This is a genomic window from Arthrobacter sp. StoSoilB19 (assembly GCF_019977275.1).
GTDB lineage: Bacteria > Actinomycetota > Actinomycetes > Actinomycetales > Micrococcaceae > Arthrobacter.
The window spans coordinates 3653481-3765523 of the sequence record NZ_AP024650.1; the positions used below are offsets into that span (position 1 = coordinate 3653481).

Sequence of the window (112043 nt, forward strand, 5' to 3'; positions counted from 1 at the left end):
ACCCGGAAGCCGTGCACATTGAATGCGACGGAGCGCGGAGTCCCGCCCCAGCGCCCCTCGGCGGCGAGTTCGACGCCGGCACTCTCCGCGGCCTGGGCCAGTTCAGACAGTGCCACGGGAGTCCCGTCGACCACCAGGACGTCGCCCTCAAGGACGCAGGCGGAGGCCTGGGTCTGCCGGATGCCGGCGGCGAATGCACGGATCCGGACGGCCAGTTCCTCTGCTGCGGCGAGGGTGGCTTTGCCGGCCACTACGGTGCCGGCCGAGCCGAAGGCACCGGTATCGTGCTCTACCAGGTCCGTGTCCGATTGCCGCACCGCCACCCTGGACGCTTCCGTGGAGAGGGCGGTAGCGGCAAGCTGGGCGTGCACCGTGGTGGTGCCGTTCCCGAACTCGGCGGTCCCGACGTCGGCCTGGTACGTTCCGTCCGGCAGGAGCCGGAGCCTTGAATGGGCAAAGTGGCCGCGCGGCGGCACGGTGTCGATCATGGACAGGGCCGTGCCTTCGCCCACCATCCAGTCAGGCCCCAGGTCCTCAAGGCCGGCCTGCCGGTAGCGTTCGCGGCCGCGGTCCAGCGCGTCCCTGACCAGGTCCAGGCATTGGTCCAGCCCGTAGCTGCCGTAATGGACGTCCTCTTCCGGGTCCGGCTGGGTGGACAGCATGTGGTCCCCTTCCCGGACCATGTTCCGGCGGCGGAACTCGAACGGGTCCATGCCGATCCCGGCGGCGAGCTCATCCATGGCGGACTCGACGGCGAAGATCATCTGGCTCAGCCCGTACCCGCGGAAAGCTCCGGACGGCACGGTGTTGGTGTACACAGAATGCGCGTCCACCTTCTTGTTCGCGCAGTTGTAGACCGCCAGCGATTCGCCGCAGCCGTGGAACATGACGCCGGGGCCGTGGTTTCCGTAGGCGCCGGTGTTGGTCACCACGTCCAGCTCCAGGGCCGTCAGCTTCCCGTCCTTGCTCGCTCCGGCCTTCAGCTTGATGGTGAAGGGGTGCCGGGTGGTGGTGGCGGTGAACTGTTCGGTGCGGGTCAGTTCCAGCTGGACGGGCCGCCCGAGCTTGAGGGCCGCGAGCGCCACGAGGTCCTCGGTGAGCACTTCCTGCTTGCCGCCGAACCCGCCGCCCACGCGGCCGGCCACCACATGCACTCTGTCCTCTTCCAGGCCGAAGATCCGGCACAGGGTGCGGCGGACCAGGAAGGGGACCTGGCTGGAGGTGCGCACCTGCAGCCGTCCTTCCGCGTCCACCGAGGCGATGGCTGCATGGGTTTCCAGTGCCACGTGCTGGACCCGCTGGGTTTGGTAGGTCTTTTCGTGGATGAAGTCGGCGGCAGCGAAACCGTCGGCCACGCTGCCCAGCTCCGAGTGGAGCTCCGCCACCACGTTCCGCTCAGGCCGGGCGATCCGGGAGCCTGCAGCATCCTTGCCACCGTGGACCAGCGGGGCGCCGGGCAGCAGTGCATCCTGCGGTGAGAGGACCGCCGGGAGTTCCTCATAGTCCACCCGGAGGGCACGGACGCCGGCTTCCGCGGCGCCCACCGATTCAGCCACGACGGCGGCCACCCGCTGCCCAATGAACCGGACCACGTCATCGAGCACCCGGGTGTCATCGGGGTCGTCCGTGAACAGCTCGTGTTGTGCGGTGGAGAACAGCTGTTCCGGGGCGTCTTCGGAGGTGAAGACGGCTACCACGCCGGGAACCCTCAGCGCCGCAGCCTTGTCGATGGACACCACCCGCGCGTGGGCATGGGGCGAACGGAGGATCTTCAGGTGCAGCAGCCCCTGCAGCTGCTCCGGCGGCACGTCCAGGGTGTACCGGGCAGCGCCCGTGACCACCGCGCGGCTGGCCGGCGCCGGGACGTCATCGCCCAGCCGGCCCGGCTCCGGATCCGGCTGCCCGTCCCCTGCGATGCCGGAGCCCGGCCCCTGGGGATCCGGGCGCCCGGCGTCCCCGCAGACGGCATCCGCGATGGCACGGTAGCCGGTGCACCGGCAGAGGTTGCCTTTGAGGTTCCGGGGCAGGTTCTCCTTCTGTTCATCTGTGAAGGTGGCGGCCGTCATCACCATGCCGGCCGTGCAGAAGCCGCACTGGAAGCCCTGGCGCTCCAGGAACTGCTGCTGCACCGGGTGGAGCTGCCCGTCGGGGCCGCCGGCACCCGCGAGCCCCTCGATAGTGGTGACGGCATGGCCCTCCGCCCGGACAGCCGGGTAGATGCAGCTGTGGACCGGGGTGCCGTCCACGTGCACCGTGCAGGCACCGCAGTCGCCGCCGTCACAGCCTTTCTTTACCCCAAGGTTTCCCTGCTCCCGCAGGAACGTGCGCAGGCACTGCCCGGGACGGGGTGCCGCGTCCGCGGAAATTCCGTTAATCTCGATGGCCATGCTCAGGCCCCTTTCGAAAGAGTTGTGGGCCCGGGCCCCGGCATCCCGCCGGTCCGGGGCGGCCAGAAGTCCCCGGACACAGCCAGTCCCGGCGTTCCCTGCGGCGCTGCCAGCTCGCCGCGGATTTCCTCGGCCAGCCGGTACGTCATGTCGCGGCGCCAGGCGGGCAGCCCGTGGATGTCGTCGTGGTAGAGCTCCGCCGGAATATGGTCATCGAGTCCGGCCGCCAGCCGGTCCGCGTCCGGCAGCGCGTCGAAGCGCAGCTGCACGGGCCGCTTGGTGGCGGCGGTGACGGTCAGCACCAGGGAGGTGCCGCCGTCGAGCCTTCCAATGAGCAGCACGCCGGACCGGCCCAGGTTGCTCAGGGACAGGCGGCGGAACGCCACGCGGGCGGAAAGGGCCGACGCCGGGAGGTGGACGCTGCGGAGCAGCTCACCGGGTGCCAGGGCGTTTTTCGCGTCGCCGGTGATGAAGTCCGCCACCGGAAGGGTGCGGCTGCCGCCATCCGGTGCGATGAGGGTGGCTGTGCCGTCCAGTCCGGCGCAAAGCGAAATGACGGGCCCGGCGGGCAGCGAGGTGCAGAGGTTGCCGCCCACGGTGGACATGTTCCACACCTTGAAGGAAGCCACGAAGGAGTCACAGCATGCCCGGACCAGGTCCAGCGCCCGCCAGCCGCGGTCCGACACATCCGGAAGCCCGGGAAGGCTGTACAGCCCGGCGATGGTGCAGGTGGCGGCAAGCTCGATCCCGTCGTCGGTGACGGTGATGGGCGTCCAGCCTGCGGCGCCGAGGTCCAGGAGCCGTTTGAGCGGCTGGGGCCCGAAGGCGTAGCTGCCGTAGGAGAAAAGGACCGTCCCGCCGGCAAGCCAGGCGTCGCCGTCGCGCCATTCCGCGGGGTCGGTGGTGCGGACCACCGCTTCAATGGTGTTCATGTCCATGCAATCTCCTGCTTGTCAGAGTCTGTAGGCGCCGGCGTGGGCGCGGGGTGGGGGTGGATGGTGCCGGAGGTTTCGCGCAGCGGCAGGCAGCTGGCGGCGCGGTTGCGGGCAGCGATGATTTCCGCGGTGATGGACACCGCCACTTCGGCGGGGGTGGCGGCACCAAGGTCCAGCCCGATGGGTGAGTGCAGCTGGGCGATCCGCTCCGGCGGGACACCCGCGCTGAGGAGTTCGCCCACCCGCTGGAGGTGGCTCCGGCGGGAGCCCATGGCGCCAACGTAGGCGAGGTCCAGGGCCAGCGCGGCTTCCAGCAACGGGATGTCGAACTTCGGATCATGGGTCAGGACGGCGGCCACGGTGCGGTGGTCCGTCCTGCCCGCAGCCGCTTCCGCCGCCAGGTACCGGTGCGGCCACTCGGCCACCACCTGGTCGGCGGCGGCAAAACGGGGCTGCCTGGCGAAGGCGGGCCGGGCATCAACCAGGGTCACGTGGTAGCCCAGCAGCTTCGCAGCCGGTACCAGCGCCGCGCCGAAGTCGTTGGCGCCGAACACCAGCATCCGCGGCGGGGCCAGCCGCGACTCCACGAGGACGGCGGACCCGTCCATAGGCTGCGCTGTCCGGTCTGGCAGACAGTCCCCTGCCCCGGGAATACTGACCAGTCCGGTGCCACCGAGGCGCAGGATGGCCTCCACCTGCAGTGCCGCCTCCCCCTGGAGGAAGGACAGCTCCGGGGATGCGGCCACGCCGGCCGTGGCGGGATGGTGCAGTACGACGGCGGCGCCTCCCGGGCTGCCCAGCAGCCGTACCAGGGCCATGGGTTGGTCCGGGCCGGGTTCGGCGAGTTGCAGCAGGGCGGTGCGCAGCGGATGGGCGGGTTCGGCCGGAACCGCGGCAGGCACCGGCTGGATGTGGATGTCCAGCCGTCCCCCGCAGGTGAGCCCGGCGGCGAAGGCGTCGGCGGCACTGAACCCGTAGGACTCAAGGCGCGGGCCGCCGTCGTCCATTGCCTCCTGGGCGAGCACCACCACGGCGCCTTCCACGCAGCCGCCGGAGAGGCTGCCCAGCACCTCGCCGGATTCGGTGACCAGCATGGATGTTCCCACCGGCCGGGGCACGGAACCGGACGCCGCCACGATGGTGGCAACGGCGAACTGCCCGTCTGCAAGCCGGTGCAGCCACGGGCCCAGCGAAGGGATCAGGTCAAGCATGGCGGCACTCCTTCTTCCGCGCGGCGGTGGTGTCCATTGTCGGTCCTGGCAGGGGCCGGGCCAAGGGTTGGCCCGGCCCCCGGTGTGGCTGGCGCAAGCTCAGCCTCCGAGCAGGTGGTTGATCGGACCGCGGGCGAAGTACACCAGGAACCCGATGCTCACCACCCACATCAGCGGATGGATTTTCTTCGCCTTGCCTGACGCAGCCCCGATGACGGCCCAGCTCACGAAGCCAACACCGATGCCGTTGGCGATCGAGTAGGTCAGCGGCATGGTGACGATGGTCAGGAATGCCGGCAGGGCCACGGTGAACTTGGTGAACTTGATCTCCCGGATCTGCGCCATCATCATCGCCCCCACCACCACCAGGGCGGCGGCCGCGACCTCGAGCGGCACCACGCTGGTGAGCGGGGTGAGGAACATCGAGCCGAGGAACAGCACGCCGGTGACCACCGAGGCCAGGCCGGTCCGTGCCCCTTCGCCGATGCCGGCGGCGGAGTCGATGTACACGGTGTTGGAGGAACCGGAGGTTGCCCCGCCCGCCACGGCGCCGAAGCCTTCCACGATGAAGGCCGCTTTCAGCCGCGGGAACGTGCCGTCCTTGTGGGCGACGCCGGCGCTCCTGGCCAGGCCGGTCATGGTTCCCATGGCGTCGAAGAAGTTGGTGAACACCAGCGTGAACACCAGCATGGTGGCGGCCAGGCCGCCGATCCGGGCGAACGAGCCGAACAGGTCGAACTGCCCCACCAAACCGAGGTCCGGTGCCGAGACCAGCCGGCCGGACAGGACGGGGGTGTTCAGGTGCCAGCCGCCGGGGTTGGTGGCGCTGGCCGGGCCAAGCTTCAGGACGGCTTCCACGACGGCGGCCAGCACGGTGGTGCCGACGATGCCGATGAGCAGGCCGCCCTGGACCTTGCGCGCCACCAGGATCCCCATGGCAAGGAGGCCGATGACGAAGACGAGCGTGGGTACCGAGGTGATGGAGCCGCCGTCGCCCAGTTGGACCGGCGGACCGCCTGCCGTGGGCCGGACGAAGCCGGAGTCCACGAAGCCGATGAAGGCGATGAACAGGCCGATGCCCACGGTGATGGCGGCCTTCAGTTCCTTGGGCACTGCCCGGAAGATGGCGGTCCGGGCGCCGGTGACGCCGAAGAGGACGATCAGGATGCCGTTGATCACCACCAGGCCCATGGCCTCGGGCCAGGTGACTTCCTGGATCACCGAGACCGCCAGGAAGGAGTTGATGCCCAGGCCGGCGGCAAGTCCGAAGGGCAGGTTGGCGATGAGGCCAAAGAGGATGGTCATGACGCCGGCGGTGAGGCCGGTGACGGCACCCACCTGGGCTGCGGATAGCCAGCCCCCGGCGACGTCGGTGGGGGCGTTGTCCGCGCTGAACCCGCCGAGGATGAGGGGGTTCAGGATGACGATGTACGCCATGGTGAAGAAGGTGACCAGGCCCCCGCGGAATTCGCGGGCAAGGGTTGAGCCGCGCCGGGTGACCTGGAAGAAGCGGTCCAGGAAGGATTCCGGGGCCGGCGGCAGCGGGACGTGCGGTCCCTGTGCCGAAGTGCGCGGCGCCCGCCGGGGGGTGCTGGTGGTTGGAGCCGGATGCTCCTCGTGGGAATGGTCCAGGATGGTCATCCCAGCCGCCTAGTAGTCGATCCTGGATTCGAGCGTGTTCCAGGTGTTGAACGGCTCCAGTGGTGCCGGGGCCTGGGGATCGCCCAGCTCCAGTTTGGATACCGGCATCAGGGAGTCCCTGTCCTGGTTTTCGAAGTATTCGTAGAAGACGGCGTCGTCAAAGCCGACGGAGGCGGCGTCGTGGCGGTCCGCGGCGTAGACCACGCGGCCCACCCGGGCCCAAAGTGCGGACGCCAGGCACATGGGGCATGGCTCGCAGCTGGTGTACAGGACTGCGCCGCTGAGGTCGAAGGTGCCCAGTTCGCGGCAGGCGGTGCGGATGGCGGTGACTTCGGCGTGGGCGGTGGGATCGTTGTCCGCTGTGACACGGTTGACGCCGTCGAACGTTTGGCCGTCCGCCGTGACGATCATGGCGCCGAACGGGCCTCCGCTGTTAAGGACGTTGGCCGTTGCCAGCCGGATGGAGCGGGCCAGAAATTGTTCGGCCGTGACGGTGGTACTCATGATGCGACTTCCTTTTGCCGGGAAGCCTGATGCCGTGCAGTATCAGTAGAACCAGGTGCGAACGGTTACCAGGCTTCAGCATGTGCTGTGAAGGTTAAGTTGCGCCTGGTAGATAGCTTCCCCGAGGAGGGGCGCCCGCCTTTGGCAGAATCGAGATTAGCACCGCTTTGTGGGCTGCGCCATAGTTTTCTGGAAATTTAATTTCGCAATGTGAAATCCATGTTTCGACGCCTTCACGGCGGATGCCGCCACGCAGTCACAATCACTTCCATTGACGCAGGTGGAGGCCCTTTCCTAGTCTGATCCCACCCGTCCTGCCTGCAGGTGGCGGGCACCTGGATCAGCAGACAGGGCCTCACTGAGCTGGAACAACTGCCACTGCGCCCAGAACAGGACATCCCATGCCCCAGCCCCATCCAGCGCCCGCCTCCCGCCTGTGGATCCGGAGCCCCCTGGCCGCCTTCACCGCCAACACTCTTGACGCCTCGGGTGGCGTGGTGGTCAACGGCGGAGTGATTGAAGAAGTCCTGGCAGCGGGGCAGAAGCCGGCCGCGCCCTGCACCGAAACGTTCGACGCCGGCAGCCACGTCCTGCTGCCGGGCCTGGTCAACACGCACCACCACTTCTACCAAACCCTCACCCGGGCCTGGGGTCCGGTGGCCAACGCCCCGCTGTTCCCGTGGCTGCAGAACCTTTATCCGGTGTGGGCCCGGCTGACGCCGAAAGACCTGGAACTGGCCACCACGGTGGCCCTTGCCGAACTGCTGCTCTCGGGCTGCACCACCGCTGCCGACCACCACTACCTTTTTCCCGCGGGCCTTGAGGACGCCATTGACATTGAAGTGGAGGCGGTGCGCCGGCTGGGCATGCGGGCCACCCTCACCCGCGGGTCCATGACCCTGGGAACGGACGACGGCGGCCTGCCGCCGCAGTCCACCGTGCAGGCCCCGGAAGTGGTGCTGGCGGACAGCGAGCGCCTGGTGGGCCGGTACCACGAGCGCGGCGATGACGCGGTGATCCAGATTGCGCTGGCGCCGTGCTCCCCGTTCTCGGTAACCAAGGAGATCATGGCCGAAAGCGCGGCCCTCGCCGGGCGGCTGGACGTCCGGCTGCACACCCACCTGGCAGAAACCCTCGACGAGGAGGACTTCTGCCGGGAGATGTTCGGGCTGCGGACGGTGGACTACCTGGACAGCGTCGGCTGGTTGACGGACCGCACCTGGCTGGGCCACGGCATCCATTTCAGCGACGCGGAGATCGCCCGGCTGGGTGCCGCGGGGACCGCGGTGGCGCATTGCCCCACCTCCAATATGCGTCTGGCGTCAGGCACCGCCCGGGTCCTGGAACTGGAAGACGCCGGAGTTCCGGTGGGGCTGGGCGTTGACGGTTCGGCATCCAATGACGCCTCCAACATGATCCTGGAAGCGCGGCAGGCCCTCTACCTCCAGCGGCTGCGGTACGGGGCCGACGTACCGGTGGAACGGGCCCTGGGCTGGGCCACCCGCGGATCCGCCGCGGTCCTGGGCAGAACCGGACTGGGCCAGCTGGCACCCGGGATGCAGGCGGACCTGGCACTCTTCCGGCTCGACGACCTGCGTTTCTCCGGCAGCCACGATCCCGTGGCCGCCCTCCTCCTGTGCGCCGCGGACCGGGCGGACCGGGTGATGGTCGGCGGGCAGTGGCGTGTGGTGGACGGCCAGGTTCCGGGATTGGACGTGGCGGGGCTCATCGCGGAGCACTCCGCCGCGGCACGACGCCTGATAAACGGCTGACAGGGATACTGGCCGCTGCTACCGTGGCGGCATGACTCCGTCAAAGACGCCGGCCGAAGTCCTGGATATCGAGGGTGTTGAGGTCCGGATCTCCAGCCCGGACAAGGTGGTATTCCCCCAGCCGGGGCTGACCAAGCTTGACCTCGTGCGCTATTACCTGGCTGTGGCGGACGGAGCGCTGCGGGGTGCGGGAGGGCGGCCGATGGTGCTCAAGCGGTTTCCCAAGGGGATCGACGCGGAGCCGTTCTTCCAGAAGCGCGTCCCGGAAAACCACCCGCCCTTTATTGACACCACCACGCTGCATTACGCGTCCGGGACCTCGGCGGAGGAGGCAGTGATCCGCGATGCGGCCGGCCTGGCCTGGGTGATCAACCTCGGCTGCCTTGACCTGAACCCGCACCCGGTCCGGGCAGAGGACCTGGAACACCCGGACGAACTCCGCGTGGACCTGGACCCCATGCCGGGAGTGGACTGGCCGCAGATCGTGGACGTGGCCTACGTGGCGCAGGAGGTCCTGGCGGACGTGGGCCTGGAGGGGTGGCCGAAGACCAGCGGTTCGCGGGGGCTGCACATCCTGGTGCGCATTGCCCCGGAGTGGTCCTACCGCGATGTCCGGCTCGCTGCGGAAACCCTGGCCCGGGAGGTGGAAAACCGCGCTCCCGGACTCGCCACGGCACGGTGGTGGAAGGAGGAGCGCGGCGAGAGCGTGTTCGTGGACTTCAACCAGAACGCCAAGGACCGCACCGTGGCCTCCGCCTATTCAGTCAGGCCGCTGCCCGATGCCCGGGTCTCGGCGCCGCTTACCTGGGAAGAGGTGCGCACCGCCAGGCCGGAACAGTTCACGGTGCCCACCGTCCTGGAGCGGTTCGCCGAGATCGGCGATCCGCATGCGGGTATTGACGGCGCGGTGGGCAGGCTCGATGGACTCCTGGCCCTTGCCGAAAAACTGGGTCCCGCAGAGAAGGCACCGCGCGGCGGCAACGGATCCGGACGCCGGCAGTCGGTGATGCCGCTCATCGAAGTGGCCCGGACCAGGACCAAGCCCGAGGCGCTCGCCGCGCTCGATGAATGGAGGTCCCGGCACGCCGGAGTCGTGGCGGCCCTTCAGCCCGCCGATGTCCTTGTGGACGGGATGCGTGGATCCAGCTCGCTCTGGTACCGGGTGCGGGTAAACCTGCAGCATGTACCCGAGGCGGACCGGCCGCCCCAGGAGGAGCTCGTCGCGGACTACGACCCCTGGGCGGGCAAGCAGTGGCCCGGAGGCCCCGGCTCCTGACGCCCGGCCAGGGGTCAGCGGCGGCCAGGGGTCAGCGGCGGCCGGGGTCAGCGGCGCCCGAACACCGGAAGGGCGCGGAGCCAGCGTGAAAAGCCTCCGGACCGCCGCTCGTGGTCGGCCGGAATGTAGAAGTCGGGATCACTGGCTCCGAAGGGCAGGTACAACTCCTGGCCCGGCGCCGGGAATTCCACAACCTGGTTCTGTTCCTGGGGGTTCATCTGCTCCTCCTGTTCCTATAGCGTTTCCGTATCTCGGAATTTATTTATTGCTATATGAAAAGTGTAGGTAGTGGAGCAGCTTGACGTCAACGGTTCCGTCAATGGTGCTCCGGGGCCGGCTGGGCATACGGCAGTCATAAAATGATTTTTGGCCTTGTGATGTACACCACCGGTTTGCGGAGGTACGCTGTTAGGCAACTCGTGGCGCACGTCACGTAACCTGGGAGCAGCAGGCAGGGTCGTAATGAGCTGGCATCAACGGATGCCGGCTCTTTTTTGTTGGGTCGGCTCCATCGGAAACGCGCATGAAATGCGCGCTTAATTTCAGTGATGGAACCTAGGTTCCACTTACCGGAAGTTGGGAAAAGACCATGAGCAGCAAGATCATCCTCGGCGAAAACCAGTACGGCAAGGCAGAAGTGCGCGTCGTCAAGATCACCCGCGACACCAACCGCCACGAGATCGAGGACCTGAACGTCACCTCGCAGCTGCGGGGCGACTTTGCCGCGGCCCACCTTGAGGGCGACAACGCCCACGTGGTGGCCACTGACACCCAGAAAAACACCATCTACGCCTTCGCCCGTGAGGGCATCGGCTCGCCGGAGGCGTTCCTGCTGCGCCTCGGCGAGCACTTCACGTCCAGCTTCGACTGGGTCACCGGCGGCCGCTGGGAAGCCGAGTCCTACGCATGGAACCGGATCCAGGCCCACGGCAGCGAACACGACCACTCGTTCGTCCGCAACGGCCAGGAAGTCCGGACCGCCGTCCTGGTCCGTGACGGGGCCACCAGCCACCTGATTTCCGGGCTGAAGGACCTCACCGTCCTCAAGTCCACCCAGTCCGGCTTTGTCGGCTACCCCCGGGACCGCTACACCACGCTTCCCGAGACCACCGACCGCATCCTTGCAACGGACGTTTCGGCCCGCTGGCGCTTCAAGACCGGCACCGATTTCAGCGCGCTGGACTTCAACAAGAGCTACGACGACGTCAAGGGCCTCCTGCTCGAAGGCTTCACGGAAAAGTACTCCCATGCACTGCAGCAGACCCTGTTCGACATGGGCGCCAAGGTCCTGGAGGCGCACAGCGAAATCGACGAGATCAAGTTCTCCATGCCCAACAAGCACCACTTCCTGGTGGACCTTTCCCCATTCGGCCTGGACAACCCCAATGAGGTCTTTTACGCGGCCGACCGCCCGTACGGCCTGATCGAGGCCACCGTCCAGCGCGAGGACGCTGCGGCGGCCCCGGCCGCCTGGTCGGGTATCGCCGGCTTCTGCTAAAGCACGACAACAGGTTTCGACGGGCCCAACCACCATTGGCGGCTGGGCCCGTCGAGGCCACCCCACAGCTTCACCTGTTAGCCAGACAACGTTAGCCAGACGATGACGTCTGCCATGAACCAAGAAAGTCTGCCATGAACACCAAGAAGAAACTGGCCACTGCAGCCGCCGAAAAAGGCGCACGGCCCGCCCGCCCCGAGGACCAGCGCCTCCCGATCGGAAGCATGTTTGCCTACGGCTTCCAGCACGTCCTCACAATGTACGGCGGCATCATTGCCCCGCCCCTGATCATCGGCGCGGCCGCAGGCATGAACTCCCAGGACATTGGCCTGCTCATTGCGGCCTGCCTTTTCGTTGGCGGCCTGGCCACCATCCTGCAGACGGTCGGCGTCCCCTTCTTCGGTTCGCAGCTGCCGCTGGTCCAGGGCGTCTCCTTCGCAGGGGTCTCCACGATGGTGGCTATCGTCCACGGCGGCGGGGGCATCCAGGCCGTCTTCGGTTCGGTCATCGCGGCCTCCCTGATCGGCCTGCTGATCACCCCCCTGTTCTCGAAGATCATCCGGTTCTTCCCGCCGGTGGTCACCGGCACGGTGATCACCACCATCGGCCTGACGCTGATGCCGGTTGCCGCAAACTGGGCCATGGGCGGCAACAACAAGGCGCCCAACTACGGCAGCGTTGCGAACATCGGCCTGGCGGCAGCCACCATGGGCATCGTCCTGCTGCTGAGCAAGGTCGGCAGCGCCGCCATCTCCCGGCTGTCCATCCTGCTGGCGATGGTCCTGGGCACGCTGATTGCCGTCGCGTTCGGCATGGCCGACTTCTCCAAGGTGGGCCAGGGCGGGATCGTCGCCTTCCCCACCCCCTTCGCGTTCGGACCGCCCACGTTTGAACTCGCCGCCATCATCTCCATGCTGATCGTCATCCTGGTCACCCTCACCGAGACCTCCGCAGACATCATTGCCGTGGGCGAGATCGTTGGAACCAAGGTGGACTCCAAGCGGATCGGCAACGGCCTGCGGGCGGACATGCTGTCCAGCGCCGTCTCCCCGCTGTTCAACTCCTTCACCCAGAGCGCCTTCGCGCAGAACGTAGGCTTGGTGGCCATCACCGGCGTCAAGAGCCGGTTCGTGGTCAGCGCCGGCGGCGTGATCCTGGTGGTCCTTGGCCTGCTGCCGGTCCTTGGCCGGGTGGTGGCCGCGGTGCCCACCCCCGTCCTGGGCGGTGCCGGCGTCGTGCTCTTCGGCACAGTTGCGGCCAGCGGCATCCGGACATTGTCCAAGGTGGACTACAAGAACAACATGAACCTGATCGTGGTGGCCGCCTCCATCGGCTTCGGCATGATCCCCATCGCCGCCCCGGCCTTCTACGACCAGTTCCCGTCCTGGTTCGGCACCATCTTCCACTCCGGCATCAGCTCGGCCGCCGTGATGGCCATCCTGCTGAACCTGCTGTTCAACCATCTCCGGGCCGGAAATTCGGACAACCAGTCCGTTTTCGTGGCCGGCACGGAGCGGCTGGTGCGCTCGGAGGACCTCCGGTGCCTGGCCGAAGGCGACCGCTTCGAGAACGGCAAGCTCATCGACTGCGACGGTAAGGAAGTCCCCATCCAGTCAGCCGGCAAGGCAACAGAGCACTGACCTTCCACGCAAACGACGACGGCGGCCCGCTCCGGAAAGGAGGGGCCGCCGTCGCGCGTGGTTGGCACCGCCCGCGCAGGGCAGGTGCGTCAGGTGCGGTTGAGCTCGCGGGAGATGGCCTCGGCCGCTTCGCGGAGGACCGGCACGGCCTTGTCGGCGAAGTCCTCGTCCACCCGGGATACGGGACCGGATACGGAAATCGCCGTGGGGGTGGGCGCGTTGGGCACTGCCATGGCGAAGCAGCGGACACCCAGTTCCTGCTCTTCCTCGTCAATGGAGTATCCCCGCTCGCGGATGAGCTTAAGGTCCGCCAGGAGTTCGTCCACGTCTCCGATGCTCTTGGCGGTAGGGGTGGGCATCCCGGCCCTGGCCACGATGCCGCGGACCGTGTCGTCGTCGAGTTGGGCCAGGATGGCCTTGCCCACGCCGGTAGCATGGGTATGGGCGCGCCGGCCCACTTCGGTGAACATGCGCATGGAATGCAGCGACGGCACCTGGGCCACGTAGATCACCATGTCCGAGTCCAGCACAGCCATGTTGGAGGTCTCCCCCAGCCGGTCCACCAGGATCTTCAGCTGCGGCTGGGCCAGGGCACCCAGCTGTTTGTTGGCACCCTCCCCCAGCCTGATGAGCCGGGGACCAAGGGCGTAGCGCCGGTTGGGCAGCTGGCGGATGTAGCCCAGCGACACCAGCGTCCTCAGCAGGCGGTGGATGGTGGGCAGCGGCAGGTCCGTGGAGGACGACAGCTCGCTGAGCGTGACGTCGCCGCCGGCATCGGTGATGAGTTCCAGCAGTTCGAAAACGCGCTCCACCGACTGCACCCCACCAGAGGCTTTTTCTGCCATTCCGTTGTCTCCTACGGCTCGGAATCCGACAACTCTTATCCGCATCGTGAAAAGAGTTGCTTAGAACACCCAAGATACAGCACGCGGGTTTCCACGGCGACGTTGGCCTCCGGTCGCAATCGGAGGGGTTGTATTTCCATAAAGTAGATAATAATATCCATAATACGAAAACATTCGGATCCGAGCAGCAGCCGGCCCAAGGCCCAACAGGAGGACATTCAATGGCGAACCCCAGCCCCGGAAATTCGATCACCCTGCGCGTGGAAGCACCGTCAAGCTTCAGCGCCACCAGCGAACTCGCCGCAGCCGTGGGAGCCGCAGGCGCAGCAATCACCGCCCTGGACGTCAGCGAATCCCACCACGAGACCCTGGTGGTGGACGTCACCTGCAACACCACCGACGACGCCCACGCCGCCCGCGTCAAGGACGCCCTGGACGCGCTCGACGGCGTCACGGTCCAGCATGTCTCGGACCGCACGTTCCTGATGCACCTGGGCGGCAAGCTCGAGGTCGTCCCGAAGGTAGCCCTGCGCAACCGGGACGACCTCTCCCGCGCCTACACGCCCGGCGTCGCCCGCGTTTGCCTGGCCATTGCCGAGGATCCCGCGGCAGCCCGCAACCTGACGGTCAAGCGCAACACCATCGCCGTCCTCACCGACGGTTCGGCCGTCCTGGGCCTGGGCAACATCGGCCCCGCCGCAGCCCTCCCCGTAATGGAGGGAAAGGCTGCCCTGTTCAAGCAGTTCGCCAACGTGGACGCGTGGCCGGTCTGCCTGGACACCCAGGACACCGAAGAAATCATCATGATCGCCAAGGCCATGGCCCCCGTCTACGGCGGCATCAACCTTGAGGACATCGCCGCCCCTCGCTGCTTCGAGATCGAGAACCGGCTCCGCGAGGAGCTGGACATCCCCGTGTTCCACGATGACCAGCACGGCACCGCCATCGTCACGCTCGCAGCCCTGGTCAACGCCCTGCGCGTAGTGGACAAGAAGCTGGAGGACATCAAGATCGTGGTCTCCGGCGTCGGCGCCGCCGGCTCCGCCATCATCCAGCTCCTCAAAGCCCAGGGTGCGCGGCACATCATCGCCGCCGGCCGCTCCGGTGCCATCCACTCCGGCGAGACCTACGGGGATGAGCACCGCAGCTGGATCGCCGCGAACACCAACGGGGAAGGCTTTGCCGGTAGCCTGCACCAGGCCCTCGTGGGCGCGGACGTCTTCATCGGTGTCAGTGCACCGCACGTGATCGGCGAGGAGCAGGTGGCAGCCATGGCGGAGAACGCCATCGTGTTCGCCATGGCCAACCCCACGCCCGAGATCGATCCCGTCATCGCGTCCCGGCACGCCGCCGTGGTGGCCACCGGCCGCAGCGACTTCCCCAACCAGATCAACAACGTGCTGGCATTCCCCGGCTTCTTCCGCGGCCTGCTGGACGCCGGAGCCTCGGACATCACACCGGACATGCTGGTGGCCGCCGCGGAGGCCATTGCCAACCGCGTGGCTGACGATGAGCTGAATGCCAGCTACATTATCCCCAGCGTCTTCGATCCCCATGTGGCTGCCGACGTTGCCGCAGCGGTGGCCGCGGCCGCCCGGTCCGCACATGTTGCAACGGCTGAACCGGCCGATTCCGCCTTGGAACCAGCAGCAGCACTGGCTTCCGCCTGACCGCCCGACGTCCAGCCAAAGGAAAGGACCAGAAATGGCCATCACCGTCACAGACCCCCGGCCCATCGCACGCGCAGAGGAGATCCTCACGCCCAAGGCACTGGCCTTCGTGGAGGAACTTCACAACCGGTTCGCCGGCACGCGCAACGAGCTGCTGGCGGCCCGCGCCGTCAAGCGGCAGCGGGTGGCAGAAACCGGCAAGCTGGATTTCCTGCCGGAAACCAAGGACGTGCGCGACGGCGACTGGAAGGTTGCGCCCGCACCGGCAGCCCTGCAGGACCGCCGGGTTGAGATGACCGGGCCCGCCTCGCCGGCGAAGATGGCCATCAACGCCCTGAACTCCGGCGCCAAGGTGTGGCTGGCGGACCTCGAGGACGCCAGCACACCCACCTGGGCCAACGTCATCGACGCCATCCTGAACCTCCGGGACGCCGCCCAGGGCACCCTCAGCTACACCTCGGAGGAAGGCAAGGAGTACCGCCTCCGCACCGACGCGCCGCTCGCCGTGGTGGTGGCCCGCCCCCGCGGCTGGCACATGCAGGAGAAGCACCTGCTGGTCAACGGCGAGCCGGCCGTAGGTGCGCTGGTGGACTTCGGCCTGCACTTCTTCCACATCGCCAAGCAGCTGGTGCTCAACGGCCAGGGGCCGTACTACTACCTGCCCAAGATGGAGAGCCACCTTGAAGCCCGGCTGTGGAACGACGTGTTCGTCTTCGCGCAGGACTTCCTGGGACTGCACCAGGGCACCATCCGCGCCACCGTGCTGATCGAGACCATCCCGGCCGCCTTCGAGATGGACGAGATCCTGTACGAACTGCGGGACCACGCCTCCGGCCTGAACGCCGGCCGCTGGGACTACCTGTTCAGCATCATCAAGTACTTCCGGGACGCCGGCGAGGAATTCGTCCTCCCGGACCGCGCGTCCGTGGTAATGACCGCGCCCTTCATGCGTGCCTACACCGAACTCCTGGTCAAGACCTGCCACAAGCGCGGCGCCTTCGCCATGGGCGGCATGGCCGCGGTGATCCCCAACCGGCGCCACCCGGAAGTCACCGAGGCTGCCTTCGAAAAGGTGCGGGCGGACAAGACCCGCGAGGCAAACGACGGCTTCGACGGCTCCTGGGTTGCCCACCCGGACCTGGTCCCCACCTGCCGCGAAGTCTTCGACTCGGTGCTGGGTGACAAGCCCAACCAGGTGGACAAGCAGCGCCCGGACGTCTCGGTCACGGCGGAACAGCTGCTGGACGTTTCCTCCGCCGACGGCCAGGTCACCGAGGCCGGCCTGCGCCTGAACCTCTACGTGGCTGTCGCCTACACGGCCGTCTGGCTGTCCGGAAACGGTGCCGTGGCCATCCACAACCTGATGGAGGACGCCGCCACCGCGGAAATCTCCCGCTCACAGGTATGGCAGCAGATCCGCAACAAGTCCGTCCTGGCCGACACCGGCAACACCGTGACCAGGGAACTGGTGGAGCGGATCCTCGCCGAGGAGACGGAACGGCTCCGCACGGAGTTCGGCGATGAAGCGTTCCGCCGCTACTACCAGCCGGCCAGCGAACTGATCGCGGACATCTGCCTCTCCGACGAGTACACGGACTTCCTCACCACGCCGGCCTACGAACTGGTGGGCTGAGGCATGGCCGCAGCATCCAGGCCCTCGCTGTCCGCAGGGGACCTCGCGCACATCGACGGGCAGCTGGCCGCCACCGACCGGCTGCTGGAGCGCAACTACCCGGGCGACGACGGCTCCCGCCAGCCCGTGCATACGGCCTACGTGCCCGCGGACCGGTTCACGCCGTCGTTCGCTGCCGACTGGGGCGCCCAGGCGCTGGCTGTGGCCAACGCCCACGGCGGCCTGGAAGCACTGGGCCGGCTCCTGGGCCAGGAAGGCAGCCTCGCCGAAGCAGTCGCCGGGCGCGTGGAAGCGAAGCTCACCAGCGAACCTATCGAGGACCTGCGCCTCGATTTTGAGGACGGCTTCGGGGACCGGGGCGACGACGCCGAGGACGCCGCCGCGGTTGCCGCGGCGTCCGCGGTGGCCGCCGCCGTCTCGGCCGGGTCCGCTCCCCCGTTCATCGGCATCCGCTTCAAGTGCTTCGAGGCGGCCACCCGTGCGCGGGGGCTGCGCACCCTGGACTTGTTTGTCTCCGGCCTCGCCGCCGCCGGCGAACTGCCGGAGGGCCTGGTCCTGACCCTGCCCAAGGTCACCACCGTGGCCCAGGTCCAGGCAATGGACTACGCGGTGTCGCGGCTGGAGGAAGTCCACTCGCTGCCCGCCGGACGGCTCCGCTTCGAGGTCCAGGTGGAGACGCCACAGCTGATCCTCGGCCCCGACGGCACCTCCCCGGTGGCGCAGCTGCCGCATGCCGTGCCGGGCCGGATCAGCGGGCTGCACTACGGCACCTACGACTACTCGGCGTCGCTGCAGATCTCTGCCGAGTACCAGTCCATGGAGCACCCGGTGGCCGACTTCGCCAAGGAGGTCATGCAGCTGGCCGTCGCCGGCACCGGCATCAGGCTCTCCGACGGGTCCACCAACATCATCCCGGTGGGCGACAACGTGGAGAACGCCTGGCAGCTGCACGGGCGCCTGGTCCGCCGGTCGCTGGAACGCGGCTACTACCAGGGCTGGGACCTGCATCCGGCCCAGCTTCCCAGCCGGTTTGCCGCCACCTATGCGTTCTACCGCGAGGGCCTGCCGGCCGCCGCCGCCCGCCTGCGGAACTATGTGGAGCGGACCGAAGGCGGCGTCATGGACGAGCCCGCCACCGCACGGGCCCTGGCCGCCTTCGTGCTCCGCGGCGTCCAGTGCGGCGCAGTCGGTGCGGATGAAGTCCAGGCGCTTGCCGGCGTCGGGATTCCGCAGCTCACCGCGCTGGCGCACCCGCGGCTCGCCACCACGTCAAACTCCTAAGAAAAGGACCTTCGTTCATGGGCAAGTACTACTACCCGCAAGGCGGCCTGCCGCCGCAGACCCACCTCACCACCGAGCGCGCCATCGTCACCGAGGCTTACACGGTCATCCCCAAGGGCGTGCTGACGGACATCGTCACGTCCAACCTGCCCGGCTTCTCGAAGACCCGCTCCTGGATCATTGCCCGCCCCATCTCCGGTTTCGCCACCACGTTCTCGCAGCTGATCGTGGAAATCGCTCCCGGCGGCGGGGCGCCGAAGGCGGAGTTCGAGGAAGGCGTTGAGGGCGTCGTCTTCGTCACCAAGGGCACGGTCAACCTGACCCTCGACGGCGAGCTGCACCAGCTGGAGGAGGGCGGCTACGCCTACCTGGCCGCCGGCGCGCAGTGGGGGCTGGAGAACATCTCCGACGACATCGTGTCCTTCCACTGGATCCGCAAGGCCTACGAGCGCCTGGAAGGCTATGAGGCCAAGTCCTTCGTCACCAACGAAAAGGACGTGGCGCCCACGTCCATGCCGGACACCAACGACGTCTGGAAGACCACCCGCTTCACGGACTCCAGCGACCTCGCCCATGACATGCAGGTCAACATCGTGACCTTCCAGCCGGGCGGCGTGATCCCGTTCCCGGAAACCCATGTCATGGAGCACGGCCTGTACGTCCTGGAGGGCAAGGCCATGTACCTGCTGAACAACGACTGGGTGGAGGTGGAGGCCGGCGACTTCATGTGGCTGCGTGCCTTCTGCCCGCAGGCCTGCTACGCCGGCGGCCCGGGTGAGTTCCGCTACCTGCTCTACAAGGACATGAACCGCCAGGTGAAGCTCACCTAGGAGTTTTCCGGCCCGTCCGGACAGGAGCAGGGGCGGTTACGGATTTCCGTAACCGCCACTGCTTGTGTGTACAGACACCCGGGCATCAGGCGCCGGGGTTGAGGACCACCTTGATGCAGCCGTCTTCCTTCTTCTGGAACTTTTCGTACAGGGCGGGCGCACCCTCCAGGCCGGAGCGGTGGGTGACCAGGTCCATGACGCCAAGCGGATCGGCGTCGTCCTCCACCAGCGGGATGAGCTGGTCCGTCCAGTTACGGACATTGCACTGGCCCATGCGCAGCTGGAGCTGCTTGTCGAACATGGTCATCAGTGGCATGGGGCTGGCTTCGCCGCCGTAGACGCCGCTCAGCGACAGGGTGCCGCCGCGGCGGACCGCGTCGATTGCGGTATGCAGCACGGCCAGCTTGTCCACGCCGGCAGTCTCCATCGCTTTCTGTGCGAGCTTGTCCGGCAGGAGGCCAAGGGCCTGGTGGGCGAAGCCGGCCACCGGGGAACCGTGCGCCTCCATACCGACGGCGTCCACGATGCCGTTCGGGCCCCTGCCGTCTGTTATCTCCCGCAGTTCGTCGGCGACGCCTTTGCTGTAGTCAAGGGTTTCCACGCCGTGGCGGGCGGCCATTTCACGCCGCTCCGGGACCGGGTCCACACCAATGACCTGGTAACCGCGGTGGATCCCGATCCGGGTGGCGAACTGGCCTACGGGCCCCAGCCCGAAAACCGTCAAGGTGCCACCGGGCTGGACATTGGCGTACTCCACGCCCTGCCACGCCGTGGGCAGGACATCGGAAAGGAACAGGTAGCGTTCATCCGGTAGCTCGCTGCCCACCTTGATGGGGCCATAGTCCGCGTGCGGGACGCGAAGGAATTCCGCCTGCCCGCCGGGTACGGATCCATACAGCTCGGAGAAACCGAACAGTGCCGCGCCGGAACCCTTCTCCTTCACCTGTGTGGTTTCGCACTGCGACTGCAGGCCCTGGCTGCACATGAAGCAGGAACCGCAGGAGATGTTGAAGGGAATCACCACGCGGTCGCCCTTGCGGAGGTTGGTGGCGCCGCTGCCCACTTCTTCCACGATGCCCATCGGCTCGTGGCCGATGACGTCGCCCTTGTGCATGTATGGCCCCAGGACTTCGTAGAGGTGCAGGTCCGAGCCGCAGATGGCTGTGGAGGTGATCCGTACGATCGCATCCGTCGGTTCCTGGATGACGGGATCGGGTACTTCTTCAACGCTTACCGACCGTTTTCCTTGCCACGTCAGTGCTTTCACAGTCTCCCTTTCACTCTGTCCTGCCGCCGGGCTCTCTCCGGGGGCGTGCGGAGGGCGCCTGCAGGCACCCTTTCTTCGACGCTATCTGTTTTAGGGAAAAAAAGTAAGCATGCTGATGAAAACCTTGTGACCGCCGTCGACTGCTCCTAGCGTAGGAAGGGCAGGCAAAAGACAACGGGAAAGAGGAATGCCATGTCGCTGTACCAGCCGGAACCAGTCGAGATCTCCACCCGCATGCGTCCGGGTGAATGGACGGAAGAAAGCCTGGCTGAGCTGGTCAGCACCTACCGCGCGCGGATCGCGGAAATGGGCGCGTCCGCAGCAGAGGTGGCCACTGACATCGAGCGGAATGACGACGGCTCGGTGAAGGTGGTGGTGTCGTGGACGAAGCCCGCCGTCGCCGGCAACGAGGATTCGGTGCCCGGCGGCCAGCCGTTATGACCGCCGCCAGGCGTGGGTGCCGTCAAGCAGGCGTGGGTGCCGTCAAGCGGGGTGCTGTCAGGCGTTCGGCTGGAGCGCGAGCAGCCGGCCAATGGCACTTGAGCCCAGGTTTTCCAGCAGGTCGCGCGGTCCCTGGTAGACCTCCACCGCGCCGGCGTCACGCAGCTGGCCGGCCTGGATTCCACCGCAGGTCACGCCGATGGAAGGGATCCCCAGCGCCGCCGCCGCCTTCATGTCCCATACCGCGTCCCCGACGTAGACAACGTTTGCGGCATCGAGGCCGGTGGCCGCCAGGGCCGCCTCCAGGATGTCCGGCGCAGGCTTGCTTTCCTCCGCATCATTCGCGCTGGTGGCGGCATCGATGAAGGGGTCGGCGTCGAGGACGGACCGCATCACCTCGAGGTCGCGGTCCCTCGCCGCGGATGCCAGGGCCACAGCCAGCCCGCCTGCATGGCACCGGCCTAACAGTTCCTTGGCCCCGTCGAGGGCGCGGAGGGAGGGCCAGTGCGAGGCATACAGCGCGCCGTGGCTGGCCATGATGTCCTCATCCTCGCCGCGGTCGCGGCCGGACGGCAGGAGATTGTCCACCAGCCGGGCGCCGCCCATGCCAACGAGTTGGTGAATGGAGGCCATGGGCACGTCGTGGCCGTACTGGCGGAACGCCCCCCACCAGGCGACGGTGTGGATGTAGGACGAGTCGATCAGCGTCCCGTCAACGTCAAAGAGGACCCCCCGGCGCGGGCCGCCGGGGGGTGGAGTGGAACCCGGCATCAGCTCACCGCTGCCCGTCGTGCCTCCGGCGCTTTCTTCCGCCGGGCCGCCTCCTCCTTGGGGGAGTTGACGGGCCGCACGCGGTCGCGGATGACCGATCCGGCCCCGTCCAGGCTCTTGTCCCGGATCAGGCCGGTGCCGGCAATTTCCCGGGCCATCGCGACGCCCGCCACAGCAGCCCTCTTGGTGGGAAAGGTTACCGAGATGGCCATCAGGTTCCCGCTTCCGTCCATCATCCTGATCCGGTACCCGCCGTCGGGGGCATCAACGAGCTCAAAATATCCGGCCATAACTATCACTCCTCCATCAATCACGGCGCTGTGCTTGGGAGCACTCCATGAGGTATTAGTAAGTATACTTATCTATCCTGCGAAGGAGAAGTTCCAGCCCCGGTCCGCGCCGCCTCAGCGCGAATCCACCCCTTCAGGCGGAATGGGGCTGTCACTGCGCCGAACCGTATCCTGATGCAGCTCCAGGGCGCTAGTCACAAGGGCAAAATGGCTGAACGCCTGCGGCGTGTTGCCCAGCTGACGCTTGGCTTTCACCGCCCATTCCTCGCTTAGCAGCCCGACGTCGTTGCGCAGTTCCAGCAGCCGCTCAAAGAGTTCGCGGGATTCCTCATGGCGGCCCGCCCCCAGAAGCGCCTCCACCAGCCAGAACGAGCACGCCAGGAAGACGCCCTCGTCGCCCGGCAGGCCGTCGTCGCTCTGCTCCGGCCGGTACCGCAGCACAAACCCGTCCTGGGTCAGCTCCCGCTGGATTGCTTCGATGGTTCCCACCACCTTGGGATCATCGGGCGGCAGGAACCCCACCCTGGGAATCAACAGCAGGCTGGCGTCCAGCTCCGGACGGCCGTAGGACTGGACAAACGTATTGCGCTCCGCGTCGAAGCCGTTGGCCATGATGTCCTTGCGGATCTGGTCCCGCAGCAGCTCCCAGCGCTCCACGGGGCCCGGCAGGCCGGACTCGCGCACACCCTTCACCATCCGGTCCGCAGCCACCCACGCCATGACCTTGGAGTGGGTGAAGTGCCGGCGCGGCCCTCGCATCTCCCAGAGCCCGTTGTCCGGCTGGTCCCAGATGGTTTCAAGGTGCTCCATCAGCGCAATCTGCACGTCCCAGGCCTCGTCCGTATGCGTCAGCAGCGAGTTCCGGGTCAGCGCCAGGCAGTCAAGGACCTCACCCCATACATCCAGCTGGAACTGCTCAGCCGCCGCATTCCCGATCCGCACCGGTACCGAGTTCTCGTAACCCTTCAGCCACGGCAACTCCATTTCCGGCAGCCGCCGCTCGCCATGGATCCCGTACATGATCTGCAGGTCGGCGGGGTCGCCGGCCACGGCCCGGAGCAGCCAGTCCCGCCAGGCAGCGGCCTCCGCGGTGTAGCCGGCCGCCAGCAGCGCCTGCAGCGTCATGGCGGCATCCCGCAGCCAGCAGTAGCGGTAGTCCCAGTTACGCTGGCCGCCCGGCTGCTCCGGCAGCGACGTTGTGACGGCCGCGACGATCCCGCCGGTTGGGCCATACGTCAGCGCCTTGAGCGTTATCAGGGAACGGACCACGGCCTCCCGGTACTTGCCCTTGACGGTGCATTGCGAGGACCAGCCCCGCCAGAATGCAAAGGTGCTGTCAAGGACTACTTCCGCGTCCACGGATACCGGGCGTCCCACATGGCTGGGCGCCCAGGTCAGCACGAAAGGTACCTTTTCGCCTGCATTCACGGTGAAGTCGCTGACAGTGTGCATGTTCTCGCCATGCAGGGGTGCCGGAGTGACCAAGTAGACGGCATCCGGACCGGCGATCGCGTGCAGCCCGCGCTTGTCCTTGCGCACCCACGGAATGATGTGCCCGTAGTCGAACCTCAGGACCAGTTCGCCGTGCATCCTGACGCTGCCACTGATGCCTTCCACAATCCGGACTATGTCAGCGACGGAATCACGCGGCGGCATGAAATCGGTGATGCGCACGGTTCCGTCCGGCGTCTCCCACTCCGTATCCAGGATGAGGGTGCCCTCGCGGTAGCTCCGGCGGGTGCATTCACCCCCTCTTTCCGGAGCCAGCAGCCAGCGCCCCGAGTCCGGCGTGTCCAACAGCGAATTGAAGCAGGCAGGGGAATCGAACCTCGGGAGGCAGAGCCAGTCGATCGAGCCTTCCCTGCTGACCAGGGCTCCGGTTTGAAGGTCGCCAACAACCGCATAATCTTCGATTCGCGCCATGACATTACCCTGCCACACCCGGGCCCGAACGGAAGTGGAAGCCCGGTGTAGCCTGAGGCAAATGGGAATCCACATCGGCACCTCCGGCTGGAGCTACGACCACTGGGAGAACGTCCTGTACCCGCCCGGGCTGCCCGTGCGGGACCGGTTCCAGTGCTACGTCGCCGAATTCAGCACGGTGGAACTGAACGCCAGCTTCTACCGCTGGCCCAGGGATACCACCTTCGCCGGATGGAACAGACGCCTGCCGCCCGGGTTCGCCATGTCCGTCAAAGCTCCCAGGGGACTCACGCACGCGCGGAAACTGTATTCACCGGAAGTCTGGGTGGAGCGGATTGCCCGCTGCTGGCACGAACTGGGGGACAAACGTGCCGTGCTCCTGGTCCAGCTGCCGCCCCAATTGGAGCGCGACGACGCCAGGATGGACTACTTCCTCGCTGCGGTTCCGCCGTGGATCAGGGTTGCCGTGGAGTTCAGGCACCCGAGCTGGGACTGCCCTGACGTGTTTGCCCTGCTGGAGCGGCACCAGGCCGCCTACTGCATCATGAGCGGCGCCAACCTGCCCTGCATCCTGCGGACCACCGCGCCCTTCGCATATGTCCGGCTGCACGGACCCGACCACCAGCACCTCTACGGCGGCTCCTACTCGGACGCCGACCTCCACTGGTGGGCCGACCGGATCCGTGAGTGGGACGGCGCGGGCATCGATGTCTACGCGTACTTCAACAACGACGGCGGCGGGAACGCCGTGTGGAATGCCCGGACCCTGCGCGCGATCCTCGGCAACGGCTGATGCCCGCTGCCGCCCTGTGGCAGAGTGGTGGCATGGACTCGGCCCCGCAGAACCCCGACCAGGACACGGCACGCCCACCCCGGCGGAACACGAAGGGCCGCACCGCCCTGTCCGGAAGCCAGTTCTTCCGGCTGGCACACCGGTTGTCGGACGCGGTCAACGACGTCCGGATCCAGCTCGCCAAGCGGTGGAAGTTCGTGCCGCAGACCATCGCGTACCAGGGTTATGGCTCCACCGCCCGGGTGCGCGTCCTGGGCAGGGTACTGCTGACACAGAAGCCGCCGCCCGGAAGCAAGGCCGAGCACGCGGCCAGGAACGGCAACCAGAACATCCGCGGCTGGCGGGCGTTCACGGGGGTGCCGTTGCAGTTTTCCGACGTCGAAATCACCATCGGTGATGTGGTCACCCACGTCACGGCGGACCGGGGCGGGCTGATCGACACAGAGGTGGACGTGCAGCTGTCCCCCGGCTGGCACACTGCCGTGCTGCGGGCCGAGGGAACCGAGCCGGCGGAGGCACTGATCCAGGTGATCGCTCCGGGCGTGCAGTTCGGCATCGTCTCGGACATCGACGACACCGTCATGGTGACCGCCCTGCCCCGGCCCTTCCTGGCCCTGTGGAACACCTTCGTGCTCAGCGAACGGGCGCGCATGGCCACTCCGGGGATGGCCGTGCTGCTGGACCGGCTGACCATCGAGCACCCTGAAGCCCCGGTCATTTACCTGTCCACCGGCCCCTGGAACGCGGCCCCCACCCTGGCACGGTTCCTGACCCGCAACATGTACCCCAAGGGCGCGCTGCTGCTCACGGACTGGGGACTCACCCAGGACCGCTGGTTCCGCAGCGGCCAGGACCACAAGCACCGCAACCTGGAGCGGCTGGCCCAGGAATTCCCGGACATGCGGTGGCTCCTGATCGGCGACAACGGACAGCATGACGAGGCCATCTACTCCGCCTTTGCCGCCGAAAACCCGGACAAGGTTGCAGCAATCGCCATCCGGCAACTGTCCGTCAGCGAATCCGTGTTCGCCGGCGGCCACTCCGAGGACGGCGACCACACCACCTCCCGCGTGCCGTGGATCTACTCGCCCGACGGCGCCGGCATCGCCAAGCAGCTGGCCATGCTGGACCTGCTCCGGGGCTGAACGGCTCCCGGCTGCGCAGCCTTACTGCGCGTTGGCACCCAGGGGTGCGCCGTCGTCGGGCAATTCACTGCCCAACAGCTCCGGAACCGCTGCCTGCGCGATGGCCGCCCCGGCCGCGGCAGCCAGGTCGCGTTCCTCGATGAGCTCCTGGAACCAGAAGTAGGACGCCTTGGGTGTGCGGTCGAGCGTTTCGAAGTCCACGTGCAGGAGGCCGAACGGCTGGTTGTAGCCGGCGGACCACTCGAAGTTGTCCAGGAAGGACCACACGTAGTAGCCGCGCAGGTCCACGGATTCGGCCACCCCACCGGGCGCCGTGGCCCGGAGCGCGGTTTCAAGGTGGTCTGAAATGTACTTCAGCCGCCGCTCGTCCGGGATGAACCTGGTGTTGGTGGACTTGTCCCGGACAATGATGTCCTCGAAGCTGGCTCCGCCCTCGGTGATGATCACGGGCGGCAGGTTGGGGTACCGCTCCGCCATCTCCTTCAGGGCCACGGCCATGTACTCCGGCTTGACCGGCCAGCCGTATGCGGTGACGTCCGCTTCCGGCCACGTCTCCACGTGGAAGGGCGTAGCGCCGTTTCCGGCCGCGCTGAGGTCGCTGCCCATGGCCTCGGCCATGCTGGCCGGCACGGCGCCGTTGCCCGGCCCAACGGCCACCTTGGTGGGCATGTAGTAGTTGAGCCCGTAGAAATCGAGGGGCTGGGAAATGATCTCCATGTCCTCTTCGGGATGTTCGAAGGAGCTGAAGAACTTGGCCGCGCGGATGAGGTCCGGGTACTTGCCCGTCAGGACAGGGTCCGCGTAGAGCCGGTTCTGCCCCAGGTCCATAAGTCCCGCGCTGATCTTGTCCAGCGGGTTGATGGAGTTGGGCACCATGGGTGAGTAGACGTTGGTCATGCCGATTTCGCCGGGCACCCGCGCCGCGCGAAGGGCCTGGACGGCGAGCCCGTGGCCCAGCAGCTGGTGGTGGACCGTGGGGAAGGCACCCAGGGCCAACTCCTTGCCTGGGGAGTGCAGCCCCAGCGAGTAGCCGTTGGCGCTCACCGTTGCCGGCTCGTTGATGGTGACCCACCGGGCCACCCTGTCACCGAAGGCATCCGCCACCAGCGCTGCGTACTCCCCCAGCCGGTAGGCGGTGTCCCGGTTCATCCAGCCGCCGGCCTCATCCAGTTCCAGGGGCGTATCCCAGTGGTAGATGGTGGCCATGGGCGAGATTCCGTTGGCCAGGAGCTCGTCCAGGAGCCGGTCATAGAACGCCATGCCTGCGCGGTTGGCCGGGCCGGTGCCGCCTGGCTGGATGCGCGGCCAGGAGAAGGAGAACCGGTAGGAGTCAACGCCGAGCTGCTTCAGGAGGGCCACGTCCTGCGGCATCCGGTGGTAGTGGTCCGTGGCCACCACCGGGCTGTGGTCCTCAACGATGGCACCGGGCCGGGCAGCGAACCTGTCCCAGCCCGCCGGTCCCCGTCCATCCTCGTCCAGCGCCCCTTCGATCTGGAATGCTGCGGTTGCGACGCCAAGCGTGAACCCCGGGGGGATGAGCGCTGCGAGGTCCTTGGCGGTGATGTGCATTGGGGTCCAGCCTTTGGTCACGGTAGTTAGGGTACGTCCCAGAATGTCACAGCGGAGGTCGGCTGACGAGCAGCAACTCCGCTCCCGGCGCCGGCAACTACTGGGTGCCGAACAGGAACTCCTTGGCGTGCGCCACTGCCTTGCGGAAGGCATCATTCCGGAGCGTCACCAGGTGTTCCGTGTCGTCGTCGGACGGCTCCAGGTAGCCGGTGTACCCGGGCCGCAGGACCCAGATGTCCCCGCCCGGCGGGAGGTAGAACACGCCGAAGGAACGCTGCTGCCTCTCATCGGCGGTCCATACCGGAACCACCGCCAGCGCAGCACCCGTGGTGGGGTTGATCCACTGTGCCCGCGGCAGAGGCTGTTCGTGCGCCTCCGGGTCCAGGAAGGGCGCGGTTCCCTCGCCCCACCGCTGCTCAAAGCGTTCGAAGAATGCAGGAATGAGGTGTGAATCGTAGCGCCGCCAGTCGCCCATGCAGTTTTCCGCCTCCTTGGATCAGTGGCCCAGGGCCTGGATCAGGACCAGGGCCCGCTTTCCCACCGCACCGGGGTGACGCGGATGGGAGGTCCGGACTGCCCGCCACGGCTGCGGACTTTCCGGACCGGAATGATGGTGGGCGCAGCTGCCGCCAGCTTCCTGTCGTAGTCGGCGCGGCGCCCGGGGTCACGCAGCACGTTAAACGCCTGCATGATCCGGAGAAGTTCCTCCCCCTGTGCAGTGTTGCCCTTCTCCGCCGTCGTATCCCCCATGGTCTCCATGCCTTCGTAAGCCCGCCCGCCGTCCATATCCGGATGGTGGGTGCGCATGAGGGCGCGGTAGGCATGCGAGATTTCCTGGCGGCCGGCGTCCCGGCCTACGCCCAGGATGGCGTAGTAGTCGGGGAGATCAGTCATCCTGCCTCCTGTTTCGCCGGCGCCCCGCCCGGAGGGTCAGGGGCGCCGGCACGAAAGCATGGTCCTAGCTGCCGATCTGGTGCTTCTCGCCCTGCTGGGTCTGGATCTCGATCTTGCGCGGCTTGGCCTGCTCGGCAACCGGAATCCGCAGGGTCAGGACACCCTGGTCATAGCTGGCCTTGATGTGCTCGGTGTCCAGGGTGTCACCCAGGATCAACTGGCGGCTGAACACGCCCCGGGGACGCTCAGAGGCCACGAGCTCCACGTTGGGCTGCGTGGGGTCCTTGCGCTCCGCCCGGACGGTCAGGACGTTCCGCTCAACGTTCAGGTCCAGGGAATCCACGTTCACACCGGGAAGGTCGAACGCCACCACGAATTCCCCGTCTTCCTGCCACGCGTCCATGGGCATGGCTGCCGGGCGGGCGGAGGTTCCAAAGACCTGCTGCGTGAGCCGGTCCAGCTCACGGAACGGGTCCGTACGCATCAACATCATTTCCCACTCCTTTAGCTTCCAGGTGCTGGATCTGCAGCTACCCACCACCTCCTTTAATCTATGGTGGTGGATATAGATTTTTTATAGCACTCGTGCAAAACTGAAGCAAGGTACCAGCGGAAGCGATTTTTGGGAGAAAGAATGGCGGATCCTGAAGCAGGTCGGGCTGGCCGCTCCCCCGGTTCACGGGCCCTGTACGCCATCTCGGTGGCGGCGGAGCTCACGGGAACCGGACAGCAGAACATCAGGCTGTACGAAACCAAGGGACTGTTGACGCCCTCGCGGACGGCGGGCGGCACGCGCCAGTACAGCGACGACGATATTGCCGTACTGCTGCGGATCGGCGAACTCCTGCAGGAGGGGTTGAACCTGGCGGGCGTTGCGAAGGTACTGGAGCTGGAGGCAGCCATCGTGAAGCTGCACCGGGCACTCAAGCGGGCAAAATCGCGGCCGCAATAAGTGGGCCAGGAAGCGGCCCAGTAAGCGGGATCCGGTTCCTGGACTGCTCCCGGTAAGTTCCTACTCTCCGGTGGATTCGGCCCTTGACAGCTCTCCGGTGATCGGTTCCCCCGGAATCCTGGCCGTCCGCCACGTGTCAAGCGCGATGACCCCGGAGAGGATGAGCAGCGAGAGCGCGAACGACGCCAACGCATCCGTGGGCCAGTGGTAGCCAAGGTACAACCGGCTGGCGATAGCGAGGATGATGCCGATCCCGGCCCCGATGAAGCCGAACACCGCGGCACGCGGGTTCCGGCGCCGGGAGAAAATCAGGTAGGCGCCCACCAGCAGGAAGTCGCAGGCCCCCAGGACGTGCCCGGACGGGAACGAGAAGGTCTGGTCCGCGCCGAACAGCATCTGGTCCACGGGGGGCCGGGAGCGCTGGACGATGTGCAGGATGATCTGCGAGATGATCACTCCGGTCAGCATCGCGGAGGCGAGCAGGATGGGGCGCCAGGCGTGCTTGGCTGCGAATCCCCAGACAAGGATCACCACCAGCACGATGATGGGCAGCGCGATGGGGCCGAAGATCACCGCCAGGAAGATCATGATGGCAGTGACGGCCGCTGAACGGGTGGTCAGCAGCCAGTCATGCACGGGAGTGTCGGCAACGGAAAGGCCGTCGGCCTGCACCACGCTGACCAGGGTGGCAATGAAGAGTGCCAGCCCCACGACGGCCAGGATGATCGACGCGCGGTACAGGCCCCGCCGGTCGGCAGGGTCCACGTAGCGTTCCTCCACCACGAACTTCTCGTGGAAGGCGTGCCACCTTCCCGCTTTCCGTTCAGAGACTGCGGAACCTGCTGATTTCTGTGCCAATGTGCTGCCCGTCCCTACGCCGCGGAAGATGCGTGCCGTGATGAATGCCTAGGGTGAAGATTATCCCGGCCACGGCCCATTCACTCCATCAGGCGGCTAGAAGGAGCCGGTGGTGAACTGCCAGCTCCGGCTGGCGAGGGGGTTGCCGGCCACGTCCCGGATGCCGCTGGTCCCGCCCGTGAGGGTCACGGTGTACCGCGTCTTGGCGGCGAGGGTCTCCCGGGGGTCAAGGATCCACTGGTTGGTGGTGCCGTTGCGGTAGGCCGTTGCTGCCACCACGGCGCCGGTGGCCGGGTTCTTCAGGGTGAACGTGGTGGTGTTAACGCCCTGGACCGCCTCGCTGAAGGTGGCGCTGATGCTGCTGCTCCTGCGGACCAGGAGGGCGTTGCTGCCCGGCGAGTAGCTGGTGACGGTGGGCGCGGGGCCAGTGGTGAACGTCCAGCTGGTGGACGCCAGCGGGGTACCTGCGGCATCGCGGATGGCCGAGGCTCCTCCTGTCAGGATTGCGGTGTAGCTGGCATCGGGGGCAAGGCTTGCTGCCGGGTCAAGGGTGGCGGCCAGGGTGGTGGCGTTGTACGTGACGGTGGCCGCGATGCTGTTGCCGGCTGCATTCCTGAGCACGAACGTCCCGGCGCTCACGCCCTGAACAGCGGTGCTGAAGGTGGCCGTGACGTTCGTTCCAGCTGCCACGGCGGTGGCCTTGGCGGCCGGTGAAACAGACGTGACAGCGGGTGCAGGGGCAGGCGCAGGTGCAGGTGCCGTTGCGCCGGTGTACAGCAGGCGGTTCGGGGTTCCCGCGGAGGCGCCGGCGATGACGCCGGACGTGGCATTGGCTACCAGTGCCGCTGCTACGTCGGCCGGTGCCAGGGCAGGGTTCTGCGACAGCAGGACGGCGGCTGCTCCGGCGGTGTGCGGCGCGGCCATGGAGGTTCCGGACATGGATGCGGTGGCGGTGGTGGAGGTGTAGTAGTCGGAGGTGATGCCGACGCCGGGCGCATACAGGTCCACGCAGGACCCGAAGTTGGAGAACGAGGCCTGCTTGTCGGCGGAGTCGCTGGCTGCCACCGTGACAGCCCCGGGGACGCGGGCGGGCGAAGCGGTGCAGGCATCCACGGCGGAGTTTCCTGCGGCAACCACTGTGGTGACGCCGTCGTCAAGAACTGCCTGGATGGCGGCGTCCACGGTGCTGCTGGCCGCTCCGCCCAGGCTGAGGTTTGCCACGGCGGGGGTTCCGGCCGCATGGTTGGCGGCGATCCAGTCCAGGCCGGCCACCACGTCCGAGTTGTAGCCGGACCCGCTGCAGTCGAGCACCCTCACGGGCACCAGCGTGGCGCTCTTGGCGACGCCATACGTGGCTCCGGCCACGGTTCCGGCCACGTGGGTGCCGTGGCCGTTGCAGTCGGTGGTGCCGTTGCCGTCCGCCACCGCTGTCCAGCCTGCCGCAACCCGGCCACCGAAGTCGGTGTGCGATGCCAGGATGCCGGTGTCCACCACGTAGGCGGTCACCCCGGCGCCCGCCGCGGTCCACGAGTACGAACCGGAGAGCGGAAGGGTCCGCTGGTCTGCGCGGTCCAGGCCCCAGGGGGCGGGCTGCTCGGTCCCGGAAACATTGACGGGGGCGTCGGGCTCCACGGACAGCACCTTCCCGGACCTGGCAAGGGCTGCCGCCTGCGCGGGGTTGGCCGTGACGACGGCGCCGCGGACTGCATGCTCGAAGGTACGGCCGACGGCGAGGCCCTGGCCGCGCAGCCCGGACACCTCGGCTGCGAGGTCGGCAGTGGCGGCGTACTGCACTATGTAACGGCCGGTTGCGGCGGCGGGGGCAGGAGCAGCAGCCGCCGGCAGGGACACGGTGGAAAGGCCGACGGCGGAGAGCAGCGCCGTGAGGGCCGGCAGCACGAAGAATCGGGTACGAATTTTGGGGTCCTTGTGGTGGCGGGGCAAGGGGGGATACCAAAAGGATAGGAGCCGGAAGCACACGGCTTCCGGCTCCTTGGATGATCCTTCGCGAACCCTCGGCGATTCCTGCGGACCGGTGGTTATCGCTGGCTTTCCACCGTGTTGGAGCCGGCCGCCACGTGGTTACGCCAACTGTGCTCGGGTTCGAAACCGAGCAGGCGCCGCGCCTTGTCGATGGACAGCATCGTTTCGTGCTCTCCCAGGTCCTTGGTGACCTTGACGCCGGGAAAGACCTCTTCCGCCAGGCTGGCGCTTGACCGGCTCATCACCGTGTCAGCGTTGGCGATGATGAAGGCTTCGAACCCTGGTTTGGCGTTCTCCAGCGCACGTACTACGGCCTGCGCGCCGTCCCTGCCGTCGATATAGCCCCACAGGTTCCACTTCCGCAGCGTCGCGTCGGCGTCGAAGGAGGGGAATTTGGCGTAGTCGGCCTCGTCCATGACGTTGGAGAACCGCAGGCCGGTGATGCTCAGTTCGGGGTCCCACCGCGTCATCTCCACAGCCATCTGCTCCTCCAGCGTCTTCACCAGCGAGTAGGTGCTTTCCGGCCGCGGCGGGTACTCCTCATCCACCGGGATGTAGGGCGGGTCGATGTCGAACGGCAGCCCCAGGACCGTCTCGCTGGAGGCGTACACCACCTTCTTGATGCCGGCGCGCCGCGCCGCCTGGAAGACGTTGTAGGTGGACAGCATGTTGTTTTCGAAGGTGGCTGCGTCCGGAAGGATGCCCGGGGCGGGAATGGCACCCAGGTGCACCACGGCGTCGAACCCGTCATGCCGGTCATCAACGCCCAGCAGCGCGTCCACCACCTGGCCGTAGTTGCGCAGGTCAACCACCAGCAGTTCCGGGCTGCGGGCACCCGCACGGTCCAGGGTGAGGACCTGGTGGCCGTCGCCTGTCAGCCGGCGCACCACGTGCCGCCCCAGTTTTCCGCTTCCGCCTGTAACGGCAATTCTCATCACTGTTTCCTTTTGCTCGAGTGCGTTCACCGTGCGGTGTTTTCGGTCAGGACGGGGGTTGCGGGGCTGCAAGGAACTTTTCGACGGCGGCGATTGCCAGTGCAGTGATCCCGCCCGGGTCCCCGCTGCCGTTGACGGACACAAGAATGCCCCGGCCCGCGTACACCGAGACTACTTCATGCGTCTGGCGGTGGTAGAGGTCCAGCCGGCGCCTGAAGACGTCGATGGTGTCATCCGTGCGCCCCTGCTCCAGGGCGCGGCGGTGCATCCGCTGCTCCAGTTCCTCGTCGGGCGCCTGCAGTTCGATCACGGCGTCCAGCGCATGCCCCTGTTCCTCAAGCATGCGGTCGAGCTCCAGTACCTGTTGAGCTGTCCGCGGATAGCCGTCCAGCAGGAACCCGTGCATCGCGTCGCTTTCGAGGAGACGGTTCTTGACCAGCGCGTTGGTGAGGTGGTCCGGTACGAAATGGCCGTCATCCAGGTACCGGGCGGCCTGGTTCCCCAGGTCGGTCTGTTGGCTGACGTTGCTCCGGAAAATATCCCCGGTGGAAACGGCAGGGACCCGGAAGTGCCGCGCGAGGTGTTCGGCCTGGGTTCCCTTGCCGGACCCTGGTGGTCCAATGATGAGCAGCCTGGTCATGTTCCTGTCCCTCCGCCGCTGAGCAGCCCTTGGTCCCGCGGCCAGCCCGCAGCAGCACCGGCGCCTGCTTCATTGTGCCGGTATGCCCGGCCCCGCGCCAGCCTTTTGCCCGCTCCAGGGCAGCCATATATGACGCTTTGGGCGGCACGGGGATGTATATACTTTTGGTTATCGGTTTAGCAGCAGGCCGTTGGAAAGTTCGTCGATCCAGCGACCATCACCGGCTCCCCGCCCAGTTGCGGGGCGTTGGCGTGTTGCCGGCTCGTTTTGACCTGAGCGAATGGCACCAGAAAATCGTGGCCAGCGAGTCAACAGCAAAAACCGATACATCCATCACTGAGCACCTGCATGAACTTGTCCTCAACAGCTCCGACGTTGAGGACTTCCTTAATGAACTGGCACAGGTCTCCGCACGCAATCTCTCCGAGCCCGGCGACGAAATGCTGTGCGCCATCACCCTCCTCCGGCAACGCAAGGCCGCCACGGTCGCCAGCAGCAGCCCGGATGCAAAGTCCATCGGACGGCTTGAACACAGGTACAGCGACACCCCGGGCCTCACGGCTTCCACGGCCCAGGAGATCGTGCACGCTCCGGACCTCACCGCGGATGGCCGCTGGCCTGAGTACGCCGCCGCCGCGACCGCCGAGGGGATCCGCTCCGTGGCGGCAGTTCCGTTCCGGCTTGAGGGGGAAACCAAGGCATCGCTGCTGCTGTACTCCCGCCGCCCGCACCGGTTCGAGGGCCGCGTGCTGAAGTTTGCCGAGGATTTCGTCAGCCAGACCTCGCTGGCGCTCCGCCTTGCGGTGCGGTTCGCGCACTACAGCGAAACGGCCGCGAACCTTCGAGCCACCCTTGAGTCCCGCACGGTCATTGACATGGCTGTCGGCATCATCATGGCCCAGAACCGGTGCAGCCAGCAGGAAGCCTTCGACATCCTGAAGACCGCTTCCAGCACCCGGAACACCAAGCTGCATGATGTGGCCGCGGCGGTCGTCAACGCCCTGGGCCAGGGCCCGGCGCGCACGCATTACGACGGATAGCGGCCATCTTTTTGCGTCGGTCATGCCGGCAGCGTTCCCGCAGGTAGACTGGTGCCAACTTTTCGCCGGGGGGCTTGATGGAACAGCAGCGTGTTTGCCTTGTCGTGGAGGATGACGACGATATCCGCGGACTGATCGAAGTGGTCCTGTCGCGCGCGGGCTTTGAGGTCAGGATGGTGGGCACGGGGGCCGAGGCCATTGCCGCCGCGGCTGATCCCGCCCTCGCCCTGGTGACCCTGGACGTTGGGCTGCCGGATATGGACGGGTACGTGGTGGCCCGCGCCATCCGCGCCCTTACCAGCGCGCCCCTGCTGTTCCTCACGGCCCGTTCCGAGCAGGACGATGTGCTGGCCGGCATGGCATCGGGGGCCGCGGGGTACCTCACCAAGCCTTTCCGTCCGCAGGAGCTCCGGGAGCTCGCCGTACAACTGGTGACACCGCCGCCGGTTTCCCAGGAGCCGCACATAACGGGCAAACCCGCCTGCTAAGTTCGCCTCCTGGACATGAGGCATGACGCCTCAGCGGACCGCGGTGGTGAGCAAACGGCGACGGCGGCATACCGTCGTCGCCGTTTGTCCGTTTGACCCCCTACTTCGAAAGGAAGGCCAGCAGCGCTTCGTTGACCTCCGCGGCGTGCGTCCAGAGCAGGCCGTGCGGTGCACCCTCGATCTCCACGTACTCGGCACTCGGCAGGGCCTTGGCGAACAGCCGGCCGGTGGAATCGATGGGCAGGATGTTGTCAGCGGTGCCGTGCAGGATCAGCGCCGGAACTTCGATCTTGGGGATGTCCTGGCGGAAATCCGTAAGCCAGGTGGGTTGCGCTGCAACAGAAGCATGCGCTCCGGCGCCGGCAGCCAGGTTCCAGCTGGCGTTGACGGCTTCCTGGCTGAGCCGCGGGGTGCCCAGGAAGGTGTCGGAGTTGTAGAAGTTCTTGAAGAATTCGGTGAAGAAGGCGTAGCGGTCGGCGGTGACCGCTTCCTTGAGGCCGTCGAACACGTCCTGCGGTACGCCGTCGGGGTTGTCATCGGTCTTGAGCAGGAAGGGCTCCAGGGACCCGAGGAACGCCGCGCGGGCCACGCGGGCCGAGCCGTACGTACCGAGGTAGCGGCCCACCTCTCCCGTGCCCATGGAGAAGCCCACCAGCACCACGTTGTTCAGGTCCAGGGTGTTGAGCAGGGTGTTGAGGTCCGCTGCGAAGGTGTCGTAGTCGTAGCCCTCGGTGGGCTTGCTGGATTTTCCGAAGCCTCGGCGGTCATAGGTGATGACACGGTACCCGGCATCCAGGAGGGCGGCGGTCTGCTTTTCCCAGGATGATCCGTCCAGCGGGTAGCCATGGATCAGCACGACGGGCTGGCCGGAGCCGTGGTCCTCGTAGTAGAGCTCGATGTCAGTGCTGTTCTCGGTACCTACGGTAATGAAAGCCATGGAGGCAAGTTCCTTTCGAGACTGATCTGATCGGAGCGGTCCGGCGGAACGCCGGGCCCTGCACCTCCTACTCTAGGGGGCGGCCCCCGCTCCAGCAGCCTCGATTCGTCGCGCCGTTCGGTGCCCGCGGCGGCCTGGATGCGCTGCTGTGAAGTAGTGTGACACTATATGCGCATGAATGCAGATAGTAATGCTTGCCCACTGAAGGCGGACAGCCAGTACGTGGAATTGGCCGTGGAGGTCTTTGCCATGCTGGCGGACGCCACCAGGGTGCGGATCATTTTGGCCCTCCGTGACGGCGAGATGGCGGTGGGTGCCCTGGCGGACGTGGTGGGCAAGTCCCCCGCCGCCGTGTCCCAGCACCTGGCCAAGATGCGGCTGGCAAGAATGGTTTCCACGCGGCAGGACGGGACCCGGGTGCTCTACCGGCTGGAAAATGAACACGCGCGGCAGTTGGTGGCGGACGCCATCTTCCAGGCCGAGCATGCACTCGGCGGCGAACCTGCCCACCACCGCGCTCCCCACAAGCAGGTCCCCCACGACCAGGGCTTCGTCCACACCGGACAGGGGAACGCGTCGTGACCGGCCCGCACCGCGGGTCAACGCACGCCCACGGCCACCCGCACGGGACGGACCACGGCGGCCACCAGCACGACCACGACCACGACCACGACCACGACCACGGGCATCATCACCACACCGGCTTCAAGGGCTGGCTGATGGAGCTCTTCGTTCCGCACACGCATGACGCCGCAGATTCCATTGACGATGCCATGGAGGCCAGCACCGAGGGCATCAGGGCGCTGAAGATCAGCATGTTCGTCCTGCTGGCCACGACGGCGCTGCAGTTCCTGGTGGTCCTGTTCAGCAGTTCGGTGGCCCTGCTCGCGGACACCATCCACAACTTCTCGGACGCCCTGACCGCGGTGCCCCTGTGGGTGGCCTTCATCCTGGGACGCAGGGCCGCCACCCGCCGCTATACGTATGGCTACGGCAGGGCTGAGGATTTGGCCGGACTGTTCATCGTGGCCGTGGTGGCCCTCTCTGCAGTGGTGGCCGGCTGGCAGTCCGTGGACCGGCTGATCCATCCCCAGCCGCTGCAAAACCTCGGCTGGGTCATCGCCGCCGGCCTGATCGGCTTCGCCGGGAATGAGGCAGTGGCAATCTACCGCATCCGGGTTGGCCGCAGGATCGGTTCCGCGGCGCTCGTGGCGGACGGTGTGCATGCCAGGACGGATGGCTTCACTTCGCTCGCCGTGGTCATCGGAGCGGTGGGGGTCATGCTGGGTTTCCCGCTGGCTGATCCGATCGTCGGGTTGATCATCTCCGCTGCCATCATGGTCCTGCTGTGGGGAACGGTCCGCAGCATTGGGCGCCGGCTCATGGATGGCATCGAGCCGGACCTGGTGTCGCGTGCCGAAGCCGCGCTGGAGGCTACGCCGGGCGTCCTGGCAGTCCGGCACCTGCAGCTGCGGTGGTCCGGGCACCGGTTGCAGGGCTCGGCACGGATTGACCTGGCGGACACGGAATTGTCCCGGGCGGAAGCGGTCCTTGAAAGCGCCGAACACCGACTGCGTCATGCACTGCCCAAGCTGGACCACGTGCTCCTGGTTCCAGGCACCCGGCGCTAAAGGCCGCCAACGCAGAAGTGACCCGGCCGGGCAGCGCCGGCCGGGTCACTTCCCGGGTTTTGCTTTGAGGCTTCTAGGCCCGCGCAGCCTTGCCGGGCAGGGCCAGCTTGAAGACCTTGGCCCAGGACGAACCCACCTGCTTCAGCAGCGGGCCGGTGGTGTACTTCAGGCCATAGCGCTGGCAGATCTCGCGGACCTTGGGCGCCACCTCGGCGTACCGGTTGGAGGGCAGGTCGGGGAAAAGGTGGTGCTCGATCTGGTGCGAGAGGTTGCCGGTCATGAGGTGCATGAACTTGGAGCCCGAGATGTTCGCCGAGCCGATCATCTGCCGCACGTACCAGTCACCGCGGGTTTCGCCGTCAACCATCTCTTCGGTGAAGGTGTCGGTTCCTTCCGGGAAGTGGCCGCAGAAGATAACCGCGTGGGCCCACACATTGCGGACAGCGTTGGCAGTGATCGTGCCGAACAGCGCCTGCTTGCCGGATCCGGTCAGCATGGCGACGGCAGGAGTGGCCGCGTAGTCCTTGGTGAACTGGGTAACGACTTTCTTGCCCAGCGCCTTGAGGTCCTTGAGCAGGGCTTCCTTGGACTTGGTGCCTTCCTTGTACTCGGTCAGCTCGAGGTCGTAGATGGCGATGCCCCACTCGAAAACCGGCGCCAGGATGGCATTGAACAGCGGGTTGGCCAGGTTGATGGGCTTCCACGGCTGGTTCTCGTCCATGCGCAGAAGGTTGTATCCGACGTCGTTGTCCTTGCCCACCACGTTGGTCCAGCGGTGGTGCAGGTCATTGTGGGTGTGCTGCCAGGACCGCGAGGGCGTGACGAAGTCCCATTCCCAGGTAGTGGAGTGGATGTCCGGGTCCCGCATCCAGTCCCACTGGCCGTGCAGGATGTTGTGGCCCAGCTCCATGTTTTCCAGGATCTTGGCCAGGCTCAGCAGGGTGGTGCCGGTAACCCAGGCGGCTTTGTTCTTACTGACCAGGAGGGCGGCGCGGCCGGAAATCTCCAGGCCGCGCTGGATCTTGATCATCCGGCGGATGTAGGCAGCATCCTCGGCCCCGCGCTTGGCCAGGACCTCGTCCCGGATGGCGTCCAGTTCGCGGCCGAGTTCAGCTACGTGCTCGTCGCTGAGGTGCGCGGCGGCCGGCGGGCGGACGGTGGGGCTGCCGGATTCGGCGAGTTTGCCCGGGCGCGTCCGTGAGGTGCCGGCGCTGGCTCCTCCGGCGGCCGTGGTCTTTGTAGGTGAGATGACAGTCATACGGTACTGCTCCTCAGAGTTCGAGGTTGACGGGTCCGGCGGCTGCCGAGACACACGTTTGGATAAGTTGGCCTGGTTCGCCATGGATTTCCCCGGTCCGCAGGTCGCGGACCTGGCCGGCCAGGAGCGGTGTGAGGCAGCTGTGGCAGATGCCCATCCGGCAGCCGCTGGGCATCAGCACCCCGGCGTCCTCGCCGATGTCCAGGATGGGGGTGTCGCCGTCGGCCTCCACCTCCCGGTCCGAGGCTTCGAAGGTGACCAAGCCGCCGTCGTGCCCTACACCGGCGTTGAAGGTGGTGTTGAAGCGCTCGATCATGAGGTTGCCGGCGTCTCCGGCAACGGCGACGTCGGTCCCCGGCGACCGGGTGGTCAGCGCAGCGCGCTTCCAGAGGGCCTCGGCGTCGTCCAGGAAGCTGTCCGGACCGCAGGCGTAGGCAGCCCGGTCCTTCCAGTCGGGGCAGATTTCGTCCAGCTCCTTGGTGCTGGAGAAGTCCATCCGCCCCTGTTCACCGGTGTACCAGTGGGCCAGGCGGAAGTTGGGGAACTGGTCCGCGAGTTCGGCCAGCTCTTCACGGAACAGGCTGTCGCCCGGGGTGCGTGCGGAGTGGACCAGCACGACGTCGGCGTCCGGACGCCGCGGCACAAGCGTACGGATCATGGACATCACCGGGGTGATGCCACTGCCCGCCGTAACCATCAGCAGGGGCCGGGGGTGCTCGGGAAGCACGAAGTCGCCCTGCGGCGGAGCCAGGAACAGGACATCGCCGGGCTTGGTGGTGCGCACCAGCGTGCCGGACACGGCGCCGACGTCCGTGACGGTGATGGCAGGATCCTTGCCTGCCGGAGCGCTGAGCGAATAGGAGCGCCAGTGCCGGACGCCGTCCAGTTCGACGCCGATGCGGGCCCACTGACCGGCAAGGTGCGCCTTCCAGCCGCGGCCGGGGCGGAAGAAGATGGTGGCCGACTGGGCCGTCTCCTGGACCACGCGGGTGACCACGCCGCGCAGTTGCCTGGCTGAGTAGACAGGGTTGAAAAGTGCCAGAATGTCTTCCGGCGCCAAAGGGGTGGTAAGCACTGAGGCCGCCTGGGCCAGCTGACGTAGCCGGATCATACGGTTAAGCCTAGAGCGGTGCGAGCCATATATCTCTCTCTCCGTCATATGACCGTTCCGCAGTCACACACTAGTTAAGGGCGCGAAGCCCCCACGCCGCACTATAAGAGTAACGGTTCGGTCTCACAAATTGTTCCCGCACCTGGTTTCCGCACCTTATTGGCGGCTCCAGCCCAGGGCCGGGGCGACGTGCCCGGCGATGTTTCCCAGCAACTTGGCGTTGAAGTCCACGCCCAATTGGTTGGGAACGGTCAGCAGCAGGGTGTCCGCTGCCCGCACTGCCGCATCGGCTGCGAGTTCTTCCGCCAGGAGGTCCGGCGCGCCCACGTAGCTCTTGCCGAACCTGGCAGTCAGTCCGTCGATAACGCCCACCTGGTCGCGGCCGTCACGAAGGGCGCTGCCGGCGAAGTAGTAGTTGTCTTCCTCATCCACGATGGGAAGGACGCTGCGGCTGACCGAAACACGCGGGGCATGGGTATGTCCTGCTGCCGCCCACGCGTCCCTGAACAGCTGGATCTGTTCGGCCTGGAGTTCATGGAAGGGGACACCGGTGTCCTCGGTGAGCAGTGTGGAGCTCATCAGGTTCATGCCCAGTTCCGCGGCCCAGACGGCGGTCTTCCTGCTGCCGGCGCCCCACCAGATCCGTTCCGCGAGGCCCGGGGACTGGGGCTGGACGGGGAGGAGGCCGGTGGCGCCGCCGGCGTACCTGGGGTCCGCCTCAGCCATGCCGGCACCCGTGATGGCCTTGCGGAAGACGGCGGTGTGGCGCCGGGCCATGTCGGCGTCGGTCTCCCCCGGCTGCGGCCGGTAGCCGAATGCCGAGGCGCCTTCCCGGGCCGGCTCGGGTGACCCGCGGCTGATGCCCAACTGCAGCCTGCCACCGCTGATCAGGTCTGCCGCTGCAGCCTCCTCCGCCATGTACAGGGGATTTTCGTAGCGCATGTCGATGACGCCGGTGCCAATTTCGATCCGGCGGGTGCGGGCGGCGATGGCTGACAGGAGCGGGAAAGGTGATGCCTGCTGCCTGGCGAAGTGGTGGACCCGGAAGTATGCCCCGTCCACGCCGAGTTCTTCAGCGGCAACCGCCAGTTCGATCCCCTGGAGCAGGGCGTCCGCCGCCGTCCTGGTGCGCGAGCCCTGGCCGGGGCCCCAGTGGCCGAATGAAAGGAATCCTATGCGCTGCATACCTTGCCCAACTGTCCGGATACCGGTGGCATTCCCGGCTGGAATGATGGCTCCGTGGGCATTCCGGAGGAAACCGTCAGTATTTTCAAGGCCATTGTGTTGTTCGTGCTGGCCGCGGCAGCGGAGATCGGCGGCGCCTGGCTGGTGTGGCAGTCCGTCCGCGAAGGCAGGGACTGGTGGTGGGCCGGACTTGGCGTGGCCGCGCTCGGCGCCTACGGCTTCGTGGCCACCCTGCAGCCGGACGCGCACTTCGGCCGGATCCTGGCGGCCTACGGCGGGGTGTTTGTGGCAGGTTCCCTGGCATGGGGCATGGTCTTTGACGGCTTCCGCCCCGACAGGTGGGATATCGCAGGCTCCCTGGTTTGCCTGCTGGGTGTTGCCGTGATCATGTTTGCCCCGCGGAGCGGCGGCTAGACTGGCCCGGTGACCAACAGTGAGCAGCCGCCCGGCCCGCCCCCGCGCGGAAAAATGGCCGAACGGCTGCTCCCCGGCGGCGAGGAACCGGACCCCCGCTTCACGCTTGCCAACGAGCGCACCTTCCTCGCCTGGATCCGCACGTCGCTGGCGCTGCTGGCAGGCGGCATTGCCATTGAGGCGTTCACGTCCGGACTTTTTGTTGAGCCTGTCCGTAAAGGCCTTGCCGTCCTGCTGCTGCTGCTGGGCATGATGCTCAGCGGTGGTGCCGCGGTGCGGTGGCTTCGGGTGGAGCGGAGCATGCGCACCAGGGCCCCGCTGCCCCTGCCGTTTTTTGTGCCCCTGTTGGCCGGGGCAGGGGCGTTGGCTGCCGCCGTCGTCCTGGTCTTTATCCTCTGGCGCTGAGCCTGTGGCAGCCCATGTTCCCAGCCCCCACGGCGATCCCGGCCTCCAGCCCGAGCGGACCGCCCTGGCATGGGGCCGCACCATGCTGGCGTTGGTGACGGCGAGCGCCTTCTTCCTGCGCTGGCTACCCGTCTACGGGTTACCCATCCTGATGCTGCCGGCGATTTCCGGCGGCGCCGCCCTTGCCATCTACCTCACGCAGCGCCGCCGGTACCGGGCCAGGTCCCATGGCCTGGCAGGCGAAAGCATCGAAGCGGACCTGCCTGCCGTGCTCTGGACCGCTCTCGCCGGAGTGGTCCTTGGCGGACTTGGCATTGTTGTGGTCCTGATCAGTCCGTAGAACACAGCCAGCCCCTGGAACACAGCCGGTTCCTAGAACATCGGCAGGACGAAGCCGGCCAGGAGCGCTACCGAGCCGATCGCCGTCAGGCAGCGGCCCAGGACCGAGGCTGTCCTGCCGGCTTCCTCCGGCGCGGTGGTCTGCCACTGCGTTGGGCGCTTGGGGTGGTAGTAGATGGGGAGGGTGTCTCCCGCCGCCATGTCCCTGATGTCGTAGGGAGACATGGGGGCGTTGTGGACCTGGTGCTTCCGGTCGAACCAGCGGAACCCCACGCCGGTGGAATCGGAGTACACCACGGCCTCGGCCACGTCCCAGGGGTGCACGAAGCGGCGGAGGAAGCCGGTGTAGAAAAGCAGTCCCAGCCCGGCGGGCAGGCACAACCAGGTGAGCACTTCCAGGATGGGACCTGCCATATCGAGCGCAGTGGGCATGAAGTTGATGGTACCGCGCGGGGACTGGTGGCTTCAGCACCTGATCCGTACGCTGAAGGTGACCGGTCCGGAGTTAGGGGAAGCCATGAATGATCAGGACATTTTGACGCACATCCAGGCCCTGGTGGAGGAGGAGCACTCGCTGCGCGAGGGATCGGGCAGCGGGCAGGCCCCGGACCCGGCGCGGTTGAAGTACGTGGAAGAAAGCCTGGACCAGTGCTGGGACCTGCTGCGCCAGCGCCGGGCCAAGAAGGATTCCGGGGAGAACCCGAACGACGCCGAGGCCCGCCCCATCAGCGAGGTTGAGGGCTACCGGCAGTAATGCGTATTGCCGTAGCGCAGATCATCAGCGGTGCAGACACCGCCGCCAACCTTGAACTGATGTGGGACTACGCCGCGCAGGCCAGTAATGCGGACGCGCAGTTGGTTGTCTTTCCCGAAGCGACGATGCGCGCGTTCGGGCACTCCCTCAGGGACATTGCCGAGCCCCTCGACGGCCCGTGGGCCAGCGAGGTCCGCAGGATGGCCCGGGAGCTGGAGATCACGATTGTGGCCGGCATGTTCACGCCGGGGAAGGACGGCCGCGTCCGCAACACGCTGCTGGTCACCGGACCCGGTGTGGATGCTTCCTACGACAAGATCCACCTCTTCGATGCCTTTGGGTTCACGGAGTCCAGGACAGTGGACCCAGGGGAAGGGCCGGTTACGTTCGAACTGGACGGGACCGTCTTCGGCCTTGCCACCTGCTACGACGTGCGCTTTCCCGGCCTGTTCACGGCAAACGCGAACGCGGGGGCGCAGGTGAACATCGTGTGCGCTTCCTGGGGCGCCGGGGAGGGCAAGGCCGAGCAGTGGGACCTGCTGGTTCGCGCACGGGCTCTGGACAGCACCGCGTTCGTGATTGCCTGCGGCCAAGGGGATCCCGAAACCGTCGGCGCTGGTCCCGCCGGAACAGCACCCACGGGAATCGGCCACAGCGCGGTTGTGACCCCACTCGGCAAACCGCTGGTGACCCTTGGCGGAAAACCCGAACTCGCCGTCGTCGATATTGACCCCGCCACGGTGGCCGACGTACGGGCCAACCTGCCGGTCCTGGCCAACGCGCGCAGGTTCTGACCCTGTGAGCTGCCGTTCATAGCTCTGAAACAGAAGGCCAAGCAGGGTACGACGGCGTTTCTCACCTTAGGTGCGCTGCGTCGCCTGTGCCGGCGGGGAAGTTTTGGGAAGGTGCCAGCGTGGGTGGCTCCGGCCAGAGAAGCCGTTTACATTCCCGAAACATACCGGATACGTGAACTTCACGCGGGAGCGATTTGTGTAACGTGCCTGCAACTTTAAGCGGCATTGACTGAAACACGCGACGCCAAAAATGGATCCCGGGGGAAATGCTTGGGGCCAAAACGGGCCCCGGACCAAGATCACGTTGCGAAGGGACCCACCGGTGGAAATCACTGCCCAACACGTCTGGCTGATGATTTCGGCCGCCATGGTACTGCTGATGACCCCTGGGCTCGGCCTCTTCTACGGCGGCATGACCCGCGCCAAGGCCGCGCTGAACATGATCATGATGAGCTTCATCTCCGCCGGGATCGTGGGCGTGGTGTGGGTTCTCTGGGGTTACTCCATGACTACCGGAGACGGCATCCTGGGGCTCTTCGGCAATCCCTTCACGAGTTTCGGCCTGCAGAACCTGATGGGCTCGCCGGACCTCCTCAAGGCCGGTTACAGCGCCACCTTCGCCATCATCACCGTGGCCCTGATCAGCGGCGCCATCGCCGACCGCGCGAAGTTCAGCGCATGGGCACTGTTCGTTCCCGTGTGGATCACCCTGATCTACTGCCCTCTCGCCTACATGATCTGGGGTGGCGGGCTGATGAGTGCAGGCGGGGCCGTCACCGCAATCTTCGGCCAGGTCATCGATTTCGCCGGTGGCGCCGTGGTGGAAATCAGTTCAGGAACTGCCGCGCTGGTGCTGGCCATCATCGTGGGCCAGCGCCACGGCTTCGCTAAGGACCCCAATCACCGCCCCCACAACCTGCCCTTCATCATGCTGGGCGCGGCCATCCTGTGGTTCGGCTGGTTTGGCTTCAATGGCGGCGCCGCAACCAGCGCTGAACAGGCCGGCCTCATCTGGATCAACACGCTGGTGGCCCCCGCCGCGGCCATGCTCACCTGGCTCATCACCGAAAAGATCCGCCACGGGCACCCCACCTCCCTGGGCGCCGCCTCCGGCGTTGTGGCCGGCCTTGTGGCCATCACCCCTTCCTGCGCCAACGTCAGCCCGGTGGCAGCAATCGGCCTGGGCCTGGTGGCGGGAGCGGCATGCTGCGTATTCGTGGACCTCAAGTACCGGTTCGGCCTTGATGACTCCCTGGACGTGGTGGGCGTCCACCTGGGGGCCGGCCTCATTGGCACCCTGTCCCTGGGATTCATCGCCCTCCCCGTGAACGGCCAGGGCGGCGGCCTCTTCTACGGCGGCGGTGTCCAGCAGCTCATCGCCCAGACAGCCGCCGTCGTCATCACCCTGCTGCTGTCCGGACTTGGAACGGCGGTCATTGCGCGGGTCATCAACAAGGCGGTGGGCTTCCGCGTCAGCCACGAGGCCGAGACCGCCGGCGTGGACCTGTCCGAGCACGCCGAGACCGCCTACGCGTTCGGCGAGATCGGAGCAGGCTTCAACCCCCTGCGCCAGGCAGCTGCGCACATCCCAACCGCTGCTGCTCCCGCGGAGCGGCACGCCCGGGAAGACTCCTTCGCGTAGCTTCCACAGCCGCGGCCTAAGGATCTAGTCCGCAAGGATTTTGTAAAGCGCCCGGCGGGTTTCGTCCATCTTCTCGATCGCAGCAGCACGCTGTTCCTGGGTCACGCCGGTGCGGAACTGATGGATGGCGCCCAGGAGCTTGCCGATGCTTTGGTGGAAGTCCCTGTCGGCGCTGTCCGGTTCGGCGTTCCAGGCGTTCTCCATCTCCTCGGCATGCTCTGCCACATAGGCCCTGCCTGCGTCCGTGAGTGCGAACTCGGTCCCGCGGCCTTCACTGAGCGCCTCGATCAGGCCCTCATCCACCAACTGCTGGAGCGTGGGGTAAATGGATCCCGGGCTTGGCCGCCACATTCCGCCGGTCTTTGCGGCGATGGTCTTGATCAGTCCGTAACCATTGGATGGTGCCTCCGCAAGGAGCGAGAGGATGGCTGCACGGACATCGCCCCGGCTTGCCCGCCGGCCGCCCCGCCCGAAACCCGGGCCAAAGCCCGGCCCGAATCCAGGTCCGAAACCAGGTCCAAAACCAGGTCCGAAACCGGGACCAAAGCCCGGACCCCGGTGCCCGTGCGGTCCCCTGTGGCCCCTCCCCCGTTCGAAGCGGCCCTTGCCGAATTCCGGGCCGGGATTCCTGTCATCAAATATGCCTTTCATGGTGGCATGGTCCTTTCGTTTTCAGAAGCTCGCTGTTTTATTCAGCGATAGTTAACGATATGTCGGTAACTATCGCTTGGTCAATGGTTCGGTGTGACCAAATCCTGACCTTCCGCCCCTGTTTCGGCCCTTGGCAGGGGCGTATCCTGTTCCCACCTCACAGGACGAGGGCTGAGGAATGGTGAAGAAGCGGAAGCGCAGGGGCGGTTTTGGCGCGGCCCTGGGACGGGTCCTGGGGTTCCTTGCAGCGAGCGTCATGTGCGGCGTGCTGGCAGCCAGCCTGGTGGTTCCGGCTGTGGCAGCCGCCGGGATGGGCGTCAGTTCCTCCATTGGCTTCTTCGAAAGCCTGCCGGCGGAATTGACGGTGCAGCCGCCCTCGCAGGCTACGAAGGTCCTGACCGCCGATGGGCAACCGATCGCCACGTTTTACACGGAGAACCGTGTGCGGGTACCGCTGGACCAGATGTCGCCCTTCATCAAGACCGGCATTGTCGCCATCGAGGACAGCAGGTTTTACGACCATGCGGGTGTTGATCCGCAGGGGATCCTGCGGGCGATGGTGTCCAACCTGACCAAGGGCGGCGAGCAGGGCGCCTCGACCATCACCCAGCAGTACGTCACCAACGTCCTGAACGAGGCACAGCTCTCACAGGACAGGCCGGACGCGGTGGTGCTGAACGGGCAGAAGACCCTTGGCGACAAACTGCGGGAAATGAAGCTCGCCATCACGCTGGAGAAGAAGTACACCAAGGACCAGATCCTTGAGGGTTACCTCAACATCGTGTTCTTCAGCAGCAACGCCTACGGAATTGAAGCCGCGGCACGCTACTTCTTCAGCACCAGCGCGAAAGACCTCACCCTTCCCCAGGCAGCCTTGCTGGCCGGGCTGGTCAACAGCCCAACCCTGTACAACCCGGCCACCAACCCGGACAAGTCCATTGTGCGCCGCAACCAGGTCCTGTCCGAGATGCTGCGCCTGCGCAAGATCACCCAGGCCCAGCATGACGAGGCCGTGGCCGCTCCGATTGAATTGAAGATCACGCCCCAGCAGCAGGGTTGCGCCAATGCGGCCATCGCGCCGTACTTCTGCGATTACATCTCGCACCTGATCCTCAACAATCCCGCCTACGGCCCGACGGAACCTGAACGGGAACGAAGGCTGTACCGGGGTGGGCTCACTATCGTCACCACCCTGGACAGCAGGCTTCAGGCCGCCGCACAGGCCCAGGTTGACGGCACCGCAGGCGCAAATCCTGACCGGTGGGCAGCTTCGCTGGTAACCATCCAGCCCGGCAGCGGCAAGATCCTGGCGATGGCCCAAAACACGGTGTTCCTTCCGCAACCCGGCAAGTTCGACACCAACCTCAACTTCAACGTGGATGCCAAGGACGCCCAGGGCAACGACCTGAACGGCGCCGGAGGTTTCCAGCCCGGGTCCACCATGAAGCCCTTCACCTTTGCGGAGTGGCTGAACGAGGGAAAGTCGATCACCGCCGAAGTGGACGCCTCACGCCGCGTCTATCCCCTGGGGTTCCCGTGGAAGGACAGCTGCGGAAAGGTGCTGGGAGCCTACAGCACCGCGCAGGCAAACCCCGCCCTTGGTGCTGCCGACGACCTGCAGAATGCCGAGGACGGCTTCTACCGGCCGATGCCCGTCAACTACGGCCTGTACAACTCGATCAATACCGCCACCTTCGCCGCGGCGGCGCAGCTGGACTTCTGCGGCATCCAGAAGATGGTGGATGCCGTCGGGCTGCACAGTGGCCTCGACAGCACCCCGGTCAACATGCACCAGCTGGGCAACCTGCTGGGCGGAACCGGCGTTGCCCCCCTTACCCTTGCCAATGCCTTTGCCACTTTCGCCACGGACGGCCGCTTCTGCGCACCCATTGGACTGGTTGATGTCACGGATGCAGCCGGGGCGAAGCTGCCCGCCCAGGCCCCGGACTGCCACGATGCCGTCAAACCGGACGTAGCCCGCGGCGTCAACTCGGTACTGCAGGATGTCCTGAAGAAGGGCTCCGGTGTCTGGATCAACCCGAAGGTCCATGACAAGGTCCCCACCGCAGCCAAGACCGGGACCTCGAACAACAACGGTTCCACCTGGGTGGTGGGATACACCACCGGCATGGTCACCGCTTCCTTCTTCGGGGATGCCCTGGAAGGCCAAAAGCGGCCAGGACAAAACGTGACCATCAACGGCACCTTCTACCCCCGGCTGGACGGATACATGATCGCCGGTCCACAGTGGGCCAACTACATGCTCAAGGTGGCGCCGCTTTATCCCGCAACCCCGTTCGCGCCGCCTCCCGCTTCGATGATTGGTCCCAGCCCCACCCCGAAGCCGTAGGCCCTGGCTTCAGCGGAGCGGCAGACCTCAGGGTCCGACAGCGACAGCCAGCCAAAAGCCCTATGTGGAAAACCAGCTGACCGCCGTTAACTGTCCCCACATCTGCCAGCCAGGTCCATGAGCAGTGGAACCCTTATTCCTGGCCCGTCCCCTTCCACAACCGCTTCCACCAGGAACGCTGGGGCTCCGGTTCGGCAGGAACTTCCACACTCCGCGCCGCACGCCGGCTGCGCCAGCGCTCCACTTCCTCCTCCACGTCACGGGTCTTGGTGACCACCGGCGGCCCGCCCTGCAGCTGGCGGCGGGCATCGATCACGCGCCGGTTGAAATCCTGAAGGAGGTCCCGGACCTGCTGCTCGGTGTACTGGGTATCCAGCTTGGCTTCGAGCTCAGCGTCCTCGGCGCGGAGCAGGATGGCAGCCGGGCCCAGGCCGCTGATATGTTCCCGCTGGATCAGCCCCTTGACCCACCAGTCGGGATCGTACGAGTCCCCCAGGCCGGGGATCGGTTTGCCCGCGTACTTGAGGTTGTCGAACTTGCCCTGTGCCATGGCGTCCCGGACCAGGTACTCGGCGCGGGCGGCATCACTGACTTTCCTCCGCTTCTCACGCTCCCTCTCGTCGAGGGCGTCCAGCGCGGCTTCCTCCTCGGCACTGATGCCGGCGCCGCGGTATGAACGGAGCTCCACTGCCCTCTCCAGGCGCTTCCGGAAATCCCCTGTCCCGCCGCTCATTGCTGCCACCGCCTTCCCTCGGCCTGAACCACCTTCCAGTATTTCAACGGGCGGCTTCCTTGTTCAACGGCAAAGGTGGGCGGACGACGGCGGGACGTCCCGCCGTCGTCCGCCCACCAGATGCTGTGGCGGGAGTTCGTCGTGGCAACCGTGCAGTCAGGCGTTGGCGTGCTCGGCGAGGATGCCGTCGATCTGGCCCACGGCTCCCTTCAGGCCCTCCTCCATGCCCATGGCCACCATCTGCTCCAACTGCTCCTCGGATTCAAAGGACGATTGGATGGTCATGCGGGTACGCTCCCCCAGCGGCTCCAACGTGACCGTGGCGTGGGTGACGCCCAGGTCGCCGGTGGGATTGCCGTCGTCGTCCGCGAACCCGTCGTCGAACTGCAGCGTCCGCGGGGCATCAATCGCTGTGAATTCCCACCAGCCGTGGGCCTTCTCCCCCTCCGGGCCGGTCATGTAGTAGTTGGCACGGCCGCCGGGGACGAATTCCAGTTTGTGGAATGTGGCCGGCCAAGTGGGTGGGCCCCACCAGCGCTCCAGCTGGCGGGGGTCCTCCCACAGCTGCCACACACGATCGACGCCGGCGTCGAACTCTGCGACCAGGGTGAGGGTCAGCGCCTCCGGGTTCTTGTCCATAGTGATGACGGCCATGGCAATGCCTTCCTAACCTTCAGCGAGAATGTCTGCCATCCTGGCGGCGCGCTGCCGCCAGATTTGTTCATATTCGTCGAGCAGCTGCCGGGCTTTCCGCAGTCCTTCATGATTGCCCCGCACGATCTGCTCCCTTCCGCGTTTTTCCTTGGTGACCAGGGATGCCCGCGCCAACACCGCCACATGCTTCTGGACGGCCGCAAAACTCATGGCATAAAGCGCTGCCAGGCCGGAAACGGAGTACTCGCCGACAGTCACCCGGCGGACGATGTCCCGCCTGGTGGAATCGGCGAACGCCTGGAAGAGGCGGTCCAGCTCAGTCTCAGTCAGCGTATCTACAACCATTTGGTTGTAGATTAGCCCTCAGTTGGACGTGCGTCAATGGTCCTGCCGTGGGCACCCCGGCCGTGCCGGTATCTTGAAGGCCATGAGCATCTTCCTCGCCGGGGCGGGCCCGGATCCGCTGGCATTCCAGGAGGTCTTCGACCGGTTCGCACTCGACGTCCGGGAACATGCCGGCCGCCGGACTCCCCGCATCGCCGTAGCCGTGCACCAACGCGGCGGCAACCTGCAGGAACTCGTGGCCGCCTGCGCCGAACCCCTCCAGGCCAGGATCGAGTGCGAAATTGCTGCCGTACCGCTTCCAGACGGCAAGCCTGCCGACCCCGGCGCTTTCGCGAAAGTCGATGCGGTGGTGGTGGGCGGCGGTCTCACACCGGCCTATTGGGAGGCCCTGCACCCCGCGGCCGCAACGATACGGCGCCTGGTTGCCGACGGCGCACCCTATCTGGGGTTTTCCGCCGGCGCCATGGTGGCACCCCGGCGGGCGTTGGTTGGCGGATACAAGGTCAACGGAGTGGAAGTTTGCGGCGAAGAGTGCTCGGAGGGCCTGGACTCAGTGGATTTCCGCGAGGGTCTGGGGCTGGCCGGGTTTTCCGTGGATGTCCATGCCGCCCAGGCCGGGACGCTGAGCCGTGCCGTGGGCGCCGTGGCAGCTGGCCTGGTGGAAAGGGCGGTGGCCATTGACGAGCAAACAGCCGTGGTTTTAGCGGCCTTGGGCGACGGGGACTACGACGTCATCGGCAGCGGCCACTGCTGGGACGTTCACCGAAGCGGAGGGACCGCCGTCGTATCCGTAAGATCTGCATACTGACCGGGCCGGGATCAGGTTGGCAACCTGCCGGCTACGAGTCGAAGTGCGTGCGGACGCTGGTGCCGGACAACTGCTCAATCAGTTCCTTGGCAACATCCCGGAGCTTACGGTTGCGGTTGCTTGAGACCTTGGTGAGGATCTCCATCGCCTCTTCCTGCGAGCATCGGTTCTGCGCCATGATCACGCCGCAGGCCAGATTGATGGCGGTCCTGCTCTCAAGGGCGGCTTCCAGGTCGTCGGCCCGGTTTTCGCTCGTGTTGATGCGCACGGAGAGCTGCATGGTGTTGTGGGCGGCACCAGCGAAACCAACTGCCTTATCGTATACATCAGCGGTGAACGCGTGGGGTTTGGCGGCGAAAAAGTTCAACGCCGCCCTTGCATCACCGGTTATCACCAACGGCACGCCAAGGCTGCTGCGCACGCTGTGTTCGGCCAGCTTCTTGTTGAAGTCCGGCCATCTCGGGTCTTCTGCGACGTCGTCAATCATGATCGGAGTCATCTCCCGGAGGGCACGGACGCAAGGCCCGTCGCCCAACAGCTGCTCTATGTGGTCGAGCTCCAGCGCACGGTCGCTGCTGCCGGCTGCAGTGGCAGGACGCCGCCGGACTTTGAGGGTGACAGCACACTCGATCGTGTCGTTCGCAGCTTCGGAGACCGCTGCGGCAGCCATGCCCGAGAGCCCGGACAGGAAATCCACAATGCCCTCCGCGCCCACCAGGATTTCCTGCAGCTGACGGACCGACTCGTTATCTGCTGATGTCGACATGCTGCAATCCTACTGTTGCAGCCAAGCGGCGCGTGGAGACGCCAAGTGGTTAACATATGCTGGAGAGATGCCCCAGCACCTGCCCATTGACGAGCTCAGCATTGTGATTGCTCGGATTCAGGGATTGTTGCTGACAGAGGAAAAGGTGGGCACCGCGGTCAGCCTCCTGGCGCGGGCCGCAAAGGAGTCAGTCCCGGGCACCATCGGTGCTGGCGTGTCCCTGCTTGACTCCCGGGGCCGGCGGACCAGCAGCGGCTACACCGACGGGGTGGTGGAACAGGCTGACGCCGAACAGTACCGCCATGGCGAAGGTCCCTGCCTGACAGCCTGGGCGGCAGAGATTCCCGTCCTGGTCCAGGACCTCCACGACGACATGCGGTGGCCGCTATGGCGGGACTCGGTGCGGGGACTACCCATCCGGTCAGTGGTGAGTGCACCGTTGATGGCCGGCAAGGAAGCGATCGGCGCCCTCAAACTGTATGCCGCCACACCGTCCGGCTACGACGAAACCAGCGTGCGGCTGATTCAACTGTTCGCCGGGCCGGCCGCGACCCTTCTGTCGCACGTCCAAGGAAGCGAAGCTCCGCGCAAAATGACGGAAGGGCTGCAGACTTCGCTCCACAGCAGGGATGTCATCAACCGCGCCTGCGGTGTGGTGATGGAACGCCTGGGCACGACGCACAAGGCAGCGCTGCAACAGCTGATGAACCAGGCGCGGAACGAGCGCACCACCCTGCTGAACATCAGCGAATCCATTCTGGCCGGGACGCCGGCGTCCGGGATTTAGGCAGCGCGGATGGGTTTCGATCCACACGAACCGGAACAAAGGCGCCGGCTCCGTGCAGCCCTCAGGGCAGCGGATATCTCCGTGTCGGAGCTGTGGTTGAAGTACTTTGGCATGTCCGGAGACGCAGGCGAATATGAGGTTGAGGCCTACCTGCAGGGCCTTCTCTCGCTGCCGCCGATCCAGCGCGACCTGCTGGCGCTTGCGGCGAACGAGTTGATTGACGAGCGGCCGCGGCCGCGTGCGCCCTACTCCAATGACTTCACATCCAGGCCGGAGGCCGCGGAAGAGGATGCGGATGGGGATGCGGAAGGGGATGACGACGGCGGCAGCGAACCAGGCGCCGCCGCGCCAGGCCCCTGAAGCAGCATCAGTGAGACGGGCATCAAACCCTGTTCGGAATCCCCTTTACAGGCGTAGTGTCGAATAAAGGATCACTGGCGCAACTAGGGATTGAGGCCTTATGGCCAACAACGATGCAGTCACCACCGCAGACCAGTATCAGGATTTATTGCTCAACACCCCGGAATTTTCGCAGTTCCTCCTGGGCCTTGCGACCATATCCGCGTCGCAGCTGGGGGGCGACGGGGCGCCGGTGGCATGTACGGTCACCGTGGAGCGCGACGGCGCCCTGTCCACGTTTGCCTACAGCAGCGAAGAGGGCCGCCGGCTGGACGAGACCCAGTACGCCTTTGGCATAGGCCCATGCCTCGCCGCGCTCAGGGAGCAGCGCAGCGTATTGATCGACGACCTGCAGCTTGACCAGAGGTGGGCACCGTACACCTATGCCGTTGCAAAGCTGGGTGTGCGCTCGGTTTTGGCGGTACCCATCCGCACGGAGCCCCTTTCCCAAGCGGCCCTCAATTGCTACGCGCATGCTGTCCATGCCTTCGACCCCGAGACCGTCAAGCTGGTGGAGGACCAGGCGGCGTCGATGTCCCGCATCCTTCGGCTCGCACTGCGGCTCCACGCCCCTGAGGTCTTTTCCGAGGACCTGCGGGCCGCACTGAAGTCGCGCGCGGTGGTTGACGCGGCCATTGCGCTGGTTATGCTCCAGGCCCGCGGCGGCCGGGACGGCGCACTGGACCTCCTCCAGGCCGCTGCCGCATCCGGCAACCGCCGGATCCAGGAGATTGCGCAGGAGATCGTGGCGAGGGGCAGCCTTAATGCCGATCCGGGTGGGGGTAAAAGATGAATGCCGAATGGACCGGGGGCCGGACCAGCTGATCGAAGCCGACGAGCAAAGGCGTGGAGCAGCACTGCGCTTCCGTAAACGCCGGAGTGGACGGTGCGCCCGCTCACAAGTGATGAGAATCACTCGCAATAATAGGGCATTTTGGTTGAGCAGGCACTTTCGTCATGGGCACTATGGAAGGGCACGGCCGGACACATCGGCCCTTGACATCCTGGTGACGCAATGAGGCCCACCGGTGAGCACCGGCCACCGATCCTCTGAGCGCGGACAGGCCAATTGACCGGACGCAGCGCCGGCTTGATACAGGAAAGTCTGAACAATGACGTTTAATACTGCCGAATCCGTGACCCTGAAGATCTGGGACCGTACCTCACTCCACGAGACCCTTGATTCCGCGGTCAGCGACCTGTCGTCGCGCCACAACACCACCACCTGCCGCATCGCTGTCACGTGCAGCGGGCCCAACACCTTCACCCTGAGTGTGCGCGGCGACGAGGCGGCACTGGCCCTTTAGGCACTCCCACCACCAGGGGGCGCGGACGACGCCGGGGAACCACCCGCCGTCGTCCGCGCCTTTTTTGCTGCCCCGCGGGGACGGGGGCCCTGACCGCACAACCTGGCGCAGCCCGCCGCCGCGGAACGGCGTAGCATTCGTGAGGTACGCGCAGCAGGACGGGGAGGAAACATGGATACCCAGCAAAAGCCCGGCCGGTTCAACCTCGGGTCCCTGGCAGTGCCGATCATCCAGGCACCGATGGCAGGCGGGCCCTCCACACCTCAGCTCGCGGCGGCTGCCACTGCCGCCGGCGGCCTCGGCTTCCTCGCGGCCGGATACAAGACCGCCGCGGCGATGCGCTCCGAGATTGAGACGGTGCGCTCACTCACCAGCCGGGCGTTCGGGGTCAACCTGTTCGTTCCCCAGCCGTCGGTCATCAGCCCGGCGTCCCTTCAGCAGTACGCGGCGTCCCTGGCCCCTGACGCCGAGCGCTTCGGTGTCAGCCTGGGCGAGCCACGGCATGACCATGACGACTGGGACAAAAAGCTCGAGGTCCTGCTGGAGCTCGCGCCGGCCGTTGTGTCCTTCACCTTCGACGTTCCCGCTACCGGGGTGGTCCAGGCCCTCCAAAAGCAGGGTGTGTATGTGGTCGCCACGGTGACGGACCGCGGCGAAGCGCTTCAGGCGCTTGAAGCAGGCGCCGACGCCCTGTGCGTCCAGGGCCCGGAAGCCGGCGGCCACCGCGGGACGTTCAAGGCGGATGTTCCGCCTCCCGAGGTGCCCCTGCATGGCATCCTCGAAGAGCTCTCCGACCTTGAGGTGCCGCTCATCGCGGCCGGCGGGATTGCCACGCCCGATGACACGCGGGCTGCCCTCGCCGTGGGTGCCGCGGCGGTCCAGGCCGGAACCGCCTTCCTCCGCGCGGATGAAGCGGGAACCAAGGCGGCGCACCGGGCCGCGTTGTCGTCATCGGAGCGGTTCACCACCACCGCCGTCACCCGCGCCTTCTCGGGCCGCAACGCCCGCGGCCTCTACAACGAATTCATGCGCCGCCACGACCCCGATGCCCCCTACGGCTACCCGGAGATCCACCACCTGACCACTCCCCTGCGGGCAGCGGCTGCAGCCGCCGGCGAGCCGGACTGGCTGAACCTGTGGGCCGGCATCAACTACCGGCATGCCGTGGACGGCCCCGCGGCGGCAATCCTCAAGAGTCTCGCCCCGTAGCGGGTTGATGCTTCTGCCACGGCTGCTGCTTCTGCCACGGACGACGGCGGGCCGGCCCCTTTCGGAGCCGGCCCGCCGCGCGGCGGTGGTGCTTTAGAGGGTGGCGGTGTCGATCACGAAGCGGTAGCGGACGTCCGAGGCAAGGACGCGCTCGTAGGCTTCGTTGATCTTCTCAGCCGGGATGACCTCGACCTCGGCGCCCAGGCCGTGCTCGGCGCAGAAGTTGAGCATCTCCTGGGTCTCGCGGATGCCGCCGATCATGGAACCGGCGAAGGAGCGGCGGCCGCCGATCAGTGCGAACGCATTGACGGGAAGCGGCTCGGCAGGAGCACCAACGTTGACCAGTGCGCCGTCAAGCTTCAGCAGGCCGAGGTAGGAGCTGATGTCGATTGAAGCGCTGACCGTGTTGATGATGAGGTCGAAGGAGCCGGCGAGCACCTCAAACGTGGCGGGATCGCTGGTGGCGTAGTAGCTGTCAGCGCCCAGGCGCAGGCCGTCTTCCTGCTTCTTCAGCGACTGGGACAGAACAGTCACGTCGGCGCCCATGGCGTGGGCGAGCTTGACGGCCATGTGGCCCAGGCCGCCGAGGCCGACGACGGCGACCTTCTTGCCGGGACCGGCGCCCCAGTGCCGCAGCGGGGAGTAGGTGGTGATGCCGGCGCACAGCAACGGTGCGGCCACATCGAGTTCGATGCCCTCGGGGATGGTCACCACGAAGTCCTCGGTCACCACAACGTGGGTGGAGTAGCCGCCCTGGGTGATGGTGCCGTCGCGGTCAACGGCGCCGTACGTGCCAACGTTGCCCTTGAGGCAGTACTGTTCCTCGCCCTTCTGGCAGTTGGCGCACTCCTTGCAGGAGTTGACCATGCAGCCAACACCAACACGGTCGCCAACGGCATGCTTGGTCACCGCGGAGCCCACCTCTGTAACGATGCCCGCGATTTCGTGGCCGGGAACCAGCGGGTACTGCTGCGGGCCCCAGTCGCCGCGGACAGTGTGGATGTCCGAGTGGCAGATGCCGGCGAACTTGATGTCGATCATGACGTCGTGGGGACCCACCTCGCGGCGCTCAATGGTGGTTGCCACCAGGTCCTCCGTGGCGGACGGGGATGCATAAGCCTTGACGGTAGTCATGGTTCTCCTGTGATCTGTTGGGGGATAACTGAAATGCTACCGGGGTTGTTCGGATCAAACCCCGGAAAAGGTGGGGCCAGCGTGGCCCTGTTGTACCTGGTCTTGGCAGTCCTACCCTCTGCAGCCTGGCCAAGCCGGGTGAAACGTCAGGGCCGGAGGAGCACCTTGATGGCGCGGCGTTCGTCCATGGCCTTGTACGCCTCTGCTGCCTGGTCCAAGGGGAGTTCGAGGTCGAACACCTTTCCGGGGTTGATGTCGCCACGGAGGATCAGGTCGATCAGCTCGGGAAGGTACTGCCGGACCGGAGCGGGACCGCCGTGCAGGTGGACGTGCGAGTAGAACAGGTCCCGGCCTGGCAGCGCCACGTCATGGGAGACACCGACGAAGCCCACATGGCCGCCGGCACGGGTGGCGTGGATTGCCTGCAGCATGGATTCCTGCGTGCCAACGGCCTCGATGACCGAGTGTGCGCCGAGCCCGCCCGTGAGTTCCTTGATCTTCTTCACGCCTGCGTCCCCGCGCTCCTCGACGATGTCGGTGGCGCCGAATTCGCGGGCCAGGGCCTGCCGGTCGGCGTGGCGGGACATGGCAATGATGCGTTCGGCGCCCATCTGCTGTGCGGCCAGGATCCCCAAAAGCCCCACGGCGCCGTCGCCCACCACCGCCACGGTTTTGCCTGGTCCCGCTTCGGCCGCCTTGGCGGCAAACCATCCCGTGCCCAGGACATCGGAGGCGGCAAGCAGCGACGGAACCATGCCGGCGTCGGGCATCTCCGGCGTGGCCACCAGGGTGCCGTCCGCCAGCGGGACGCGCAGGTACTCAGCCTGCGCACCGCCCACGCCCTGCCGGTGGACGCAGCCGCTTTGGTAGCCGGAGCGGCAGATCTCACAGGTGTTGTCCGAGGCGAAGAAGGAGCCAACCACGAATTGGCCGGGGCGGACATTCTTCACGTCGGCGCCCACTTCTTCGACGATTCCCACGTATTCGTGGCCCATCGGCATGGGTTTGGCCAGTTTGTCTGCGCCCCGGTAGGGCCAGAGGTCGGACCCGCAGACACAGGCGGCAACGAGTTTGATGACCGCGTCGCTGGGCTGCCTGATGGCGGGTTTGTCACGGTCCTCGACGCGCACGTCTCCGGGGGCGTGCATGATGGCTGCGCGCATGCTGGGTCCTCCAAGGGGTGGAAAGCTAAAAACGGACAATCCCATCAAACCCGGCCCGGTGAACGCTAGCGAGGGCCCTGCTGTAACTGGTTCTGGCAGAACCTCCTTAGGGCGATGCCGATGGTCGTAACGTGGTCCCCATGGATAACCGAGCCGAGGTCCGACAGTTCCTGTCCTCCCGCCGTGGGCGCATCACCCCTGAGCAGGCCGGCATTGAACCGTACGGCGGCCGGCGGCGCGTACCGGGGCTGCGCCGCGAGGAGGTGGCCCGGCTGGCGGGCGTCAGCGTGGACTATTACACCCGGCTGGAACGCGGGAACCTCAGCGGCGTTTCGGACAGTGTCCTGGATGCCATTGCCGGTGCCCTGGAACTGGACCGCGCGGAACACGACCACCTCTACGACCTGGCCCGGGCGGCCAACACGTCGGGCCGGAAGAGGGCTGCGGGCGCAGGCGGGTCCGCGCCCTCGAAAGTGCGGCCCGAGCTGCAGTACCTCCTGGACACCATCACCGGGGCACCTGCGTTCATCGGCAACAACCGGATGGACATCGTGGCCGCCAACACCCTGGGCTACGCCCTCTACTCGGACATGTACCGTGCCCCGTCACGGCCGGCCAACCACTCCCGGTTCATCTTCCTTGACCCCCGGGCCCACAACTTCTACACCGACTGGGACCGGGCCGCCAACACCAATGTGGCCATCCTCCGCCGCGAGGCGGGCCGCAACCCGCATGACAAGGGCATCGCCGAACTCATCGGTGAGCTGTCCATGCGGAGTGACGAGTTCCGCACGCTCTGGGCAGCGCACAACGTCCGCCGCCACTACGCGGGGACCAAGTTCTTCCAGCACCCCGTGGTGGGCCTCCTGGAACTGAACTACCAGGTCCTGGGCCTGGAAGAGGACCCCGGGCACACGCTCACCGTGTATCCCGCCACTCCCGGCAGCCCTTCCGAGGAGGCCCTCAAGCTCCTGGCCTCCTGGGCGGCCACCGAAAAGATCGCGGACATGGCCCAGGGCCAAGTCCGCGCCTAGGCCACAGGGCTTCACCGGCCGCCGGCCTTCGCCCGCGCCTTGCCGTCCAGTCACATTAACCTCCGTTGCGGTTCGTGGCTCCGCGTTGCCTGGCTTGTCCCCATTGGTCCGCGTTTGTCGGCCGGATGGCGCCATAAGTAGCGCCGTTTCGCAGCGTTTAGCCTCCATTGCGTGCTGCTGGCCAACGCCCTGCGGACCGTGCTTGAGTGTTTTCACGGCACCGGCCAGGCCGTAAGCACCAGCCCAAAGCGCGGGCACGCCGCCGCGCCGACGGCCCCACCCACCTCACACGTCCACCCGGGCACACACCCCGGGGGCCGTCGTCGTACCCGGAATCTTTCCCCGAAAGGAACACCATGTCCTTCCCAGCACCCCCGCCCCACTCCAGCCCCGGCTCCCCGGCATTCACCCGCCGCCGTGCGCTGGGCGCACTTCTGGCGATTCCCGCCGTCGGCCTGCTGTCCGCCTGCGGCGGGACCGCCACCGCAGGCGGCGCCCGCATCAGCCAGGGCGCCCTGGAACCGCTGGCTGCCTCGGTGCCTGCCGGGACCACCATCAAGGTGGGCGATCCCAGCATCAAAGTGGCGCTGGAACTGTCCGGCCTGATCAAGGACCTGGACGGCTTCACGGTGGAGTTCGCCAACATCTCCGGCGGCCCGCAGACCACCGAGGCGTTCCGGGCGAACGCCCTGGATGCGGGGTCCGTGGCGGACGTCCCGCCCATCCACGCCACCTGGACCGGCCTGGACGTCCGCATCATCGCCGCGGGCTACCGCCAGGATGCCGTGAACCATCCCATTTATGAGCTGGGCGTCGCCCCGGGAGCGGGCATCAGCCGCCTGGAAGACCTGCGCGGCAAGAAAGTGGCCTACAGCCCGGGCCAGGCGCAGGGTGCGCTGGTGCTGCGGATCCTGGACAAGGCCGGGCTCAGGCAGGAGGACGTCAAGCTGGTGGAGCTGCCCAGCACCGGGGACGCCTACGCCACGGCGCTGGCCAGCAAACAAGTGGACGCCGCTCCCCTGGGCGGGGTCCAGATCAAGCGCTACCTGGCCAAGTACAAGGCCGACGGCGCCACCACCATCCGCCACGGGCTTCGCGATGATCCCAGCCTCCTCTACTCCCCCGCCAAGGTCCTGGCCGATCCGGCCAAGGCCGCCGCCCTGGCCGCCTACGTGAAGGTCTGGGGCAAGGCGCAGCGCTGGATCGAAGACCACCCGGCGCAGTGGCTTGACGGCTACTACGTCAAGGACCAGGGCCTGTCCCGCGAGGACGGCCAATACCTGATCGATGCCACCGGCAAGCGCGACCTGCCCACCGCCTGGACCGAAGCGATCGCCAGGCACCAGGAAACCATCGACCTCCTGGCCCGCGAGCAGAAGAAGCCGCAGTTGACGGCGGCCGACCTGTACGACACCAGGTTTGAAGCCATCGCCGGCACGGCATTTGCGCCCGCCGGAAAGGCAGGTGCCGCATGAGCGCCGTACTGGACCGGCCCGTGGTGGCAGCCCACCAGGATCCGGCACCGGCAGGGCGGCCGGATGTGCGGCCCGCAGGGAAGGGGCTGGGGCCCGGACGACGCCGGCAGCTCGCCTGGGTGGGCCCGTCCGCCTTGCTGCTGCTGTGGACAGTCTCTTCCGCAACAGGGCTCCTGGACCCCAGGATCCTGTCCGAACCCTGGACCGTGGTGGCCACCGCCGGTGAGCTCATCGCGGACGGCCGGCTCCAGGAGAACCTGGCCATTTCCGCCCAGCGCGCCGGCCTGGGGCTCTTCTTCGGCATCCTGGTGGGCGCCGTCCTGGCGCTCCTGTCCGGGCTGAGCCGGGTGGGTGAGGCCCTCATCGACGGGCCCGTGCAGATCAAGCGCGCCATCCCCGGCCTGGCCCTGATCCCGCTGCTGATCCTGTGGTTCGGCATCGACGAGACCATGAAGGTCCTCACCATCACCCTGGGCGTCTTTGTCCCGGTGTACCTGCAGACGCATGCGGGCCTGCGCGGCATCGACCTGCGCTTCGTGGAGCTCGCACAGACCGTGGGGCTCAGCCGGGCCGGCTTCATCCGCAAGGTGGTCCTCCCCGGTGCCCTGCCCGGGTTCTTCCTGGGCCTGCGCTTCGCCGTGACCGGCGCCTGGGTGTCCCTGGTGGTGGTGGAGCAGATCAACGCCACCAGCGGCATCGGCTACATGATGGAGCTCGCCCGCACCTACGGCCAGACCAACATCATCGTCCTGGGCTTGGCCGTCTACGGCATCCTTGGCCTCCTCTCCGACGGCATTGTCCGCTTCATCGAACGAAAGGCCCTCTCATGGCAGCGCACCCTGGCGGGCTGACCGCCATCGGCCCCGCACGTCCCGTACGTTCCGCCGTTTCCGTCCGGGACCTGGTCCGGGGATTCGGCCCGAAGGGAGTCCTGAACGGCGTTGACCTGGACATCGCCCCCGGCGAGTTCGTGGCCCTGCTGGGACCCAGCGGCTGCGGCAAAAGCACCCTGCTGCGCGCCCTGGCCGGCCTGGACCACGACGTCCGGGGCAGCGGCGTGATCAGCGTCCCGGACCGCGTCTCCGTGGTTTTCCAGGACTCGCGGCTCCTGCCCTGGGACAGCGTGCTGGGCAATGTCACCCTGGGCGTCCGGGAGCACGACGCCGAAGCCCGCGCCCGCAAGGCCCTCGCCGAAGTGGGGCTCGCCGGACGTGAAAAAGCATGGCCGCACCAGCTGTCCGGCGGCGAACAGCAGCGCGTGGCGCTGGCCCGTTCACTGGTCCGCGAACCCCAGCTGCTGCTGGCCGACGAGCCGTTCGGCGCCCTGGATGCGCTGACCCGGATCAGGATGCACGGGCTGCTCCAGGACCTGGTGGCCGCGCACCGCCCAGCCGTCCTGCTGGTCACGCACGACGTGGACGAGGCCATCGCGCTTGCAGACCGGATCGTGGTCCTGGACCACGGCCGCATCGCCACCGTCCGCCCGGTAACGCCGGAGATCCGCTCCTCCGCCGATGCGGCCGGGCATGAAGCCCTCCGCCGCGGCCTCCTCACCGATCTTGGCGTCGTCGGCGCCACCCACTGAACCACCAGACCCGAAGGACTACCCATGACTTCCAATAACCCTCCCCGGCGCCGGCTCCACCTGAACGCGTTCCTGATGAGCACCGGCCACCACGAGGCCTCATGGCGGCTGCCGGAAAGCGATCCGCAGGCCAGCACGGATATTGGGCACTACAAGTTGCTCGCCCAGACTGCCGAGCGCGGCAAGCTGGACTCCATCTTCTTTGCCGACTCCCCCGTCCTGTTCGGCGAGGTGGGCCGCCGTCCTGCCGGCAAGCTCGAGCCCACGGTGCTGCTGACGGCGATCGCCGGCGCCACCGAACGGATCGGGCTGATCGCCACCGCGTCCACCACCTACAACGAGCCCTTCAACCTGGCCCGCCGCTTCGCGTCCGTGGACTGGGCCAGCGGCGGACGGGCAGGGTGGAACGTGGTGACCACGGCCGGCCCGGACGCCGCCCGCAACTTCGGCGTGGACGACCAGCCCGCCCACGCTGTCCGGTACGAGCGCGCCGCAGAGTTCATCGAGGTGGCGCAGAAGCTGTGGGACAGCTGGCAGGACGACGCCGTGCTGGCCGACAAGGCCGAAGGCGTGTGGGGTGACGCGGACAAGATCCGGGCCATCGACCACGAGGGCAGGCACTTCAAGGTCCGCGGTCCCCTGAACGTTCCCCGCTCACCGCAGGGGCACCCGCTGATCGTCCAGGCGGGCTCGTCCGAGGACGGCAAGGACCTCGCTGCCCGGTACGCGGATGCCGTCTTTACCGCCCACCAGACCCTTGCCGATGCGCAGGAGTTCTACCGCGACCTGAAGGCCCGCACCGCGGCCGCCGGCCGTGATCCGGAGGCCATCAAGATCCTGCCGGGCATCGTGCCGGTCATTGGTGCCACAGCGGAGGAAGCCCAGGAGCTGGAGCGCGAGCTGGACCGGCTGATCAAACCCGAATACGCCCGGATCCAGCTGGCCAAGACCCTGCGCGTGGACCCGGAGGACCTCCCGCTGGACCGGCAGCTGCCGGACAACCTGCCCAGCGAGGATGAGATCGAGGGCGCCAAGAGCCGCTACACCCTGATCGTCCAGCTGGCGCGCCGGGAGCAGCTCACCGTGCGGCAGCTGATCGGCCGCCTGGGCGGCGGCCGCGGGCACCGCACCTTCACCGGCACCCCGGTGCAGGTGGCGGACGCCATCCAGGAATGGTTCGACGGCGGAGCGGCGGACGGCTTCAACATCATGCCGCCGGTGCTCCCGTCCGGGCTGGAAACCTTCGTGGACCAGGTGGTGCCCATCCTGCAGGAGCGCGGCCTGTTCCGCACCGAATACACAGGCCGGACCCTGCGGGAGCACTACGGCCTGCCACGGCCGGCCAACCGGTACGCGGGGGCGTCCGCCGCCGGCCTTGCCTCGATTGGATCCGCGTTCTGACTGCCGGGATCCATGAGACGGTGCCCCAGGCCGTGTGATACGAGGGCCCGGGAGGGGTAGTCCCTAGACTGGCAGTGAACATTAAGGCCAGGACTGGACGAAGGAGCAGGACATGAGCGGTGTAATCGTTGTAGGTGTGGACGCCAGCCCGTCCGCACGGAAGGCTGCGGAAGTGGCGCTGGGGCTGGCGGAGTCGCTGGGAGCGACACTCCATGTGGTGACCGCCTTTGAAATGGAGAACGCCGAAACCTTCGGGGTGGGCTCGGACAAGGTGCGCATCTCCAACGCGGACAGCTCGGAGATGGTGGCAAAGTCGCTCGGCGCCTCGCGGCCGGGAGTGGAGATTACCCACTTCGCTGCCCGCGGCAAGCCGGCCGATTCCCTCATCAAAGAAGCCATCCGCCTGGATGCCCGGCTGATCGTGGTGGGCAACCGCAGGATGCGCGGCATCGGCCGGCTCCTGGGCAGCGTCGCCAACAGTGTGGCGCACAATGCCCCCTGCGATGTCTACATCGCGAACACGTACGAGGACTGACCTGCCCCACACACAAGGAGGGCGGACGACGGCGGGAACTCCCGGCGTCGTCCGCCCTCCTTCTGCGCAACGGTGAGTTACGCCCCGTACTCCTCATCGGTCACGTGGCGGAGCCAGGTGACAACCTGTCCGTTCCCGTCGGCTTCCTGCATGGCGAGGTGTGCCATGAACCGCTCAGGGGTGGCCCCGTGCCAGTGCTCCTCGCCGGGTTCGATGTAGACCACATCGCCGGGGCGGATTTCCTGGACCTCGCCGCCGCGGCGGGCCACCAGGCCGATGCCGTCCGTCACGTAAAGGGTCTGGCCCATGGGGTGGTGGTGCCAGGCGGTCCGGGCGCCGGGCGCGAACCGGACGTGCGCGCAGCCAATGGCTGACTGTTCATCCGGATTCCGGATCCCGTCGATCTGGACCGTACCCGTGAACCATTCCTTGGGCCCGGCCGCCGTCTGGCCGCCGCTCTGGGTGTACTTCATGTTCTCCTCCTGGTGGTTCGGGTAGATGGGAAGGTGTGCGTTGGTCATGCTGTCTGCCCGGGGCCGGCAGGCGTGGCCCGGGACGTCACGAAGGCCAGGACGGACGCCGCCGCAAGGACCGCTGCGGCCACCAGGAAGGTGACGCGGTAGCCGGCCCAGTCGAACAGCACTCCGCCCAGCGTGGATCCGATGGCGATTGATGTTTGGATGACGGCCACCATCAGGCCGCCGCCCGCCTCCGCGTTGTGGGGCATCGCCTTCGCAATCCAGCTCCACCAGCCCACCGGCGCGGACGTGGACATCAGGCCCCACAGGCCCAGGAGAACCACGACGGCGGCGATCCACCCGCCGGAGGGAACGAGCGCTGCGGCAAGGACCGCCATGAGCGCCGGAATAAAGACCAGCGTCCGGTACAGTCCGGTGCCGAGAAACCGGCCGATCAGCAGGGTGCCTGCAAATCCCGCCGCACCGATGACCAGCAACACCAGGGACACCATGCCCGCATCGACGCGGGTCACCGTTTCCAGGAACGGGCGGACGTAGGTGAACAGGACGAACTGCCCCATGAAGAAGGCGCCGCAGGCGGCCATGCCCCAGGCAATCGGCCGGCTCTTGAACGCGGCGAAGATCCCGAAGATGTTTCCCGCTGCACGCGCGTGCCTTTGGACGTTCATGGACGGCAGGCTGATCCACTGCCAGAGAAGCGCGAGCACGGCCACCGGCACCAGGCAGAAGAACGCCCCGCGCCAGCCGATGACGGAGCCAAGGTAGCTTCCCAGCGGTGCAGCCAGCACGGTTGCGAGGGCGTTGCCGCCGTTGAAGATGGCCAGGGCCCGCGCCACCTGGTGGGCCGGCACCAGCCGCATGGCGGTGGCTGCCGACATGGACCAGAACCCCCCGATCACCACGCCGATGAGGGCGCGGCCGATCATGAAGAGCAGGTACCCCGGGGCCGTGGCCACCAGCGCCGCGGAGGCGGCCATCAGCGCCGTCAGGCCCAGCAGCAGGGTCTTGCGGTTCATGCCGCCGGCCAGAGTGGACACGGACAGGCTGGTCAGGACGGCCAGCACGCCGGAGACCGCGATGCCCTGTCCCACCATGCCCTCGGAAACCTGCAGTTCCGAGGCCATCGGCGTGAGCAGGCTGACCGGCATGAACTCGGAGGCGATCAGCGCGAAGACGCACAGCGACATCGCGAAGACGCCTCCCCAGTGGGCCTGCTGGTGCCCGGGGATGCCTGGTCGCTGCTGCCCGCTGGTGTTGATGACGGTTGTTTCGGAGGCCATAGCCTCCATCAAAGCGCGCTTCCGAAGCCCTAGCGAGGGCCCTGCTGAAACGGGTCTTGGCAGACCCCCCTTACCGCAGCACAGCTGACGACGGGGCCTCCCGCCGCCCTCCCGTGGCCGCCACCGGGGGCTGCGGCTTGTACACCCAGGCCACCAGCACCACAGAGATGATCATTAGCAGGAACCAAGCCACGAGTTTTTCAAGGCCCACCGGGTGCCAGCCGTCCACCTGGCTGGGGTAGAGCCAGGCGCCGGACCAGGTGGCGATGTTCTCGGCGAGCCAGATGAACAGCGCCACCAGCAGGAAAGAGACCGGCAGCGGCATGTGGAACTCCCGGCGGAACACGCGGAAGTGCATGACGCACCGGCCGTAGATGAGCACGACGGCGGCGAGCAGCACCCAGCGCAGGTCCCAGATGTAGTGGTGGGTGAAGAAGTTGGCGTAGATCGCGGCGGCGAGGACGGCGGTGATCCAGCGCCGGGGGTAGGCGGCGAACTTCAGGTCGAACAGCCGGTAGACGCGCACCATGTACGAGCCCACGGCGGCATACATGAACCCGCTGAAGAGCGGCACGGCCCCGATGCGCAGGAAGCCTTGGGCATCGTAGGACCACGAACCCACGTCCGTCTTGAACAGTTCCATGACGGTCCCCACCAGATGGAACAGGACGATGACCCGCAGTTCCCGCAGGGTTTCCAGCTTGAACGCCACCATCAGGATTTGGATGACGACGGCGGCGATCGTCAGGAAGTCGTTGCGCGCCAGGCCGGCAGTGTCCGGATACCAGATCCTGGCGGCCATGAGCACTGCCAGGAGCGCCGCGCCGAAGATGCAGGCCCAGCCCTGCTTGAGGCCAAAGACCACGAACTCAGTGAGTCTTGTTTTGCCGCCGCCGGCCGGAGCAGTTGCCAGGAACCTCCTGGCCCGTTCGTCGATCCGCTGCTCCACCGGTGGTGAACCGCGTCTGGGGCTAGGCACTGATCCCCTGGCGCTGGCTTGGCCGGGTGTTCCTCTTCAGGTCCCTGTCGAGTTCGCGCAGGCAGTAGTTCTTGAACCAGTACCTGATGCCCCGCGGCAGCCGCGGGTAGGCAACGGCCAGGATGCGAAAGGTGCGGTTGAAGCGCCGTTCGTGCCGGTCGCTCCAGCCGAGGCCGAAGTCTTTCCGCAACTGGTGGGGAAGGAGTCCGGCGGTGAGGAACCTGGCAGGGGGGATGATGGCCCGGTACCACAGGGCTGTGTGCTTGGGAAACAGCAGGCCGCGTCCAACGCGGACCCCGGGGGCCTCCGCGTGCAGGGTGGAGACGTGTTCGGCCCAGTAGCGGCCGAACTCCGTCCTGTCCTTGGGCCACATGCCCGGCGGAAGCTGCAGCGCGGTGCCGATCCGCGCGTAGTCCAGGTACATGGCGTCGGCAGCTGCATCGTCCAGCGGGCCGTAGATCTTCTCGATGATGGTCAGAGCGGTGTCGTAGAGTGTGGCTACCACCCAGAGCTGCAGTTCCGGATCATAGGCGTTGTACCCGGCGGACGTTTTGTCCGCAGTGCCGTGCACCGGAACATGAGCCCGGTTAACCCTGCGGCGGACCTCGTTAACCTGGGCGTCGTTTCCATAGACGACCGCGTAGACATACGTCAGTGTGCCTTTGAGCCTGTTGACGGGGCGCTCAGTGAACGTGCTGTGTTCCGCCACGCCCCGGCCAATGGCCGGATTGGCAAGCTGCAGCAGTATGGCCCGCCCTGCCCCAGCAAGCAGGATGCCTTCCGCCCGGTAGTCGGAAAATTCCTGCACCATGTCAACAGGGTACCGTCACGGCAGGACGGCAGGACCGGTCCTTTGGCCCGTTGACAAGGGGCCAGGCCCACGTATCGTCCGGTCAGCGGTTTACCGGCCGCAGCGAGGTGATCATTCTCTTGATGTCCGCGTACTCGGCCGTGTCCCGGTATTTCCGCGCCAGCTCAAGGTACGGCAGTGACTGGTCGCCGGGTGTCGCGTTGATTTCCGGGTCGTAGGAGGCGCCGAACATGGCAGCGTTGGGCGGCCACCGGAAAAACTGGAAGATGGGGCAGGCGTCGGGACCACTCGGCGGAGGGCCGGACGTAATGCCGTAGCCGGCCGCCGGGGTGCGGTACATGCCCGGCGCCGCGGCGTTTGCGCGGGTCTCGAACACGAACTGCGGCACCACTCCGCCCTGGACCAGTACCGGGATGTCCGCGCTGTCCAGGACTTCATACGGGTACCTCTCGGTACACGTGGAGCCGGTGGCCATGTTGGTCCGCAGCGTGGCCATCACCTTTCCGGCCTGGTTCCGCACCTCCGCAAAGGCCCCTCCGCCCTCCGCCAACTCCCCTGCCGGATCCTTGACGCTCCAGGCGGCAGGTAAGTCGAACGCCATGGCGCCATCCGCCGTCGTGAACGTGGTCCAGGCAGCCGCGGCAGAACCGGCCGCAGAAGTGCCGGGCGCGGCTGTTGGTGTGGAAGGGACGCTCGACGGCGTCGGCCCGGCGGCCGTACCGGTGGCCGTTGCTGACGTGGCGGCAGAGCCCGCCGTGGATGGCGAGGGCTGTGGACTTCCCGGCTGCGGTGAGCAGCCGGCCAGGAACAGCATTGCCAGGGCCGCTGCCGAAAACGCCGTGATGAGCCTGCGCACCACACCCTCCTTTGGGCCTGCCGATGACCCTTCAAGTGTGGCGCGCCGGCCCCGGGCGGGGGAGGGCCGGAGGACCTGCTTCTCCCCTCTCCCGCCGCGGACGCCTTACCGCTCTACCAGCGACACATCCCGTACTGCGCCCTTGTCCGCGGACAGGGCCATGGCGGCGTAGGCGCGCAGTGCAGCGGAGACCTGGCGGTCCCGGTCCTTGGGCTTGTAGCCGCCGTTGACCTCCAGCTTCTCGCGGCGTTCGGCCAGGATCTCGTCCGAGACCTCAAGCTGCATGGAACGCTGCGAGATGTTGATGCTGATGATGTCACCGTCCTCCACCAGGGCGATGGCGCCGCCGGAGGCAGCCTCCGGCGAGATGTGCCCGATCGACAGGCCGGACGTGCCGCCGGAGAAACGGCCATCAGTGATGAGGGCGCACTTCTTGCCCAGGCCGCGGCCCTTGAGGAACGACGTCGGGTAGAGCATTTCCTGCATGCCGGGACCGCCGCGGGGGCCTTCGTAACGGATGACCACCACGTCGCCTTCCTTGACGGTCTTGTTCAGGATCTTCTCCACGGCTTCATCCTGGGACTCGCACACCACGGCCGGGCCCGAGAAGGTCCAGATGGACTCGTCCACGCCGGCGGTCTTCACCACGGCGCCGTCCACTGCGACGTTGCCACGGAGCACGGCCAGGCCGCCGTCCTTGGAGTAGGCGTGCTCCACCGAGCGGATGCAGCCTTCTGCGGCGTCGGTGTCCAGGGAGGTCCACTCGTTCGACTGGGAGAACGCGGTGGAGGAACGGACGCCGCCGGGAGCGGCGTGCCACAGGGCCTTTGCTTCCTCGGTGGCTTTGCCGCCCCGGATGTCCCAGTCATCCAGCCAGCCGTCCAGGTTATCGGAGTGCACGGAGTGGACGTCCTTGTGCAGGAGGCCGCCTCGGTTCAGCTCGCCCAGCAGGGCGGGGATGCCGCCGGCGCGGTGCACGTCCTCCATGTAGTAGGTCTTGTCCTTGGCCACGTTCGGAGCCACCTTGGCCAGGCAGGGCACCTGGCGGGACTTGGCATCCATCTCGGCCAGGCCGTAGTCCACGCCGGCCTCCTGGGCGGCGGCCAGCAGGTGCAGGATGGTGTTGGTGGAGCCGCCCATGGAGATGTCCAGGGCCATGGCGTTATCGAAGGCCTTCGCGGTGGCGATGGAGCGCGGCAGCACGGAGTCGTCGTCGCCGTCGTAGTAGCGCTTCACCAGCTCGACGACGGTGGCACCGGCCTTCTCGTACAGGGCCTTGCGTGCGGTATGGGTGGCGAGCACGGACCCGTTGCCCGGCAGGGACAGGCCGATGGCCTCGGTGAGGCAGTTCATTGAGTTGGCGGTGAACATGCCGGAGCAGGAGCCGCAGGTGGGGCAGGCGTTCTCTTCGATGAGGTTGATGTCGGCATCGGAGATGGACTCGTCCACGGCATCGGCAATCGCGTTCACCAGGTCCAGGGAGCGGACGGAGCCGTCGGACAGGGTCACGCGCCCTGCTTCCATGGGGCCGCCGGAGACGAAGACCACGGGGATGTTCAGGCGCAGCGCGGCCATGAGCATGCCGGGGGTGATCTTGTCGCAGTTGGAGATGCATACCAGGGCGTCGGCGCAGTGTGCGTTGACCATGTACTCCACGGAGTCGGCGATCAGGTCGCGGGACGGCAGCGAGTAGAGCATGCCGCTGTGGCCCATGGCGATGCCGTCGTCCACGGCGATGGTGTTGAACTCGCGCGGCACGGCGCCGGCGGCGAGGATCGCGTCGGAGACGATCCGGCCCACGGGGGCGAGGTGGGTGTGGCCGGGGACGAACTCGGTGAAGGAGTTGGCCACGGCGATGATCGGCTTTCCGATGTCCGAGTTGGCGACGCCGGAAGCGCGCAGCAGTGCGCGGGCGCCGGCCATGTTGCGGCCATGGGTGACTGTTTTAGAGCGAAGTGCAGGCATGCCTACCATCCTGCGGGCTCATGGGCCGGGGTGGAAGACGCTCTTGATACTAGTAGTAGGAGTACCAGAGTAATAGTATTTCCGGGTGAGTGATCCCGGACGGCGCAAGGAACTTGGCCTCTTCCTGCGCGCCCGCCGCGACCAGGCGCTGCGGGCCGACTATGGCCTGCCGCCGATCGGCCGCTCGCGCGACCGGGGATTGCGCCGCGAGGAGGTGGCTTTCCTCTCCGGTGTCAGCGTCACCTGGTACACCTGGCTGGAGCAGGGCAGGGACATCAGCCCCTCCCGCCAGGTCCTGGAGGCCGTCAGCCGTGCGCTGCATCTTTCCACCACCGGCCTTGGCTATGTCCTGTCCCTGGGCGGGTATGCGTCCGCGGCGCCCTCGGGCCCCGCCGCCGATACTGCTCCGCCCCACATCCAGCGGCTGCTGGATGCACTTGATCCCAATCCGTCCTTTGCCCTGTTCCCGGACTGGGGCGTAGCCGGCTGGAACAAGGCCTATGCCGCGCTGTACCCCAACATCGCCACCGTGCCCCCGGCGGACCGGAACCTGCTGTGGCTGGTGTTCACCGACCCCTACGTCCGGGACCTGCTCCCGGACTGGGACACCACCAGCAAGCGTTTCCTTGCCGAATTCCGCGCCGAAACCGGACAGCGGCTGGGTGATCCGGACATCCAGTACCAGGTGGAACGGCTCAAGGAGGCAAGCCCCGAGTTCCGCCAGGGCTGGGACCTGTACGACATCCTGGGCTTCGAATCCCGCGAGCGGCTCTTCCACCACCCCGCCGTCGGAGTCCTCCAGCTGGAACACCACCAGGTGTCGCCTTCGGACCGGCCGGACCTGCACATCGTTGTCTACACGCCCGCCCCGGGCAGCGGCGCCGCAGCCCAGATGCAGTCCCTGATGACCACGGCTGACCAGTCGTAAACAACCGAAAGCGGCCGGCGGCGGGAACTCCCGCCGTCGGCCGCTTTCCTCGCCCGGGACGCTTGCCCCGGGCGCTACCCCAGGACGCTAGGCCAGCACCCCCTGCCGCACCAAGGCGGGCTGGAACTGTGCACCCGCGCCCGGGAATACCGGCACGTCGATCCGAGCGTGGGTGTGGACCTCCGTCACGGTTTCCTTGGTGTGCCGGGCAATCTGTTCCAGGGTGGTTACCCACATGCCGTCCATCGCCTTAACCCGCTCGATCAGCTGCTCCAGCGCCACCGCCTTGGACGGCCGGCCGGAGATGAACGGGTGGTTGGTCAGCACGAAACAGCTGCCCTGGGAGTGGTGGGCCTCGGCTTCAAGGGTCCACATCTCCAGGACCTTGGCCGGGCTCTCGATCACCCCGCTGCCCGTCACGCCGGGATAGAAAGCGTACTGCTCCCAGTCGTCAAGGGTCCAGTCCACCGGAATCTCCACAATGTCCCGGGGATCATCGGCGGCGACGGCGAAGCGGTAGGGGGCGTCGCCGTCGAGCAGGCTGGAATCGTAGAGGAAGCCGCGGTCGGCCAGCAGGCCCGGCGAGTGCCAGTTCAGCTCCCACCACGGTGCCCGGTAGCCCACCGGCCGGACTCCGGCCACCGTGGCCAGGGCCTCAAGGCCCCGGTCGATGTAGCTTGCCTCGGTGGCGGCGTCGATGCCCTGCATGGGTTCGTGCAGGTAGCCGTGGTGCGCCACTTCATGACCACTGTCCACGATCTGCCGCACCACGTCCGGGTAGGACTCGGCGGTGAAGCCCGGGATGAAGAAGGTGGCCTGGATGTCCTGGCGCGCCAGGATGGCCAGGAGCCGCGGCACCGCGATTTTGGGGCCGTAGGACTGGTGGCTCATCAGGGACATGCGCCGGGTGCTGGTGGGGTTGTGGGCGATGGTGCAGGACTCTGCGTCCACGTCGAAGGTGAAGGATGCGGCGGCCTTGGCACCGTCGGGCCAGATGATGGGGTGCAGCGGGTCTGCGATGGCGGGCTGGTTCATGGGAAATCCTTTCGGCGGACGCAGTGCGCCCGCCAGGTGCTGGGGAAGAAGGGCAGGGCCGTTTAGAGGGCGGGAAGGGCGGGCGCGCTGTCCGCTGCCTTGCCGTCCGCTCCAGGGGCGCTGTCCGCCGCCTCCTTGATGCGGGGCTGCAGGGCCAGGTAGCGGATGTGCTGCCGCGGCCCGAGGATGGCGTACACCCCGGCGCTGGTCAGTCCACCGGCCAGCCAGGACAGGTCCCAGCCGCCCAGCGCCACCGCGATGGGGCCCTGCATGATGGGGATCAGGCCGTACATGAAGAGCCACGTTGCGAAAATCCCGGCCACCAGGGAGATGACACCGGCCCAGTTGACGCCGGGCAGCCGCTTGGTGCCCACGGCGTCGAACAGGCGCTCCGGCTCGCCCGGCCAGCGCTTGTCCAGCCAGAAGTAGTGCACCAGCATGATGCCGCCCCAGGCGGCCACCCAGGCCACCAGGCCAATCAGCCAGGCGTCGAGTACCGCGGCGAAGTCCTCCTGGAAGATGAAGAAGACGACGGCGGCCAGCGAGAAGACGCCGACGAACAGGTTGAGCTTGCGGCGGCTGATGGAGATATCCAGTGCCTGGGTTGCGACGGAGAACGTATAGATGTTGAGGATGTTGGTGGCGATGGGGCCGTGGAGCACCATGAGCAGCACCGGCAGCGCCATGGCGCCGAAGTTGAGGACGATCAGCTTGCCGGGGTCGATCTCCCCGGAGTTGGTGGCCAGGCTGGCGCCCAGGACACCCAGCCAGACCACCGGGATGAACTGGCCAAGGACCGAGGCGAGGTAGACCTTCTTCTTGGGGACGCTGGTGCTGACGAACCGGGAGTAGTCCGCGGCGTAGGTGAACCAGGTGATGCCCCAGCCGATGCCGATGGCGGTCATGACGGCGCTCATGGCGGCGATCCGCTCCGAGCCTTCCAGGATGGCGCCGGCCGGTCCGGCGTAGCCCCAGTCGATGTCCATGCCGAACCAGGCGACGGCCGACATGACGGCCAGGATGAGGATGGTGGGCGGTACGGTCCATTTTTCGAAGGCCGCGATGGCCTTGTAGCCGAACCAGGCGATGGCTACCTGCAGGGCCATGATGAAGGTGGCGACGCCGATCTTCCAGGCGTAGTTGCGGGCTTCCGGGTCAACCCACCCAAGGGTTCCGAAGAGCGCCATGACCAGGTCCAGGATGATCCAGGTGTTCACCGCGCACCAGCCGATGACCAGGAGGGCCTGGATGGCGGCCGGGAGGTAATTGCCGCGCCGTCCGAATGCGGCGCGGGCCAGGACCATGCCAGTGGCGCCGGTCTTCTGGCCCAGGAGGACGAAGCAGCCAAAGAGCAGCATGCCGATCAGGTTGCCCAGGACCAGGACGGTGACGGTGTCCGCCAACCCGAGTCCCAGCTGGATCCCGAGTGCCCCCAGCACCCAGTTGATGGGTGCCAGGTTGGCGCCCGCCCAGATCCAGAACTGGCCGGAAACCTTGCGTGTGCGTGCTGATTCGGGGATGGGTTGGAGCCAGGCTTCGTGGTCCACGGCGTTGTGGTCCTGCGTGGCCTGGCCGGGCTGGCCGTGCGTGGCTGGTGAAAGCTTTTCTTGCATGGGGGCCTCCGTGAGGTGGATAAGTACCAAAAGGCTATGTGGCCCCCATCACAAGGAACAAGATACGATGTGTCGAACAGATTCCCCTACTACGTTACGGACTGTCGTGTCAGTGTTTCTTGGCGAAATACTCGCCCACCCCGCCCTCGCCGCCGCCGATCCCGTGGTCCACCCCCTGGGTGTGGCGGCCGACGCGCAACCGGTCCGCTGGGTCCACTCCAGCGAAGTGCTTGACATTGCACCCCTGCTCCGGGGCGGCGAACTGCTGCTGTGCGGCGGGATCACCCTGGCCACGGCCACGCCTGCCAAGCGCGAGGACTACGTGCGCGAACTGGCCCAGCGCGGGATTGCAGCGCTCGCCATCGAGACCGGTGGCGCCCTGCCGGAGATCCCGGCCAACATGCTCGAAAAGGCCGAGGAATATGGCCTTCCGGTGGTGGAGCTGCGCAAGGTGGTGCCGTTCGTGGGCGTCATGCAGGCCATCAATTCCCTGCTTGTGAGCGAGTCCGTGGGACACCTCCAGCAGGCTGACGCTGCCACCCGGGCCATGGCGGCGGAGCTGGCCCACGGCGCTTCACTCGACAAGATCCTGGGCGTACTGGCCGGCATGACCAGCTCCGCGGTGAAGCTCACCTCCCCCTGGGGAGTCACCATGGGCAGCGCCATGCCCGAGGGCTGGAACGGTGACATTGGCGCGGAAGCCGGGGCGGCGGCAGCTGGCGATACAGCGGACGACGGCGGCTCCGGGCCGGGCGGGCACGGCGGCTTTCACGGCAGGGCCGGCGGAACGGTGATCACCGTGGACATTCCCGTGCGGGGTGTCCTCATGGGCCGCCTGGAGGTGCGGGTTCCGGATGCCGCGGACGTGGCCCTGGCGCAGGTGGCGGGGGAACGCGCCGTGGACATCCTGGGCCTGGCGCTGCTGCAGCACACGCCTCCCGGACTGCATGCTCTGGCTGGCGCCGAACTGATGCGGGCAGTCCTGAACGCAGCTCCGGAGTGGCGCCTTGAGCAGCTGGCCCCGGGTGCCGGCTTCCCCACGGACTCCCCCTCCGTGGTGGCGGCAATCCACGCCGCGTCACCGCAGGAGCTGCGTGGCGCCGTCGAAAGCTTCCTCAGCTCACGGCGCATTCCGTGCGCCGCCTATCTGGATGATGCCGAACTGGTGGTGATGATCGGCCTGCCCTGCGCTGACACTGTCGGTGAACGGCGGCAGCTAGTGGAATCGCTGAAGGGGCTGGAAGGGGACCATGATGCGGTGATCGCCGTCGGTCCCCTGGCCGGCGGCGTGGCGGAAGCCGCCTGGTCCCTGGCCGAAGCCCGCCGCACCCTGGAGGTGCGCCAGATCCGGCGCAGGAACGCGTCGGCGCGCAGGCGCTATCCGGCCCGCGGCCTGGTGGTGGTGGATGCGGAGGACGCTGCCGTGGAGAGCCTGTCCCTGACCTGCCTTGATGCCTCATCACGGGAGGCGTTCGTCAACCGGCAGCTGCGGGCGGTCCTTGAGCATGATGCGCAGCGGCAGTCCCAGCTGCTGGAGACCCTGCAGGTGTGGCTGGACTCAGGCTGCAACACAGCGCAGTCTGCACGGGAACTGCACCTGGAGCGCCAGTCGATGCACCACAGGTTGCAGCGCATTTTCGAGCTGTGCGGCGGTGATCCGCGCGGCACGGGCCGGCTGGCGGCACTGCACCTGGCGGCCCGGATGGCCGGACTGCCCTGACCTGGCAGTACATAGGGGAAGCCCCACCAGCAATGCTGAAGGGGCTTCGACTGTTTTGATTCCGTTATGACGAACATCATCTCCCGAACTTGCGGGAATCCTGGTGCTTCCTGCCTCGTCACCGGCAGACCACCTGGATCAGATCCACGGTGTGTTCCAGGGTTCCCTGTTGTCCGTTCCCGCCCTTCTTTCGAAGAACGTATTAACAGTGTTACGCCTGGTTTTGCGGGGACGCAAGAGCCAAATTTCCAGCGGAGAAAAGTGTTTAAACGCAGAACCTGCAGGTACCTTCGCGATCTCGCTAAGAGACGGCTCGGACATTCTCATGTCCTGAACAACCCGGCGTCATCTGATGGTTACCTGCAGGCACTTCCACTCTACGACCGGCCCCGGCACTCCACCAGAGGTAGAGCGCATTCCGCTTGAACTTTTGGTGTGCGTCCCCTCCACGCGCCCAGCTGCAGCGGCTGACGGGGCCCAGCTGAGCAGGCTCCAGGGGCATTACGCCTTGGATTGGACCACCAGGACAGCACAGGGGGCGTGGTTGACCACCTGGGTGGATACGGAGCCCAAGTGCAGCCCTGGAAATCCCCCATGGCCCCGGGAGCCGACGACAATGAGATCCGCGTCCTTGGCGGCGTCAAGAATCGCCGAAGCAGGTGAATGGGTGTCTACGAGTTGCCCCGAAGCGGTCACGCCGCCATCTGCGGCGGCCTTCAGCGCCTCACCCTGGAGCGTCCGGGCGATGCGCTCCGGAGACTCTTCGGCGGCAATTTCACCTGCGGCCGTTTCCAGGACAGCCGGATACCACGCCATTGGCGGCTTGTTCCAGGCGGTGACGAAGCGGAGTTGGCCATTGCGTTGGCGGGCCTCATCCATCGCCCAGTCCAGTGCTGCCTGGGAGGGTTCGGAACCGTCAAAGCCGACAACAATCAGGAATGGACCAGTGCTGGTCATTCGTCTTTCCTTTCACTGCCCCGAGCCGTACTGGGTCAGAGGGATCAGGGTGCTTTCGCCGGGCCGGTTCCGCGGCCAAGCACAATCCCCACTGCGAGCATGACGACTCCCAGCACCACGTGGAGCCAGTTATCTGAGGTGTTCACCGGGATGAAGTTGGCCGAGGATGCCTGGTCAATCAGGAGTCCGTAGAGCCAAATAACCAGGTAGAGGGCGCCGCCGCCGATGAGGTAGTACTTCGACTGGGAGGCGGTCCTGCCCATGAGCAGGCCGGCTGCTCCAAAGAGGAGGTGAACAATGTTGTGCAGGATGGATACCTGGAAGACACCCAGGAGCATCGCGCCGGAGTCGGGGCCGGCGAAACTCAGTTCCGAATAGTTCGTGGTGACTCCAGGGATGAAACCGAGAACGCCCACCAGGGCGAAAACTGCTCCCGCCGCCAGGGCAGTCATTTCGATGGCCGTGCGGTGGTGACGTGCGCCTACGCCCGGATGTGCTGATGATGCAGACATGGCTTGCTTCCTTGTACGCGGGGAGGGAAATTGTTGTGTTTAAGTTCGGCTGCCGGGGTGGGGCAAGCCTCCCTATGGTTCCAGCTTCGAGCCGGGCGCGTCTTGCCTTCAGAGGCTTTAGTCCTCAGGTATCCATGAATTTCAGGGCTGTGCGTGAGGGCTCCGGGCGGGCGGGTCTTTTGCCCCTGCCAGCCCCGGCTGCACGGGTATTTACTGGATTAATCCGGCCCCTTCCGGGCGTCCTCCGCACCGAATCTGGAGAGTTTTTGTCATGTCTGATCTGCTCAAATGGTCCCCCTTCGCAGCCTCCCGGTGGCCCTCCCCCTTCACGTCTGCCCTGCGCTCCCCGGCGGAGTTGCTGGACTCCATAGAGCGCATGTTTGAGTCACCGGCCAGCCCTGCCCCGATCAGGGTCGAAGAGTTCGTCGACGACAAGACCCTTGTGGTGCGTGCCGAGATGCCCGGCGTCGATCCTGACAAAGACATTGAAGTGACAATGGATGACGGGTTCCTGCGGATCCGCGCTGAACGCCAGGAAAAGGAAGAACACAAGGACAAAGGCAGCTATCGGTCAGAGTTCCGCTACGGGTCCTTCAGCCGGAACATCCCGCTCCCTGACGGGGTCAAGGAAGAAGACATCAAAGCCACCTACACCAACGGGGTCCTGGAAGTCCGCACCCCGTTGCCCGAGCAGGCCCAACCCACCGAACCGAAAAAACTTCCCATCACCCGCGGGTAACGGGCAGTGCCCCAGCCAAGGGACCAGCATCCCCCGACGTTGCAGTTCCTCGGTGCAACCGACACTGTGACGGGTTCCAGATACCTGATCCGTTCACGCGGCCACCGGGTCCTGATCGAGTGCGGTCTGTTCCAAGGCTATAAACACCTCCGCGACCGTAACCGGGTAGCGTTCCAGGTCAGCCCCGCGAACATCGACGCCGTTGTCCTCACACATGCCCACCTGGACCACACCGGGTATGTTCCTGCCCTGGTCCGCGACGGTTTCAACGGCCCTGTCTATGCGACCCCTGGTACGGCAGAACTGTGTTCACTGCTGCTTCCCGACAGCGGTTACCTCCAGGAAGAGGAAGCCCGGTATGCGGACCGCACAGCATCATCAACACATCATCCGCCAGTGCCCCTCTACACTGCAGAAGACGCCGTCCGATCGCTCAACAGTTTCAGGACCCAGGGCTTCGACTCCCCGTTTTCCCTGCCCGGGGGCATCGAAGCGACATTCCTTCCCGCCGGCCACATCCTGGGCGCCGCACAGGTGCACCTCAAACTCGGCGGCAGGACGATCCATTTCACCGGGGATCTGGGCCGCACCCACGACCCGCTGATGTACCCGCCCCGTGACCTTGAGCCCGTGGACGTACTGGTCACCGAATCCACCTACGGCAACAGGGCACATCCCGCGGGGAACCCTGAAACCGAACTGGGCGAGATCATCAGCCGGGTGGCCAAACGACGCGGCGTCATCATGATCGCTGCGTTCGCCGTCGGCCGGGCCGAAACAGTCCTGCTGCACCTCTCACGCCTTCTGGCCAGGAATGCCATCCCCTCCATCCCGATCTACCTCAACAGCCCGATGGCCATTGACGCCTCCGGTATGTACCAGCGCCACCGCGAGGAACACAGGCTCAAACAGCACGAATTCGAAAGCATGTACAAAGTGGCTACGCCCGTCCGAAGCGCTGACGAATCCAAGCTGCTCAACCTTCGCGGCGGACCCATGATCATCATCTCCGCCAGCGGCATGCTCACTGGCGGCAGGATCCTGCACCACCTCGCGGCCTACGGGCCGGACCGGCGCAACGCCATCATCCTCAGCGGATACCAGGCCGGAGGCACGCGCGGAGCATCGCTCGCCGCGGGTGAAAAACACCTCCGCATCTACGGACAGGACGTTGAAATCGGAGCAGAAGTCATCCAAATGGAAGGACTGTCAGCCCATGCGGATTCCGACGAGCTGATCCAATGGATGAAGACCGCTTCCCAGGCGCCGGCCATGACCTACGTCACGCATGGTGAACCGGACGCCGCAGACACCCTCCGGGCCCGCATCAAGCGCCAACTTGGCTGGAAAGCCCGCGTCCCCGAGCACCTGGAAACCATCTCGCTCGAACACCCCAGCTAAAAGACGCAGAACACCGCCACGCCGCTTCAGGTTGTGGGGCGCCCGCCCAGGCGGGTGGTGACTTTGGCGGCGGCGGCCACGCAGGCCTCGCCCAGGCTTTCGAACTGTTCCTTCGATACCCGGAAGCGGGGGGCTGGGATGAGGACGGCGGCCGCTATGTCGCCGCGGTGGTCCCGGACGGGGGCGGCGACGCCAACCTCGTCCATGGACGATTCGCCGTAGTTTCCCGCCCATCCCCGCTCCGCCACATCCTGGAGCCTGGCTTCGTAAGCTGCCAGTCCGGCGTCGTCCAGTCCTGGAAAGGTGATGGTTCCGCTGCGCAGCAGCTCCCGTACCCGCTCGGCCGGGAGGGTGGAGAGGAATACCTGGACGGAGGCGCTCATGGCGTCCCGGTAGCGCGCCCCCAAAGGGGTGGTGTGCTTGATCTGATGGTGGCTGGCGATTTGCTCCACGCAGATGGCCTCATCCCCGTTCCAGAGCATCAGCGCACTGGTTTCCCCGGTCTGCTCGGTCAATTGCCGCAGGACCGGATACGCCACGCGCCGTTCCTCCATCTCGGCCAGCAGCGGCCCGGCGACGGCGATGAGTCCCAGTCCCAGCCGGAACCGCTTGGTTTCGGGGTCCCGTTCCACCAGGTTTTCCTGCTCGAAGGTGGCCAGGATCCGGGAGACGCTGCTCTTGTGCATGCCTACGCGGTTGGCGATTTCGGTGACGCCCAGCAGGGGTTCGTCAGCCGTGAAGGTGCGCAGGACGGCGATGGCATTGACGACGACGGAGGCGCCTTTCGCGTCCGTCCCGCCGTTGGTGCCGGTCCCGTTGCCGTTGCTGTCGGAGGTTTTTGCAGGAGTCATGGTGGACACCATCTTTCCTCATGGACGGCAGAGGCGGCGCCACGTGTCCGTGGCGCCGCCTCCCAGTGTGATGGTTATGCCTGGATGATGTTGTGTTCCGGGCCGAACGGGAACTTGGTGATGTTCTCCACCGTGTTGTCCTCGCCGATGACCAGGATGTCGTGCTCGCGGTAGCCGCCGGCGCCGGGCAGGCCGTCCGCTACCGTGATCATGGGTTCCATGGAGACCACCATGCCGGGTTCCAGGACGGTGTCGATGTCCTCGCGCAGTTCCAGGCCGGCTTCGCGGCCGTAGTAGTGGCTGAGGACGCCGAAGGAGTGTCCGTAGCCGAAGGTGCGGTTGGCCAGCAGGCCGTGGCTGATGTAGATCTCGTTGAGCTCGGCGGCGATGTCCTTGCAGACGGCGCCGGGCTTGATGAGTTCCAGGCCGCGGCGGTGCACCTCCACGTTGATGTTCCACAGTTCCAGGGAGCGTTCGTCCGGCTGGCCCAGGAAGAGGGTGCGCTCCAGGGCGGTGTAGTAGCCGGAGGTCATCGGGAAGCAGTTGAGCGAGAGGATGTCGCCCTGCTGCAGTTTCCGGGTGGTGGCCCAGTTGTGGGCGCCGTCGGTGTTGATGCCGGACTGGAACCACACCCAGGTGTCGCGGACCTCGCGGTGCGGGAACGTGCGGGCGATTTCGTGCACCATGGCCTCGGTGCCGATCAGGGCCACCTCGTACTCGGTGATGCCCTCGCGGATGGCGTTGCGGATGGCTTCGCCGCCCAGGTCGCCGATGCGGGCGCCGTGCTTGATGACCTCGATCTCCTCGGCGGACTTGATCATGCGCTGGCGCATGGCGTCCTGCGAAACGTCCAGGAGTTCCGCTCCGGGGAAGGCGGCGGCGATCTTCTCGCGGGTCAGGCCGGGGAGGAAGTCGTCCTCGACGCCCAGGCGGGAGGCCTTGACGCCGCGCTGGCGCAGTGCCTCCTGCAGGCCGAAGTAGAAGTTGTCGCGGCGCCAGTCGGTGTAGACGATGTTCTCGCCGTAGGAGGTGCGCCAGGGCATGCCGGCGTCGATGTTGGCCGTGACGGTGACGGAGTCGTCAGCGGTGACCACCAGGGCGTAGTTGCGGCCGAACGTGGTGTACAGGAAGTCGGAGTAGTACTTGATGCCGTGGTAGCTGGTGAGGATGACCGCGTCCAGGTCCTTGGCGGCCATGATCCGGCGGAGCCCGCCCAGGCGGCGCTCGAACTCTGCGTCGGAGAACGTGAGCTTGCCCTTGGTGCCGTTGTGCAGGACCTTGAGGCGCTCCAGCTCGGCGATGGATGAGGCGTTGTCGGCAGTGATGGTCACGGGTGTGCCTTTCTAATGGATGCAGCTGCTGCCAGGGCATGCCGCGGCAGGTGATTGCGCTGCAGTTGGTGTTGTTTGTGCGAGGGGTTGGTTGAGGGGCCTCTGGTCGCTCAGAGGTGTTTAAGGGGCTTCCGCGACGTTTCGGCGGCGAACAGCACGGCCACCAGGGATACGACAGAGGCCGCCACCAGGTACCAGCCGGGGGCCAGCTTGCTCTGCGTCAGGCCGATCAGCAGTGTGGCCATGAAGGGTGCGGTGCCGCCGAACAATGCATTGGACAGGTTGAAGCTGACTGCGAATCCGCTGTACCGGACCTTGGTGGGGAACAGTTCGGCAAGGAAGCTGGGCAGGGTGCCGTCGTTCAGGGTGAGCATGCCGCCCAGCAGGATCTGGACCAGCACGATGACCAGGAAGTTGCCGGTGTCCAGGAGCATGAAGGCGGGGACGGTCAGGAGGATGAACAGCACGGAGGCGGTGATCAGCATTTTCTTGCGGCCGAACCGGTCCGACGCGATGCCGGTCAGGAAGATGAATCCGATGTAGCTGGCCAGGGCGATGGTAGTGGCCAGGAAGGATTCGGTGGGCCCGAAGCCCAGTTCCTCGGAAAGGTACGTGGGCATGTAGCTGAGGATGACGTAGAAGCCGACGGCGTTGAGCAGCACTGCCCCGCAGGCAATGATCAGCTGCTTGCGGTAGGTCCGGAACATGTCCAGCGCAGGAGCCTTAGGCGCTGATTCAGCTTGGTCGGCCAGGGCGCGGAAAGCGGGTGTGTCCTCCAGCTTGGTGCGGATGTAGCGGCCGATCAGGCCCATGGGTGCCGCCAGGAGGAACGGCAGCCGCCAGCCCCACTCGTGCAGCTGTTCGGTGCTGAGCACAGAGCTGAGGAGCGCAGCGATCAGGGAACCCAGGAGCAGGCCCGCTGCGGTGCTGGCCGGGACCACCGCGGCGTAGAGTCCGCGGCGGTTGGCCGGGGCGTATTCCACCAGGAAGGCTGAGGCGCCTGCGTATTCGCCGGCTGCCGAGAAGCCCTGCACCACGCGGACCAGGAGCAGCAGGACCGGAGCCAGCATGCCGATGGTTGAGTATCCCGGAATGAGGGCGATGCAGAAGGTGGAGACGGACATGATGACGATGGAGAGCGACAGGGCTTTGCGCCTGCCCAGCTTGTCGCCGATGTGGCCCCAGAAGAAGCCGCCCAGGGGCCGGACGAAGAAGGAAATGGCAAAGACGCCGAAGGTTGCCAGCAGCGCGGTCTGCCGGTCGGCTTCGGGAAAGAATACCGAGGAAATGACGGCCGCGAGATAGCCGTACACGGCGTAGTCGAACCACTCGACGAAGTTGCCGATGAAGCTCGCCGTGACCACCCGGCGTCGAACGTCCTTGCTGGCCACCGGGTTGTCCGCGCCGTGGCCTGCCGCGGAGGGAGCATCAACGTCATTGGCAATGACTCCTGCGACGGGTGAGTTTGATTCGTTACTCATGGAACCACCAGTAAAAGTAGGAGTTGCAGCTGTTGCAACATGGTTGTTTCAAGATAGGCCGTGACGCGTGCCACAGTCAATAGCCGCCGATAAAGTTTCTTAGCTCATTCCACGGAGTGGCAACGCCGTCGCAGGACGAACGCAATCGGCCAGCAATGCCCGATTATGTTGCGTGAGGCGCAACGTTGTTGAGTTTTTGAGTGGCGGCGGAAAATCAGGTCCTAAGACACGGGCGAAAGCCGCCGACCTGCCGCATACTTGCGCCATGGACGACGCAGCGCGAAAACCGGACCGGATCCTGCTCGCGCTGGCGGGCGTTGTGGTGGTGCTGGTGGTGGTTGCGCTGGCCGTGGTATTTACCCGGGGTGAGCCGGCACCGCTGGATAAGGCGAGCCCCGCCGGAGTGGTCCAGCAGTACAGCAAAGCCGTGATCGACGGCGACATCCCCACCGCGCAGTCCTTCCTCACCGAGGGTGCCCGGAGCAGGTGCAGCGGGTCCTACCCGGGCGAACCGCGCCCTGCCCGGGTGGTGTTGATTTCGACGACGGAGCGCACCGATTCAGCCACCGTCAAAGTTTCGATCGTGCGGTCGTCACAGGGCGGACCGTTCGGCCCCTCAGAGTATGAGATGGAGGACGCCTTCTCGCTCCTCAAGGTGAACGGGACATGGATGATCGACCAGCCGCCGTACCCCCTGATGGCCTGCACCGTGACGCCGGTGAAGCAATGACGGCGCCGGCAGCACCATTGGCTCCCGCTCCCGCCAGCGGCCTGGCCACACTTCGCCGCCTGATCCTGTACGTTCTGCTGTTTTCCTTGGTGGTCATCACGGCGTCAGGCCTCAGCGGACTGCTGGAACGGCTGTTCCGAACGGCGTCTGTCCTGGCGGCGGGCGACGTGGCCGGGCTGGCCCTGTCGCTGGCCTTCACCCTGATCGGCGGCCCGCTGGCACTGCTTCTCTGGTGGTTCGTGTGGCGGAGGCTCGACGACGAATCGGAGCGGACTGCGCCCGGGTGGGGCCTCTACCTGACCGGTATGTACGCGGTCTCGCTCATCATCGGCACCACATCGCTGCTGGACCTCGCCTCATCTTTTGTTGATGCGAAGGAAAGCCAGTGGCAGTCCCCGTTGGCCAACGCCCTTGTGTGGGCAGCTATCTGGTGGTGGCACCGGTGGATGTGGAAGCACCCCCGCAAACCGTCATCGCACCTTGAGGACGTGCGCGCCGTCGTCGGCTTCGTCTTTGGCCTGTTGCTGGCCGCCGGCGCTTCGATTGCCGCGCTCAGTACGCTGCTGGATGTCGCCATCCGCGGTTTCACGGCCACCGCCACCTTTGAGCCGTGGTGGGTCGACGTCCTCCGGTCCCTCATTTGGGCCGCCGGCGGAGCAGTGGTGTGGTGGTGGCACTGGTTCCGGGAGGGTGGCCGGCGCTACCAAACGGGGCTGGTGGACGTCACCATCATCGTTGTCGGCATCTTCGTCGCCGGGATCTCCGCTTTGGGCGGGCTGGGTGTCATCCTGTTTGTCCTCCTGCGGCTGGCGTTTGACCGGAGCGACCCGCTGAACGACCTGCTCGAACCGCTCGCCCCGGCCATTGCGGCCGCCGTCATCGGCGCCCTGGTGTGGCGGTACCACCGCACCACGTCCGTCCACCGATCACCCCGGACCCGCCGCGCCAGTCTCCTGGTGACGTCGGCCGTGGCGCTTGCCGCGGCCGCGTCCGGCATCGGGGTGGTGGTGAACGCGTTGCTGGCCGCTGCGGTATCGCCACTGGCCGGTGGTGCCACGCGCACCCTGCTCCTGGGCGGCATCAGTTCCCTCGCCGTCGGCGGCCCGGTCTGGTGGCAGGCCTGGAAGCCGAGGCACCAGCCGCGGACGGCAGCCGATATCCCTCCCGGCCGGCGCGTCTACCTGGTGGCGTTTTTCGGTGTCAGTGCGGTGGTGGCGCTCATTACGCTGCTGGTCATTGGCTACCGGCTCTTCGAATTCCTCCTGGGTGACGTTTCGGGCGGCAGCCTTTTGGACCGGATCCGGGCCCCGCTGGGCCTCCTGGTGGCGGCCGGGCTGGTGGCGGGTTACCACTTTGCGCTGTGGCGGCATGACCGGGCCCTGCTTGCCGCCGCCGCACCCATCCATAAACGGGTGATTGAGCGGGTCACGCTCATCAGCGGCTACGCGCCGGGTGCCGTGGACCCGGAGGCGTTGGCACGTGGCATCGCTGATGCCACCGGCGGCGCCAAGGTGACCACGTGGCTGAGGGCGGACGACGGCGGCGCCGGACTTCCGCCGTCGTCCGTCCTTCCTGCCGGGGTGGAGGACATCGTCCCGCAGGTGGCTGCCGCCCTGGAGGGCGTGGCAGCCCAGCATGTCCTGGTGGTGGCAGGGCCGGGAACCCGGCTGGAAGTCACGCCGCTGGTTGCCGCCGGGGCGGGGCCCTGGAAGGCAGCAACCACAGCGCGAACACGGACCGTTCCTGGTGCCGAGTAGCGTGATACTCAAGATTTGCGCAGTTTATCCCGCTGGTGGATTAACCCTCTTCCTTTGGCATTCCGGGGTGCCTAGGGTGGGCACACACGCTTGCCAAGGGGGATAAATGAAAAGCATCGCCGATGGTCCTCAAGACGCTGCAAACCAGGACGTGCAGCAGGTCGCAGCGCCCAATGCACAGGACTCACAAGGCAAGGTCGCCGAGTGGACATCCGATTGCCTTCTCACACTGCGGAGCCCCATACGCTTCACCCGGGCCGATTGGCCCTAAGCCGCGACCACCCTGTTGAGGGGCGGGCCACCTGGACCACCGGTATGACTCCTTGAAGCCATGCGCCCAACACGGCCAGCGCACTGGACCAGGTTGTTACCTGCCGTTTCAGGCCCGTCCTGCTCGGTGAAGCACCTGCTCCTTGGCGTCGACGCCAGGGGCTTAGCTTGATGCGTCCCGTTCGATTTCTTCGGCGAGGTCATCCACTTCCTCAGGGCGGGCCTCAATGCCTGCTTCCTCGAACCGCTCCTCAAGGACGTGGGTAACATCGTCCTGGACGTGGCCCAGTTGGATGTCGTGGCGGACATCCTCGGCGATGCTTTCAGGCGTCTCAAGGTGCTCGGTTCCGGCCACGATCCCGTCGCTGCCGTCAAAGGGGTCGTTGGCGCCGCCCGCTCCTGAATCAGTCATACTCCATCGTTACCCTTCTCCTTCGGGCGGTAAACCTGCGGAAGGCGCCGAAGGGAGCGGACGACGGCGGGCGCGTCCCGCCGTCGTCCGCTCCCCCTAGGCGTCAGGAGACTTCGGCGAGGATCCCGTCAATGCGGGCCAGCAGGCCCGGCCAGCCGTTGCCCATGCCTTCTATGGCATGGCGGCCCATAGGGGTATCGACTTGGAAGCCCGCGTGTTCGAAGTGGAGGACGGTACCGCCGTCGACCGGTTCGAGCCGCCAGGTGATGGTGGTGTCCAGCTGGCCTTCGGAGAAGAGGAAGCTGATGGAGCTGCCCTCCTCCACGGCCAGGACCTCGCACTGCTGCCGGCCCCAGGCGTCCATGTCCATGGTGAAACGATGTCCCGCCACGGGCGCAATATCGCCGGGCGCCCACCAGCGCGCCAGCAGTTCCGGTGTGGTCAGTGCAGCCCACACCGCCGGGGCAGGGTGCGGGTAGTGGCGTTCCAGCCGGATGGCATTCTCGGTCATGACGGATTCTCCTCGTCCAAAAGGTCTGCCAGCGCGTCCAGCCGCTGGTTCCAGTAGTGCTCAAAGTTCTTTACCCAGCCGCCGACCTCGGCGAGGGCGGCAGGCTGGAGGTGGTACACCCGGTTCCGGCCCTGCCGCTCCTCGCGGACCAGCCCCACCTCGCGAAGCACGGCCAGGTGTTCGGACGCGGCGGGGCGGCTGAGGTCCAGCAGGCCGGTAAGCTCACCGGCCGTCCGCGGTCCCTGCCGAAGCTCGTCCAGGATGGTGCGCCGTGCCGGGTTGGCTACGGCAGCAAAGACATCGGGAAGCACACCTACAGTATATGTCGGAATTTTCCGACGTATCAAGGCGGGTTCCGCTGGGCGGCTCCGCTGGCTCGGGTCGGGCGACGCCTTAGCGTCCTGGCTTCGCCCGCCGTCCCAACCGGTAGCCGGCCCAGAATGCGAGCACCAGCAGCCCGGCGGCCATGATGGCCAGGCCTATCTGGGTCCCCTGGGTGACGAAGGCCGCGCCGTTGGCGCTGAAGGGCGTCTTGCTCAGCGGCGCATAGGCAAACCAGCCGGTGAAGTTGCGGTTCAGGTACGCGATCAGGCAGCCAAGCAGCACCGCCGCAGCACCGAGCACTGGCACGACGGCGGCTGGAAGCTTGCCGCGTTTGGACGGTTGGCGCTCGTCAGGCATGTTGTTTTCCCCCATGCAGGCGAGTCTAGCCGGAGTAGAACTATTGCCGAGAAACCGTTTTCTGGATATGGTCCTTGTCAGCGCTCACAAATGTCGGCGGCATAGTGGCCCCGGTCCTGGGCGCAGTTCATTCCAATGACGGAAGAGAGAACATGCGAAAAAGCAGTACGCACTTATCCATGTCTGCAGCCATTGCCATTGCAGGAGCACTCCTCGTTGCCGGACCGGCAGGAGCTTCCCCAGTTCCAGTGGCGGATCCCACGGCCCAGACCGCCCAGACGCCGCTTGAGCGCCAGATTCTTCCCACTGGAAACGGCTGGGCATCCGAAGGTACTGGAACCACCGGCGGCTCGGCAGCAGAGGCCGCCAATGTTTACGACGTCTCCACAAAGGCGGAACTGTTGGCTGCATTCGCCACCGGCGGCAACCAGCCCAAGATTGTCCGTGTTCACGGCAGCATCGACGCCAACACTGCCGCGGATGGTTCGCCACTCACCTGCGAAAGCTACGCGGACGGCACGAACTACAGCCTGGCGCAATACCTCGAGGATTTTGATCCGGCAACCTACGGCCGGGACCGCAAGCCGGAGGGCCCGCAGGAGGACGCGAGGCGCCTGGCCGCCGCAAAGCAGGCGAAGACCATCCGGTGGGACATCCCAGGCAACACCACCATCGTCGGTGCCACTCCCGGCAGCAGCATCACCGGCGCAGCCCTTCGCATCAACGGAGCCAGCAATGTCATCGTCCGTAACCTCACCCTGCGGGACGCTGCCGACTGCTTCCCCGCGTGGGATCCCACAGATGGCACTGAGGGGAACTGGAACAGCGAATACGACCTGCTGCAAGTCATCAACAAGGCCACGCACGTCTGGATCGACCACTCTGCTTTCACGGACGCCCCCAGTCTCGACAGCTCCCAGCCGCTCTACTTCGGCCGCCCCTACCAGGTGCATGATGGCGCCGTCGATGTCACCAACGGATCGGACCTGGTAACCATGTCCTACAACCGGTTCTCCGACCACGACAAGCTGCTGCTGATCGGCTCCACCGATTCGCCCACGCGCGGGGACCCCGGCAAACTGCGGGTCACCATCCACCACAACGTCTTTGAAAATGTGGGCCAGCGCGCGCCACGCGTCCGGTTCGGCCACGTGGATGTGTACAACAACCACTTCAAGGTGACCGAAGACAGCGCCATCCCCTACGAATACAGCCTGGGCGCCGGGTTCAGCTCACACCTCTACGCGGAGGCGAACGCCTTCACGCTTCCAGCCGGCGTTGATGCGGCAGAGATCATCGGCCGCTACAAGGGAACGGCCATTACCACCACCGCCAATGCAGTCAATGGCAAGATCACCGACATTCGCGCCGAGTACAACGCCGCCGCGGCGCCCGCAGACCAGCTGGCCGAGGACACGTCCTGGCTACCTGCCCTGCGCACCCAGGTCCACCCGGCCCAGGCCGTGCCGGCACTGCTCAAGGACTCCACGGGCCCGGTCTTCACGGCCGGAGGCGACCTCTGATGGCTGCCATCCTGCCCAGCCGCCGCAGCGTCCTGACAGCGCTGGCACTCACCGCCGGCGCCGCAGCCTTCCCTGGAACGGGCATGGCGGCGGCCTTCGCCCAAGCTGGCCCCGACCCCACGAAACCCCGCAACAGGCCGGTCATCTTCGTGGTCGGGGACTCGACGTCGTCGGCCTACCAGCAGTCCGAGCGCCCCCGCGCCGGTTGGGGCCAGGCCCTGCCACTCCTGTTGGGGTCGCAGGCAACCGTCTTTGATTACGCATGGTCCGGCGCCTCCTCGAAGAGCTTTGCCGACGCCGGGCTGCTGGACCAGGTGCTGACCTTGATGCAGGCGGGCGATTACCTGCTGGTCTCCTTCGGCCACAATGACGAAAAGGTGGCGGACCCAGCGCGCGGAACGCTCCCGGACACCACGTTCAAGGAGTACCTGGGCAGGTACATCGACGGGGCCAGGGCACGCGGGGGAAAACCTGTTCTGGTCACCCCGGTGGAACGCCGCCGCTTCGACTCGTTCGGCAATGCGAAGGACTCCCACGGAGCGTATCCGCAGGCTGTCCGGGAGCTTGCCGCCGCGTCCGGCACTCCTTTGGTGGACCTCACCGCGTCCTCGAAGCAGCTCTGGCAGCAGCTGGGGCCGGAAGGAACCAAGTCGCAGTTCCTTTTCCTGGCTCCCGGCGAGCACCCGCAGTACCCTCAGGGTTCGGAGGACAACACGCATTTTCAGGCCGCCGGCGCGGTGGCGGTGGCCCGCCTCGTGGCACGTGAACTGCAGTCCAAGGAGATCGTCCCGCCGGGCTATTTCCAGAACATCGATGCCGTCACGGAACCCCTGCTCGACATGTACTGGCCGGCCGAGCGGCCCATCGACGTCCCGATGACGCTCGACGTCGGACCCGGCAGGACGTTCGCTACCGTACAGGCCGCCGTGGATTCCGCGCCTGCGGGGAGCCTCCAGCGGGCCGTCATCAGGATCCAGCCCGGCACCTACCGCGAAGCCGTGCGGGTTCCGGCTGACAAGCCGCGGATCTCCTTCATCGGCCAGGGCGGACGTCCCGAGGATGTGGTGCTGGTCTTCAACAACGCGTCCGGCACCCCCAAGCCGGGTGGCAGCGGGAACTTTGGCACCTCCGGCAGCGCGTCCGTCCGGATCGACGGGCCGGACTTTGTGGCCCGGAACCTGACCATCAGCAACGATTTCGACGAGGCAGCCAACACGGGGATGAAGGACCGCCAGGCCGTGGCGCTGCACATCACGGCGGACCGGTCGGTGCTGTCCAACATCAGGCTGTTGGGCAACCAGGACACCCTGCTGGTCAACTCACCGGCTGCAGGCGTCCAGGCCCGTTTCTACTTTGACGGCTGCTATGTGGAAGGCGACGTGGACTTCATCTTCGGCCGCGGAACGGCCGTCTTCAGAGGCTGCGAAATCAAATCCCTGGATCGGGGTTCCACCACCAACAACGGTTACGTGACGGCGGGCAGCCAGGACCTGTCCATCCCGCACGGTTACCTCTTCGACCAGTGCCGGCTGGTGTCGGACGCGGCGAGGGACACCGTCCATCTCGGCAGGCCGTGGCATCCCAGCGGCGACCCGAAAGCCGTTGCCCAGGTCCTGGTGCGGGACTCCTGGCTTGGCGCCCACATCTCCGGCACGCCGTGGACGGACATGAGCGGCTTCTCCTGGCGCGAGGCGCGGTTCCATGAGTACAACAACCACGGCCCCGGCGCGCAGGTTACCCCCGACCGTCCGCAGTTGCCCGCGGCTGAGGCGGCCAAGTACACGGCCAGGACCTACCTGCAGGGAAGTGACGGGTGGGCGCCGCAGCTCGCTGGTTCAAGGGCGGATTGCAGCGTGGTGCCTGCCGTTTAGTCCCGGGACGGGAAAGCCCGGTTCCGGCAGGGGAGCCGGGCTCTCGCAGCTTGCACGTCTCTCAACCTGGATGAACTGGCTCCCCTGTACTCCCGGTTCAGGGGTGTTGTCGTCTTCATACTCCGTAGCGTCCGCGAGGCGGCGCCCCGCAATGTACCCAAAGGTCAGCGCGGGGCCCAGGTTGATTCCGCCAGCCGGGTAGTGCCCACCCATGACCGAGGCCTGGTCGTTGCCCGCAACGTAAAGGCCGCTGATGGGCTGGCCCTGCGTATCCAGGACCCGTGCGTGATGATCGGCTGCGAGTCCGGCAAAGGTACCGAAGGATCCGGGGACAATTTTCACTGCGTAGAAGGGACCCTTTTCCAGGGGACGCAGTGAAGGGTTGGGGGTGTTTCCGGGGTCGCCGCCGTACCTGTTGAACTCGGTCTCTCCGCGGTTGAAGTCGGGGTCAATGCCCAGGCGGGCATTGGCGTTGAAGGCTGACACTGTGGCCGTGAGCCCTTGTGGATCAATCCCGCATGCTGCCGCCAGTTCCTCGAGGGTGTTGCCCTTCTTGAGGTAGCCGGACCGTATGTACGGGAAGAGAGGCACCGGCAGGGGTTTCGCCATGCCCAGGGGGAACTTCCGCACGAACGCGGCATCGGCGATTTGCCACGCCTCTACGGGCTCACCCTCGGGGGTCGCATTGAGCAGGCCTTCAACGTAGTCGTAGTAGCCGTTTGCCTCGTTGACGAACCGCTTGCCATCCCGGCGGACTCCGATGCTGCCCGGCTTGGCACGGTCCATGATGTGCGGAAACGTACCGGTCCGTCCGTTCCGGTACGGGACCAGCGACACCGGGCACCATGCAGCGGGCGACGCGACATCGGTCTCGAAGCGTGCCCCAATGGCCTGGGCCATGGTGATGCCGTCCCCGGTGGTTTCCTTCGGTGCCAGTGTCCAATGCTCCCGGCCCGTGGGGTTCCCGGGGAACAGCGCCTTGCGCCGGGAGATGTCATTGGGGAAGCCGCCTGCGGCCAGGACGACGCCGCGGGAGGCATTGATCTGCAGCTCACCTTGCGGGGAACTTACGACGGCGCCCGTCACCGTGCCGGAACCGTCGGTAAGCAGGTGCTTGGCCGGGGTGGAGACGCGGATTTCCACCCCCAGGACATCTGCCGACTTCAGCAGGCGCCCGGTGAGGGCCGTGCCGTTGACAAGCTGCATGTTCCGGCGGTGTGTGAGGAGGTCCAGGAGGTGGAAGCCCACCCGCCAACCTGCATGGACGATGCCCCTGATGTTGCCCCGGGAGGCGGAGAGGAACTTGGTCAGGTCAGGACCCGCCATGATCCCCATTCCAAGGAACGAGGTTTCGTAGAGCTGGTGGCGCATCTTGGCGCGCAGCTCTGGCTTGATCCGGCGGGCGTTCATTGGCTTGGGCCCCACTGAGCGGTGGCCGGCGCCCGCGCCCGGGGTGTTGCCGTAGATGTCCTTGATCTTGGTTCCCGGCACGAACTGGAGGCTTGTCTTGTTCTGGAAGAAGCCAACCATGTGCGGGACCGCTTCCAGAAAGGCCTCTACCCGCTCCTCCTGATAGTTCCGGCCGAGACAGTGGCGCAGGTACGTACGGAACAGTTCCCGGTCCTCGGCGACGCCGTCGGCCTTGGCCAATGGATTTCCCGGCGTCCAGGCCCACCCGCCGGACCATGATGTGGCCCCGCCGCAGACCTCGGCTTTTTCCACCACAATGACCTTTAAGCCGTGGTAGGCAGCCGTGACGGCGGCGGACAGTCCGCCGGCCCCGGAGCCGACCACCAGGACGTCGCAGTCTATCGTCGGCAGGGCAGATGAAGGTGTTGTTGATGATGCAGTCATTTCGGTGCTTTCTTAATGGAAGAAGGTATCGGAGTCCAGGCGCGGCGGCGCGCCTGTCTCCAGGGCGTCGATGGCCTCAAGCTGTTCCGGTGCCAGGGCAAAGCCGAAAACGTCCAGGTTCTCGCGCTGGCGTTGGCCGTCCGCGGACTTCGGCACCGCCACCCGGCCGTGCTGGACATGCCAGCGCAGGACAATTTGGGCGGGGGTTTTGCCGAGCTGCCGCGCCGGTCCGGTCACCGCAGGATGGCCGAGGAACTTACCGTTGCGGCCCAACGGGCTGTAGGCGGCAGTGACTATCCCGTGCCGACGGTGCCAGGCCAGTTGCGCCGGCTGGCCGTGCTCGGGGTCCACCTGGACCTGGTTCAGCGGGACGGCAAGGCCTGCGTCCTGAACGAGCCGTAGATGCGCCGGCTTGAAGTTGGAGACGCCCCAGGCCCTGATGGAGCCGTCATTGACAAGTTCCTGCAGTCCTTCGCAGGCTTCGACGAACCTCCCCTGGGTTGGGTTGGGCCAGTGAACCAGGAACAAGTCCAGGTAGTCGACGCGGAGCCGCTTTACAGCCTCGCCGAAGGCATCACGCACTCCGCTGCGGCTGTGCCACCGGCTGTTGAATTTGCTGGTGAGGAAAAGGTCTCCGCGCCCGATACCGCTGCGGCGGATCCCCTCCCCCACGGCTTCTTCGTTGCCGTAGTTCTCGGCCGTATCGATATGCCGGTAGCCGTTGCCGATGGCCTGCTGCACCGCCGCTGCGGCGCCCTCACCAGTCAAGGGCCATGTTCCCAGGCCGACGAGCGGAATGCGCACACCCGGCGTAAGCTCCGCCGTCGTGATCTCGCTTGTGGTGGCGCTCATGTCGCGGCCACCGCGCGGACAGAGCTGTTCGGCTGCCTGCTGCCGGCCTGCGCCAGCACAGTGTCAACGCCTGCCTTGAGCCTGCGTGCCCAGCCGAGCTCGCCAAATTCCGCCACGCGCCGGTCCGAGGGCACCTCCGCACTGACCGGAAGTCCGGGCGGCACCGCGGCAACCGCCTCCGCAAGGCCGAACCCGCCCTCGCCGGGAATCCCGCGCTCAGACCGCGACTCTACGACCAGCGCCTCACGGCTGACCGGCTGTGCTGCCGGCCCGTCGCACAACTGCAGGAGCGGCACGAGGTCCGCGTTGGCGCGCAGCTCCTTCCACTGGGCGGCCGCGCCCGGACCGCTGCAGCGGTTGAAATGGAGGGTATCCACCACGATCCCGCAGCCCGCCTGTCGTGCGATGCCCGCTGCATGGGCGATGGAGGCGACCGGCTGGTAGGAGATCGCCTCCAGGGTGGGTGTGATGCCGAAACTTCGACCGTCCTCGGTCATCCGCGCCAGTGTGTCCGTCAGGCGGGTGCTGTCCGGATCGCCGCCGGCCACCGTCAGGGAACTGGCACCGAGTGCCTGGCCGGCTTCCATCATCCGCAGCCACGCGTCGCGCTGGTCGCTTCCGTCAAGAAGCAGGAATTCGATGTCCCGTACGCCGACGCCCGTGTCCTGGATCCGGGCCAGCGTTTCGCGCAGCATCGGTGAACCGGGCTGCAGCTCGTAACGCCGTTCGGACGGCGTTACGGGCCGGACCCGGACGCCGACGAAATCAAAGCCCGCCCGGGCTGCCACGCCCACAAGTTCAGGCGGGGCCGTGTTCAGCAGGGACAGCTGTGCCAGGCCGATGGGCCTGTGCGCATTTCCGGTCATGACGATGCTCCGTTCAGGCTCAATTCGGTGTTTGCGGCGGCGCTGGACGCCAGCAGCCCGGCGATCCTCTGCGCTGCGTCATAGCCGCTCTTGACGGCGTTGGAGGCAATGGCCGGGGCCTGGTCCGCCACGGTCCCGGCCAGCGTCACCGGCACGGTGGCCTGGCGGCCCAGCTCTCCGTCCCGGATCCGCGCCGGGACGGACCCGTCAAGCGGAACCACGGAGCGCGAAACCAGGAGCGGTCCCGGCGCGTCCAGCCACTCCCCCTCGGGAGCCAGGCCCGGACCGCTGATACGGACCCGGCCGCCGTCGTACTCTTCAATCGTCGAGCCAAGCCGGATCCGTACCCGTGGGTTGGCCTCAAGCCGGGGCACGGCCAGGATCTTGGCCCTCCGCCCGGATTCCGGCGCGATGGCCGCCTGCGGGCCCACCAGGAGCACAGCCGTCCCCCTGTGGGCCAAAGTGTCAGCGACGCTCATGGCGACGGAGTCCGCTCCCCAGATGGTCACGGCATCAGGGACTTCACTGTCTGACGGACTGGCGCCGAGAACCTCCGGGTGCTTGGCGAGCCACTCGCGGACATCCAGAACGTTGGCGGAGTCTGCCCCGGTGAATCCTGCCGCGGGTCGGAGACCCCCCGTTGCCAGCACGACGGCGTCTGCTTCCATGCCGCGGACAAGGTCGTCCAGGCGGCCGGTATTCACGTGGACCCCCAGCCGGACATCGATGCCCAGCCGTGTATTCTCCTCCGCGGACCATTCGGCAAAACGGTGGAAGTCCGGCGTGGACTTCATCCGCTCGGCGAGGGCGAACTGACCGCCCGCGCGGGCGCCGTCGTCGAGGACGGTCACCTGCGCTCCCGCTTCAGCAAGTTCCCGGGCTGCCGTAAGGCCCGCAGGGCCGGCACCCACCACGACAACGCGGGATCCTTCGCGAACGGCAGGTGTGGGAACGGGAACGCGGGAACGTCCCACGGCCGGGTTAACGGTGCAGGTCACCTGGCCGAGCCCCAGGTTGTCGATGCAGACGTTGCAGGCGATGCAGGGACGGTAGCGGCCGCCCTGGAGGACGCCGCCGACGAAAGCCGGGTCGGCGTGGATGGCGCGGGCAAGGCTGACGAAATCGCAGGTTTCCTCCCGGAGTACTTCTTCGATGATGGCCGGGGAGTTCAGGCGCCCCGCCATCCCAAGGGGCAGGCCGAACTGTCGGTACGCCTTGGCGTAGTCAGCGAGGATTCCAGGCTTCCATTCGCCGGATTGCACAATCCATTCGCCGGCTTCATAGCTGCCGGCGGAGAGGTCCAGGAAGTCCAGGTGCTCCAGGTGGGCCCTGGCGATGATGGCCACCTGCTGCTCGGCGGTGATGCCGTCCGCTGGACCTTCAACAACTGACACCCTCATGCCCACAATGGTGTCCGGGACAGCCGCCCGCACTGCATCGATGACCAGGTTCATGAAACGTTCCGGGGCGGCGAATTCATCCGTGCGGTGGTTGGAAATGGGCGACATGAACTGATGGATCAGGTAGCCGTGGGCGCCGTGGATGTTGATGACGTCGAACCCTGCTTGGACCGCCCGGCGGGCGGCGTGGGCGTAGGCTTCCGCCAGGTCGTGGCACTCTTCCACAGTGAGTTCACGCGGAACCTCGCCGCCGGCCACCTCGCACGCCACCGGTGAGGGCGCCACGTTCCGGAGACCGGACACGGCGGCCTGGGCGGTGCGCCCACCATGGTTGAGTTCGACGGCGGCCAGCGCGCCTTCCGCGTGCAGGGCGTCCGTGAGTCTGCGCAAACCCGGGATCATGGCATCACTGTGCAGGCCCAGCTGGTGGGTGCGGCCCTTGCCGTCGGCGCGGACATACGTGGCCTCGGTGGTGACCATCCCCAGCCCGGCCTTGGCGCGGGTCACCAGATAGTCGATGTACTGCTCGGTGATCCGGCCGTCGGCGGTTCCGTAATTGCGTTCCATGGGAGCGGAGGCGAGGCGGTTACGGAGAGTTTTTGGGGTGCGGCCGTTGCGGCCCAGGGTGAGCGGACGGGCGGCGTGGCGTGTGTTGGATTCCATGACGTTCCTTAGCCTGCAACCCGAACACGGGGCAGGGTATCTGACGGCAGTTGGGTGAAGTGGACGGATTTGCCGGTACGGGACGATTCGTAAACCGCCAGCAGGATCCGCAGGGCCTTCGTGGCGTCCCGGCCTGTGATGGCCGGTTCGCCTCCTTCACGGACGGCCTGGACAAAATCCTTGACCTGGGAGGTGTGGTGGGGGATGAGTTGGCCATTGATCCTTTCCAGGGGAACGTTCCCCTGCATTCCTTCCGGGTAGGCAGGCTCGGTGCTGACCGTCCCGGATACTGCCCACAGGTCCACCCGCCCGTCGCTGCCTTCCGGGAATTCGGTGAGGGACGCGGAGGCACCGGTCTCCCCCGTGATCCTGACCTGCACGCCAAGGCTCGGGGACACCGCCGTCGACGCTTCAAGGGTGGCCATGGCACCGGAGGTGAAGGTAATGACGGCCGTCGCTGAGTCCTCCACTTCGATGTGCCCGCCGTGCTTGTAGGTGGTGATCTTCCCGTAGACCTCTGCCACATCTCCCATGAACCACTGCAGCAGGTCGATGTAATGGATGGCCTGGGTCATCAGGACGCCGCCGCCGTCGTTGGCCCACGTTCCGCGCCAGGCATCCCGGGAGTAGTACTCCGGTTCGCGGTACAACATCACCGAGCATTGGCCCATGATGGGCCGGCCCAGCGTGCCGTCGTCAATCGCTGCACGGATGCGCTGCGCGGCAGGCCAGAACCGGCGTTGGAAGAGGACGCCCAACTTCACACCGGCATCCCCGCAGGCCTTCACCATCCGCTCAGCCGATGCCAGCTCAATGGCGATGGGCTTTTCGCAAAGAACATGGACCCCTGCCGCAGCGGCCTGCAACACCACATCCTCATGGGTGGGGTGCGGCGTGCAGACGGAGATGATATCCAGGCCCAGGTCCAGGAGCTCCCGGACGGTGTTCACTGCCGCCGGGATCCCCCACGCCCCGGCAGTGCCACGCGCACGGTCCAGGTCGATGTCGCAGACCCCGGCGATGGTGACGTGGTCAAGGGCGCGAAAGGCCTCCAGGTGGTTGCGGGAGATTGCGCCGCATCCTGCGATTCCAATCCGGAGAGGGCGGGCGGTGGGAGGTGGTGCGGTGTTCATCGACTGGTGCCGTCTTTCTGGTGCGGTGGGAAAGTGTGTGGGTCCGGGCGGCCGGCTGGTTCCGGCCTAGTAGGTGGCGCGGCCGCCGGACAGGTCGAAAACGAAGCCAGTGGTGTAGGAGGCCGCCGGCGAAATGATGAATTGGATGAGCGAGGCCGCCTCGGCGGGCGTGCCGAACCTGCCCATCGGGATTTTGGCGGCCTGGGCTGCCTGTTGTTCTTGCGGAACTTCGGCGAAGAGCGGGGTTACAACGTTGCCCGGGGCGAGGGCGTTGACGGTGACCCCTGACAGCGCAAACTCCTTGGCGAGGGACTTGACCAGGCCCAGGATCCCGGCTTTGCTGGCGGAGTAGGCGGCCATGTTGGCCACGCCTTCCTTCCCGGCTGTCGAGGAAATGTGGAGTAGCCGGCCGTAGCCTGCTTCTGCCATTCGCGGCAGGACGGCCCGGGAGACGATGAACGCCCCGGTCAGGTTGATCCTGATGATGCGTTCGAAGTCTTCCACGGACATGTCCGCCGCAGGGGACACGGGACCCAGGATGCCGGCGCAGTTCACCACCGCGTCGAGCCCTCCCATGTCCTCCGTTGCGGCGGACACGGCCGCAGCAACGGACTTTGGGTTGGTGACGTCCATGGCCAGTGACGAGGTCCCGGCTTCTCCGGGCCAGGTGGCCGAGGGCAGGTCGGCGCCGACCACCGCCGCCCCGGACGCCCGAAGGCATGACGCCGTCGCACGCCCGATGCCGCTGGCTGCCCCGACCACCAGGCAGCGGGACCCGGTGATGGTGGCCGGTGCCTGGCGTGTCATCGGCTAACCGCCCGTCGGAAGTTGGCAAGCATGCGGTCAGCGTCTGCGGGAATCCCGGTGAAGAGTTCGAAGGCGGCGGCTGCCTGGCCAACCACCATGCGGCCGCCGTCAAGTACAGCGCAGCCCTTGCCACGCGCTGCCCTGATCAATTGGGTTTCGAGCGGCCGGTAGACCACGTCCGCCACCCACAGGCCGGGGTGGATGAGGTCCGGATCCACCGGTGTACCGGGGTGGCCTGTCATGCCGATGGGCGTGGAGTTCACCAGCCCGTCGGCCTCCCGGAGGCTTCCGGCGATGGCATCCGTCCCGCTCACTGACAGCTGGCTGCCCGGGAAGTGCCGGGCGAGCCTGGCGGCGAGATCTTCGGCCCTTGCCGGTTCAATATCAGCAATGACCAGGTTCCTGGTTCCGGCGCTGAGCAGCCCGAAGGCCACTGCCGCACCGGCTCCCCCGGCACCGATCTGAACCACCGAGCCGGTCGTTGCGGTCGGAAGGCCAGCCCGGAGACCGCCGATGAAGCCCACGTGGTCCGTGTTGTGGCCCACCGCCCTTCCGTTGTGGAAAGTGACGGTGTTGACGGCACCGAGGATCCGGGCTTCGGGTGAGAGTTCGTCGAGGCCGTCCTGCACCAGTTGTTTGCTCGGATGGGTGATGTTCAGGCCGTCGAATCCGAGGTCTGCTGCGCGCCGCACCAGTGCCGCGGACCGCTCTGCGGGTTCTCCGATGACGTCCAGATCGATGACTCGGTACGTGTAGGAAAGGCCCAGGCTATCGGCTTCCGCTTCATGCAGGGCCGGGGTCAGTGAGCCGCCGATCCCCGATCCGAGCAGTCCGACGACAAACCGGTGGCCGGTATCGGCTTCACGTGGTTGGAATGACCACAGGCCAGGCAGCGCGAGCTGGCTCATGCCTGCACCTTGGCGGTGGCTGCCGCAGGAATGGCGGACGACGCCGGGTGGCGTGCCAGGTCAGACTTCTTGAGTCCCAGCTGGGCAGTTGGAGTCTTGAAGGTCTCGGGTGCCATCAGCGCAGCGACCGCGGAGATGGCACAGGCCACCGCGGCGAAGGTTGCGACCGGCACCCAGTTGGCTTTGTCCCCACCGATCAGCAGCTCGGAAATGACCGGGGCGAATCCGGCCAGGAGCAGTCCGAACATGAGGCTGATGGCCATGCCCGAGTACCGGACCCTGACCGGGAACTGCTCCGGGAAGTAGGCGGGGTAGATGGAGTTGGTGGACGTGTAGGCGACACCGATCAGCAGGATGCCGGTGAGGAAGATCAGCGGGACGTTCGCGGCGGAGAGGGCCATGAAGAACACGTAGATCATGCCGATCTGCAGCAGCAGCCCGGAGACGAAGACGGGTTTGCGGCCGATCCGGTCCGACAGCATGCCTGCCAGCGGACCCATGGCGACGGCGGCAAGGTTCGCGACGGCGATCACCGTCAGCATGAGTCCCTTTTCCACGCCGACCACCGAGGTGGCGTAGGAGAGGGCGAAGACGTTGATGATGGTGTTGATGATGGTGAACAGCGACATTGCCGTGACGCGGATGACGGTTGCCCAGTGATGCCGGAACAGCGTAACAAGCGGTACCTTGACCACTGCGTCGTGCTCTTTGACTTCCTCGAAGACGGCAGGCTCTTCGAGGAGGCGGCGGAGGATAAAGGCGATGACTGTGACTACTGCGCTGGCGAGGAAGGGGATGCGCCAGCCCCAGGAGAACAGCTGGTCTTCGGGCATGGATGCCACCGGAATAAAGACGAGGGTGGAAAGCACGATGCCGAACATGATGCCGCTCATCGTCCAGCTGGTGTAGAAGGCGCGCTTCCCGTCAGGGGCGTGCTCAAGGGTCAGTGAGCTTGATCCGGGTGATTCGCCGCCCGCCGAAAGTCCCTGCACAAGGCGAAGAACCACGATGAGGATGGGCGCTGCCATCCCGATTTGGCTATAGGTAGGCAGGCAGCCGATGAGGAAGGTCGAGGTACCCATTAGCAGCAGGGTCAGGAGCAGGACCCGCTTGCGGCCGAACTTGTCGCCGAGGTGCCCGCAGACCACTGCTCCGAGCGGGCGGGCGATGTAGGCGACGCCCACCGTTGCAAAGGACAGCAGCATGGCGGAGGGGCCGGGCGCGAAGAACAGCTTGCCGAAGATCAGCGCTGCCGCGGAGCCGAAGATGAAAAAGTCGTAGTACTCAAGTGCGCTGCCCACGAAGCCGGATACGGCCGCGATTTTCGCGTTGTTTTTGGGGCGTGCTGGAGCCGATGTCGACACTGACATGGAGTTCCCTTTCTTGTGGTTCGCCGCTTGATGCGGCTGCTCCATCCAGTGTGGCTGTCATCACTTAGCTAGTCCACGACTAAAATGATCTATCACTATGCTGCTATTCCACTAAGTGGAGTTAGGTGCCGTCAGCGGGGAATCTCCGGAAAGATCTCTTCGACAACTCCGAGCACAGCGGCCAGGACGGCTGAATCGTTCTCCGCCGACCACGCGATGGCATGGTTCATGAAATGCGGCGGGTCATCCAGGGCCACGTATGTGGCTCCGGAGGGAATGATGCCCGCTATCCCGCTGCTCATCAGGGTGACCCCCACACCGGCGGCGACGAAGGTCAACACCATGTAGGGGTCTGACAACTCCTGGACGATGCGGGGACGGAATCCCGCCGCCTGGCAGGCCGCGAGCATCACGTCGGTCATTGACGATGAGCCATCCAGCGGCGGGGAAATGAAGTCGTCGGTTGCCAGTGACTTCAATGGGATGGACTGTTCCTGGGCCAGCGGATGGTCCAAAGGAAGTACCGCGCCGACTTCCTCACTGGCAACCAGCCTGGTCATCACCGACGCTGGCGGGGATTCGGGAAGGCCAACGAAAGCAAGGTCGAGAGCGCCCTTCGCGACGCTGGCCAGTCCATCAGCCGTTCGGACCCGGCTGGTGAGGTCCATCTTGATGTCGGGATAGCGACGCCGGACGGCGCGGGTGAGCGGCGGAAGAGTGAGATGGTTTACGGCACCTGAGAATCCAATCCTGATGTTGCCACGGACGCCCGCCTCCTCGGTCTGGGCCGCCTCCCGGGCAAGGCGCATTTCATGGAGCACACGGTACGCCCGCGGCAGCAGGGCATACCCTGCCGGTGTGAGGGCTACGCTTCTGGTGTTGCGTTCAAAGAGACGCGTCCCCAGGTCCGCCTCCAGCTTCCGGATGGTCTGGCTCAGCGGCGACTGCGAAGTGTGCAGGCGCTGTGCGGCACGGCCGAAATGCAGTTCTTCGGCGACCGCAACAAATGCTTCCAGCCAGCGGATCTCTGTCATATCTTCAGAATTTACTCTTTCGTGCCTATTGCCGTGGGCGCGCAGCTTTCGCAGACACCGGCGCTCCCCCATGCGCAGGAACCTGGCCGGGCCCCAAGGACCGGGTTTAGGCTGGGCGGATGTTGACCATCGGAACCATCGTCCTCGGCGTCAACGACGTTGCCGCCGCCGCCAACTTCTGGAACGCCGCCATCGGCTACGTCCCGCGGGAACCTGGCGACGACACGTGGGTGACCCTCGTGCCGGCGTCGGGCCCTGGCGCGGAACTGTCCCTCCAGCTCAGCGAAACGCCCGTCCAGGACCACCCGCGGATCCACCTGGACCTCTACGCGGATGACCAGGCTGCGGAGGTTGACCGGTTGGTCTCGCTGGGCGCCCAGCGGGTGGACTGGGACCTGTACCCGGATGACCCGGACTTCGTGGTCCTGGAGGATCCGGACGGGAACCGGTTCTGCGTCATCGACAAAAGCCCGCGATAGCGCCGTCACCGGAAACAAGCCCGCCGCCGGCACCACTACTTCCCGCGCGACACTGTCAACGCCGGCTACCTGCGGGAGAGCGGCAAAAACACCTTCTGGCGCGGCGTCACCATCGGAGGACTGGCAGTCAGGCAGGAAGGACGACGGCGGGTGGGCACCCGCCGTCGTCCTTCCTGCTTTGATCCCGGCCGTCAGCAGCGGGCGGCCGGGCTAGGAGTTCCGGCCGCCCGCGCGCCTGTCAGCGCTGGTTCTTGCGCGGCTTCACGATGTTGAGTATGCCGCTTTCATGTTTCGCTTTTTTGTCGGCCCGTTTTTCAAGAATCGACTTGCCGACCTTTTTGGCAGCGGAGCCCCTGGGAGATTTTCCGGACATCGGAATCACGCCTTTCCTTGCTTGCGATACCCGCCACCCTACGCCGTTTTATTTATTTATCCAGCCCTCCCAAAATCGCCCCACGCAGCCGCCTCCACCTGCCCTGCGGCGGGGTCTGGTCATTTTCGGAGCGGAGTACAAAAACATTAAATTGATGATTCTGCTGATTTGGGCATGGCGCCGAAATTTCCGAAATTGCCGCAGGAAAACCACCCACTCAACGCCAGAATTCAGTGAGCTGCGGGGCCAGCTTTTCACCGTGGCTGAACCCAGCCCGGGCCGCGGCCGGACGAAGTGACAGATCCATGGCGTTGGCGCCAAACATGTGCTCGGAACCGCTGTCCGGGAAGACCGTTTCCACCCTGCTCCCACCTGCAGTCAGCTCCGCCATCTGCGCGGTGAGCTGCATGCCCCATTCGAGCGGCATCCGGGTCCTGCCGCCAAAGGGCGAAAGCACCAGGACGCGCCCGTGCCCCGCGGCAAGGTCGGCGTTCTCGTTGCGCCGGTAGCCGCCGTCGATATAGCGCCTGTCCCCGATCCCGTAGGCGAACCCGCTGGCACAGCTGGCGGCGACGGCGTCCACCAGGTCCACGCCGCTGTTGCGGTCGAAGACGGCCGGTTCGCCGGTGCGGGCATCGACCGCCGTAATGAGCAGCCTGTGCTGCGGCCACTCCCGGATTGGCAGCCGGCTGGCGACGGTTTCGCGCCACCGCCCGGTGGCGTCATGCGCGGAAGCGAGGTCCAGCGCCAGCGCGCCCATCCTGCGGCGCATGTCGGCTGGATCTGCAGCTGAGGCGATGATCCGGTCAGTCCGCTCGAGGTGGTCGGACACCGGCCTGGCGGGACTCACCCCAGCAGCTGCTCCGGCCGGAGCCGTTCGTTGCTGCGGCGCAGCGTCAAGGACGGCCGCATAGAGTTCGGCGGGAGGGGCGCCGGCGATCTGGGCTGCAGCTGTTGACCCGGCGGAGGTGCCGATGACCAGCTCGGCGCCGGTCGCGTCCAAACCGGCATCCGCCAGCCCGGCGAGGACGCCGATCAGCCATGCATTTCCTGTTGAGCCGCCGCCGCCAAGGACCAGTGCGCGCCCGGAAGACACCGCGGAGGTGCCGTGCGGAGTTAAAGAAGGTGTTGAGTTCATGGGAGTCGCCCTTCGCGAATTGCCTGATTCGGCGCTCCCGGTGGCGACTAGTTCAGCCGCTCGATCGTGGACTGCGGGGAGCGCCCATTGCGGATACAGCATTCATGGGTCTCACCTCCTGCGGCCTGGTCACAATCATGGGAATCTTGGCACACCTGCGGGGCCGGGCGCAACGGGTAAATTTGTAGCGATGATTTTGATTGAGCGGGACAGCCCCGCGCGTGATGACGTCCGTCTGCTCCTGAGCGAGCACCTGGCGGACATGTTCGCCACCTCGCCCGCTGAAAGCGTCCACGCGCTGAACCATTCCGCGCTGTCCGCGCCGTACATCTCGTTCTGGACCGCACGCGAGGACGGCGCGCTGCTGGGGTGCGGCGCCCTCAAACTTTTGCCCTCCCCCGCCGGCGCCGCAAGGCACGGCGAGATCAAGTCGATGCGCACCACGGCAACGGCGCGGGGACGGGGTGTGGCCACCCTCATGATTCGGCATATCCTTGAGGACGCCCGTGCCCGGAACCTTGGGCACGTCTTCCTGGAGACCGGAACAGAGGATTACTTCGCGCCCGCACGGCGTCTCTACGCCCGGCACGGTTTCACCGAGTGCCCGCCCTTCGCCGACTACGTCCTGGACCCCAACAGCGTGTTCATGGAGCTGAGGCTCCAGGCGTAGACGCCCCCTTACCGCGGAAAGTGTTTGGGGGCGCCGCTGGATTCGCGGGGAATGAGCGTTGGAAGGGATTTCCGTATGCGCGGTTCCTTTCCGGGATTCATAATGAGGTCGATCGCGGTGGCGGCGATCTGGTCCAGGGGTACCCGCACGGACGTCAGGGGCGTGGAGAGCCTGGCAGCCAGGGGGATGTCGTTATAGCCCACGAGGGCCAGGTCTTTCCCTATCTCGATCCGGTGATGGTGCGCAGCGGCAATGACCCCCATGGCAATGTTGTCATTGGCTGCGAATATGGCTGTGGGTCGGTTTCCCGCAGTGTGTCCAAGCAGGGTTTCACCTGCCGAATATCCGTTCTCGATGCCGTATCCGGCCGCGATCAGCCATTCTTCGCGCGGCTGTATCCCTGCTTCGCTCAGTGCTTTCCGGGCTCCTGCCAGGCGTGCGGTTCCGGTTGATGTGAAGGCGGGACCGGTAACAACAGCAATGTCACGGTGACCGAGGTCGATGAGGTGGCGTACGGCGAGGTAGCCACCAATCTCGTCGTCTCCGAGCGCGGAGGGGCTGATACCGTCGGTGCGCAGCACCAGCGCATGGGCTACCCGGCGCTCACGCAGCCGCCGGGGGAGTTCGTCATCGAGGCGTGCCGTGGCGAGAATCAACCCGTCGACGTTTCTGTCCAGGAGTGTTTCGGCTGCGCGTCGTTCATCCTCAGGGTCATCCCCACTGGTAGCGACCATGGCGAAGTAGCCGCGGGAAGAGGCGGCCTTTTCGAGTTCTTCGAACATCAGGGCCATGACGGTGTCGCTCAGGCGGGGGACCAAGACACCCAACGTCCGGGTCTCGCCGCGGCGAAGACTTGAGGCGAAGGAGTTCCGCCGATAGCCGAGCTCCTCAGCGATTTTCCGGACGTGTATTGCGGCCGCTGAACGGGACGGGGTGCGTTCATCCAGGGCCCGGCTGGCCGTGGAGATGCTGACGCCACTGGCAGCTGCGACGTCCTTCAGGGTAACGATCTCAGCCGGTAAGGCCCGTTCCATCGCGGTTCTCCTCTTCAGCAAGGGTGTAACAGACACTCTATTCCTCCAACTTGCAAACGTTCCCTTGACAGTGAGCTGCGACACGTGCAAACTTGAAAACGTTCCTGCAAACGTTCCCATACTAGCGGAACTGCCAACTATCAAAGAAGAGAAGAAGGTAGCTGTAATGACACTCGATCTCCGCGGACTCAGCCCCGCACCTGTCACCCCGTTCACCGAAGATGGCGCTGTCGACTTCGCTGCGATCCAGCGTCTGGGTTCGTGGCTCGGATCGATTGAGGGCGTGAAGAGTCTCGTCGTCTTGGGCCACGCCGGCGAAGGCACGTTCCTTACCGAAGAGGAGCAGCTGGACGTCATCCGCGCGTTCGTGGCGTCCACCGACGGCCGCATTCCGGTCGTGGCGGGCATCACGAAGGAGGGCAACAAGACCGCGGCCCTCGAGGCCAGGAAGGCCGTCGAGGCCGGCGCGTCAGCTGGTCTCGTCTACCCCTCGCACGGGTGGCTGCGCTTCGGATACCAGAAGGGTGCCCCGCAGTCGCGCTACCAGGAGATCTACGAAGAGTCCGGCCTGCCGCTGATCCTCTTCCAGTACCCCGATAACACCAAGGCGACCTACGACCTCGACACCCAGCTGGAGATCGCCGGCCAGGAGGGCGTCTTTGCCACGAAGAACGGTGTCCGCAACATGCGCCGGTGGTACACCGAGATTCCCGCACTGCGCGCCGCGTACCCCGAGCTGCAGGTGCTGTCCTGCCATGACGAGTACCTGCTCCCGACAATGTTCGATGTCGACGGTCTGCTCGTCGGCTACGGCAACATCGCCCCCGAACTGCTCGTCGAACTGATCGAGGCCGGCAAGGCGCAGGACTACAAGCGTGCCCACGCCATTCATGAGCGGCTGCTGCCAGTGACCAAGAACGTTTACCACCGCGGCTCCCACATGGAGGGCACCGTCGCCTTGAAGTGGGGCCTGGTGAACCGTGGCATCCTCGAGCACGCCACAGTGCGCACCCCGCTCCTTCCCCTGCCGGAAGGCGCCGAGACCGAAATTGCGGAAGCCTTCGCCGCCGCAAACATCGGCAAGGTCACCGCCACTGTCTGATCCACGGATCCTGAGGATGGCGGGGACAACTCCCGCCATCCTCCCCTAGGCTTTTGCCATCTCCACTCTTGGTCAATGAGGACCCCAGCACCGCGCTGGAGAAGGAGGACTCGCAATGCGCGAGCCGAACAACACCACCACCATGGCTGGCGGCCCCAACGCCGCCCGGATAAATGCAGAGCTCGTAGCCCGTCTCGAAAGGCTTCCGCTCACCCGGCGTCTGACCCTGATCCGCGTGATCATCGGGTCCGCCACGTTCTTCGACGCCTACACCGTCCTGGCCATCGCCTTCGCCATGCCGCAGCTGTCCACGGAATGGCACCTGACGGCCGGGGAGATCGGGATGATCCTGTCAGCCGGATACGTCGGCCAGATCTTCGGCTCACTCTTCTTTGGCCAGCTGGCCGAAAGGATCGGCAGGCTTCCCGTCCTGCTCATCACCATCCTGCTCTTCGTCTCCATGGACGTCGCCTGCCTGTTCGCGTGGGGCGCCGCGTCGATGATCGTCTTCCGCTTCATCCAGGGCATTGGAACCGGTGGTGAGGTCCCGGTGGCCAGCGCCTACATCAACGAATTCGTTGGAGCGAAAAAGCGCGGCAGGTTCTTCCTCCTCTACGAGGTCATCTTCCCCGTGGGCCTCATGTTCGCCGGCATCGCCGGGTACTTCCTTGTCCCGGTGGTGGGCTGGAAGGCGATGTTTATCGTCGGCATCGTCCCCGCCCTGCTCACCATTCCCATGCGCTGGCTGATGCCCGAATCCCCCCGCTGGCTCGCCTCCCGGGGACACGTCAACAAGGCAGACATGGTTGTCACCATGCTGGAAAATGAAGCCCGAAAAGCAGGCCACGCCCTTTCCGAGCCCGTTGTGCGCCCCGTGGACCCGAAAGCGACCGCCCGGACCGACTGGCGCGAACTCTTCTCAGGCATCTACCGCAAACGCACGCTCATGATCTGGATGCTTTGGATCTGCGTCTACATGGTCAACAACGGCCTTATCACCTGGCTCCCAACGCTCTATAAGCAGACCTTCAACCTCCCGCTTCAGGCCAGCCTTGCCTACGGCTGGGTGACATCGGCAGTAGGCGTCGTGGCGTCCATCCTGTGCGCGCTCCTCATCGACCGCGTGGGCCGCAAGCGCTGGTACTCATGGGCATTCCTCGCCGCTACGGTCCCGCTGGTAGTGCTCACCGCCCTCGGCGCCGTCTCCGCCACGCAGGTTGTGGTGTTCGCCAGCATCGCCTACGCCATCCTCCAGACCATCTCGTTTTCCCTCTACCTCTACTCGGCCGAGCTCTACCCGACGCGTCTCCGCGCCATCGGCACCGGATTCGGAAGTGCCTGGCTTCGGGCAGGCTCCGCGATCGGGCCCATCCTGGTCGGCTGGATCGTGGACAATTACGGGGTCAGCTACGTCTTCACGGTCTTCGCCGCAGTCGCGCTCATCGGTGGACTGGTCACCATCTTCTTTGCCATCGAAACCAAGGGCCGGGTCCTCGAGGAACTCTCGCCCTGACCCGCACCACAACCACAAAAACAAGGAAACGTACGACGCCGGGCGGGCACCCGCCGTCGTACGTTTCTGTTTGCCAGGTCTACAACTGGCCGGTGGGGCCGCTGTCCTTGACTTCGCCACGCCAGCCTCCGGTTTCGGTGCCGCGCGATTCAACGAAGTCCTTGAACTTGCGCATGTCCGCCTTGACCTGCATCTTGTCGATCTTCAGCGCCGCGCCTGCCTTTTCGGTGACGGTTTCCGGGGCCCATTCGAAATGGACTTTGACCTTGGTGTGAGTAGCGTCCAGCGGCGTGAACCTGACGATACCGGCATGCGACTTGCCGTCGACGCTGCGCCAGGCGATCCGGTCATCGGGCTCCTGGTCGACAATTTCAGTGTCGAACTCCCGCCTGACGCCACCCACCTTGGTAACCCAGTGGTTGGTGGTGTCCGTCAGCTGGGTTATCGATTCCACTCCGGACATGAACCGCGGAAAGGATTCGAACTGGGTCCACTGGTTGTAAGCGGTACCCACCGGGACGGCGACTTCAACGGTCTCTTCAACCTCTTCGAAGTGTTCCATCTGCTTCCTCCTTATGACGGACGGCCGCAGCGACAGACCGGCAGCACTGGCCTTCCTGCCAGTCAGGCAGCCGCCACCCCAGCACGATAAGTCCGGCAGCTATCTGTGTCCAGAGCCTTGGAATTCCCAAGCGGACGACGGCGGGTGGGCGCCCGACGTCGTCCGCTTCCGGTTGGTGCCTACCCGCTGAAGGCGACCTTTTCCCAACTCAGGACGTCCTCACCCGTGGCGCTGTTGCCGGCCACAGTGAAGCGCACATAGTCCACGGCGTTGTTGGCGCCGTCCACGGTGATGCGCCGCAGGTTGTCCGCTGGGGCCGAGCCGTAGATGCCCAGCCACGGCGATCCCGCGGCGAGGGGCTGGTTCTCCGCGAAGACGTGGCTGTCACCGTTGATGAGGTAGACCGGTGCGTCGAAGTGGTTGGTTTCCTCGACGATCGCCTGCACGATCCCGCGGAAGCCGGAGACGGTTTCGGGATTGGCGGTGGCGTCGGCCAGGAGGAAAGGGTCGAACATGTCGGCCTGCTGCATGAGCACCACCGCGCGCTCATTGCTGCGCCTGGCGTCGGCGAAGGTCTGGTGGATCTGGGTGATGACGGCGTCCGTCCGGTGCTCCACCTCCGCCAGCTGCTCCGGGGTGGGTTCTGTCTTGCCCAGGCCCGTCCACGGCAGGAGGGAGTTGTTGCTGCCCTGGACGTTCAGGACGGAGAAGGCCACCCGGTTCTTGGTGAAGCGGACGTCCTCGGGCAGGCCCAGGTTCGCCTGGGACTTCACCGGCATGGTGGCGCCGAGTGTCTTGCCGGGCTGGTTGAAGAAGACCTCCCGCAGTTTGTCCAGACGTTCCAGCGGGTTGTAGGCGCCGTTGTTGGCGCGGTGGCAGTCCACCCATTCGTTGTCGCCAGGCGTGTAGACCAGCGGGTGGGTGAAGGTGTCGAACTGGGAGCGGATGTAGGAGAAGTACCCGTCGGAGCAGACGGAGGAGCCGTTCTTGATGTCGCCCACGTGTGCTACAAACTTCAGGTCCTTGTCGGCGTTGAGGTCCTGGATGCGGGACGGGAACTTGGCGATCTCGGTTGCGCCGTAGGGGATGTCGCCGATCGCGGCGAAGGTGAAGGCCTGGTTGTTGTCGCTGCTGCTGTCCGCAGCCTGTATTCCGGCGAATGCGGGCTGGGACGCAAGGAGGCCAAGCGCCAGGGTGAGTGCCGCCGTCGTAATTTTCAAAGTCTTTGTGGGCATGTGATTGCTCCTGTTTCTGCTAAATGCCTAGGCGCCGCGGGCGGTGAGGAACTGCTGGAGGCCGGCGAGGTCGTCGGTGTTGATGTGGTCCACGCCGGCGTCGGCCAGTTCGGTCCAGACGGCGTCGCGGGCGGCGCCGGGCTGGTCCGGGGTGGCCCAGAAGCGGACGCGGTAGCCGTTGGCGTGGGTGGCAACGAAGGCGCGCAGCTTGGTCCGCTCGGATTCGGGCATGGGGCCCACGCCCTGCCAGGTGAAGAGCTTGGTCCAGTTGTCGCTGACCAGGGGCATCAGGGCGGCGGGGAGGCCTGAGGCGAGGTCCGTAGAGCGGCCGTCGTAGAAGCTGAAGCGCTGGGTCTGTGCCTGCATGGTGGCCAGTGGGCGGTTGCCGCTGATGACGGCGGTCACCGGGCCGGTCTTGACGTTGCCGTTGGTGTAGCGGCTCATGATGCCGCGGTGCTCGGACAGTTCCTGTTCGACGGCGGCGTAGGTGGCCTCGCCTTCGCTCTTGATGTCGATCAGGAGTTGGAGGCTGCCGTCCCACTGGGGGTAGACGCTGTGGCCGGGCTGGCTGCGGACCAGGTCCTGGAGCGGGTCGAGGTAGAGGCTCTCGAGCGTGACGCCCTGCTTGGCGTCGGCGAGGTCGTGGGCCACCCGCAGTTCGCCGTCCACAAGCCACACGTCCGCCTCGACGCTGGTGAAGCCGTGCTCCAAGGCGTCGAACAGGGGCCGGTCATGCTCGTAATCATTGTGGGCGTGTGTCCCGGCAAGCGGCTGGCCGACGACGACGGGAGCCGGCCTGGGTGCCTCAGCCGGGGCTTGAGTCTGCGCCTGGGCGGGGGCTACGGCTGTCCCGGCAAGGGAAGCGAGGATGGCGACGGTGGCGAGGGTGCTTTTCACGAACACGGAGTACTCCTGGTGCGTCGGGGATGTCTGCCCGGCCGGGGTGTGACGGGCGGAAGGGTGCCCGAACAGCTTGCTGTGCCTGCTGGAACGGTTTGGAGCGCTTTGGTTGATGGTGGGTAAACGGAAGGGAACAACAGGCCGGTCCCTACAGGACCGGCAGCCTGCTTCCAAGACCGGCACGGATGTCTACTTCACTTCCAAGACCGGCACGGATGATTGCTCCACGTGGCGCCGTGGTTGGACGCGGTCCTGGCTGTGCCGGGGCGCACACCAACGGAGCACGCCGACGGAGAGCATGAATACCCCGGCTATGACGCAGCCAGATAATCCACGCATACTGCTTCCAAGAGGCTGCCTTCTCCGGGCAGGAAGCCCGGCGGCCACAGTGACGGTTCCCGGTCCGGTTGTTCGGCGTTGTATTGGCGCCCGGTGGGCGAGATCCAGCCGGGTGGTTCGTTCCTGGCGGCTGGTCCGGGGCTCCAGCCCGTTCGGTGCTTGAGCCTGTGGTGCTTGGGGCACAGCTGACCCAAGTTGCTGATTCCGGTAGTTCCGCCATGTTCCCAGGCTGTGAGGTGGTCTGATTCATTATCCAGGCTGGCGTTGCTGCAGCCGGGAAAAGTGCATTTTCCATCGCGCATCCGCAACCACCGCTTCAGTGATTCCGGGAGGCGGTAGCTGGTCCGGCTGATTTCCAGCGGTGCCCCGTCCCGGGGATCCACGAGGACCCGGTAGAACGAGCCGGCACCTTCCGTGACGAGCCTTCGGGCCATCGACGCCGGGATGGGTCCGTAACCGTCAAGCTCTGCGGGCTCGTCCGCGGTTCCGAGGAGTGAAAACACCGGCACGGTGACCAGCACGTCGGCTTTAAGGGAGGGCGCCGCGCCAACTGCCTGGGCTGGATTGCCCAACAGCAACCCCGCAGCCACATCCGCCCTGAGCTGGGCAAGCGTCCGCGGTTCATCCGGGCCCTGCAGGCCGCGGGCCATGGCGGACATCCTGTTCCAGACCGCGCATGCCGTGTCCGCCCGCATGTACAGCGAGACCCATGCCATTCCGTCCCGGTCCAGGGAGTACTCCATCCGCCGGTCCCCTGCGCACTTCGCGTGCCTCGAATCCAGGGACTCCGGGTGATGCCGTTCCCGCCAGGAACGGACTTTCCGACGAAACCGGGCCGGCACCAATTCACCAGCAGCGGCTCCCCTGGCCGCGTTCGGTGCCTCCGGGTCAAGGAAGTGAGCTTCCAATGAAGCGGTCGCAGCGGGGTTGAGGCCAGAGGTTTCGTCCACAAGGATCCGTGCGTGCTGCCAGGAAATGCTTCCGTCCTGGAGCGCATCCAGCGTCGACGGCAAAGAGCTGGTCAGCGCCTGGGCTTCCCCCAAAAGTGCAGACGCGGCACGTTCACCGATGGTGAGGACGCAGGAAACCTCTGCCACCAGGCTCATTTCCCGCGCCGACGATTCATAGGCACTTTGCGCCGGCCCTTCCAACGCCTCTGATGCCTCTGCGTAACCGGCCAGCAATTGGACCTTCGCCGCG

The 112043-nt window shown here is 66.2% G+C and carries 111 protein-coding genes (2 of these 111 cut by a window edge); 47 read left to right on the plus strand and 64 right to left on the minus strand.

Features of this window, described 5'->3' with window-relative positions; all coding sequences use genetic code 11:
- The 5 genes from LDO86_RS16875 to LDO86_RS16895 all read right to left on the minus strand — a co-directional run.
- Positions 1–2387, minus strand: partial view of a molybdopterin cofactor-binding domain-containing protein gene (locus tag LDO86_RS16875; protein WP_018769706.1) — the 5' portion only. It extends 445 nt beyond the left edge of the window; only the first 2387 of its 2832 coding nucleotides appear in the window; its start codon is at positions 2385–2387; its stop codon lies beyond the left edge, outside the window.
- Between the two features lie 2 nt (positions 2388–2389).
- Positions 2390–3325, minus strand: coding sequence for an FAD binding domain-containing protein (locus LDO86_RS16880; protein ID WP_018769705.1), 936 nt, complete (start codon positions 3323–3325; stop codon positions 2390–2392).
- Positions 3316–4533, minus strand: a complete 1218-nt coding sequence (locus LDO86_RS16885) for an XdhC/CoxI family protein (RefSeq protein ID WP_018769704.1) — start codon at positions 4531–4533, stop codon at positions 3316–3318. Before LDO86_RS16885 ends, LDO86_RS16880 begins: the two co-directional genes overlap by 10 nt.
- 99 nt (positions 4534–4632) lie before the next feature.
- Positions 4633–6174 carry an NCS2 family permease gene (locus LDO86_RS16890; RefSeq protein ID WP_018769703.1) on the minus strand — a complete coding sequence of 514 codons (1542 nt, stop codon included), beginning with the start codon at positions 6172–6174 and terminating at the stop codon, positions 4633–4635.
- 9 nt (positions 6175–6183) lie between these two features.
- A complete protein-coding gene (locus tag LDO86_RS16895; RefSeq protein WP_018769702.1) occupies positions 6184–6678 on the minus strand; it encodes a nucleoside deaminase in 495 nt (164 codons plus the stop codon).
- A gap of 401 nt (positions 6679–7079) precedes the next feature.
- On the opposite strand from LDO86_RS16895, the gene LDO86_RS16900 reads away from it, so the two are divergent.
- Entirely contained in the window at positions 7080–8450 is a 1371-nt protein-coding gene (locus LDO86_RS16900; RefSeq protein WP_018769701.1) for an 8-oxoguanine deaminase, read from the plus strand.
- A gap of 31 nt (positions 8451–8481) precedes the next feature.
- On the plus strand, positions 8482–9726 hold the full coding sequence (ligD, locus tag LDO86_RS16905; RefSeq protein ID WP_018769700.1) for a non-homologous end-joining DNA ligase: 1245 nt from the start codon (positions 8482–8484) through the stop codon (positions 9724–9726).
- A gap of 47 nt (positions 9727–9773) precedes the next feature.
- Here ligD and LDO86_RS16910 read toward each other — a convergent pair whose 3' ends face one another.
- Positions 9774–9944, minus strand: a complete 171-nt coding sequence (locus LDO86_RS16910; RefSeq protein ID WP_018769699.1) for a hypothetical protein — start codon at positions 9942–9944, stop codon at positions 9774–9776.
- Between the two features lie 371 nt (positions 9945–10315).
- Between LDO86_RS16910 and pucL the strand changes: the two genes are divergently transcribed.
- Both pucL and LDO86_RS16920 read left to right on the plus strand, forming a co-directional pair.
- Complete coding sequence (pucL, locus tag LDO86_RS16915; protein ID WP_018769698.1) at positions 10316–11224, plus strand: factor-independent urate hydroxylase; 909 nt, start codon at positions 10316–10318, stop codon at positions 11222–11224.
- A 134-nt stretch (positions 11225–11358) separates the two neighbouring features.
- Positions 11359–12864 carry a nucleobase:cation symporter-2 family protein gene (locus LDO86_RS16920; protein ID WP_018769697.1) on the plus strand — a complete coding sequence of 502 codons (1506 nt, stop codon included), beginning with the start codon at positions 11359–11361 and terminating at the stop codon, positions 12862–12864.
- Between the two features lie 89 nt (positions 12865–12953).
- Here the strand turns inward: LDO86_RS16920 and LDO86_RS16925 are convergent, their stop codons facing one another.
- Positions 12954–13709 (minus strand): IclR family transcriptional regulator, encoded by a 756-nt coding sequence (locus tag LDO86_RS16925; protein WP_018769696.1) that lies wholly within the window; start codon positions 13707–13709, stop codon positions 12954–12956.
- 221 nt (positions 13710–13930) lie between these two features.
- On the opposite strand from LDO86_RS16925, the gene LDO86_RS16930 reads away from it, so the two are divergent.
- The 4 genes from LDO86_RS16930 to LDO86_RS16945 are packed head-to-tail and all read left to right on the plus strand — an operon-like array spanning position 13931 to position 19123.
- Entirely contained in the window at positions 13931–15379 is a 1449-nt protein-coding gene (locus LDO86_RS16930) for an NAD-dependent malic enzyme (protein ID WP_018769695.1), read from the plus strand.
- A 34-nt stretch (positions 15380–15413) separates the two neighbouring features.
- Positions 15414–17012 carry a malate synthase A gene (aceB, locus tag LDO86_RS16935; protein ID WP_224084119.1) on the plus strand — a complete coding sequence of 533 codons (1599 nt, stop codon included), beginning with the start codon at positions 15414–15416 and terminating at the stop codon, positions 17010–17012.
- 3 nt (positions 17013–17015) lie between these two features.
- On the plus strand, positions 17016–18293 hold the full coding sequence (locus LDO86_RS16940) for an aldolase (protein WP_018770566.1): 1278 nt from the start codon (positions 17016–17018) through the stop codon (positions 18291–18293).
- Between the two features lie 17 nt (positions 18294–18310).
- A complete protein-coding gene (locus LDO86_RS16945; RefSeq protein ID WP_018770567.1) occupies positions 18311–19123 on the plus strand; it encodes a bifunctional allantoicase/(S)-ureidoglycine aminohydrolase in 813 nt (270 codons plus the stop codon).
- An 85-nt stretch (positions 19124–19208) separates the two neighbouring features.
- Here the strand turns inward: LDO86_RS16945 and LDO86_RS16950 are convergent, their stop codons facing one another.
- A complete protein-coding gene (locus tag LDO86_RS16950; protein ID WP_018770568.1) occupies positions 19209–20390 on the minus strand; it encodes a zinc-dependent alcohol dehydrogenase in 1182 nt (393 codons plus the stop codon).
- Positions 20391–20582: 192 nt separating this feature from the next.
- Here LDO86_RS16950 and LDO86_RS16955 point away from each other — a divergent pair, with 192 nt between their 5' ends.
- A complete protein-coding gene (locus LDO86_RS16955; protein ID WP_018770569.1) occupies positions 20583–20831 on the plus strand; it encodes a hypothetical protein in 249 nt (82 codons plus the stop codon).
- A gap of 57 nt (positions 20832–20888) precedes the next feature.
- Here LDO86_RS16955 and LDO86_RS16960 read toward each other — a convergent pair whose 3' ends face one another.
- The 3 genes from LDO86_RS16960 to LDO86_RS16970 all read right to left on the minus strand — a co-directional run bounded on the left by LDO86_RS16960 (position 20889) and on the right by LDO86_RS16970 (position 23815).
- Positions 20889–21602: an HAD family hydrolase gene (locus tag LDO86_RS16960; RefSeq protein WP_018770570.1), complete on the minus strand. Its 714-nt coding sequence runs from the start codon at positions 21600–21602 to the stop codon at positions 20889–20891.
- Entirely contained in the window at positions 21602–21892 is a 291-nt protein-coding gene (locus LDO86_RS16965) for a hypothetical protein (protein WP_018770571.1), read from the minus strand. The genes LDO86_RS16960 and LDO86_RS16965 overlap by 1 nt, the downstream gene beginning before the upstream one ends.
- 114 nt (positions 21893–22006) lie before the next feature.
- Positions 22007–23815, minus strand: a complete 1809-nt coding sequence (locus tag LDO86_RS16970; RefSeq protein ID WP_018770572.1) for a glycoside hydrolase family 15 protein — start codon at positions 23813–23815, stop codon at positions 22007–22009.
- 61 nt (positions 23816–23876) lie between these two features.
- Here LDO86_RS16970 and LDO86_RS16975 point away from each other — a divergent pair, with 61 nt between their 5' ends.
- Positions 23877–24608, plus strand: a complete 732-nt coding sequence (locus tag LDO86_RS16975) for a DUF72 domain-containing protein (RefSeq protein ID WP_224084120.1) — start codon at positions 23877–23879, stop codon at positions 24606–24608.
- Positions 24609–24640: 32 nt separating this feature from the next.
- On the plus strand, positions 24641–25753 hold the full coding sequence (locus LDO86_RS16980) for a phosphatase domain-containing protein (RefSeq protein ID WP_224084121.1): 1113 nt from the start codon (positions 24641–24643) through the stop codon (positions 25751–25753).
- A gap of 21 nt (positions 25754–25774) precedes the next feature.
- On the opposite strand, the gene LDO86_RS16985 is transcribed toward LDO86_RS16980, so the two are convergent.
- The 4 genes from LDO86_RS16985 to LDO86_RS17000 form a co-directional block, all read right to left on the minus strand.
- Positions 25775–27322 carry a family 1 glycosylhydrolase gene (locus LDO86_RS16985; RefSeq protein ID WP_018770575.1) on the minus strand — a complete coding sequence of 516 codons (1548 nt, stop codon included), beginning with the start codon at positions 27320–27322 and terminating at the stop codon, positions 25775–25777.
- Positions 27323–27419: 97 nt separating this feature from the next.
- Entirely contained in the window at positions 27420–27797 is a 378-nt protein-coding gene (locus tag LDO86_RS16990; protein WP_018770576.1) for a hypothetical protein, read from the minus strand.
- A 41-nt stretch (positions 27798–27838) separates the two neighbouring features.
- Positions 27839–28216: a J domain-containing protein gene (locus LDO86_RS16995; RefSeq protein WP_018770577.1), complete on the minus strand. Its 378-nt coding sequence runs from the start codon at positions 28214–28216 to the stop codon at positions 27839–27841.
- A 64-nt stretch (positions 28217–28280) separates the two neighbouring features.
- Positions 28281–28706 (minus strand): Hsp20 family protein, encoded by a 426-nt coding sequence (locus LDO86_RS17000; protein ID WP_026265970.1) that lies wholly within the window; start codon positions 28704–28706, stop codon positions 28281–28283.
- 144 nt (positions 28707–28850) lie between these two features.
- Here LDO86_RS17000 and LDO86_RS17005 point away from each other — a divergent pair, with 144 nt between their 5' ends.
- Positions 28851–29168, plus strand: coding sequence for a MerR family transcriptional regulator (locus LDO86_RS17005; protein ID WP_018770579.1), 318 nt, complete (start codon positions 28851–28853; stop codon positions 29166–29168).
- 60 nt (positions 29169–29228) lie between these two features.
- On the opposite strand, the gene LDO86_RS17010 is transcribed toward LDO86_RS17005, so the two are convergent.
- The 4 genes from LDO86_RS17010 to LDO86_RS17025 form a co-directional block, all read right to left on the minus strand.
- Complete coding sequence (locus tag LDO86_RS17010) at positions 29229–30026, minus strand: phosphatase PAP2 family protein (protein WP_018770580.1); 798 nt, start codon at positions 30024–30026, stop codon at positions 29229–29231.
- A gap of 96 nt (positions 30027–30122) precedes the next feature.
- Positions 30123–31970, minus strand: a complete 1848-nt coding sequence (locus tag LDO86_RS17015; RefSeq protein ID WP_224084122.1) for a S8 family serine peptidase — start codon at positions 31968–31970, stop codon at positions 30123–30125.
- Positions 31971–32065: 95 nt separating this feature from the next.
- Positions 32066–32944: an NAD(P)-dependent oxidoreductase gene (locus LDO86_RS17020; RefSeq protein WP_018770582.1), complete on the minus strand. Its 879-nt coding sequence runs from the start codon at positions 32942–32944 to the stop codon at positions 32066–32068.
- A 46-nt stretch (positions 32945–32990) separates the two neighbouring features.
- Positions 32991–33584 carry an adenylate kinase gene (locus LDO86_RS17025; RefSeq protein ID WP_018770583.1) on the minus strand — a complete coding sequence of 198 codons (594 nt, stop codon included), beginning with the start codon at positions 33582–33584 and terminating at the stop codon, positions 32991–32993.
- Between the two features lie 296 nt (positions 33585–33880).
- On the opposite strand from LDO86_RS17025, the gene LDO86_RS17030 reads away from it, so the two are divergent.
- On the plus strand, positions 33881–34624 hold the full coding sequence (locus LDO86_RS17030) for a GAF and ANTAR domain-containing protein (RefSeq protein WP_018770584.1): 744 nt from the start codon (positions 33881–33883) through the stop codon (positions 34622–34624).
- A gap of 77 nt (positions 34625–34701) precedes the next feature.
- Positions 34702–35112, plus strand: coding sequence for a response regulator (locus tag LDO86_RS17035; RefSeq protein ID WP_026265971.1), 411 nt, complete (start codon positions 34702–34704; stop codon positions 35110–35112).
- Between the two features lie 100 nt (positions 35113–35212).
- Here the strand turns inward: LDO86_RS17035 and LDO86_RS17040 are convergent, their stop codons facing one another.
- Complete coding sequence (locus LDO86_RS17040; protein WP_018770586.1) at positions 35213–36049, minus strand: alpha/beta hydrolase; 837 nt, start codon at positions 36047–36049, stop codon at positions 35213–35215.
- Between the two features lie 174 nt (positions 36050–36223).
- Here LDO86_RS17040 and LDO86_RS17045 point away from each other — a divergent pair, with 174 nt between their 5' ends.
- Positions 36224–36631, plus strand: coding sequence for a metalloregulator ArsR/SmtB family transcription factor (locus LDO86_RS17045; protein ID WP_155845606.1), 408 nt, complete (start codon positions 36224–36226; stop codon positions 36629–36631).
- Positions 36628–37680 carry a cation diffusion facilitator family transporter gene (locus tag LDO86_RS17050; RefSeq protein WP_224084123.1) on the plus strand — a complete coding sequence of 351 codons (1053 nt, stop codon included), beginning with the start codon at positions 36628–36630 and terminating at the stop codon, positions 37678–37680. The genes LDO86_RS17045 and LDO86_RS17050 overlap by 4 nt, the downstream gene beginning before the upstream one ends.
- Positions 37681–37753: 73 nt before the next feature.
- Here LDO86_RS17050 and LDO86_RS17055 read toward each other — a convergent pair whose 3' ends face one another.
- From LDO86_RS17055 to LDO86_RS17065, 3 genes are all read right to left on the minus strand, one after another.
- Positions 37754–38938, minus strand: a complete 1185-nt coding sequence (locus tag LDO86_RS17055; protein WP_018770590.1) for an acyl-CoA desaturase — start codon at positions 38936–38938, stop codon at positions 37754–37756.
- A gap of 13 nt (positions 38939–38951) precedes the next feature.
- Positions 38952–40049, minus strand: a complete 1098-nt coding sequence (locus LDO86_RS17060; RefSeq protein ID WP_018770591.1) for a ferredoxin reductase — start codon at positions 40047–40049, stop codon at positions 38952–38954.
- Positions 40050–40205: 156 nt separating this feature from the next.
- Positions 40206–41234: an LLM class flavin-dependent oxidoreductase gene (locus tag LDO86_RS17065; RefSeq protein ID WP_018770592.1), complete on the minus strand. Its 1029-nt coding sequence runs from the start codon at positions 41232–41234 to the stop codon at positions 40206–40208.
- A 54-nt stretch (positions 41235–41288) separates the two neighbouring features.
- On the opposite strand from LDO86_RS17065, the gene LDO86_RS17070 reads away from it, so the two are divergent.
- Genes LDO86_RS17070 through LDO86_RS17080 form a run of 3 tightly spaced genes read left to right on the plus strand, consistent with a single transcriptional unit; the run spans position 41289 to position 42393 of the window.
- Positions 41289–41648 carry a YnfA family protein gene (locus tag LDO86_RS17070; RefSeq protein WP_026265972.1) on the plus strand — a complete coding sequence of 120 codons (360 nt, stop codon included), beginning with the start codon at positions 41289–41291 and terminating at the stop codon, positions 41646–41648.
- Positions 41649–41657: 9 nt separating this feature from the next.
- A complete protein-coding gene (locus LDO86_RS17075; RefSeq protein ID WP_018770594.1) occupies positions 41658–42053 on the plus strand; it encodes a DUF202 domain-containing protein in 396 nt (131 codons plus the stop codon).
- Between the two features lie 4 nt (positions 42054–42057).
- Entirely contained in the window at positions 42058–42393 is a 336-nt protein-coding gene (locus LDO86_RS17080) for a DUF202 domain-containing protein (RefSeq protein WP_018770595.1), read from the plus strand.
- Between the two features lie 32 nt (positions 42394–42425).
- Here the strand turns inward: LDO86_RS17080 and LDO86_RS17085 are convergent, their stop codons facing one another.
- Positions 42426–42824 (minus strand): hypothetical protein, encoded by a 399-nt coding sequence (locus LDO86_RS17085; protein WP_018770596.1) that lies wholly within the window; start codon positions 42822–42824, stop codon positions 42426–42428.
- An 85-nt stretch (positions 42825–42909) separates the two neighbouring features.
- Here LDO86_RS17085 and LDO86_RS17090 point away from each other — a divergent pair, with 85 nt between their 5' ends.
- From LDO86_RS17090 to LDO86_RS17100, 3 genes are all read left to right on the plus strand, one after another.
- Positions 42910–43146 carry a DUF2630 family protein gene (locus LDO86_RS17090; RefSeq protein WP_026265973.1) on the plus strand — a complete coding sequence of 79 codons (237 nt, stop codon included), beginning with the start codon at positions 42910–42912 and terminating at the stop codon, positions 43144–43146.
- Complete coding sequence (locus LDO86_RS17095; protein WP_018770598.1) at positions 43146–43940, plus strand: carbon-nitrogen hydrolase family protein; 795 nt, start codon at positions 43146–43148, stop codon at positions 43938–43940. Before LDO86_RS17090 ends, LDO86_RS17095 begins: the two co-directional genes overlap by 1 nt.
- Before the next feature lie 322 nt (positions 43941–44262).
- The gene (locus LDO86_RS17100) at positions 44263–45582 is read left to right on the plus strand and encodes an ammonium transporter (protein ID WP_018770599.1); all 1320 of its coding nucleotides are present in this window, start codon (positions 44263–44265) and stop codon (positions 45580–45582) included.
- A gap of 24 nt (positions 45583–45606) precedes the next feature.
- On the opposite strand, the gene LDO86_RS17105 is transcribed toward LDO86_RS17100, so the two are convergent.
- Positions 45607–46233, minus strand: coding sequence for a PadR family transcriptional regulator (locus tag LDO86_RS17105; RefSeq protein ID WP_018770600.1), 627 nt, complete (start codon positions 46231–46233; stop codon positions 45607–45609).
- Positions 46234–46411: 178 nt separating this feature from the next.
- Here LDO86_RS17105 and LDO86_RS17110 point away from each other — a divergent pair, with 178 nt between their 5' ends.
- Positions 46412–48583, plus strand: coding sequence for a transglycosylase domain-containing protein (locus tag LDO86_RS17110; RefSeq protein ID WP_018770601.1), 2172 nt, complete (start codon positions 46412–46414; stop codon positions 48581–48583).
- Between the two features lie 133 nt (positions 48584–48716).
- On the opposite strand, the gene LDO86_RS17115 is transcribed toward LDO86_RS17110, so the two are convergent.
- The 3 genes from LDO86_RS17115 to LDO86_RS17125 all read right to left on the minus strand — a co-directional run bounded on the left by LDO86_RS17115 (position 48717) and on the right by LDO86_RS17125 (position 50315).
- Positions 48717–49316 (minus strand): DUF1992 domain-containing protein, encoded by a 600-nt coding sequence (locus tag LDO86_RS17115; protein WP_018770602.1) that lies wholly within the window; start codon positions 49314–49316, stop codon positions 48717–48719.
- 156 nt (positions 49317–49472) lie between these two features.
- Positions 49473–49970: an SRPBCC domain-containing protein gene (locus tag LDO86_RS17120; RefSeq protein WP_018770603.1), complete on the minus strand. Its 498-nt coding sequence runs from the start codon at positions 49968–49970 to the stop codon at positions 49473–49475.
- A 12-nt stretch (positions 49971–49982) separates the two neighbouring features.
- A complete protein-coding gene (locus LDO86_RS17125; protein WP_018770604.1) occupies positions 49983–50315 on the minus strand; it encodes a metalloregulator ArsR/SmtB family transcription factor in 333 nt (110 codons plus the stop codon).
- An 82-nt stretch (positions 50316–50397) separates the two neighbouring features.
- On the opposite strand from LDO86_RS17125, the gene LDO86_RS17130 reads away from it, so the two are divergent.
- Positions 50398–51123, plus strand: coding sequence for a Type 1 glutamine amidotransferase-like domain-containing protein (locus tag LDO86_RS17130; RefSeq protein WP_018770605.1), 726 nt, complete (start codon positions 50398–50400; stop codon positions 51121–51123).
- A 31-nt stretch (positions 51124–51154) separates the two neighbouring features.
- Here LDO86_RS17130 and LDO86_RS17135 read toward each other — a convergent pair whose 3' ends face one another.
- Entirely contained in the window at positions 51155–51889 is a 735-nt protein-coding gene (locus tag LDO86_RS17135) for a GAF and ANTAR domain-containing protein (protein WP_018770606.1), read from the minus strand.
- Positions 51890–51956: 67 nt separating this feature from the next.
- On the opposite strand from LDO86_RS17135, the gene LDO86_RS17140 reads away from it, so the two are divergent.
- The 5 genes from LDO86_RS17140 (at position 51957) to LDO86_RS17160 (ending at position 55591) form a co-directional block, all read left to right on the plus strand.
- Entirely contained in the window at positions 51957–52676 is a 720-nt protein-coding gene (locus LDO86_RS17140) for a GAF and ANTAR domain-containing protein (protein ID WP_018770607.1), read from the plus strand.
- Positions 52677–52685: 9 nt separating this feature from the next.
- Positions 52686–53036, plus strand: coding sequence for a hypothetical protein (locus tag LDO86_RS17145; protein WP_018770608.1), 351 nt, complete (start codon positions 52686–52688; stop codon positions 53034–53036).
- A 100-nt stretch (positions 53037–53136) separates the two neighbouring features.
- The gene (locus LDO86_RS17150; protein WP_018770609.1) at positions 53137–53868 is read left to right on the plus strand and encodes a GAF and ANTAR domain-containing protein; all 732 of its coding nucleotides are present in this window, start codon (positions 53137–53139) and stop codon (positions 53866–53868) included.
- A 319-nt stretch (positions 53869–54187) separates the two neighbouring features.
- Entirely contained in the window at positions 54188–54382 is a 195-nt protein-coding gene (locus tag LDO86_RS17155; protein ID WP_018770610.1) for a hypothetical protein, read from the plus strand.
- Positions 54383–54553: 171 nt separating this feature from the next.
- Positions 54554–55591 (plus strand): nitronate monooxygenase, encoded by a 1038-nt coding sequence (locus LDO86_RS17160; protein WP_018770611.1) that lies wholly within the window; start codon positions 54554–54556, stop codon positions 55589–55591.
- A gap of 93 nt (positions 55592–55684) precedes the next feature.
- Here the strand turns inward: LDO86_RS17160 and LDO86_RS17165 are convergent, their stop codons facing one another.
- Both LDO86_RS17165 and LDO86_RS17170 read right to left on the minus strand, forming a co-directional pair.
- Positions 55685–56725: an NAD(P)-dependent alcohol dehydrogenase gene (locus tag LDO86_RS17165; RefSeq protein WP_018770612.1), complete on the minus strand. Its 1041-nt coding sequence runs from the start codon at positions 56723–56725 to the stop codon at positions 55685–55687.
- A gap of 146 nt (positions 56726–56871) precedes the next feature.
- The gene (locus LDO86_RS17170) at positions 56872–57888 is read right to left on the minus strand and encodes a zinc-dependent alcohol dehydrogenase family protein (RefSeq protein WP_018770613.1); all 1017 of its coding nucleotides are present in this window, start codon (positions 57886–57888) and stop codon (positions 56872–56874) included.
- Positions 57889–58028: 140 nt separating this feature from the next.
- Between LDO86_RS17170 and LDO86_RS17175 the strand changes: the two genes are divergently transcribed.
- The 6 genes from LDO86_RS17175 (at position 58029) to LDO86_RS17200 (ending at position 63918) form a co-directional block, all read left to right on the plus strand.
- The gene (locus LDO86_RS17175; RefSeq protein ID WP_026265975.1) at positions 58029–58922 is read left to right on the plus strand and encodes a helix-turn-helix transcriptional regulator; all 894 of its coding nucleotides are present in this window, start codon (positions 58029–58031) and stop codon (positions 58920–58922) included.
- A 356-nt stretch (positions 58923–59278) separates the two neighbouring features.
- On the plus strand, positions 59279–60397 hold the full coding sequence (locus tag LDO86_RS17180; RefSeq protein ID WP_018770615.1) for an ABC transporter substrate-binding protein: 1119 nt from the start codon (positions 59279–59281) through the stop codon (positions 60395–60397).
- Complete coding sequence (locus LDO86_RS17185) at positions 60394–61248, plus strand: ABC transporter permease (RefSeq protein ID WP_018770616.1); 855 nt, start codon at positions 60394–60396, stop codon at positions 61246–61248. Before LDO86_RS17180 ends, LDO86_RS17185 begins: the two co-directional genes overlap by 4 nt.
- Positions 61224–61982 (plus strand): ABC transporter ATP-binding protein, encoded by a 759-nt coding sequence (locus LDO86_RS17190; RefSeq protein ID WP_018770617.1) that lies wholly within the window; start codon positions 61224–61226, stop codon positions 61980–61982. Before LDO86_RS17185 ends, LDO86_RS17190 begins: the two co-directional genes overlap by 25 nt.
- A 24-nt stretch (positions 61983–62006) precedes the next feature.
- Positions 62007–63383, plus strand: a complete 1377-nt coding sequence (locus tag LDO86_RS17195) for an LLM class flavin-dependent oxidoreductase (RefSeq protein ID WP_018770618.1) — start codon at positions 62007–62009, stop codon at positions 63381–63383.
- A gap of 112 nt (positions 63384–63495) precedes the next feature.
- Entirely contained in the window at positions 63496–63918 is a 423-nt protein-coding gene (locus tag LDO86_RS17200; protein ID WP_018770619.1) for a universal stress protein, read from the plus strand.
- A gap of 77 nt (positions 63919–63995) precedes the next feature.
- Here LDO86_RS17200 and LDO86_RS17205 read toward each other — a convergent pair whose 3' ends face one another.
- The 6 genes from LDO86_RS17205 to ilvD all read right to left on the minus strand — a co-directional run bounded on the left by LDO86_RS17205 (position 63996) and on the right by ilvD (position 70288).
- Positions 63996–64391, minus strand: coding sequence for a cupin domain-containing protein (locus LDO86_RS17205; protein WP_026265976.1), 396 nt, complete (start codon positions 64389–64391; stop codon positions 63996–63998).
- A gap of 44 nt (positions 64392–64435) precedes the next feature.
- The gene (locus LDO86_RS17210) at positions 64436–65677 is read right to left on the minus strand and encodes an MFS transporter (RefSeq protein WP_018770621.1); all 1242 of its coding nucleotides are present in this window, start codon (positions 65675–65677) and stop codon (positions 64436–64438) included.
- Positions 65678–65747: 70 nt separating this feature from the next.
- Positions 65748–66656 carry a DUF817 domain-containing protein gene (locus LDO86_RS17215; protein ID WP_134165480.1) on the minus strand — a complete coding sequence of 303 codons (909 nt, stop codon included), beginning with the start codon at positions 66654–66656 and terminating at the stop codon, positions 65748–65750.
- Positions 66649–67467, minus strand: a complete 819-nt coding sequence (locus tag LDO86_RS17220) for an oxygenase MpaB family protein (RefSeq protein ID WP_018770623.1) — start codon at positions 67465–67467, stop codon at positions 66649–66651. The genes LDO86_RS17215 and LDO86_RS17220 overlap by 8 nt, the downstream gene beginning before the upstream one ends.
- 82 nt (positions 67468–67549) lie before the next feature.
- Positions 67550–68323 carry a hypothetical protein gene (locus LDO86_RS17225; protein WP_018770624.1) on the minus strand — a complete coding sequence of 258 codons (774 nt, stop codon included), beginning with the start codon at positions 68321–68323 and terminating at the stop codon, positions 67550–67552.
- 105 nt (positions 68324–68428) lie between these two features.
- Complete coding sequence (gene ilvD, locus LDO86_RS17230) at positions 68429–70288, minus strand: dihydroxy-acid dehydratase (RefSeq protein ID WP_026265977.1); 1860 nt, start codon at positions 70286–70288, stop codon at positions 68429–68431.
- Between the two features lie 85 nt (positions 70289–70373).
- Between ilvD and LDO86_RS17235 the strand changes: the two genes are divergently transcribed.
- Positions 70374–71216, plus strand: a complete 843-nt coding sequence (locus tag LDO86_RS17235) for a helix-turn-helix transcriptional regulator (protein WP_018770626.1) — start codon at positions 70374–70376, stop codon at positions 71214–71216.
- 87 nt (positions 71217–71303) lie between these two features.
- On the opposite strand, the gene LDO86_RS17240 is transcribed toward LDO86_RS17235, so the two are convergent.
- Positions 71304–72251, minus strand: coding sequence for a polysaccharide deacetylase (locus LDO86_RS17240; RefSeq protein ID WP_018770627.1), 948 nt, complete (start codon positions 72249–72251; stop codon positions 71304–71306).
- 62 nt (positions 72252–72313) lie between these two features.
- Complete coding sequence (locus LDO86_RS17245; RefSeq protein WP_018770628.1) at positions 72314–73864, minus strand: cytosine permease; 1551 nt, start codon at positions 73862–73864, stop codon at positions 72314–72316.
- 106 nt (positions 73865–73970) lie between these two features.
- Here LDO86_RS17245 and LDO86_RS17250 point away from each other — a divergent pair, with 106 nt between their 5' ends.
- Positions 73971–75584: a PucR family transcriptional regulator gene (locus LDO86_RS17250; protein WP_018770629.1), complete on the plus strand. Its 1614-nt coding sequence runs from the start codon at positions 73971–73973 to the stop codon at positions 75582–75584.
- Between the two features lie 501 nt (positions 75585–76085).
- On the opposite strand, the gene LDO86_RS17255 is transcribed toward LDO86_RS17250, so the two are convergent.
- Positions 76086–76541, minus strand: a complete 456-nt coding sequence (locus LDO86_RS17255; protein ID WP_018770630.1) for a universal stress protein — start codon at positions 76539–76541, stop codon at positions 76086–76088.
- Between the two features lie 44 nt (positions 76542–76585).
- On the minus strand, positions 76586–77053 hold the full coding sequence (locus tag LDO86_RS17260; protein WP_018770631.1) for a DUF4383 domain-containing protein: 468 nt from the start codon (positions 77051–77053) through the stop codon (positions 76586–76588).
- Between the two features lie 271 nt (positions 77054–77324).
- Between LDO86_RS17260 and LDO86_RS17265 the strand changes: the two genes are divergently transcribed.
- Positions 77325–77792 carry an Hsp20/alpha crystallin family protein gene (locus tag LDO86_RS17265; protein WP_018770632.1) on the plus strand — a complete coding sequence of 156 codons (468 nt, stop codon included), beginning with the start codon at positions 77325–77327 and terminating at the stop codon, positions 77790–77792.
- Between the two features lie 66 nt (positions 77793–77858).
- Positions 77859–79193 (plus strand): MBL fold metallo-hydrolase, encoded by a 1335-nt coding sequence (locus LDO86_RS17270; protein WP_223992714.1) that lies wholly within the window; start codon positions 77859–77861, stop codon positions 79191–79193.
- 26 nt (positions 79194–79219) lie between these two features.
- Here the strand turns inward: LDO86_RS17270 and LDO86_RS17275 are convergent, their stop codons facing one another.
- The 3 genes from LDO86_RS17275 to LDO86_RS17285 form a co-directional block, all read right to left on the minus strand.
- On the minus strand, positions 79220–80044 hold the full coding sequence (locus tag LDO86_RS17275) for an IclR family transcriptional regulator (protein ID WP_224084124.1): 825 nt from the start codon (positions 80042–80044) through the stop codon (positions 79220–79222).
- A gap of 74 nt (positions 80045–80118) precedes the next feature.
- The gene (locus LDO86_RS17280) at positions 80119–81375 is read right to left on the minus strand and encodes an aminopeptidase P family protein (RefSeq protein WP_018770635.1); all 1257 of its coding nucleotides are present in this window, start codon (positions 81373–81375) and stop codon (positions 80119–80121) included.
- A gap of 110 nt (positions 81376–81485) precedes the next feature.
- Complete coding sequence (locus LDO86_RS17285; protein ID WP_018770636.1) at positions 81486–82856, minus strand: MFS transporter; 1371 nt, start codon at positions 82854–82856, stop codon at positions 81486–81488.
- Positions 82857–83121: 265 nt separating this feature from the next.
- Between LDO86_RS17285 and LDO86_RS17290 the strand changes: the two genes are divergently transcribed.
- Together LDO86_RS17290 and LDO86_RS17295 are read left to right on the plus strand one after the other, a co-directional pair.
- A complete protein-coding gene (locus LDO86_RS17290; protein WP_018770637.1) occupies positions 83122–83586 on the plus strand; it encodes a hypothetical protein in 465 nt (154 codons plus the stop codon).
- Positions 83523–85343, plus strand: a complete 1821-nt coding sequence (locus tag LDO86_RS17295) for a DUF5671 domain-containing protein (protein WP_331274156.1) — start codon at positions 83523–83525, stop codon at positions 85341–85343. The genes LDO86_RS17290 and LDO86_RS17295 overlap by 64 nt, the downstream gene beginning before the upstream one ends.
- A 433-nt stretch (positions 85344–85776) precedes the next feature.
- On the opposite strand, the gene LDO86_RS17300 is transcribed toward LDO86_RS17295, so the two are convergent.
- The 4 genes from LDO86_RS17300 to LDO86_RS17315 form a co-directional block, all read right to left on the minus strand.
- Entirely contained in the window at positions 85777–86025 is a 249-nt protein-coding gene (locus tag LDO86_RS17300) for a hypothetical protein (RefSeq protein WP_018770639.1), read from the minus strand.
- Between the two features lie 103 nt (positions 86026–86128).
- Positions 86129–86536 carry an SRPBCC domain-containing protein gene (locus LDO86_RS17305; protein WP_018770640.1) on the minus strand — a complete coding sequence of 136 codons (408 nt, stop codon included), beginning with the start codon at positions 86534–86536 and terminating at the stop codon, positions 86129–86131.
- Positions 86533–86847: a metalloregulator ArsR/SmtB family transcription factor gene (locus LDO86_RS17310; protein WP_018770641.1), complete on the minus strand. Its 315-nt coding sequence runs from the start codon at positions 86845–86847 to the stop codon at positions 86533–86535. The genes LDO86_RS17305 and LDO86_RS17310 overlap by 4 nt, the downstream gene beginning before the upstream one ends.
- A gap of 82 nt (positions 86848–86929) precedes the next feature.
- Positions 86930–87232: a hypothetical protein gene (locus LDO86_RS17315; protein WP_018770642.1), complete on the minus strand. Its 303-nt coding sequence runs from the start codon at positions 87230–87232 to the stop codon at positions 86930–86932.
- 164 nt (positions 87233–87396) lie between these two features.
- Here LDO86_RS17315 and LDO86_RS17320 point away from each other — a divergent pair, with 164 nt between their 5' ends.
- Together LDO86_RS17320 and LDO86_RS17325 are read left to right on the plus strand one after the other, a co-directional pair.
- On the plus strand, positions 87397–88740 hold the full coding sequence (locus LDO86_RS17320; RefSeq protein ID WP_043425184.1) for a polysaccharide lyase family 1 protein: 1344 nt from the start codon (positions 87397–87399) through the stop codon (positions 88738–88740).
- Positions 88740–90611, plus strand: a complete 1872-nt coding sequence (locus LDO86_RS17325; RefSeq protein ID WP_018770644.1) for a pectinesterase family protein — start codon at positions 88740–88742, stop codon at positions 90609–90611. Before LDO86_RS17320 ends, LDO86_RS17325 begins: the two co-directional genes overlap by 1 nt.
- On the opposite strand, the gene LDO86_RS17330 is transcribed toward LDO86_RS17325, so the two are convergent.
- From LDO86_RS17330 to LDO86_RS17370, 9 genes are all read right to left on the minus strand, one after another.
- Complete coding sequence (locus LDO86_RS17330) at positions 90576–92465, minus strand: FAD-dependent oxidoreductase (RefSeq protein WP_051081408.1); 1890 nt, start codon at positions 92463–92465, stop codon at positions 90576–90578. The genes LDO86_RS17325 and LDO86_RS17330 overlap by 36 nt on opposite strands.
- A 12-nt stretch (positions 92466–92477) precedes the next feature.
- The gene (locus LDO86_RS17335) at positions 92478–93317 is read right to left on the minus strand and encodes an aldo/keto reductase (protein WP_018770646.1); all 840 of its coding nucleotides are present in this window, start codon (positions 93315–93317) and stop codon (positions 92478–92480) included.
- The gene (locus LDO86_RS17340) at positions 93314–94183 is read right to left on the minus strand and encodes a TIM barrel protein (protein WP_018770647.1); all 870 of its coding nucleotides are present in this window, start codon (positions 94181–94183) and stop codon (positions 93314–93316) included. Before LDO86_RS17340 ends, LDO86_RS17335 begins: the two co-directional genes overlap by 4 nt.
- Complete coding sequence (locus LDO86_RS17345) at positions 94180–96246, minus strand: FAD-dependent oxidoreductase (RefSeq protein WP_018770648.1); 2067 nt, start codon at positions 96244–96246, stop codon at positions 94180–94182. The genes LDO86_RS17340 and LDO86_RS17345 overlap by 4 nt, the downstream gene beginning before the upstream one ends.
- An 8-nt stretch (positions 96247–96254) precedes the next feature.
- The gene (locus LDO86_RS17350; RefSeq protein ID WP_018770649.1) at positions 96255–97379 is read right to left on the minus strand and encodes a Gfo/Idh/MocA family oxidoreductase; all 1125 of its coding nucleotides are present in this window, start codon (positions 97377–97379) and stop codon (positions 96255–96257) included.
- 66 nt (positions 97380–97445) lie between these two features.
- Positions 97446–98186, minus strand: coding sequence for an SDR family NAD(P)-dependent oxidoreductase (locus tag LDO86_RS17355; protein ID WP_018770650.1), 741 nt, complete (start codon positions 98184–98186; stop codon positions 97446–97448).
- Entirely contained in the window at positions 98183–99094 is a 912-nt protein-coding gene (locus LDO86_RS17360) for a shikimate dehydrogenase (RefSeq protein WP_018770651.1), read from the minus strand. Before LDO86_RS17360 ends, LDO86_RS17355 begins: the two co-directional genes overlap by 4 nt.
- On the minus strand, positions 99091–100464 hold the full coding sequence (locus tag LDO86_RS17365; RefSeq protein WP_018770652.1) for an MFS transporter: 1374 nt from the start codon (positions 100462–100464) through the stop codon (positions 99091–99093). The genes LDO86_RS17360 and LDO86_RS17365 overlap by 4 nt, the downstream gene beginning before the upstream one ends.
- A gap of 131 nt (positions 100465–100595) precedes the next feature.
- Positions 100596–101498: a LysR family transcriptional regulator gene (locus tag LDO86_RS17370; protein ID WP_018770653.1), complete on the minus strand. Its 903-nt coding sequence runs from the start codon at positions 101496–101498 to the stop codon at positions 100596–100598.
- 119 nt (positions 101499–101617) lie between these two features.
- Between LDO86_RS17370 and LDO86_RS17375 the strand changes: the two genes are divergently transcribed.
- Complete coding sequence (locus LDO86_RS17375; protein ID WP_018770654.1) at positions 101618–101977, plus strand: VOC family protein; 360 nt, start codon at positions 101618–101620, stop codon at positions 101975–101977.
- A gap of 238 nt (positions 101978–102215) precedes the next feature.
- Here LDO86_RS17375 and LDO86_RS17380 read toward each other — a convergent pair whose 3' ends face one another.
- Both LDO86_RS17380 and LDO86_RS17385 read right to left on the minus strand, forming a co-directional pair.
- Entirely contained in the window at positions 102216–102359 is a 144-nt protein-coding gene (locus LDO86_RS17380; RefSeq protein WP_155845608.1) for a hypothetical protein, read from the minus strand.
- Positions 102360–102567: 208 nt separating this feature from the next.
- Positions 102568–103488 (minus strand): patatin-like phospholipase family protein, encoded by a 921-nt coding sequence (locus LDO86_RS17385; RefSeq protein WP_026265980.1) that lies wholly within the window; start codon positions 103486–103488, stop codon positions 102568–102570.
- A gap of 190 nt (positions 103489–103678) precedes the next feature.
- On the opposite strand from LDO86_RS17385, the gene LDO86_RS17390 reads away from it, so the two are divergent.
- A complete protein-coding gene (locus LDO86_RS17390) occupies positions 103679–104158 on the plus strand; it encodes a GNAT family N-acetyltransferase (protein WP_018770657.1) in 480 nt (159 codons plus the stop codon).
- An 8-nt stretch (positions 104159–104166) separates the two neighbouring features.
- On the opposite strand, the gene LDO86_RS17395 is transcribed toward LDO86_RS17390, so the two are convergent.
- Positions 104167–105192: a LacI family DNA-binding transcriptional regulator gene (locus tag LDO86_RS17395; protein WP_018770658.1), complete on the minus strand. Its 1026-nt coding sequence runs from the start codon at positions 105190–105192 to the stop codon at positions 104167–104169.
- A gap of 166 nt (positions 105193–105358) precedes the next feature.
- On the opposite strand from LDO86_RS17395, the gene LDO86_RS17400 reads away from it, so the two are divergent.
- Both LDO86_RS17400 and LDO86_RS17405 read left to right on the plus strand, forming a co-directional pair.
- On the plus strand, positions 105359–106294 hold the full coding sequence (locus tag LDO86_RS17400) for a dihydrodipicolinate synthase family protein (RefSeq protein WP_026265982.1): 936 nt from the start codon (positions 105359–105361) through the stop codon (positions 106292–106294).
- Between the two features lie 115 nt (positions 106295–106409).
- Positions 106410–107807 (plus strand): MFS transporter, encoded by a 1398-nt coding sequence (locus tag LDO86_RS17405; RefSeq protein WP_018770661.1) that lies wholly within the window; start codon positions 106410–106412, stop codon positions 107805–107807.
- A gap of 79 nt (positions 107808–107886) precedes the next feature.
- On the opposite strand, the gene LDO86_RS17410 is transcribed toward LDO86_RS17405, so the two are convergent.
- From LDO86_RS17410 to LDO86_RS17425, 4 genes are all read right to left on the minus strand, one after another.
- Positions 107887–108369 carry an SRPBCC family protein gene (locus LDO86_RS17410; RefSeq protein ID WP_018770662.1) on the minus strand — a complete coding sequence of 161 codons (483 nt, stop codon included), beginning with the start codon at positions 108367–108369 and terminating at the stop codon, positions 107887–107889.
- Positions 108370–108548: 179 nt separating this feature from the next.
- Positions 108549–109604, minus strand: a complete 1056-nt coding sequence (locus LDO86_RS17415) for a hypothetical protein (RefSeq protein WP_018770663.1) — start codon at positions 109602–109604, stop codon at positions 108549–108551.
- A 27-nt stretch (positions 109605–109631) separates the two neighbouring features.
- Positions 109632–110507 carry a phosphatidylinositol-specific phospholipase C/glycerophosphodiester phosphodiesterase family protein gene (locus tag LDO86_RS17420; protein WP_018770664.1) on the minus strand — a complete coding sequence of 292 codons (876 nt, stop codon included), beginning with the start codon at positions 110505–110507 and terminating at the stop codon, positions 109632–109634.
- Positions 110508–110815: 308 nt separating this feature from the next.
- Positions 110816–112043, minus strand: the 3' portion of a protein-coding gene (locus LDO86_RS17425; protein ID WP_018770665.1) for an HNH endonuclease signature motif containing protein. 221 nt of this gene lie beyond the right edge of the window; 1228 of the gene's 1449 nt are visible here — the last part of the coding sequence; its start codon lies off the right edge, out of view; it ends in the stop codon at positions 110816–110818.

Bases quoted from the DNA above. Each gene is read 5' to 3' on its own strand.
- LDO86_RS16880 (WP_018769705.1), bottom strand. From the start codon at position 3,325: ATGGACATGAACACCATTGAAGCGGTGGTCCGCACCACCGACCCCGCG.
- LDO86_RS16885 (WP_018769704.1), bottom strand. From the start codon at position 4,533: ATGCTTGACCTGATCCCTTCGCTGGGCCCGTGGCTGCACCGGCTTGCA.
- LDO86_RS16890 (WP_018769703.1), bottom strand. From the start codon at position 6,174: ATGACCATCCTGGACCATTCCCACGAGGAGCATCCGGCTCCAACCACC.
- LDO86_RS16895 (WP_018769702.1), bottom strand. From the start codon at position 6,678: ATGAGTACCACCGTCACGGCCGAACAATTTCTGGCCCGCTCCATCCGG.
- LDO86_RS16900 (WP_018769701.1), top strand. From the start codon at position 7,080: ATGCCCCAGCCCCATCCAGCGCCCGCCTCCCGCCTGTGGATCCGGAGC.
- ligD (WP_018769700.1), top strand. From the start codon at position 8,482: ATGACTCCGTCAAAGACGCCGGCCGAAGTCCTGGATATCGAGGGTGTT.
- LDO86_RS16910 (WP_018769699.1), bottom strand. From the start codon at position 9,944: ATGAACCCCCAGGAACAGAACCAGGTTGTGGAATTCCCGGCGCCGGGC.
- pucL (WP_018769698.1), top strand. From the start codon at position 10,316: ATGAGCAGCAAGATCATCCTCGGCGAAAACCAGTACGGCAAGGCAGAA.
- LDO86_RS16920 (WP_018769697.1), top strand. From the start codon at position 11,359: ATGAACACCAAGAAGAAACTGGCCACTGCAGCCGCCGAAAAAGGCGCA.
- LDO86_RS16925 (WP_018769696.1), bottom strand. From the start codon at position 13,709: ATGGCAGAAAAAGCCTCTGGTGGGGTGCAGTCGGTGGAGCGCGTTTTC.
- LDO86_RS16930 (WP_018769695.1), top strand. From the start codon at position 13,931: ATGGCGAACCCCAGCCCCGGAAATTCGATCACCCTGCGCGTGGAAGCA.
- aceB (WP_224084119.1), top strand. From the start codon at position 15,414: ATGGCCATCACCGTCACAGACCCCCGGCCCATCGCACGCGCAGAGGAG.
- LDO86_RS16940 (WP_018770566.1), top strand. From the start codon at position 17,016: ATGGCCGCAGCATCCAGGCCCTCGCTGTCCGCAGGGGACCTCGCGCAC.
- LDO86_RS16945 (WP_018770567.1), top strand. From the start codon at position 18,311: ATGGGCAAGTACTACTACCCGCAAGGCGGCCTGCCGCCGCAGACCCAC.
- LDO86_RS16955 (WP_018770569.1), top strand. From the start codon at position 20,583: ATGTCGCTGTACCAGCCGGAACCAGTCGAGATCTCCACCCGCATGCGT.
- LDO86_RS16960 (WP_018770570.1), bottom strand. From the start codon at position 21,602: ATGCCGGGTTCCACTCCACCCCCCGGCGGCCCGCGCCGGGGGGTCCTC.
- LDO86_RS16965 (WP_018770571.1), bottom strand. From the start codon at position 21,892: ATGGCCGGATATTTTGAGCTCGTTGATGCCCCCGACGGCGGGTACCGG.
- LDO86_RS16970 (WP_018770572.1), bottom strand. From the start codon at position 23,815: ATGGCGCGAATCGAAGATTATGCGGTTGTTGGCGACCTTCAAACCGGA.
- LDO86_RS16975 (WP_224084120.1), top strand. From the start codon at position 23,877: ATGGGAATCCACATCGGCACCTCCGGCTGGAGCTACGACCACTGGGAG.
- LDO86_RS16980 (WP_224084121.1), top strand. From the start codon at position 24,641: ATGGACTCGGCCCCGCAGAACCCCGACCAGGACACGGCACGCCCACCC.
- LDO86_RS16985 (WP_018770575.1), bottom strand. From the start codon at position 27,322: ATGCACATCACCGCCAAGGACCTCGCAGCGCTCATCCCCCCGGGGTTC.
- LDO86_RS16990 (WP_018770576.1), bottom strand. From the start codon at position 27,797: ATGGGCGACTGGCGGCGCTACGATTCACACCTCATTCCTGCATTCTTC.
- LDO86_RS16995 (WP_018770577.1), bottom strand. From the start codon at position 28,216: ATGACTGATCTCCCCGACTACTACGCCATCCTGGGCGTAGGCCGGGAC.
- LDO86_RS17000 (WP_026265970.1), bottom strand. From the start codon at position 28,706: ATGTTGATGCGTACGGACCCGTTCCGTGAGCTGGACCGGCTCACGCAG.
- LDO86_RS17005 (WP_018770579.1), top strand. From the start codon at position 28,851: ATGGCGGATCCTGAAGCAGGTCGGGCTGGCCGCTCCCCCGGTTCACGG.
- LDO86_RS17020 (WP_018770582.1), bottom strand. From the start codon at position 32,944: ATGAGAATTGCCGTTACAGGCGGAAGCGGAAAACTGGGGCGGCACGTG.
- LDO86_RS17025 (WP_018770583.1), bottom strand. From the start codon at position 33,584: ATGACCAGGCTGCTCATCATTGGACCACCAGGGTCCGGCAAGGGAACC.
- LDO86_RS17035 (WP_026265971.1), top strand. From the start codon at position 34,702: ATGGAACAGCAGCGTGTTTGCCTTGTCGTGGAGGATGACGACGATATC.
- LDO86_RS17040 (WP_018770586.1), bottom strand. From the start codon at position 36,049: ATGGCTTTCATTACCGTAGGTACCGAGAACAGCACTGACATCGAGCTC.
- LDO86_RS17045 (WP_155845606.1), top strand. From the start codon at position 36,224: ATGAATGCAGATAGTAATGCTTGCCCACTGAAGGCGGACAGCCAGTAC.
- LDO86_RS17055 (WP_018770590.1), bottom strand. From the start codon at position 38,938: ATGACTGTCATCTCACCTACAAAGACCACGGCCGCCGGAGGAGCCAGC.
- LDO86_RS17060 (WP_018770591.1), bottom strand. From the start codon at position 40,049: ATGATCCGGCTACGTCAGCTGGCCCAGGCGGCCTCAGTGCTTACCACC.
- LDO86_RS17065 (WP_018770592.1), bottom strand. From the start codon at position 41,234: ATGCAGCGCATAGGATTCCTTTCATTCGGCCACTGGGGCCCCGGCCAG.
- LDO86_RS17085 (WP_018770596.1), bottom strand. From the start codon at position 42,824: ATGCCCACTGCGCTCGATATGGCAGGTCCCATCCTGGAAGTGCTCACC.
- LDO86_RS17090 (WP_026265973.1), top strand. From the start codon at position 42,910: ATGAATGATCAGGACATTTTGACGCACATCCAGGCCCTGGTGGAGGAG.
- LDO86_RS17095 (WP_018770598.1), top strand. From the start codon at position 43,146: ATGCGTATTGCCGTAGCGCAGATCATCAGCGGTGCAGACACCGCCGCC.
- LDO86_RS17105 (WP_018770600.1), bottom strand. From the start codon at position 46,233: ATGAAAGGCATATTTGATGACAGGAATCCCGGCCCGGAATTCGGCAAG.
- LDO86_RS17110 (WP_018770601.1), top strand. From the start codon at position 46,412: ATGGTGAAGAAGCGGAAGCGCAGGGGCGGTTTTGGCGCGGCCCTGGGA.
- LDO86_RS17115 (WP_018770602.1), bottom strand. From the start codon at position 49,316: ATGAGCGGCGGGACAGGGGATTTCCGGAAGCGCCTGGAGAGGGCAGTG.
- LDO86_RS17120 (WP_018770603.1), bottom strand. From the start codon at position 49,970: ATGGCCGTCATCACTATGGACAAGAACCCGGAGGCGCTGACCCTCACC.
- LDO86_RS17125 (WP_018770604.1), bottom strand. From the start codon at position 50,315: ATGGTTGTAGATACGCTGACTGAGACTGAGCTGGACCGCCTCTTCCAG.
- LDO86_RS17130 (WP_018770605.1), top strand. From the start codon at position 50,398: ATGAGCATCTTCCTCGCCGGGGCGGGCCCGGATCCGCTGGCATTCCAG.
- LDO86_RS17135 (WP_018770606.1), bottom strand. From the start codon at position 51,889: ATGTCGACATCAGCAGATAACGAGTCGGTCCGTCAGCTGCAGGAAATC.
- LDO86_RS17140 (WP_018770607.1), top strand. From the start codon at position 51,957: ATGCCCCAGCACCTGCCCATTGACGAGCTCAGCATTGTGATTGCTCGG.
- LDO86_RS17145 (WP_018770608.1), top strand. From the start codon at position 52,686: ATGGGTTTCGATCCACACGAACCGGAACAAAGGCGCCGGCTCCGTGCA.
- LDO86_RS17150 (WP_018770609.1), top strand. From the start codon at position 53,137: ATGGCCAACAACGATGCAGTCACCACCGCAGACCAGTATCAGGATTTA.
- LDO86_RS17155 (WP_018770610.1), top strand. From the start codon at position 54,188: ATGACGTTTAATACTGCCGAATCCGTGACCCTGAAGATCTGGGACCGT.
- LDO86_RS17160 (WP_018770611.1), top strand. From the start codon at position 54,554: ATGGATACCCAGCAAAAGCCCGGCCGGTTCAACCTCGGGTCCCTGGCA.
- LDO86_RS17165 (WP_018770612.1), bottom strand. From the start codon at position 56,725: ATGACTACCGTCAAGGCTTATGCATCCCCGTCCGCCACGGAGGACCTG.
- LDO86_RS17170 (WP_018770613.1), bottom strand. From the start codon at position 57,888: ATGCGCGCAGCCATCATGCACGCCCCCGGAGACGTGCGCGTCGAGGAC.
- LDO86_RS17175 (WP_026265975.1), top strand. From the start codon at position 58,029: ATGGATAACCGAGCCGAGGTCCGACAGTTCCTGTCCTCCCGCCGTGGG.
- LDO86_RS17180 (WP_018770615.1), top strand. From the start codon at position 59,279: ATGTCCTTCCCAGCACCCCCGCCCCACTCCAGCCCCGGCTCCCCGGCA.
- LDO86_RS17185 (WP_018770616.1), top strand. From the start codon at position 60,394: ATGAGCGCCGTACTGGACCGGCCCGTGGTGGCAGCCCACCAGGATCCG.
- LDO86_RS17190 (WP_018770617.1), top strand. From the start codon at position 61,224: ATGGCAGCGCACCCTGGCGGGCTGACCGCCATCGGCCCCGCACGTCCC.
- LDO86_RS17195 (WP_018770618.1), top strand. From the start codon at position 62,007: ATGACTTCCAATAACCCTCCCCGGCGCCGGCTCCACCTGAACGCGTTC.
- LDO86_RS17200 (WP_018770619.1), top strand. From the start codon at position 63,496: ATGAGCGGTGTAATCGTTGTAGGTGTGGACGCCAGCCCGTCCGCACGG.
- LDO86_RS17205 (WP_026265976.1), bottom strand. From the start codon at position 64,391: ATGAAGTACACCCAGAGCGGCGGCCAGACGGCGGCCGGGCCCAAGGAA.
- LDO86_RS17210 (WP_018770621.1), bottom strand. From the start codon at position 65,677: ATGGCCTCCGAAACAACCGTCATCAACACCAGCGGGCAGCAGCGACCA.
- LDO86_RS17220 (WP_018770623.1), bottom strand. From the start codon at position 67,467: ATGGTGCAGGAATTTTCCGACTACCGGGCGGAAGGCATCCTGCTTGCT.
- ilvD (WP_026265977.1), bottom strand. From the start codon at position 70,288: ATGCCTGCACTTCGCTCTAAAACAGTCACCCATGGCCGCAACATGGCC.
- LDO86_RS17240 (WP_018770627.1), bottom strand. From the start codon at position 72,251: ATGAACCAGCCCGCCATCGCAGACCCGCTGCACCCCATCATCTGGCCC.
- LDO86_RS17245 (WP_018770628.1), bottom strand. From the start codon at position 73,864: ATGCAAGAAAAGCTTTCACCAGCCACGCACGGCCAGCCCGGCCAGGCC.
- LDO86_RS17255 (WP_018770630.1), bottom strand. From the start codon at position 76,541: ATGACCAGCACTGGTCCATTCCTGATTGTTGTCGGCTTTGACGGTTCC.
- LDO86_RS17260 (WP_018770631.1), bottom strand. From the start codon at position 77,053: ATGTCTGCATCATCAGCACATCCGGGCGTAGGCGCACGTCACCACCGC.
- LDO86_RS17265 (WP_018770632.1), top strand. From the start codon at position 77,325: ATGTCTGATCTGCTCAAATGGTCCCCCTTCGCAGCCTCCCGGTGGCCC.
- LDO86_RS17275 (WP_224084124.1), bottom strand. From the start codon at position 80,044: ATGACTCCTGCAAAAACCTCCGACAGCAACGGCAACGGGACCGGCACC.
- LDO86_RS17285 (WP_018770636.1), bottom strand. From the start codon at position 82,856: ATGAGTAACGAATCAAACTCACCCGTCGCAGGAGTCATTGCCAATGAC.
- LDO86_RS17290 (WP_018770637.1), top strand. From the start codon at position 83,122: ATGGACGACGCAGCGCGAAAACCGGACCGGATCCTGCTCGCGCTGGCG.
- LDO86_RS17295 (WP_331274156.1), top strand. From the start codon at position 83,523: ATGGATGATCGACCAGCCGCCGTACCCCCTGATGGCCTGCACCGTGAC.
- LDO86_RS17300 (WP_018770639.1), bottom strand. From the start codon at position 86,025: ATGACTGATTCAGGAGCGGGCGGCGCCAACGACCCCTTTGACGGCAGC.
- LDO86_RS17305 (WP_018770640.1), bottom strand. From the start codon at position 86,536: ATGACCGAGAATGCCATCCGGCTGGAACGCCACTACCCGCACCCTGCC.
- LDO86_RS17315 (WP_018770642.1), bottom strand. From the start codon at position 87,232: ATGGGGGAAAACAACATGCCTGACGAGCGCCAACCGTCCAAACGCGGC.
- LDO86_RS17320 (WP_043425184.1), top strand. From the start codon at position 87,397: ATGTCTGCAGCCATTGCCATTGCAGGAGCACTCCTCGTTGCCGGACCG.
- LDO86_RS17325 (WP_018770644.1), top strand. From the start codon at position 88,740: ATGGCTGCCATCCTGCCCAGCCGCCGCAGCGTCCTGACAGCGCTGGCA.
- LDO86_RS17330 (WP_051081408.1), bottom strand. From the start codon at position 92,465: ATGACTGCATCATCAACAACACCTTCATCTGCCCTGCCGACGATAGAC.
- LDO86_RS17335 (WP_018770646.1), bottom strand. From the start codon at position 93,317: ATGAGCGCCACCACAAGCGAGATCACGACGGCGGAGCTTACGCCGGGT.
- LDO86_RS17340 (WP_018770647.1), bottom strand. From the start codon at position 94,183: ATGACCGGAAATGCGCACAGGCCCATCGGCCTGGCACAGCTGTCCCTG.
- LDO86_RS17345 (WP_018770648.1), bottom strand. From the start codon at position 96,246: ATGGAATCCAACACACGCCACGCCGCCCGTCCGCTCACCCTGGGCCGC.
- LDO86_RS17350 (WP_018770649.1), bottom strand. From the start codon at position 97,379: ATGAACACCGCACCACCTCCCACCGCCCGCCCTCTCCGGATTGGAATC.
- LDO86_RS17355 (WP_018770650.1), bottom strand. From the start codon at position 98,186: ATGACACGCCAGGCACCGGCCACCATCACCGGGTCCCGCTGCCTGGTG.
- LDO86_RS17360 (WP_018770651.1), bottom strand. From the start codon at position 99,094: ATGAGCCAGCTCGCGCTGCCTGGCCTGTGGTCATTCCAACCACGTGAA.
- LDO86_RS17365 (WP_018770652.1), bottom strand. From the start codon at position 100,464: ATGTCAGTGTCGACATCGGCTCCAGCACGCCCCAAAAACAACGCGAAA.
- LDO86_RS17370 (WP_018770653.1), bottom strand. From the start codon at position 101,498: ATGACAGAGATCCGCTGGCTGGAAGCATTTGTTGCGGTCGCCGAAGAA.
- LDO86_RS17375 (WP_018770654.1), top strand. From the start codon at position 101,618: ATGTTGACCATCGGAACCATCGTCCTCGGCGTCAACGACGTTGCCGCC.
- LDO86_RS17385 (WP_026265980.1), bottom strand. From the start codon at position 103,488: ATGAACTCAACACCTTCTTTAACTCCGCACGGCACCTCCGCGGTGTCT.
- LDO86_RS17390 (WP_018770657.1), top strand. From the start codon at position 103,679: ATGATTTTGATTGAGCGGGACAGCCCCGCGCGTGATGACGTCCGTCTG.
- LDO86_RS17395 (WP_018770658.1), bottom strand. From the start codon at position 105,192: ATGGAACGGGCCTTACCGGCTGAGATCGTTACCCTGAAGGACGTCGCA.
- LDO86_RS17400 (WP_026265982.1), top strand. From the start codon at position 105,359: ATGACACTCGATCTCCGCGGACTCAGCCCCGCACCTGTCACCCCGTTC.
- LDO86_RS17405 (WP_018770661.1), top strand. From the start codon at position 106,410: ATGCGCGAGCCGAACAACACCACCACCATGGCTGGCGGCCCCAACGCC.
- LDO86_RS17410 (WP_018770662.1), bottom strand. From the start codon at position 108,369: ATGGAACACTTCGAAGAGGTTGAAGAGACCGTTGAAGTCGCCGTCCCG.
- LDO86_RS17415 (WP_018770663.1), bottom strand. From the start codon at position 109,604: ATGCCCACAAAGACTTTGAAAATTACGACGGCGGCACTCACCCTGGCG.